Below are 112,458 nucleotides of genomic sequence, written 5' to 3'. Positions count from 1 at the left end.
TTCTTCGCCATATTTTTCCTCTCAAGCAGCGGTATTTTTCCGCTATTTCTTATATTATCTTCGAAATAAAGCACCGAATAACAGGAGAAAAGACGGATAAATACCACTCATCTTTTCAATTCTGAAAAAATAATAATGCGATCGATACATGAAGAAACGCATTATTCCCAGTTAAATGCTGTATTTCTTTTATTCTACCTGTTTGAGAGACAAGTTTTTCAACTAAGCACTAAGCAAACGTATCGACAGCTCCAATGCGGGAGATTATTTTGGTCGTTTTGACGTCGGATATAGCTTGGTTGCTGATAACGCTTTCGCTCCCACCATTTCTGGAAATTGAGGTGGAAGGATTTGTTTGTCTGAATTCGCGACCTTGCTGCCCCTGATTGGATGCTTCTGCGTTGACTGAGAAACCTGATAATTGGACTCCGGCATCATCCATCATCTGACGCAATTTAGGCAGAGAAGCCTCCAGTGCCTCCCTGACATCAGGATGTGCGGAGATAAAAGTTGCGTTTGCCTGATCGTTTGTGACATTCAATACGATTTGTAATGGCCCCAGATCAGGTGGGTTCAGAGTTAACTCGGCCGATTGCATGCTAGAGCCAACCATCCAGATTACTTTTTGCCCCACCGCTTTATCCCACGCCGAGGAATTCAGTGGAGGCGATATCTGATTAGCAGAAACGGCACCGGTGAGCGTCGCATTCTGCGTAGCGTTAAGCTGTTGTTGCGGCGGCGTTTGTTGGACGCCGGCCGGGTTCGTCGCTTCATCTTTTCGTAACCTTAACGCAAGCTGGTCAATAGATCGTTCTAGTTTATCGGCAGAGACATTTGTTTTGGGCGATATATCCTGTTGGGCACTTGTTTGCAACTTGAGTGGCTCACCTTTTTCTGATTTAAGTTCCAGGTGATCTGCAAATGATCCTGATGTGTCAGAACCTATCCCTTTGCCTTTAACAATCTGGGATGTATCTGTCACTGGAGTTTCGACTGTCAGATCTGGGGCAGTTGTATCCAGTCGTGTTGAAAGGGTATTGCTAACGATGGCGTCAAAGGCTGTTTCTTTTGATATTGCCTCAGAAGAGGGGAGATTTTTTTCGTTCAACGGCTTTAGTGACAGGCCGCTGTTTGACGCATCCGAAATGACGCCGGTGTCGGTTTTTATCGCGGCATCGTCACCAGATTTTGTTGGTACCAACTTAGAAATATCATTTAAGGTGTTAAATAATTGTATTAACTGATGATCGCCGTCATCCGTTTCTTTTTTTTCAGTTTGATTGTCTTCTTTTTCAGTATCTTCGCTTTTCTTCAGCGCAGCAGTACTAGTGTCATGCAATTCTTCAGACGGCGTTGCAACGTCTTGCTTCGGTGGCTCGACATTTTTTGTGGGCAATTTGCCGTTGGTTTCCCTAGGGGGTGGCGCTGACGTCGCCTTATTTCCACTTATTTCTTTCTTGAGCAGCTTATTAAAAGAGTTATCAGCATTCACCACTGGATTGCTCTTGCTCGTTTTCGCCGCACTGGTCTGATTGTTGAGTGAGCTGACAATATTGAGTGTTTGCATAGCTGTTGCCGTTATTAAGTTGCTACTCTGATTTATAAAAATACGCTCGTGCAGCAAAATCGTCGGTTTGTTTCTGATCCGATTTGGCTTCCTTTTTTTGCTGCACCATTTTCACCCGGTGATCGAGGGTGTTATATGACAGCCGTTTCTTTTCATTCCCTTGCCAATCAAGTTTCGCTGCCTGAACTTTTGATTCTGCATTTCGTATCACTTCTTTTTGACCTTCAACGGCACTGTCCAGTTTGGCTAAAAAACCCAGGAAATTTCCGTATTGGCTGGCACTGATACCAGCGGCGGCGGCGGTCTTGAATTTACTGTCGTAATCATCTCGATACTGGATTAATAAATTCAGCTTACTTTGCGTTTCTTCGTGATAACGAATAGCTTGTCCCAAGCGTTTTGCTGCGTCATCGGTTTCCCGATCCGCAATTTCAATTAAAGTGTTTATTGGTGATCTCTTCGCCATCTGTACCTAAGTATAGAGCTAACTAAAATTATCTATCCTTGGAATAGAGCCCGAAGTCCCTCCAAGCTCTCTGATATGCTGCATTTCTGGGTAATATCTTGCTGTAAAAAAGCGATGATTCTCGGATGCAGCCGAATCGCTTCGTCAAGCAACGGATCCGAGCCCGGCGCATAAGCACCAACGCTGATCAAATCTCTGCTGCGCTCGTATCTTGAGTATAGTTGTTTCAACTTCCTCGCAAGTTGCTGATGTTCCGGAGTCGTGATGCTGTGCATCGCCCGGCTGATGGATTGTTCGATATCAATGGCTGGGTAATGGCCGCTCTCAGCTAATGTACGATTCAGGACTATATGACCATCAAGAATTGCACGCGCAGAGTCTGCGATAGGGTCTTGTTGATCATCGCCCTCAGTCAGTACTGTGTAAAACGCAGTGATCGAACCGCCGCCTTCTTTGCCATTGCCGGCGCGTTCGACAAGCACAGGTAATTTTGCGAACACTGAAGGAGGGTAGCCCTTGGTCGCTGGCGGTTCACCGATCGCCAGAGCGATTTCACGTTGCGCCATCGCGTATCGTGTTAATGAGTCCATGATCAGTAGAACGCTGTGTCCTTGATCCCGGAAATATTCCGCGATTGTTGTTGCGTACGCAGCTCCTTGCAAACGCAATAGTGGCGGAGCATCTGCTGGCGCTGCTACGACTGCGGACCTTGCCAGACCCTCTGCGCCAAGAATCTGTTCAATAAATTCTTTTACCTCGCGCCCCCGTTCACCAATCAATCCGACGACGATAATGTCTGCGGTAGTAAACCGCGCCATCATTCCGAGCAGCACACTTTTACCAACACCCGAACCGGCAAACAAGCCAAGACGTTGTCCTCTTCCGACGCTGAGCATGCTGTTGATTGCGCGAACGCCAACATCAAGCGTGTCGACAATCGGTGCCCGTTCCAGAGGGTTGTAAATCCGCGCTGCAAGTGGCGCAGATTCCGTCGTTTTCAGGGGGCCAAGTGTATCCAGTGGACGTCCATTGCCATCCAGGACACGTCCTAATAGCTGGTAACCGACAGGTAGTTGGCGGCTTCTGTCGCTTGGTCTTCTGAGTGGGTGGCTGGATGTTTGTCGTGACTCTTCGGCAAAAACAGGAGCACCGGGAGTAACACCCTCAAGGTCGCTATGAGGCATCAGGAAAAGCCGGTCTCCATCGAAACCTACAACTTCTGCGTCGATTTTCGCACCGCCCGCTAAATGTATAGAGCAGGCACTCCCTACCGGCAAGCGCAAACCGACGGCTTCCATGACTAAGCCTGTGACCTTAGTCACTCTGCCAGCGGGTTGAACGGCATCATTTCCGACCAGCAGATCTTTACTGCCAGTCAGAATAGATTTCCATTGATCTGTGAATGCACTTTCCATGGGCTTTACTCAGAATCTGATGCTTTTTTTCGCATCATGGCGGTTAAGCGTTCCCAGCGAGCCTCAAGATTGGAGTCGATAAGATTTTGCGATGTCTCAATCTTGCAGTCTCCGCGAGATAGTTGTTGATCGGGGACAATACGCCAGCCGTTGGCGATCAGCGTGTCGCCAAGATTATTCTTAACGATGCTTGCATCGACAGGATTTAAACTGATGCTTGCATTTTTTTGTACTGATGGTAACTGCGCGATGGCATCCTCAACGATAGGGAGAATGATATTTTCATCCAGTTCTATCCGTGTCTTTAAAATTGTTGATGCCAGGCTGATCGCCAGATCAAGTAAGTCTTTGCCTGTCGTTTTTCCTACCTCGCCTAATTCCATTGAAAATTTTTCTGACAAGTCACGCATGCTTTGAAGGTCTGGCTGCATATTTTCCGTCGCCACGTGTTGTCCTGCCTCTTGGCCTTCGATCAGGCCGCGCTCATAAGCTTCCTGATAGCCAACGGCATAGCCTTCCTGTCTTGCTTTTTCACGTATTTCTTCCAGTTCATGTTCCGACAGAGTCGGAACGAATCTGGTTGGCTCGGGTTCGTGTTTGGGCTCTGGAATATGATGAGGGCGCGTTTCACCAAATGATGCCATTTCCCATCGTTGGTAAGCCGAAACGTCGTCTTTTCGTAAGACACTAGACATAAGAGTCTTCGCCTTTCGCGCCTAACATGATCTGGCCTTCATCCGCGAGTCGACGCACAACGAGCAGAATTTGTTTTTGCTGTGCTTCCACCTCAGATAGCCGGACTGGTCCTTTGGACTCCAGATCTTCGCGCATCATTTCAGCTGCACGCTGAGACATATTTTTAAATATTTTTTCCCGCATATCCTGATTAGCGCCTTTGAGCGCGATGATCAGTGAATCGGATTGCACTTCGCGTAGCAACAACTGAATACCCTTGTCATCAATTTCCATGATATTGTCAAAAACAAACATCTCGTCCATGATTTTTTCTGCCATGTCACCATCATATTTGCGCAGATTATCCATAACAGACGCTTCGTTTTCACCGCTCATGAAGTTCAATATTTCTGCCGCGGCTCTGACCCCGCCGATTGATTTTTTCTTCAGGCTTTCATTGCCTGTCAGTAGTTTAGTTAGAACGTCATTCAACTCTCTGAGTGCGGCTGGCTGAATACCGTCGAGCGTAGCGATGCGCAAAACAACATCATTTCGTAAACGTTCAGAGAAATTATTTAAAATTTCACACGCCTGATCGCTTTCCAGGTGAACTAAAATCGTTGCGACGATCTGCGGGTGTTCATTTTTAATCAGGTCGGCAACTGATGCTGAGTCCATCCATTTCAGACTTTCAATGCCGCTGGCGTCTTTTCCACCCAGGATACGATTCAATAAAGACGATGCCTTGTCGTCGCCCAGTGCTTTGGTGAGGACATTGCGGATATATTCGTCAGAGTCTAAACCGACAGATGAGCTGAGATCTGCGGCCGCCTTAAACTCATCGAGAACCTTCGCTATGCGCTCGTGGGGTATCGCACCTATTGTCGCCATAGCAGCGCCAATTTTCTGCACCTCACGTGGGCCCAGAAATTTCATTACTTCTGCGGCACCGTCTTCACCAAGTGCAAGCATGAAGGTTGCTGCTTTTTGTACTCCATCATCACTCATTGTTAATCCATGTCTTGATTACGTTAGCAACAATTCTCGGGTCATTTTTTGCTAATTCTTTAGCCATGTCCAAGGTTAACTCATAACTGTTTCCTTGCTTTGCGGCTAGTACTTCTTCTTCACTGGAGAGATTGACATACGTATCATCGTCTTCCTCCTGCTGTAATTCTTTTTCAGCTGCGGTGAGTTTTTCCGCTTCTTCAGCTTCTTTTTTAGCTTTTTCTTCGGCGACGTCTTTACCCATAATTTTGTACAACATGGGCTTCAGATAGCCAAAGAATAAATAGGCTAAAACTGCGGCGATTAATAAGTATTTTCCCAGTTCTTTCGCTAATTGGATTGTTTCTGGTTGTTTCCAGAATGGTACGTCCACTATAGTTTCTTTTTCCGGACCGGCAAATGGGCTATTAACAACATTCAGAGTATCACCACGGTCTTTATTAAATCCCATCGCTTCGCGTGCCAGATCGGTAATCTGTGTTTTCTCAATATCCGTCAGCGGTCTGGTCGTAATCTTTCCGGATTTATCTGTCTCGTTCTTGTAATTCACAACAACGGCGACGGACAATCGTTTTACGCCACCCATTCCCTGTTGTGTGTAGCGGATAGTTTTATCAACTTCATAGTTGATGGTCGAGTCTTTTTGTACAAGCCCGGCGTTTGATGCTGAAGCAGATGTCGCAGTGCCACTGGCCACAATCGGTGCTGTTACGGGCACTGGTGGTTGATTGGTCAGTGAGCCAGGAATGCCGGACGCATTATTGTTTTTATTGTAGCTTTCGCTGGATTGCTGGCTACGTATTGTGGATGCCTCGGGTGGAGAATTCGGGCGATAACTTTCCGCCGCTTGTTCAGTTTTTGAGAAATCGATATCCGCAGTTGCTTCGGCACGAACGTTATTAGCGCCAACTATCGGAGAAATAATAGATTCGATGCGTTTGACAATATTTTGTTGAAATTCCTGTACGTATTTAAGCTGGGATGGATCTAAATTGTTGCTTCCAGCTTGTTTATTCATATCGGAAAGCAAATTGCCGTTTTGATCCACAATCGATACGTTTTTAGTTGACAGCTCAGGAACGCTGCTGGCGACCAGATGCAGAATAGCACTGACTTGTTGTTGATCGAGAATCCGGCTTGGATATAAATTTAGCAATACTGATGCTGTCGGTTTTTGTTGATCACGTATAAAAACGGAGGACTTCGGAATGGCGAGATGCACCCTTGCTGACTGCACGGCTGATACCGCCTGAATTGATCGTGCTAATTCACCTTCAAGTGCGCGTTGGAAATTGACTTGTTCGAGAAACTGGGAAATTCCGAGCTTTTGATTTTCCATTAATTCAAAACCGACATTGCCACCTTTGGGCAATCCTTGCGACGCGAGTTTCAGGCGAGCATCATGTACCTGGCTCGCAGGTACGAGAATCGCACTGCCAGTTTCCGAATATTTATACGGAATGTTCATTTGCTGCAAGGATGCAACGATGGCGCCGCCATCTCTGTCGTTAAAGTTTGAAAACAGCACTTTGTACTCAGGTTGCTGCCCCCACAGCCAGATCCCAGCCATTATCGCCAGTATCAGTGCTGCACCCGCTGAAAGCATCGCTGTACGGATGCCTGGTGTTTGCGGAATCCCAAATATTTTTTTGGGTTCCACAAGCTCATCAGGAGCCATGATCATATTTTCAGCGGTTGCCATAAATCACCTGATCAGCATTGAAAATTAAAAAGTGTATTTGCATCATGTTACGAAGCCATTTTGGTTTTTTCCTTACTACTGATTTTGCACTGAATTCTGAATTTCAATCAGGAGAGTAAGCGTCAATTAGTGCATCTTTTTATCGAAATGGAGAATTTTTTAGGTGATAAGGTAGATGCTAGATCAATCTTTATTGGCTATGGAGAATGTATGAAAATGGCTGGCATTGACAGCAGTCGCATTGATGCAATGGTTGCTCAGTTAAAAGCGACGGCTGCGAAAATGGAGGCGGGTAGCGGAATCAATCGCACCGAAGAAAGCGATGCGCCCAAACGCATAGACTTTGCAGATGCGCTGAAAGCATCATTAGATCAGGTAAATAAAGTTCAACTGACATCGCAGCAGTTGGGTGAGAAATTTGCCCTGGGAGACGATAAAGTCAGTTTGTCTGATGTCATGATTTCAATGCAAAAAGCAAACATTTCATTTCAGACGACTGTGCAAGTCAGAAACAAATTGATCACTGCATATCATGACATCATGAATATGCAGATCTGATCTTAAGCACAGTTGAAGTGATCGGTATTTCAGCGGATTCCAGTCATTTTGGAATTCCGCTCTCTTTCTAATTTCATGATGTAGCGTTGAACGCTGGTCAGTACTGAATTCGATAAATTGAAAAACTGGCAGCCGATACGACGATTCGTTTTTCCATTTAATAAAACCAGATCTTGAGAATTTCTGATTTGCAGTGCAACATCGATCAGACCGATTGTCGGCAAATCCAGTTTGCAATGCTCATAGATTTTTCCTGGAGTGCAGTCGAGGATTTTTCTCTCGTCAAGCACGGCAATACCACCACAACTGATATCGACCAGAGATAATTTTAAAATCTCAACACTATCATTCAGTTCAACAGAAAAACTTACTTTAATCGGCGTTGAGACTGGAGTGTTGATTCGATAATACTCACGTCGTTGCAGCCGGATCAGGTTTGACGGGATGCTGAATTGTAAAGCCGGACGATTCTCAAATTCAGTACTATGGACGCCTGTTGTGGAAAACTGAATGCCGATTTTATCCAGCAAACCTTCAAATGAAACCCGGTGCGCTTCAATTATTCTCTGATTGGCTAATTGGCCGGGGGCGCAGTCAACTATGACCGTATTATTATTATCGTCAACGTCGAGAATGGATGTGATAAATACTTCCGCGCCATCGTGAATCAACATGCTGATGAGCTGGTTACTATCTTTCAGACCGCGTAATAAGGAAATAATTTCCCTGCGAGAGTCGACCTGAAAAGGACTTTGGTTTTCAGTCCCGAGAGAAGGAGGGGATTGCATGTTTTTTATTTGCTCTTATCTGTCAAAATTTTGAGAAGGTAGCGGTGCTACGGTTCAGGGTGTCTCCGGCTCGACCCCGGACTTTTCTTTATCTATATGGTAAAGCCAAGCGAGCAGTTCTGCAACAGCGATATATAGAACAGGGGGAATGTTTTCATCCAGATCGACTTTCATCAATAAAGATACCAGCTCTTTTGATTCATGTACGTGAACGCCGTGTTCTTTCGCCCTGCTGATTATCTCATCAGCAATTATTCCCTTGCCTTTGGCCACAACCCGTGGGGCACTATCCCCGCTATGGTAAGCGAGTGCGACCGCGTGTTTATCTGTGGGCTTATTTGCTGTCATTTTTTCTGACACTCAGGCTATCCAGAGTTGTGTCTAAAGAGGACAGGGCGGACGATAGTTGCCCGGCATGAGTTTTAAGGGCGTTCACCGTATCTTCATTTTCTGCATTGATGTTCAGGCTTAAATGATTTGCTCGAAAATTGAACGTTGCTGAAACTGTGCCCAGCGAGGGTAAATCAAACTTAACGGTACTTTGCCAGTAATTATTATCGTCGGTTGAAAGTCCGCTGGTTTGAGGAGAGGGTTTATCTCTCTTGATTTCCCATTTCATGTATTGCCCCGGGAAAAGCTCACCTTGCCAATGCAGGCTTTGATTTTCCAAGGTTCGCAACTGTTGCTGAATGAGTTGAATTAACTCTTTATTTCCAGAGATAAGATTGCTTTCCCCGCTGACGATATTCTGACTGAGTGTGGAAAGTACAGCTTGGGGCTCTGTTCGTAAATCACTTAACTTCTTTTTCCCATCTACCCATTCCGCAAGGTGGGATTCGTAGAAAAGGCCGCTCTGGCTAATTTTTTTCTCTAATAATGTAGCCGTTTTTTGAATATCATTTAAGTCGGATTGTGTGTTCAGTATTGCAGTTTTCCCCACAATACTATTGTTTTCTGTACTGGTATCTTCAAGCTGCAGAATGGTACCAATCAGTTTGCTGGCTGTACTTAAAAAAGTAACGCTGCTGTCTGATTGGATGCCAGCCTCCAAGGAGGAGAGGGTTGGTGTGGGTTGTGGAAGTGTTTTTATTTGCGCTAATTTGCTGGTGTCTTCCAGCCTTGCCTGGGGAGAGGATGAAAAATCACTCAGTGTTTTTTTGCCGGGCGTGTAGGTTTGCCCTGCAATGAAGCTTTCTGGGATTTGAGGTTTGCTTTCTAAGGCAAACGTTGGTTTCGGATCTGTTGAAATTAAACGCAACGAAACTGAGTCTCCCTCCTTTACGCCTTCCGGGAGTTGCATGCGAACGCTAAAATTAGCGACCCGGACAGTAAAGCTTCCATCTTTTTGTCGGTTGAGGACTTCCCCTTTGAGTTGCTGACCTACAACGAGTTGTGCAAGTTTTGAGGCAACTTCCTGCTTGAGCGAATGGAGTCCTGAACTCGCTGATGCCGCCTCGATATCGGCAGTCGTAATAGAATTATCGAGGCGGTATGGCATATCAGTTACGCCGAGCTTGCGGCCCCATAAGTGTGATTCAGTTTGCGTTCGGCACTTGACGCTTTCATCAGATTAGACAATTCAGCCATCCACGGTTCTGTAATGTCACGAATTTCTTTATCGTCAGCCAGTATTTTTTTTATGACACGAATTTTTCGCTCTTTGAGTTCCGGAGGTAAGAATGCTGGGCTCTCATTATCACGAATTTTTTGAACCTTTGAGCTGCAATCGTTTTCCAGCTCGGTCAATTGTTCCCAATCACGGTTGCGGGCGGCATTCAACATTTGATCAGTGAGTACGGCAATATTCTCGTACAGCTTAATAATTTCTATGCTTTCCATTATGAATCAGGCCTCAAAAACGTGAACTTGTCGTGGTTGTAAAGGATCGTGTTCGCTGATAGCCGGCTGCGTTGGTGCTTGCGCTGCGGGTTCTATGGTTTCCCATGTTTGCTTCAGATCACGTAATAAAGTTTGCACTTCCAGTAATTTTTCTTCATCTTTATTCAAATTTCCCAGCAATAGCTGTCTGCTCATATATTCATACAGCGCATCCAGATTGAGTGCAATTTCACCGCCGACTCGCTTATCCAGGCTGGCACGCAAGCCATTATCAATAATGGAAATGGCGTGGGAAATTGATTTTCCTTTTGCTGCAATTTCTCCCTTTTGCATTTGCTGTACAGCATTTCCAATCGCTGTGATCGCGCCATCGAATAACATGACGATCAGTTTGTGGGGGCTGGCAGCTATGACGCCGGTTTCCACACCAATTTTTGTATATGCACTTGCACCATAGGATTTTGATGAGCCAAACATAGCTAGTCCTTTGAGTTTTCTAAATTATCAGTTGCTTGTTACTTATTCGTTGAGCCGTTCAGAATGCCAATCTGAGCAGTTAAAAAGCTTTGAGTTGCATTTAATTTCGAGATGACAGTATCGAGTGCAGAATATTGCGCCTGAAGGCGGTTCTGGGTTTTAAGCAAGCGCGCATTCAGCTCGTCGGTTTGTTTCTGTAGTGACGCTAATGTCGTGTTAATACCTTTTGTTGCACTACTGATCGTGCCTGTCGTTCCAAGGAAACTGGTGACAAGATTATTCAGTTTGTATGCGTAACCCTGAGAAAAACTGACTTTGCCGCGGTCACCCGTTGCACCGCCATTCACTAAGATTTGCAAGCCTTCAGAAGGTGAGCCGGATGCGCCAGTCAATATTTGACCTAAACCTGTCGCTGAGACGCCGTTTAATGTACCGGCGACATTTTTGCCCGTTGTTCCTGTGCTGACTGTTCCAGTCAATGCACTGACACTCGTGCCAGCATTGCTGGTCAGGCTGACATTGGACGCACTACCAAAACTGCCTGAAGTAATATTCAAGAAGCCATTGCTGTCAATTGAGGTGGTAACCGTGACACCTGCGTTGGAGAAACTGGCAGTACCATTGATAGACGACTGTATCATCGAAGCGAGTTGTGACGCGGTGTAGTTTCCTGCCGCTAAACTTACTGTGCCGGAGAGACCGTCAATTTTGACATCAATTTTTGTGCCCGCCGCAATCGTCGTTGATGCCGAATTCAAGTTGACATCACCGGTTAACACACCTTGCGTGGCAATCTGCGTTACTTTGATTGCATAGTCGCCAGGCTGTGTTGCAGCCGTGGAGCCGGACAAGCTGGTCAGACTATCTGTTGTTTTGCCCATTGCCGAAAACAATCCGCCGACATCATTAAAATTATTTGTTAATGCGGTCTGCAGTTTGCTGGAGTCAACTGCCAGTGATCCATCTTTCTGAAAGCTGATGCCGATCTGCGCCAGACTGGTGAAGCCGCCACCCAGACCATTTACTGCAGTTGACAAAGTGTTTCGTACCTGATTTTGAATTGCCTGGACAGTTGGGTCGCCAAGTAACGCCCCCGCAGCTTTTGTCGTTGGATTATATGAAGTCAGTTGTGCAATCGTGCTGTTCAGACTGTTGTACGCAGAGACAAAAGAGTTAATGCTATTTTGCACTGCCGATGTATTGGTATTGACTGCAATCGATGTGGTGCCGATTTTCTGAGCGCTGATTGTCACACCCTGAATGGCCGTTCCGACCTTATTGCTCGCGCTGGATACGGCAATGCCGTTGACGGTCAGGTTGGCATTCTGACCAGTAGTCACTTCTTTGAAATTCTGTGTGCCTGCGGGATCATAAGAAAGCAGATTTTGCAGATTCGCATCTCCGGCAACACTGATTTTCAAACTTGATGTTGCACCTGTTGAGGTCGAATTCAGCACCAAATGATAAGGAGTCGCACTGCCGTCACCGACGATGGATGCATTCACGCCGATTTTTGCGTTATTGATGGCATCCCGGATGCCTTGCAGCGAATTATTTGTGCTATCAATCGTTACTGTGCCTGTTGCCTGGCTGGCATCTTGCGTAAACGTTGCTCCGCTATATATTCCGCCAGTCTGAGTGCCGCCTGAAATACTGCCGAACTGAAAGCTTAACGTTGTGCTGGCACCACCGCCGATAGAAGAGGTGGTATTGATTTGCCCTGCACTGGATATGGTCTGAGCTTGTGCGAGTTGCGTCACATTGACATTGTAATTGCCAACACTGGCGGTGCTGCTTGCTGTGACTGAGGCAACTGCGGTATCGCTTGCTGTAGCTGCGAGCGTCTTGAAGGTGGACGCACTGCTCAGTGCAATCAGGGAAGACTGGAAGGAACTGACGGAACCACTCAATGCACCCAAGGCAGTGACGTCCGCCTGATAACTTGTTTGTTTTTTCTGAATAGATGCTAGCGGCAGACTCTCAATGGCCATGAGCTTGCTGACAATGGTGTCAACGGGAAGTCCAGAACCTACACCGGTGGATTGTATGGCCACAATATTTCTCCTTTTGAGGTCCTTACTATATCAAATCTGATTCTTGTTCAATTGAGATGAAAGAAGGGGTTTTACCTGCTATTTTAAAAAGATCGTTACCGGTTAAGCTTCGTTCTTAATCAGTAATCCTTTTAATTTATCTAAGGATTTAGATATTTCAAGTGCCTCTTCCGTCGGAATCTGACGTAACACCTGATTTGTTTGCTGATCAATAATTTTAACAACCACGCGCTTACTGTCTGTATCGACGCTGAAACGCAAATCCTGTGAGCGAGCCTGCAGCGCATCGTTAATATGAGCGATAGCTTTATTAACTTCAGTGCTGTCAAATTTCTTATTCTCAGAATTGTCGGCTGCAGTTGCCGTGGGAGCGCTAATGCTATTAGCAGGAGGGGCTGACCGTACGTTGGTGACGGCAGTTTTGTCACTGATCAATTGCCCCGATTGAGGCGGGTTGCCAATCGATGGGATGTCCATGATCATTTCCTTCAAAGTTAGATTCCCCTGATCATAACTGACCAGGGGAATTATCTACATCAATAGAAAACTGAAGCTATTGATTAACGCAGCAGTGCGAGAACACCGTTAGGTAATGAGTTAGCTTGAGCCAAAATTGCAGTACCAGCTTGTTGCAACACTTGAGAACGAGTCATATTCGCTGTTTCCGAAGCAAAATCGGAGTCTTGGATACGGCTACGTGCTGATGCCAAGTTTTCTTGCGATGTTTGCAAGCTGTTGACAGCAGAAGTGAAGCGGTTTTGTATCGCACCCAAAGAAGCGCGAGAACTATTGACCGATGCAATCGCCGAATCGATGGTTGCCAGAGCTGATTGCGCTCCTGCCGCCGTACTCAGATTCAGAGAGGATACACCTGCACCGACTGTGACTGCTGCTGAAGTGAAGCCACCTGTCAAGTTTGCAGCTGTCAAACCTGTACCTGTACCATTTGCCAGTGTAATACCAGCAGAGCTTGTAGAAGACAGAGAAAGTGTTGATGTTGCAATGTCTGTCGCACCAGTTGCAGATACAGTGATACCTGTATTGGCTGCAGCTGCAGCTGCATTAGTACTTGCTGTCACTGTGATGTTACGTCCATCAGCAGCTGCCAGGGCAACAGCACCAGTAGATGTGTCAAATGTAGCAGATACACCAGTTTGTGAACTGATCGCATTAACAGCAGCAGCAACTTGTGCGCCACGTTGAGCGCCGGAAGTCGAGGCGCTCAATGCACCCAGATTGACACCGTTAATTGTGATGTCGCCGGAAGCGATTGCTGTTGCGCTTGTCGATGCTGTACCGGCCACTGTTGTAGAACCGACTGTTGCAGTTACACCAGTCTGACCGCTGATTGCGTTAATTGCTGCAGCTTTAGCAATACCACTACCAGTTGCATTAGAGAAGGATACGCCATCACTAGCAGATGCGCCGACTTGGTAGCCGTTGATAGACAAGTCACCGGATGCCAGAGCTGTCGTTGTTACAGCGCCTGCACCTGCTACAGTTGATTTGTAGCTGGATGTGGAACCAACACCGAGAGACGATGATTTTGCACTAGCGATTGCTGAAATACTGATTTGATCGTTTGAGCTACCGTTTGCACCAACCTGGAATGTTTGGTTTGCAAAGCTACCGTCCAGCAGATTCACGCCGTTAAAGTTAGAAGAACTTGCAACACGGTTGATTTCAGAGATCAACTGGCTGGCTTCGTTATTCAGGGATGCGCGGTCAGATGCACTGTTAGAGCCGTTGGCTGCCTGAACTGCCAGGTCACGGATACGTTGTAAGTTGGAACCGATTTGTTGCAGATCGCCCTCAGCTGTCTGAGCCAGGGAGATGCCGTCATTCGCATTACGTGCAGCTTGGTTTTGACCATTCAGCTGCGAAGTCATACGTTGAGAAATTGCGAGACCAGCGGAGTCATCTTTTGCGCTGTTAATACGCAGACCGGATGACAGACGTTGCATGGATGTTTGCAGAGAGCCTTGAGATGTAGTCAGGCTGCGTTGTGCATTCATGGATGCAATATTGGTATTGATATATGAAGCCATTTTGATACTCCTTACCTAAGTTATTAAATTCGGCGTTAAAACCTCAAACTTCGGTCTGTCTGTTGACTGTTGCACCGCCGTTGTAAAGGGTTACGGACGGGAATCAAAAACTTTTAGCTAGTTTCCGCAAATAAATACTATTTTTTTTGCTTAAGTTTTTCGCGATATTCCGCTCAACGACAGCTTTTAAAATTTCTTGAGGGCTTAATTTAAATATCTTTCACCCCTTTATTCGGGCTTAAGCATTTATTTTTTCCCTTTAAAATGAATTTCGATGATCATAATGTCCTCGGGAATTATTTTTTGGTCATGTTTTTGGTCTTCGCCACCTTAAAGAGAATAGATAATGAGTAAAGTCGGCTTGCATCCCGGAAATGCATTTAAAGAAGCAAAGGCTTTGTATAAGGCTAATCAGGCAGAAAAAGCGAAAGCACTCTGTCTCCGGATTGTTCAGCAATATCCTTTGCATCAGGACGCCAATTACTTTCTCGCCAAATTAGCTTTTGAAGCTGGTTTGAATGAGGAATCGCTACTTTTTTTACAAAAAGCGTTTACGGGGGCGCAGCAATTCAACGCAGATAAGCATGCTTATTATCAGATTCTCAATCGATATATACAGAGTCGTTCATTTGAACAGCTTGAAATTGCCAGTCTGTGGCTGACCGGATTTAATCCTAAAGATGGTATTGCCTGGGATTACCTTGGTATCAGCCGTCTGGAACAGGGAAAATATCCCGAAGCCTATGAAGCGCTTCAACATGCTGTCGCGCTATTGCCGAACAATCCTCATGTACTGGCGAATATTGGTAATGCGCTGATCTCTCTGGAGCGTTGTGCCGAGGCAGCTACTTATTTGCGGAAAGCGGTCTCAATTGACCCAGCGATGGTGGTGGCACAGAATAATCTTGGCAATGCTTTACGGATGATAGGGCAGACCGAGGCGGCGATTGAGGCATTGAAGGTTGCCGTACGCCTGAACCCCAGCCTGGCCTATGTTCATAACAATCTGGGTCTCGCGTATCGCGAAAATGCGCAATGCGGTGAGGGCATCAAGTGTTTTTATACCGCGCTGGAATTGCAGCCCGATCTGATTCAGGTATATCCGAATCTGATCGATGCTCTGAGGCAGAACGGCGAGGTGCAGCGCGCGATTGAATGTGGCAATGAAGCGATGGATCGTTGCGCGAATATCCCGGAATTCTGGGGTGGCTACGGTGATGCGCTGCGCGAGGCCAATCATCTTGATCCCGCAATCGAAGCCTACATGCGGGCGCTGTCATTCAAAAAAGATTCGCAGTCGTCGTTTAATCGCAAAATATTCAGTAATTTACTGTTCTGTTTAAATTACCACCCGGATTTACCCGCAGAGGCCATTTTCGGTGCGTATCAGGATTTCGATCAGCGTTTTGGTTTGCCCAATAAGGTCTTCTGGCGTCCTTTTGATAACGTACGCGATCCCAATAAGCGTTTGAAGGTTGGTTATGTAGCGCAGGCGTTTTATAACCAGGTCTGTAAATATTTTCTGCTGCCATTGCTGGAAAAGCACGATAAAAGTCAGGTCGAGGTTTATGCCTATGCGAATCCGCCGTTTGAAGATGAAACAACGGAATATTATAAAAAGTCGGTTGACCACTGGATTTACACCCGCGAAATGACGGATGCAGAATTGGCAGAACGTATCCGCGCAGATGGCATCGATGTGTTGATCGACGTTGCTGGACACACAAACAGCAACCGCCTCGGCGTCTTTGCACGCAAACCTGCGCCGGTTTCGCTGCATTGGCTGGAATACGGCTACACCACAGGTTTAACCGCGATTGATTATTACCTGACGGACAAAGCCACCGTCACCGATAACTGCGCCCATTTGTTTTCTGAAAAAGTCTGGTGTCTGGACGGGCCGGCTTACACCTATCGTCCGGATGTCCGTAAAGCAGAGCTGGTGCCACCACCTGTGCTGGAAACGGGCGTAATTACTTTTGGCAGTTTGTCGCGCTCAGTCCGTATCAATCATAAAGTGGTGAAGGTCTGGTCAGCGATATTAGATGCGATGCCAAATTCCCGTCTGATTATTAATAGTGGTGATTTTAAAGACGTCAAAGTGCAGGATGAAATGGCATCGCGTTTCATGCAATACGGCATAGATCGTTCAAGGCTGGAGATAGGTTTCACCAGCCCGTCGTGGGAAGTGTTAAAGCAAATCGATATTGGTCTCGACTGTTTCCCGCATAATTCCGGTACAACGCTGCTGGAGAGCATTTATATGGGTATTCCTTTCATTACACTGGCGGATCGTCCATCGGTCGGGCGTATTGGTGCCAGCGTGTTAAGGGGGATGGGCCGCGACGAATGGGTGGCGCAAACTGAAATGGAATATGCGCAGAAAGCCCTGATCCTCGCGCATGATGTCGATGGCCTTGTGCATTTGCGGCAGACGCTGCGCGCCGAGATGGAAGCTTCACCATTGATGGATGAGCCCGGTTTTGCGCGTGATGTCGAGAAAGCCTATCGCGGCATGTGGGAGATTTACTGCAAGGAGAATGCGCAATGAAAGCGGTGATTCTGGCGGGTGGTCTGGGAACGCGGATTTCAGAAGAAACCCATCTCAAGCCAAAGCCGATGATAGAAATCGGCGGCCACCCGATCTTGTGGCACATCATGAAGAGCTATTCAGCGCATGGGGTGAATGAATTTGTGATCTGCTGCGGCTACAAGGGCTATCTGATCAAAGAGTATTTTGCGAACTACTTTTTGCATATGTCCGATGTCACCTTTGATATGCAGCACAATCGTATGGAAGTGCACGAACGCCATGCTGAACCGTGGAAAGTCACGCTGGTGGATACCGGCGAAGACACAATGACAGGCGGGCGGCTCAAACGTGTGGCGCGTTATGTACAAGATGAAGAAGCCTTTTGCTTCACGTATGGCGATGGTGTTTCTGATCTTGATATTGCGGCCTCAATCGCGTTTCACAAAAATCACGGCAAGCTCGCAACGGTGACAGCGGTATTGCCACCAGGACGTTACGGTGCGCTGGAGCGTGACGGCGATCAGGTTGCTGGCTTTACTGAAAAGCCTCGCGGTGATGGTGGCTGGATCAATGGCGGATATTTTGTGTTGTCTCCCAAAGTGCTCGATTTTATTGGTGACGACAGCGTCAGCTGGGAAGCGGAGCCATTGGCCAGATTAGCGCAGCAACAGCAACTCATGGCTTACGAACATGCCGGTTTCTGGCAACCGATGGATACGCTGCGCGAGAAAAATCTGTTGGAAGATTTGTGGCAATCAGGGCAGGCACCATGGCGAACATGGTAAATCCCGACGTAGTCAGTCCTGGGGCTATCAACGCATTTCCTGCCCCCGAGCCTAGTTTTTGGCAGGGCAGGCGGGTATTGCTGACCGGACACACTGGTTTTAAAGGCGCATGGCTGGCATTCTGGTTGCTGCGCATGGGCGCGACGGTGACTGGACTGGCGCTGGCACCGCGTACCTCGCCGGATTTGTTCGATGCGCTGGGCTTGGCCGGGCGCATGCAAAGTCATATCGGTGACATCCGTGATGCTTCGCTAGTGCGTCAGATTGTGATGGAGAGTCAGCCGGAAATCGTTTTGCATCTGGCGGCGCAGGCGCTGGTGCGGCCAAGTTATAAAGATCCGCTGGACACCTTTTCAAGTAACGTGATGGGCACCGCCAACGTGCTGGATGCTTTGCGTGGTGTTGACAGCGTTCGTGTGGCACTGATGGTGACGACCGACAAAGTCTACCGTAACCGCGAATTACTGACGCCGTATCCGGAAACCGCTGAACTGGGGGGACATGACCCGTACAGCGCGAGTAAAGCGGCGTCTGAGCTGGTAATTGCCAGCTACCGCTCGGCATTTCTGGCTGAGCAAGGCGTGACGGTGGCGGTTGCCAGAGCGGGCAATGTCATCGGTGGCGGCGACTGGTCGGAAGATCGTTTGCTGCCGGACGCAGTGCGGGCATGGCAAAGACATGAGCGTCTGCAGATACGTCGGCCAGAATCAGTGCGGCCATGGCAGCATGTGCTGGAGCCGGTCTCGGCTTATCTGACCTTGGCACAGCAGGCACACCATTTACCGGGCCTGGGAGAGGCCTGGAATTTCGGGCCGGACGAAGTCGCTACCGTGCGTGAAGTTGTTGAACTGGCGCAGGGCGCTTATGGTGGCGGAGATGTCGATTTCGCTCACGACATCATTGGTCCACACGAAGCAGGTCTGCTGGCGCTGGATGTCAGCAAGGCGCGCCGGGAATTAGGCATACGCGCACGCTGGGATTTGCAGAATGCGGTGCGCCGCACGATGTGCTGGTATCGCGATTTTGAGCAGGGCGTGAGCGCCAGCGATTTGTGCGAGCGCGATCTGGACGCATTTTTACAGGGTACAGAATAAGGACGCTGGCAGAACATCCGGCGCAAAGTTAAGTAGAACGAGGAAAAAAACAGGAAAATGGCTGCCTATATACTCCCGGGAGTATATTTCAAGCCCCTTTATTTTCAAGGAGATGAGAGGGGAACTTCTCAAAAGTGGGGGGAGTATATGAAAACAGGCAGTAATAAGGCCAAATCAAGATGATGAATGCCGGGCTGATGAAGATGAAAATGTATGGCACAACGATTTGAACGGTTGACGACGCCGCTTGCCGGTTTGTCGCTCTTGCAGCGTCGGCCGCTGGCGGATGCGCGCGGCTACTTTCAGCGCCTGTTTTGCGCAGAAGAACTGGTGGAGTTCGGCTGGACACAGGGTGTCGCACAAGTGAATCACACTCAGACACTGGAAAAGGGCAGCGTGCGCGGCTTGCATTTGCAATTACCTCCGCACGCCGAAATGAAATTGATTACTTGTTTGCAAGGCGCGGTCTGGGATGTCGCCGTCGATCTGCGTAAAAATTCTCCGACGTTTTTACAATGGCATGCCGAAGTGCTGTCTGCCGACAATAAGCGCTCATTCCTGATACCACAGGGGTTTGCGCATGGCTTTCAGACGCTCACAGATCATGTGGAAATGTTGTATTGCCATAGTCACGCCTATCAGCCAACGGCGGAAATGGGAATGAATGTTTTTGATGAGCGACTGGCGATAGGCTGGCCTTTAGCTGTGACGGCGATGTCTGACAAAGACCGGCAGTGGCCGCTGCTGGATGCATATTTTGAAGGAGTAAACGTATGAAATGCCGGCATTGTGGTCAGGCTCTGACGCAGCCTTTTCTGGATCTGGGGAGCGCGCCGCCGTCGAACGCTTATCTGACTGCCGAGGCATTGCATCAGCCAGAAGTCTGGCTGCCATTGACACTGATGGTGTGCGATACATGCTGGCTGGTGCAGACGCTGGATTTTACCGGACGCGAAAATCTGTTTGATGCGGACTATGCGTATTTCAGTTCATGTTCGTCAAGCTGGTTGCGTCATGCTGAACAGTTTGTCACGGCAATGCGCGCGCAGCTGGCGCTTGATTCCAACAGTATGGTGGTGGAAGTCGCTGCGAATGACGGCTATCTGCTGCAATACGTTCAGGCGGCAGGCATTCCCTGTCTGGGTGTCGAACCTACGCACAGCACCGCCAATGCTGCGCGAGCCAAAGGTATTCCTGTCGTCGAGCGCTTTTTCGGGCGTGAACTTGCTGCAGAACTGCTTGCACAAGGAAAATCAGCGGACCTCACCGTGGCCAACAATGTGCTGGCACATGTGCCTGATATTAATGACTTTGTTGCAGGATTCGCGCTGCTGCTGAAACCCTCAGGTGTGGCGAGTTTTGAGTTTCCGCACCTTCTTAATATGGTGCAGCAAAATCAGTTTGATACCGCGTATCACGAACATTATTCGTATTTGTCTTTGCATGCGGTGCAAACGATTTTCGAACACAATGGTTTGCAGATCATCGATGTGCAGGAATGGCCTACACATGGCGGCAGTTTGCGCGTGCTGGCGCAACGTCTGGATGTTAAAGCCAGACCCGTACAGCCTGGCGTTGGCGATATTCTGGCGAAAGAACGTAATGCCGGTATGAATGCGCTTCCGTTTTACCGTGATGTGCAAAGCAGGGCGGAGCAGGCGAAATTCGATCTCTTGCAATTCCTGCTCGATTGCCAGAGCCAGGATCTGCGCGTTGCTGCCTACGGTGCAGCGGCTAAAGGAAATACTTTGCTGAATTTTTCCGGTATCCGGCCAGACTTATTACCTTATGTGGTGGATATTAATCCGCACAAACAGGGTAAGTTTCTTCCCGGTAGCCGGATTCCGATTGTCAGTCTGGCGCATTTGCTGGCCGATAAACCTGACAGAATTCTGATTTTGCCGTGGAACCTGCAGGAAGAAATCATGCATGATCTGGCTGCCGTCAAAGAATGGAATGCCCGCTTCGTCGTCGCCATTCCACAATTGCATCTTCTGTAAAGGAATTCATTGTGATCGACATTCATCCCGATGCGCGTATTTCCAGGCTGGCTGATATTGAAGATTCTGTGCGCGGCACCCGTATCGTGATCGGTGCGTTGTCCAGTATTGACAGCTTTGTTAAATTCAAACCAGCTGGTGGCAGCGGTGATGTCGTGATTGGAGAGCGCACTACGATTAATTCCGGTTGCGTGCTGTACACCGGTAACGGCATTCGCATCGGTAATGATGTGGCGATCGCGGCAAACTGTACTTTCGCGCCGGTCAATCATGCGTATCAGGATAAAAGCAGGCGTATTAATCAGCAGGGTTTCTTGCCAAGCAAGGGCGGCATTGTGATTGAAGATGATGTCTGGATCGGTGCCAATTGCGTGATTCTTGATGGCGCTGTGTTGCGCCAGGGGTGTGTGATTGGCGCGGGCTCAGTTGTACGCTCTGAGGTGCCTGCTTTTTCGATCAATGTCGGCGTTCCTTTACGCCGGGTCGGGTGGCGTGAATGAGTGTGCCGATTGCAGCGATGCATGCCACCCTGATTGGCGGTCATGGATTTGTCGGACGCCATTTGCAGGTGCAATTGCGCAGCCTTGGCTGGACCTGCGATGTACCGTTGCGGGATGATGTGAGCTTGTTTCAACGCGATCTCGGACACGTTTTTTACTGCGCTGGCCTGACGGCAGATTTTCGTCAGCGGCCGTATGACACCGTGGAAGCGCACGTTGCATTGCTGTCGAATGTATTGCAACAGGCTTCTTTTCTGAGCCTGACTTACTTATCCAGTACGCGGGTATATGCCGGGGCGGCGACGACAGATGAGGGCGCGGCATTGCAAGTACGCTCCCACGTTTCCGGGGATCTGTACAACATTTCCAAACTGATGGGCGAAAGCCTGTGCCTGAATAGTCAGCGCGATGTCCGGGTCATTCGCTTATCGAATGTCTATGGCTTACATATGCCAACACAGAATTTTTTGTCTGAAGTGCTGACATCCGCAGCCAAAGACAAATGCGTCGTTTTCCGCAGTTCGCCGCAATCGCAAAAAGATTACATCGCGGTACAGGATGTGGTGCGCTGTTTGCCCATCATTGCACAACACGGCGAAGCAGGAATTTATAATCTGGCCAGCGGTTGCAATGTGTCGAACGCTGAAATTGCCAGTATCTTGCAGAGGCAGGGCGTACGCTGTGAGTTTCAAAACAATGCGCCGGATATCTTGTTTCCCACCATGAACGTTGCAAAATTACATGCGCTTTGCGGCGCTTCTCATCACGAACTGGCAACGGATTTGCCTACACTTTACTCACACTATTGCGAGACACCATGAACCCTATTCAGCAATTTGAAGCCGAACGCGCAGCGCGCATAGAACAACTTGGGCAAGACCATGCGTTTCAGGCGCAGTCCCGCGACTGGCTGGAACAGAGCATGCGCAAACAGTATGTCTATAATTTTTCGTGGCTGGGGCGTCCTATCATCCAGAACCCGATAGATATCATGGCGGTGCAGGAACTGATGTGGACGGTACAGCCTGATCTGGTCATCGAAACCGGTATCGCGCATGGCGGCTCCATCATTTTTTCGGCGTCCATGCTGGAACTGATTGCTGCATGTGGCGGCAATCTGGATGCACATGTACTCGGCATTGATATCGATATACGCGAACACAATAAGCAGGCGATACTGGAACATCCGATGTCAAAACGCATCACGATGCTGCAAGGCTCAAGTGTGGCGCCGGAAATTGTCGCGCAAGTACATGCGGCTGCTAAAGACAAACAAAAAGTGATCGTTTTTCTCGATTCGAATCACACCCATGAGCATGTGTTGGCCGAACTGGAAGCCTATGCGCCTTTGGTCAGCAAAGACAGCTATTGCGTCGTGTTTGATACCTTTGTTGAAGATGTTCCGGCCGATGTATTTGATAGCCGCCCGTGGCAGCCAGGGAATAGCCCGAAAACAGCGGTGCATCAGTATTTGCAAACCCACCCTGAGTTTGAAATCGACAAGGCGATGCAACATAAATTGCAAATTACGGTTGCGCCGGATGGTTTCTTGAAGCGGATCAGTTAATGCTATGCGTGAAGCAGCGATCCTCACAAACAGGAGTCGCCTGTTTTGCTGAGTGAGATGGTGAATACAAAAAAAGGCCGCGATATAGCGGCCTTTTTGTTTCAGTCGTCTCGGTGTATTGGTATTGGTATCAGCGTCAGTTTGCTTTCACTACACGATTTTTCCCGGATTGTTTTGCTTCATACATCGCCTTGTCAGCACGTTTGATCAGCGTTTCCTGAGCTTCATGCGGCAAACGAAGGGCGACGCCGGCGCTGAACGTAATAAACAGGCGCTGTTCATCGGCAGTGAAGAAATGCTTGGTCAGTTCACGCTGTACTCTGACCATCGCCTGTGCCGCTTCTTCCAGGCCGGTCTCGGGCATGATAATGATGAATTCCTCACCGCCCCAGCGGGCGATGACATCGATGGAGCGCAAGGTCTGTTTTACTATTCGGACCAGATGCACCAGCGCTTCATCACCGGCGTTATGGCCGTGAGTATCATTGAGTTTTTTGAAGTTATCCAGATCCAGCATGGCGATGCAAAGCGGCGAGCTGCGCCGGTCCGCGCGGTCGGCTTCACGCTCAAAGATATCTTCCATACCACGCCGGTTCAGGCTGCCTGTCAACTGATCTTCTCGCACCAGTTCACTCATTTGTGCCAGTTTATCTTCGAGACCTTTAATTTTTTCTGCAGCTTCGGTCACTTCTTTCTGCGCGGCGACGATGATGTCGCGTGAGCGCAGGGTTTCCGATTGCACGACGCGGGTTTCATCCAGAATGTTGCCAATGATGTTGCTGACTTCGTTAGCATCGCTGGTATTTCTGATTTTGTTTGCGTAGAGATCCATCTTGTCCTGATAGACGCCGGCGCTGGTTGCCATCGCATTGAGTCTGTCGATAAACGCCGTCATCATATTTTTGACGGAGGTGTTCGACTCATCAATACTATTTTTAAGCACGCCCTGTTTGTAGATGACGTCTTTCAGGCTGCGGGTTGCTTCTTGCAATGCACGATGATCTATCGGGCCGGAAATCAGATTTTGCACGACTTCAATCTGACCGCGCAGCCAGTTGTCGTTGTCGAGCAGATCGTGAATATTCGTCAGCAATAAATCGAATAAACGCAGTAGTAATTCATGTTGCTCAGCGCTGTCGCCGCTTTGCAATTCAATCTGAAAACAAAGTTGCTTCAGACGGCTGGCAACCTGATTTAATTCAGGCTCATTATTCGCTTCTCTGACTGCCAGACCCAATGCTTCCGATTCGGTCGCAAGCGCCGGATTGGGTTTCAGCAAAGAACTGAGAGCTAATGTCAGCGTACGATACAGTAAGTCTTTCAGTACGCGCTGGCATGGGTCATCTTGCGCTGGGATATCGACCAAAGAAATCGGCGCTGAGTTGTTGATCACGGAAGGTGCGGGATCAACGAGGCTGATTTGATTGGTAGGCGCAGGTGGTTCGGTAATGCGTTGCGTCAGCAGTTCCAGACCTTTGCTGTAATCGTCCCAGTTCCCGGTTTTAACGGCGCGGCTGAAGCGATGACCAAAAGTAGATAAATCGCTTTGTGATGCCTGCAGGCTGCTGGCGAAGTTGGCCAGCAGATTTTCTGCCTCAGAAGGTTTAACTGCCTGTTGTATCGTTTCGGGCGTCGTCGCGGGCGTTTCCTCGCTGATGCCAGCCACCTCGTTATACAGTTTTCGGTAGGCATCGGGCGTCGGCGCAATCCTTTGTATCGCTAATTGACGAAACGTCTCACGTGCGATGTCAGAAGGACTTTTGAATTGTGACGAAGGTGGTTTGGTCGACATGTAGTCTGGTCAAAAACGATAAACGGTGAACAATAAACAATAAAACGATATGCAACAAAAAATACTCAATCGACAAGCTGATTCTTGATTGCGTAATGTGTCAGTTCTGCATTGTGCCGCAATTTCATCTTTAACAAAATCCTCGCACGGTATTCACTGATGGTTTTTACTGACAAAGATAGTTCTTTAGCAATGTCACTCACCGATTTACCCGATGCGATCATCGTCAGAGTCTGAAATTCACGATCGGACAGTGTTTTATGCGGTTCATCTTCATGCTCCTGATTCAGGTTGTTGGCTAACTCCTGAGCCAGTGCGGTACTGATGTATTTCAAACCATTTGAAACCTGCCGGATGGCAGCCAGAATCTCATCACTGCCGCAATGCTCATTGAGATAACCGGATGCGCCAGCCTTCAGGCAACGTATCGCATACTGATCTTCGCGAAAATTCGAAAACATCAACACGTTGACTTCCGGCTTTTCGGCTTTAATTTGCTTCAGAACTTCTATCCCATTTTTATCGGGCAGCGCGATGTCAAGCACCATCACATGGTAATCCAGCTTTCTGGATAAACGCACGGCATCCAGGCCGCTGCCGGATTCTCCCACGACCGCAATATCAGGTGTGGTGGCAATGATTCCTTTAATTCCTTCTCTGACCACAATGCGGTCATCCACAATCATTAACTTAATTGACGCATATTCAGCCATGCATATTCCATTTCTATCTCAGACCTTCGCTATTATGGGAGTTTTACTTTACAGTGAGAAGTCTTGGTACTCGCCAGCATCTGCGCTGCAATCACTGACTCAGAGTTGATCAGAACAGCGCGATCGCTTATTTTATAAGGGATGACAGAGCTGCGGTAAGAAGATGGTGATTAATTTGATCTGCTTCGGCAGAAGATAAAATAAATGAGCAAAGCTTTTATAAAAGAATCTGAGCAGGATGACGATGAAGAGATCGGCGCTCCTGCGATTCCTGCCGGTGCAAAGAATTACATGACGCCGGAAGGCCATCAGCGGATGAAAGACGAGTTCTTGCGTCTGATTGATGTTGATCGCCCGGAAGTGGTGAGCATTGTTTCCTGGGCCGCTTCGAATGGTGACCGCTCTGAAAACGGTGATTACATCTACGGGAAACGGCGTTTGCGTGAAATCGACCGGCGCATACGCTTTTTAAGTAAGCGTCTGGATATCGCAGAAGTGGTTGATCCGCGCGTGCATCATGGTTCCGATCAGATTTTTTTTGGTGCAACTGTGGTGTATGAAAATTTACAGGGTGAAGAAATTACGATCACCATTGTCGGCGTTGATGAATTTGACCCGCTGCAAGGAAAAATCAGCTGGATTTCTCCGGTTGCCCGCGCGCTGACTAAAGCGCGTACGGGGGACACTGTGATACTGAAAACACCGGCAGGAATCGATGAGTTGACGATACTGGATGTCATTTATCCGGCGTAAATTGACTCAGAACGATCCGCATACTGCGCACCTCATTTACTACTTACACGGCATACACGATGGCACTTAACTATACCGATATCAATCATCCTTTGCGGATTCCTCTGGCTGCCGAGGTGCATTCGCGTCCATCATTACGTCTGAATGCGCCTGAGGTGCTGACCCATATCGCGGTTTTTGCGCATAACCAGGGCCGCATCGGTGGTGACAATCTGCATGTGCAATTGCAGATACTCAGTGAATTTTGCGGATATTTCGGTGTCGCTAGTCCCGGTGGTGACGCTAAATATTTTTTCCATGATTTTGGCCGCTTCCGTTTGAAGTGGGAATGTCATACCGAGTTTGCGACCTATACGTTTCTGGATAATCCGGAAGACTCAACGCTGACAGTTGCAGCGATATCGGATATTGCCCAGGTATTTGCAAAGGTACCGTTGCGACATGTACCGCAACAATGGCTGGCTGGCTTGCAGGGAAAAGTCATGGTGGCGGCCCACGTCGCCCTGATTCCTGCCGCAACGCCTGTGGATACCACGCCACCGGCCGGTACGGTAACGATGCGCGGGATGTTTGAAGGCAGTGTGTTAGTCGGTAGTCAGGTGATTGATCGCGGTCAGGTCTGGACGGATTTTCTGATTCAGGCGGACGGCTTCAGCCGTTTCATCGTCAAGGATCAGGGCTTTCTCGATCAGCAGGCCGGACGTACCGTGCAGCGCATACTGGAAATCGAAACTTACCGCATGATCGCTTTACTTGGTCTGCCGCAAGCCCAGGCGGCCGCGCCAGTGTTGAATGCAATTGAAAACGAGTTGGTACAGATCACATCCACCATGACGCTGGCAAGCGGTAGTGATGGCGAGCTAGCCGATACCGATGCCGAACAGGGCGTCTTACGGCAAATTATTGATCTGGCGGCGCGCATAGAAAAGCTGGCGCTGGAAAACAGCTATCGTTTTTCGGCATCCAAAGCGTATTTCAGTCTGGTCAATGCGCGTATCGGCGAGCTGCGCGAGTCACGGATAGATGGTATTCCTACGATAGAAGAATTCATGGAACGTCGCCTTGCCCCGGCGATGCATACCTGCGAGGCAATTGTACGCAGACAGGAAGCGCTGGCTGCCAGAATTGCACATACCAATGATTTATTGCGTACCCGTGTCGGCATCGTACAGGAACAGCAAAATCGCAAGATATTGCAGAGTCTGAACGCACGCGCAGCACAACAACTGCGTTTGCAGCAGGCCGTCGAAGGGCTGTCTGTTGCCGCGATCAGTTACTACGTTGCTGGTTTATTTTTGTACACGGGCAAAGGCATGAAAGCCATGGGGCTGGAAATTAACCCGGATTTGCTGACCGGAATCCTGATACCGGTGATTGCCGTTTGTGTCTGGCTGGGTTTGCGGCGCATGCATAAAAAACTGCATTGAATTGTATTGAACGATTTTTTGCGGGCGTTGATCTGTCGGTAAATTCGCACTCTGCAAGCTGATTGCACTATGGATCAATCGCGCAACCGGGGCAATGCAGCGTGTGGCAACTGGATGGTTGAACGGTAAGCCCTGAAAAATGATTCAAATATACTCCCCGGGGTATATTTGAAGACCCAGTCAATTCGCTGACAACATGGTGGTTTTCTTTAAAAATGGGGGGAGTATATTAAAAACTGCTGTTTTCAGGCGGAATGTGGCGGGGCGGTAATTCAGAAAATATGGTTCAGACGCGCACAACGCGGATGACGCCACTCAGATGCTTGACGCTGCGCATAATCTTTGCGAGATGGCCGCGATCTTCTACCTGAATCGTGAAATGGATGTTTGTCATGTCATTGGCATCGCCATCTTCCATATTCACATGACTGATATTTGCTTCTGACTCGCCTATGCCTGCTGCGATACGTGCGAGTGCGCCGCGTTCATTGTTGACGGTGACGATGATACGAGTATCAAAACTGCGGTTCAGTTCTTCACCCCAGGTAACGTCGATCCAGCGGTCAGGCTCTTTGAAATGCATGCGTTTTGCATGTTCACAATCATCGGTATGCACCACCAGACCCTGATCGCGTTTTAACTGGCCGATGATGTTGTCGCCCGGAATCGGCATGCAACATGGTGCAAGTTGTACTGATAAACCTTCGCTGCCATAAATGATCACAGGCTCGCGTTTGTAATTTTGTTTGTCGCCGAATTGTTGGAAAGGGAAGGGCGAGTCATCTTCCACCAGATCCAGAATATGTCGCGCCACCAGTGTTGCCATGCGTTTGCCTATACCGATATCAGTATAGATTTCATCCATCTCTTTGGCGGTGGATTCATTGAGTAATTTATCGACCAACGCGCCCGGTAACTCCGGATTCAGATTGACTGCCACCAGCGCCTGAGCGAGCAATTGTTTACCCAGTTCAGTCGATTCATTCAGATTGATGGTGCGCAGATAATGGCGAATCGCAGAACGGGCTTTGCCCGTGCGCACATAAGTCAGCCAGTTCGGTGTCGGCCGAGAGCCGGGTGACGTAATGATTTCGATGATGTCGCCATTTTTTAATTCTGAGCGCAATGGCACCGGCTCGTGATTGATGCGCGTCGCAATCGCCTGATTGCCGATGTCGGTGTGAATGTTGTACGCAAAATCCAGCGCCGTCGCGCCACGTGGCAGGGCGATGATCTTGGATTTTGGTGTGAAGACATAGACCGAATCCGGGAACAGATCGATCTTCACGTGTTCTAAAAATTCTGCCGAATCGCCCGTCTGTTTCTGTATATCGAGTAAAGACTGTAGCCATGCGTGCGTGCGTTGCTGTAAATCCGTAAGACTGCCTTCGGCGTCTTTGTAGAGCCAGTGTGCTGCGACGCCTGATTCGGCAACGCGGTGCATTTCCTGAGTGCGGATCTGAAATTCGACCGGCGTGCCGTACGGACCGATCAGTGTGGTGTGCAGCGATTGATAACCGTTGGTTTTGGGAATCGCTATATAGTCTTTAAACTTGCCCGGCATGGGCTTGTACAGCGCATGCAAGGTACCGAGGGCATAATAACTCTCGCGGAAATTTTCGACGACGATGCGAAAACCGTAAACATCCAGTACCTGAGAAAAACTCAAATGTTTATCCTGCATTTTGCGGTAAATGCCATACAGCGTTTTTTCGCGGCCATAGACTTCTGCATGCAGACCCGCTTCTTTCAGCGAGTTTTTCACTGCTTCCAGGATTTTACTGACGACTTCACGACGATTGCCACGTGCGGCTTTCACGGCTTTGGATAAAGTCCGGTAGCGCATCGGATACAAATGCGAGAAAGCTAAATCCTGTAATTCGCGATAAATGTTATTGAGGCCAAGTCTGTGCGCAATCGGCACATAGACATCCATCGTTTCGCGTGAAATGCGGCGTTTTTTTTCCGAGCGCATCACGCCCAGCGTACGCATATTGTGCAGGCGGTCTGCCAGTTTAACGAGAATAACGCGCACATCGCGCGCCATCGCCAGCAACATTTTGCGGAAATTCTCTGCCTGCGCCTCGATCTGACTCTGAAACTCGATTTTTTCGAGTTTCGATAACCCATCCACCAAGGTGGCGACCGGAGCGCCGAAGCGTTCAATCAGTTCTTCTTTTTTGACATCCTGATCTTCCATGACGTCGTGCAACAGCGCCGCCATGATCGCTTGCACATCCAGCTTCCATTCGGCGCAGATTTCGGCGACAGCGATAGGATGAGAAATGTAGGGCTCGCCGGATTTGCGCACCTGACCCAGATGTTTTTCATCAGAAAAACGATAGGCTTCCTTAATCAGCTTGAGGTCGCCAGGCGACATGTATTCTGCGAGACGAGCAGACAGCGCCGTCGTTGAGGCGACACCGACAACAGGTGCAGGTACCTTTAGATTGGCTTCAGTCGAAGTTGTGGCGTTTTTTTTTGCGCTGCTCTGCGGCGTGGCCGCTGATGGAGGCGGGGCGGTATCAGGTTCGGCCGGTTTACTCAGAGATGAAGAGGTTTCTGTTGCGTTCATTCTGTTTTTCCGGCCGATAAAGGTAGGTACTTTGATTTTTCGCGTAATGCGAAATTACATAGGAACTTTTTTCAGCATCTCAATACCGATTTTGCCAGCAGCGATTTCGCGCAGAGCAACAACGGTAGGTTTGTCTTTTGCTTCAACCTTTGGTGTGTGACCTTGCAGTAACTGGCGTGCGCGATAGGTTGCGCACAGTGTCAGCTGGAAACGATTAGGGATTTGTTTCAACGCGTCTTCAATGGTAATACGTGCCATATTTTTTCCTAAATACAAATGATACAAATAATTTTTTGAATTAATTCGGATTGGCGTGGATGCCAAGTTGGGCAAACAATTCGCTATTCCGTGTCGCCTGTTGAGTAAATCTGCAGCGGGTCGCTTTAACGATCGCATTCAACTCAGACAATGCAGTAGTAAAGTCTTGATTGATAATAACATATTCGAACTCAGGGGAGTGCGCCATTTCGCCGCCCGCGGCCAAAATCCGGCGTGTAATGACGTGAGGTTCGTCTTGCCCTCGTTTTTTTAGGCGTTCTTCCAAGGCAGGAATCGATGGTGGCAAAATGAAAATGCCGACGGCACCGGGAAATTGTTTGCGTACCTGCTGCGCACCTTGCCAGTCAATCTCCAGCAACACATCCGTACCGGCGCGCATTTGTTCTTCAATGATCAGCCGCGACGTGCCGTAGTAATTACCGTGAACTTCGGCATGCTCCAGAAATTCTCCGGCTTTTTCACGGGCAACGAAGTCTTCTACCGTTGTGAAGTGATATTCGCGCCCATCCTGTTCGCCTGGGCGCGGAGGACGTGTCGTCGATGAAATGGATAACTTGATTTGTGGTTCCTGCGCCAGTAAAGCATTCACCAGTGTGGATTTACCGGCGCCTGATGGCGCTGCAACGATGAACAGGCTGCCTGCAGTGGATGTGATAGGGCGCATAAGGATCTCTGGTTGGTATCGTCAGTGAAACATGAGGCAACAAAAACACAACGGCGGCATTATGTGCCGCCGGAGTTGTCGCTTCTTAAAATATCGGCGGCAGTATAAGCAAATGTGTCGCGTTATTCAAGGTTTTGTACCTGCTCGCGCATTTGCTCTATCAACAGCTTCAATTCCATTGATGCATCGGCCAATTCTTTGAGCGCCGCTTTGGAGCCTAGTGTATTGGCTTCACGATTAAGTTCCTGCATCATGAAGTCGAGACGTTTGCCGACCTGTCCACCTTTTTTCAGAATGTGGCGTGTCTCTGTCAGATGTGCGGATAAGCGGGCAAGTTCTTCTGCGACGTCGACGCGGATGCCGTATACAGTGACTTCCTGACGAATTCTGTCGAACGCTTCTTCACGGGTGATGGTCTGGGCGGTGTTGTTGCCATTGGCTGGTAAAGCCAATCCCAGCGCCTCTTCGAGCCGCGCAACAGATTTCTGCTGAAATTGCTGCAACATTTGCGGCATCAGAGGTTTGATTCTTTCGACGATTTCTTCCATCGCTGCTACCCGGCTGAGCAGTACCTGCTCCAGCGCTGCGCCTTCACGCTCACGACTGGTAATGAATGCTTCCAATGTGTCATTAATGCTACGGAGAATCGTATTCTGAAGGCTTTCTGCATTGATTTCAGCTTCCTCTATGACTCCGGGCCAGCGTAGCAATTCATTCATGGTGAAGGGGGGAGCATCAGGAAAGTGACTTTTCAGATTATTTTGAAAGTTGGTCAGTTGTCCGAGTATGGTTGCATTCAGCGCTTTGTTACTGGTTTCGGTGGTTTTTTTCCCGAAACTGAAACGACATTCAACTTTGCCGCGTACTAACTTGCGCGAGATCGCATCGCGGAACAATGACTCTACAGAGCGAAAATCATCATTGATGCGGAACTGCAGATCGAGAAAGCGGGAATTGACACTTTTGATTTCGATGGTGATCGTGCCTGCATCGGTTTCCTGGGTGCTGGTCGCATAACCAGTCATGCTGTAAATGCTCAAGTTGTTTCCTTTTAGATAGTATGCTGATGGGCGCAAAAGGGAGTAAGAAGTTGTTACAAACCATTATAGTCTTTACAAACAGTGCGATTATCAACACAATCGCTTTTGTCTAAAGGATGGAAATATCAATGGCTGCACAAAATAACGCCCCCTTGCCAGATGGTCTGGAAATCGCCGGTTACCGCATTGTAAAGAAAATTGCCTCCGGTGGCTTCAGTATTGTCTATCTGGCGTCGGATGAAGACGGTAATGCAGTTGCTATTAAAGAGTACCTGCCGAGTTCGCTTGCTTTGCGTCAGCAAGGTGAGCTTGTGCCTGCAATTTCAAATGAAAATCTGCCTATCTACCGCATTGGCTTGAAATGCTTCTTTGAAGAAGGCCGGGCGCTTGCTCGTATTTCACATCCGAATGTGGTCAGCGTTGTTAATTTTTTCCGCGCGAACGAAACCGTGTATATGGTAATGGCGTATGAGTCTGGGCGATCATTGCAGGAACATATTTTACGTCGTCGCGATAAAGGTGAAAAACCACTGGTATCAGAGCGCTTCATCCGCCGCATGTTCAATCAGGTGATGAATGGTTTGCGCGAAGTGCATACTAATAAGTTGCTGCATCTTGACCTGAAGCCAGCCAATATTTATCTGCGTCTTGACGGTACACCGATACTGCTGGATTTCGGCGCTGCGCGTCAGACATTGAAAACAGATATCCCGAAACTGTATCCAATGTACACTCCCGGCTTTGCAGCCCCGGAGTTATATCAAAAAAATGGTAGCCTTGGTCCCTGGACTGATATTTACAGCATCGGCGCTTCTATTTTTGCGTGCATGATCGGTGCCCCACCTCAACCGGCAGATCAGCGATTGACCAATGACAAAATGGAGGCGCATTTCCGCAAGCTCGAAGGTATGTATTCTCCTGAGCTGATTGAAGTTGTCCGCTGGTGTCTGAAGCTGGATCCATTGGAGCGACCACAGAGCGTATTTGCATTGCAGAAAGCACTGGCGATTAAAGCGCAACCAGCGCCGGAGCTGAGTTCGTTTGGCAAAATGAAATTGAAAATTACGTCTTTTCTTAAAAAATATAAGAAAAAGAAACCAGAGAGTGACCATACAACGATACAAGAAAGCACATTGAATTAACGATGTTTGTGATTGTGCTGTCGGGTTACCTTTTTTATTAATTGTTATTTAAAGCATTACTACTGTTCATGCGCTTTTCCGTTTATCAAGAAAGTCACATTGGCGGCCGCAAGGTCAATCAGGATCGCATGGGGTATAGCTTCACCCGCGACGCGATTTTGTTGCTATTGGCAGATGGCATGGGCGGTCACATCCTTGGCGAGATGGCGGCTGCCATCGCTATGCAGACGATAGGTTCGCTATTTCAGCAGCAGGCACATCCTTTGGTTGGACGCCCGGAGCGATTTCTGGAGGACAGTTTTTTAGCGGCACATCAGGAAATACATCGTTATCGCACGATGAATAATCTGCCGGAAACGCCACGCACCACCATCGTTGCCTGTTTGATTCAGAACGGATACGCATATTGGGCGCACTGTGGTGATTCTCGTTTGTACTGGATGCGTCAAGGTCAGATACTTTTACGGACAAAAGATCATTCTCGTCTGGAAACGCTGATTGCACAGGGTAAGGTAGACCCGTCAGAGCGTCACACGCATCCTGATCGCAATAAGTTGTTCAACTGTCTGGGTGCACCGAATGCACCTATTGTTGAACTATCGCGGCGTGCAGCGTTACAGCCGGGCGATATTATTCTGCTTTGCTCAGACGGCTTCTGGTCTATGTTGCCAGATCATATGCTGGCTCAACGTCTGCACGAACACACTATTGTTCGTGCAATTCCGGAACTGATCCGCTCAGCGGTCAGTATTGCTGGCAAACACAGCGACAACACGACGGCGCTGGCGATGATGTGGGAAGGTGATAACAGACTGGAGGATTCCTCTATTATTTCCACCAATACTTTACCTATTGGTTCCATTACGACTACCATACAGGCACCTGTTGATCCAGATGTCGCTCCGGATAGCGCAGAACACGATATTTTCAATGATGCAGAGATCGAAAAAGCGATTGCCGAAATCCGCAATGCGATCCATAAGTCATCCCGTATTACTTCTAAAGATTAATTTATGCCTCATATTCAACGCCCTAGCGGCCGCGCAGCGGATGCTTTGCGGCCTGTCGTTATCAGCCGCCATTTTACGAAACATGCCGAGGGTTCTGTACTAATAGAGTTTGGCGATACCCGCGTGATTTGCACCGCCAGTATTGAAGATAAAGTTCCCGGCTTTCTGAAGGGAAAAGGGCAGGGCTGGCTCACGGCAGAATACGGTATGCTGCCAAGATCCACGCACACGCGTATGGACCGCGAAGCGGCCAAGGGTAAGCAATCCGGACGCACTCAGGAAATTCAACGGCTGATAGGGCGTTCTTTACGCGCCGCATTTGATTTGAATGCATTTGGCGAACGTACTTTGCATCTCGATTGCGACGTGATTCAGGCCGATGGCGGAACACGTACTGCTGCAATTTCTGGTGCAATGGTTGCTGCTTATGATGCATTCTCTAAACTGGTTGCCAATGGTGTGATTGCGCAGGTTCCGCTCAAAAATTTTGTCGCGGCAGTTTCTGTCGGTGTTTATCAGGGGCTCCCAGTACTGGATCTCGATTATCCTGAGGATTCCAATTGTGATACCGATATGAATGTGGTGATGACCGATGCCGGGCATTTTATCGAAGTTCAAGGGACTGCCGAAGGTGTTGCGTTTGATCGTGGCACGATGAATCAATTGCTTGATCTTGCTGAAAGTGGCATTAATGATCTCATCGATTTGCAAAAACAGGTACTCGGTTTATTGGAAAGCTGAGTAGATTGCGATGACAAAAAAAATCGTACTGGCCTCCAATAATCAAGGAAAGCTGAAAGAGTTTTACCAGATACTTTCGCCACTTGGCGTTGAGCTGCATTCGCAGTCAGAGTTTGACGTGCCGGAAGCAGATGAGCCCTTTTTCAGTTTTATCGAAAATGCGCTTGCCAAAGCCCGGCATGCATCGAAACTGACGGGTTTGCCAGCGCTGGCGGATGATTCAGGCATCTGCGTGAATGCCTTACAAGGCGCTCCCGGTGTATTTTCTGCCAGATATGCCGGTGAACCGAAATCGGATCTCAGAAATAATCAGAAGCTGATCGCTGATCTGCAAAATAAGGCTGATAAATCTGCCTACTATTATTGCGTGCTGGTTCTGGTTCGTTCAGAACACGATCCTCAACCTGTGATCGCTGATGGTGTCTGGAATGGCGAAATTGTTGCCAGTGCGCGTGGTGAGAATGGTTTCGGATATGATCCACATTTCTGGATTCCTTCGCTGAACAAAACTGTCGCAGAACTATCTGCCGAACAAAAAAATCAGTTATCGCACCGAGGCCAGGCGTTGCGTGCATTGTTTGAGAAATTGAAATAAATGATTCCGATTAAACCGGTTTCTCAGTTAACTGGCACAGTGCGACCAACGACGGATATCTCCCAAATTCCACAAGATGTTGCAACAAAATTTTTGTCTCCGGGCAGTTTGAATCTGTCAGTGTTGCCACCGCTGTCTTTATATATTCACTTTCCCTGGTGTGTCAGAAAATGCCCCTACTGTGATTTTAATTCGCATGAAGTAAAGGGGAATTTTGATGAAGATGCTTATCTGACGGCACTGCGCGCAGACCTTGAAGCTTCGCTACCCCTGATATGGGGTCGTAAAATTTATACGGTATTTATTGGCGGAGGCACACCAAGCCTGATGTCGGCTGCGGGTGTTGATCGCTTGTTATCGGATATCCGCACATTATTACCGATAGATGGTGCCGCAGAAATTACGCTGGAAGCGAATCCCGGAACTTTTGAAACCGAAAAATTCCGTTCGTTCAGACAGAGCGGAATTAATCGCTTATCGGTAGGCATACAAAGTTTCAACTCACAGCACCTTGCTTTGTTGGGGCGTATTCATAACGGTGATGACGCTAAACGTGCAATTGATATTGCCAGAACACATTTTGATAATTTCAATCTCGATCTGATGTTTGCATTGCCGGGACAAACGCTGATTGAAACGCAGCAAGACATTGATATGGCGCTGTCTTTTGCTCCGCCACATTTATCCCTGTATCACCTGACGTTAGAGCCGAATACCTATTTCGCCAAATATCCACCCGCGATTCCTGATGATGACACCAGTGCAGAAATGCAGGAGTTGATACACGCGAAGATGGCAGATGCTGGTTATGTTAACTACGAGGTGTCGGCGTATGCGCAACCTGGTAAAGCGTCCCGACACAATCAGAATTACTGGAACTTCGGTGATTATCTGGGGATCGGTGCAGGCGCTCATTCTAAACTGTCATTTCCACATCGCATCATGCGTCAGGCTCGCTTCAAACAGCCGAAAGCATTTATTGAGGCGAGTATGGCTGGTAATGCAGTCCAGGAATCGAATGAAATCGATGCACGCGATTTGCCATTTGAATTTATGCTGAATGCCTTACGTTTGAATCAGGGGTTTCCTGTCAATTTGTTTCAGGAACGTACTGGTCTGCTGCTGAATTCCATCGAAAAAGAATTACAACTTGCCGAGAAAAAAGGACTGATACAACGAGATCATCAGACAATTTCACCAACCCCGACGGGGAGGTTATTTTTGAATGATCTTCAGGAAATTTTCTTGCGTGATGTGTAATTCGATGTACCAATCATCTATCCCCTCTTTTTTACCTGTCATGAATTCGCAGCAGCAGTTGTCCGCGATTTATCCTGATTTTGGTGCTATGTCTCAGAGTGTTGTATTCAGCATGCTGGAGCACTGGCAGAGCACAAGTTTTTTCGACAGACTCGCTGATATCAGCTATTTCGTTTCCGTTCAAGATCTGCAAGAAATACCCGCAGATTTGCATACCAGTCTGTCTGGTTCCCGAATCGTCCTCTGCGTGCCTGATGAACTATGTGCTGAAGAGTCGAATCACGCCAAGTTGAATAACATCGTCAAGAGCGGATTCAGAATTGTCACTGATCAGTTAAGCGCGCAAACGGAATTGCGTTGGACGGATGCCAGGCACGTCGCGATCGACTGTGCTAATGGCGTGTCATTCAATTGCAAGCCCTTGATAACACGTCTTAGTGGCGGTCAGCATTGGGCGAAACAAATCTCGTCTTCGATAGAGATGGAGCAAGCAAAGCAAGCAGGCTTTACTTTGTTTTCAGGAGATTATGCGTTTAATCCGCCAGCAAAAAATAAATCGGCGGATAGCTCGGCACGCACACGTTTGCTGAAACTACTTGGGTTGCTTTCCCGTGATGCAGACACTGATGAACTTGAGAGTTTAATAAAACAAGATCCCACCTTGTCTTTCATGTTGTTCAAACTAGTCAGTTCTGCTGCTTTCAATCAACCGGTGCGCGTTTCATCCTTTGGTCAAGCCATTAGTTTATTGGGTCGCAGGCAATTGCAGCGCTGGTTGCAGTTGCTGTTGTATGCGCGTCAGCAGGAGCAGGGTGGTGCGCTTAACCCCTTGATGGCACGAGCCGCTTTTCGCGCCAGCATGATGGAAGCTGTATTTCAGAAGCTTGGCGCAAGTAAAGACGATCTGGATGGCGCATTTATGGTCGGTATGTTTTCCTTGCTGGATAAATTGTTCGGTAGCGCGTTGTCGGAGGTGCTACAGCCTTTGCAATTGCGTGACGATATTTTGCAGGCATTGTTATACAGATCTGGAAAACTGGGGCAGTGCCTTTGTTTAGTTGAACTCGCAGACCGCACTAACTCCATCGCGTTATACGAACAATCCAGATTATTGGAGTTAGATGCAGATAGCTATTACGATTGTATTTTTGACGCGTACGTTTGGGTCAATCAGGTTTGCCGGGATATGTGATGATGGAAACATCTGTTGATGTACTTAATCTGAGTCTTGGCGTCACTTTGGGTGAGGTGGTTCTTAGTCTGGATGGGCGTGATCTGGACAGTGAAATCAACCGGATTGCGCATACCTTATTTTCGGATGGGGCGCTCAGTTACGAACGCGGCACTGTTGCTCCCAGGTTGCCCGGGCAGGGATTTTGTGTTTCTGTTTCACCTGAAACTTACTATCTGCTCGCCGCTAAACAAGGTGTTTATTCCGAAGCAGATCTGGAAAAAGTGAATGTGTTGGCAACGTTGACTGCCCGTCTGTTTGCTAAACGTCAGCATCTTTTGCAGCAACAAAATATGAATTTGCAACAACATATGTTGCAGACGCAGATACTGGATCAGATTCATGAATCGGTGATCACGATGGACTTAGCCGGCTTCATCCTGAGCTGGAATCGCGGTGCCGAAAAATTATTTGGTTATCGCTCTGACGAAGTGCTCGGAAAAAATATTCTGTTCTTGTACGACAATGAAGAGTCAGATGATGGGGAGCCAGCATTTTTCGATCATTTTCTGGCGCATGGTGGTCGCGAGATGGAGGTGCGCCGCCGAAAAAAGTCAGGGGAGGTGTTCTGGGCCAGCTTGACCTTGTCTACGCTCATCAGTCAGGATAATCAGCCAGTCGGCATTGTAGGATATCTCAGTGATATCACCCAACGCAAAGAAGCAGAACTAAAAATTAATCGCCTTGCTTATTTCGATACACTGACGCAACTTCCCAACCGTAGTTTGTTTAAACAACTGGTTGATCAGTCTTTACAGCAATTGCGACGTAAACAAACGAGCGGTGCATTGCTCTTTATCGATTTAAACCGCTTCAAGCCTGTGAACGATACTTTCGGGCGCCAGATTGGCGATGCTTTGTTGATGCAGGTTGCCAGACGTTTCCAGCAAACTCTGCGAAACGAAGACATTATTGCGCGTTTGGGTAGCGATGAATTTGCCATCGCTTTAACCGATGTGAATCAGTATTATCACGCCAGCCTTGTCGCGCAAAAAATTCTCTCATCCCTTGATTCTGCATTTGATATCGGCATACATGAGCTGCGCGTCAGCGCCAGTATCGGTATCAGTCTGTTTCCGGAGGATGGAATGGACGCGGATAGCTTGTTGCAACGTGCAGATATTGCGATGTTTAAGGCAAAGCGTAATGGCGCTGGTATTTCGGGCAGTTATGCGTTTTACAGTCAGGGCATGGATGCACACATTGCCGGAAAGTTATTTCTTGAATCTGGCTTACGCAAAGCGCTTCATCAGCAAGAATTTTTCCTGGTGTATCAACCGAAGATCGATGTGCAGACGCGCGCCTTGGTTAGTGTAGAGGTGCTCCTGCGTTGGCAACATCCTGAGCGCGGTTTAATCTCTCCATCGGAGTTTATTTCTATTGCTGAAGAGACCGGACTGATTCTGCAGATTGATGCATGGGTCTTAAACTCAGCCTGCCAGCAAGCCAAATTATGGCAGGATGCAGGCCTGACTCCGTTCAGAATCGCAGTGAATTTGTCAGCTAATGAATTCACCAGTGGCTTACCATCGAAAATTGAAGCGGTACTGCGGCAATATCAGATTTCACCAGACTGGCTGGAGCTTGAAATCACTGAAAGCATGCTGATGCACAACACCGAGAGTGTGATCGAGATTATGGAGCAACTGGTTGCACTTGGCGTTAGTCTTGCGCTGGACGATTTTGGTACTGGCTACTCCAGTCTTTCGTATCTGAAGCGCTTTCCAATCTCATCCATCAAAATTGATCGTTCTTTTGTGCAGGGCATCCCTGCAGACGCGAGTGATTGTGCAATTGCGAGTGCAATTATTGTCATGGCACACCAACTGCAGTTGAAAGTGGTTGCGGAAGGGGTAGAGGCAACGGAGCAGTATCAATTTCTGAGTGCGGCATCTTGCGATGAAGTGCAAGGCTTCCTGTTTTCAAGGCCTACATCGCCGCAAGAGATTGTGAATCTGATCGGTAAAGTCTTTTAAGGCAAAAAATCGTCGCTGAGGCTTGTTTTGAGTGCCGCTATCAGGATATAATGCGAGGCTCGGAAGCTTGGCAGAGCGGTTGAATGCACCAGTCTTGAAAACTGGCGAGGTGTTAAAGCCTTCGTGAGTTCGAATCTCACAGCTTCCGCCAAGAACATGTAAAGAGGGGTGAAATCAAGTAAGATTTCACCCCTTTTTCTTTGTGTAATCAACCTCTTAGCGTTATTTTTCGCAAAACGACGTAAAGCTATGTAAAAGGTAAGAAGTAGGTAGAATGTAGGTAACTTAAAAAATTTACCTACTTTTGCCATGGCACTGACTGCAAAGCAGATTGACGCTGCAAAACCCAAGGATAAGCCCTATAAAATTCGCGACATCGAGGGGCTATATCTCTATATCTCTGCCGCCGGATCAAAATCATGGAAGTGCGATTGTGATGTTGATGGCCGGCGCACGACGATCACGTATGGGAAGTATCCCGATCTTTCTCTTGCTGACGCCCGCCTGAAAAATCTTGAGCGTAAAAAAGCCCCGGTTGAGCGCGTAAAGACAGCGCCCACATTTCGAGATGTTGCGCGGGAGTGGCTTGAAAAGAAAGTTCCTTCGCTCTCCAATTCAAAACATCAGCATCAGACCATCACATCGCTAGAGCAATTTATTTCTAAAGTGGGTGATCTGGCGATCGATAAAATGCCGCGTACTACCCTGGTGAAGGCGATTCAGGAATTTGCGGATACGCCGGAAAGTGCCCGTCGATTGGCGGGCCGCGTGACTATGGTCATGGATTACGCAATGGATCTGGGCTATTTAGAGCAGCATTCGGCAAGCAATCTTACGCGGGTGTTGCCATCTGTTCGCGAGCGCCGTCACATGGCATGTATTGATATCAGTGATGCCCCCAAGTTGTTTAATGATATCCGTTCTATGGAGCAGGGCGTATCTAAGCAAGCATTGCTGCTGCTGGCATACACGTTTGTCCGGACGAATGAGTTGATTAAAGCAAAGCTGGATGAATTCGATTTTGAAAATAAAGTGTGGGTGATTCCTGCAGAGCGGATGAAGCTGCGAAAGCCACATGTTGTGCCGCTGACGCCGCAGTCAATGAGCATCATCACCGATCTGGCTGATATGACGTGTTCTGAATATTTGCTGGAATCACCCGTTCGGCGCGGCCAGCCGATTACTGACAACTCAATGCTGTTTGCGCTGTATCGCTTAGGGTATCGGGGAAAAATGACCGGCCACGGTTTCCGCGCGCTGGCGAGTACCGTATTGAATCAACAAACACAGTTTAATCGAGACTGGATAGAGCGGCAGCTCGCGCATAAAGAGACGGATGATGTGCGGCTGGCTTACAACCGCGCTGATTATTACGATCAGCGGGTTGTCATGATGCGGTGGTATAGCAATTGGATCGATGCTCAGATATGAGCCGTGTGCTGGCTGGCGAATGACTCAACATCTTCACGCTTCCAGCGCAGAAACCGCCCGACCTGGAATGGTTTAGGAAATACACCTTGCCGCCGCCATAGGTAAATCGTCTGGCGTGTGACTTGCAGATAGTCGATCACGTCTTTCTGTGTGAGTAGTTTATTCATGCTGCACCGCCTTTCGATTTTTCCAAAGCCTTTCTGCCATTGGAATATCGTTGCGCCAGTTTCTCTTCGTCAAACTCTGCCATTGCTTTGCAACATTCTGAGCAGTATCGATAGTGAAAAGGGGATTTGCCGCCGTACATGCCTACATGATGTCGATGCCGTTCATTCTTTACAATGGCTCCAAAACAATTGAAGCATTGATGATTCTTTGCGGCTATTACCATTTTGTTTGCGATAATCCTGTCATTTGGCTCGCCAAAATCACCTTCAAATAGTGGGTAATTTAAAATTCGTCTATCAGCAACTTCGGCATTCATGCTGCACCGCCTTTCAATTTAGCTACCTCGTCTGGATTTTCTGCGCGCCATTGCGCCCAGCTTTCATCAGTGAGCTTCCATTCAACCCATTCAGATGAATCTGGTTTTGGTTGGAATGGTGGGTCCCCAGCAGCGCAGCGCTCACAGCCGCATGTTGTTAAATGTTTCCAGCAGAAATAAAGACCGCAACCATCGCCACCATGAGGCTCTTCACTCATGCAAACGTATGAAAGGCCGCGATCAATTTTTTCATTGCATTCAGGGTGGTCACAAATTGCAGGAACTCCATATCCAATGTCGCGGTTCCAGTGACGATCGTATCCAATCGACCAACTCATGCTGCACCGCCTTTCAATACATCTGCCACATGTAGCTTGATGTCTTCGCAGAATGCTCGCGTTCCGCCGTGTGTCATTTGACATAGTCCACCGACAGCAAGGTGACTACATTTCTCTAGTGCATCACGCAACCGATCATTCTCTTTGCGTAGTACCTCGGTGTTGATTTCTATTATTGTCACTTCCGGTAGTGGCATAGCGCGAGTATTCCAGCGCGTCGCGACCGTATTAAAGTCTGAATCAATTAATCCAGCGCCGCAGGCGCATTCGATGACACATGACCCCGGATGGTCTGGCATTTTGAAGCCATCAATCTGGAAAGAATGACTATGGGCTTCTATATGATTAATCTCGGGTTGTTCGCCACAGAATGGGCATGGATCCAATGTGTACTTGCTCATGCTGCACCGCCATTCCAGCTACGCTCCGGCATCGCATCCCATCGACAAAAATCAATAAACGAGTCAAAACCATCGCCGTATTCTAAGAAGCGGTCATATCGAGCTGCATAGCGGCTAGGTTTGCGCACCACGCCCATATCACCATATTTCACTTCACTTGTCGGATGGCAGTTGTGAATTACTCCCGGCTTGTCTGAGTCAAAATTAACACCGATATAGTGGCCGCGATCGGCAGCGATAATGCCGGGTTTGCCTGATACAGTCACACGGCGTCCAAGCACTGCTGGGACACTATATTGATTACGCACGTATTGAAAGTTACTCATGCTGCGCCTCCATTACAAAGTGGATGATGCTCGCCATTGCAGAAGTCCCCCAGTTCCTTGCATCTGCATTGCGTGCTACCTTTTAACTCTTTAATCAACGCCGAGCGGTACTGCCCAAATGTCTGAAAACTGATTGCATAGCCATCGTCAGACAGCAGTTTTTGTATTTTTTGAATATTGCTTTGCAGTTGCTCGTTCTCTTTTTGCAGGGCTTCAACACTTGGATGCGACTCGTAAGCTAATCGGACTCTCCAACCACCTTTTAAGTTACGTTCATACGCTTCTTTTGTGGCGACAATCCAAACACCGGAAGGGTATGAACATTTGTAAATCAGATAAATAGGCTCTTGCTTCACTTCAGGCAGCGGCAGGGCGCGGATGGTCGTAGCAATGCGATGCTGAACTGGTCCAAACGCATCTCTTGAAAAATCGGGCATCTTCTCAGCGATCTGTGCGCACTGCTCACGTAATTGTTCGTAGCTCATCATTTACTCCTATCTGATTCAACCGCTCTCACTAAACACCAGCAGAGCATAAAAATTTGAAATACAACCGCAACGCAGGGGATCAGTTTTTCTATCATTCGCGGCTCTCGTAAATCTTCGTTAAATCACTCTTCACCGCAAATCCTCGGCGTCTTGCGGCATTGGCGATTTGTGCCTGGTGATGATGGTTGGCGGTTGTCTGGCGTATCAGCCCTAGGTAACTGTTTGTCATGGCAAACACATCGCTTTGTTTCGCGGTAGAGATGCGGTGGGTTGCTTCGTTGACAGTGCGTTTGCGTGTGGTGGTGTGCCACGGCCTGATGACGTGGCCAACAAAATCCACTCCCCGGGCGACGGGTTGCAGGATAGTTTTGCGTGGGTTGAGTCTCGCGCCCAGCGTTGCTGGCAGCCAGTGGGTAATGTCCGTCAGCGCCGAGTTGAGCCAATCTACTGAGTCATGCAGCAGCACGATGTCGTCAACATAACGAATGTAATGCCGCGCGCGGATCTGGTGTTTGATATGCTGGTCAAGCGCATTCAAATACACGTTCGCAAAGAACTGGCTGGATAAATTGCCAATCGGCAGACCAAGGTGTGCTGGTTGCTCGGTCAGTCGCTTGTGTTGCGGCACCTTTGCCAGCAGTTCTTTTTCACCGCGAATCTCTACGTTCTGGCGTGGGTCGTGCCAGAGTATCGTGTGCGTCAGTTGCTGCCAAAATGGCTCGGTAATGCGTTGGTCAAGCTGTTTTTGCAATATGCGTTTATCGATGCTGACGAAAAAATTAGCCAGATCGCATTTCAAATAAAGCGTGGGCTTAGACCAGTTCTGCGATGCGCTGCGTATTTTTGCGGCCAGCCGGTTTGCGGCATACAACGTGCCGCGCCCGGGGATGCATGCGCAGCTATCGGCAATAAAGCTGGCGTAAAAGCGCGGCGACACTTTGTTGTAAAGCAAGTGGTGCACAATGCGATCACGAAAATCTGCCGCCCACACTTCACGTGCTTTCGGGCGCGTCACGACGAAGCAAATCGATTTTCCCGGTGTGTAGCTGCCGTCGATCAATTCTTCATAGAGCGCAATCAAATTACGCTCAAGATTGCTTTCAAATGCCAACGCGCTGGGCGAGTTGCGCTTGTTTTTGCGGCAATCGAAGTAGGCTTGCGCGAGTTCTGAAAACAAAGGCCCATCATGGCTCGCTGGCTCCATTTGATCTGCGGACGGCGCGAGCGCGATACTTGTTCGACTTGTGGTTGTTGTTCTGGTTGCCGTTGTTGAAGCTCTGCATCCAGGCGTAGTCGTCGTTGTGGGCGTTCTGCGATTATTCATGCTATCTATGTCGTTTCGTCGAAGGTGGTTGCCGATCAATAAAATAACTGCGCCAGACTTGCGGGCATGTGCCGGCAGTATCTGTGGTGCGCGTGGCGGTGGGGCGGTTTGCTGCCCCAGCGGCATGACCAGATTAAATTAAAGCGCGCTGACAAGGCTGCCGTGGCATCGATGTAACGGGCGCTGAAGCTACAGCGGACTTTCGCCATCCATTAGCCTGTTTTCCGATCGCATCTGTCGTTTGAATTGCGTTGGCATATTGACCGGTGGAGATAAATCGCATGTCTTTTGCCAAGCGAAATAAAATCTCAACGGCGTGAATTTGCTCAAGCAATGTCGCCAGATGCGGTGCCTTGTCCTGTGCGGCATTGGCGCGTGCGATCAGCAGCACGCTTTGCACACACAGTGCACGAATTTCACCACCAACAGAGGCCTTAAAATCTTTCGGCATGTTTTTGGTGATCGTCGTCGCCAGCTTCAGAAGCTCGTAAGCTTCTTTGTAGATCGGCAGAGCGGTATGAATAGCCATGATGAAAAAAAATCGTGAACGGGCTGACGCCCGTGGTTAATCGAATGACTGAATGACTAAATAATGAATTCTCTGCGGACGGCGCGAGCGCGACACTTGCCCGACTTGAGGCCGTAGTTCTGGCTGCCGAGGCCGAAGCTCTGCATCCAGGCGTAGTCGTCGTAGTGGGCGTACTGCTCACGTGTCCAATACCATCCTGCGTGGAACTGGTCTTTCAATGTTGCGAAAAGTAGGGCAGATTCAACGCGATCAGGCAGTTCGCCGCCAATCGATGCTGCCCACGTCATGGAATCGTCCCAGTTGTCGCCAGTTAGTTCGCCTGGCAGTAAAATAATGTGTTCGCGTTTTTTTCCGTCAGCGCTGATGATGCTGCCGACGTATTGTTCGCCAGCGTTCGGTCGTGGGAAATTGACTGTGATCGGGAATGCGGCGGATAATTTTGCATTCGCTTCGAATGCTGCGATCATTTCAGCCACTTTGTTGTGCTGCTCTTTGATCGCTTCCATCGTGATATTCATGGTCTGCTCCGGTAGGTAAAAATTAAAAAATCGTGAACGGGCTGACGCCCGTGGTTAATCGAATGACTGAATGACTAAATAATGAATTCTCTGCGGACGGCGCGAGCGCGATACTTGACCGACTTGCGGATGTCGTTCTGGTTGCCGCTGATGAAGCTCTGCATCCAGGCGTAGCCGTCGTCGTGGGCGTCCTGCTCACGTGTCCAATACCCTTCTGCGTGGAACTGGTCTTTCAATGTTGCAAAAAGCAGGGCGGATTCAACGCGATCAGGCAGTTCGCCGCCAATCGATGCTGCCCACGTCATGGAATCGTCCCAGTTGTCGCCAGTGAGTTCGCCTGGAAGTAAAATAATGTGTTCGCGTTTTTTTCCGTCAGCGCTGATGATGCTGCCGACGTATTGTTCGCCAGCGTTCGGTCGTGGGAAATTGACTGTGATCGGGAATGCGGCGGATAATTTTGCATTCGCTTCGAATGCTGCGATCATTTCTGCCACTTTGTTATGCTGCTCTTTGATCGCTTCTATCGTGATATTCATAGTCTGCTCCAGTAGATAAAATTAAAAAATCGTGAACGGGCTGCGCCCGTGGTTAATCGAATGACTGAATGATTAAATAATTAATTCTCTGCGGACGGCGCGAGCGCGATACTTGCCCGACTTGCGGCCGCTGCTCTGGAGGCCGCTGCCGAAGCTCTGCACCCAGGCGTAGTCGTCGTTGCGGGCGTTCTGCTCGCTGGACCAGTACCAGTCTTTCTCAAAATGTTCTTGGCGGTTGGCGAACAGCAGCGATTGCTCGCAGCGGTTGGGTAATTCGCCGCCAACACTTGCTGCCCACTTTTTGGAATCTGCCCAGTCCAGCAATGCTTTTGGTTTTGCTTCCAATAAGAAGAGGTGGTAATCCGGCTGGCCGTTTTTACCCAGAATCAGTCCGGCATAAATTTCGCCGGGGCGTTGTCTTTCTGCGAGAAATTGTGCTTTGCTCATGGTTATTCCTTATGCATTGATTTCAAGTTGTCGTGGTGCAGGTTGCAAAATAGTCGTTACGATTCCGCATTCATTCATTCGTATGCCGTAGGTAACATCAAATCTGACATGGGCTTTTTCGATATTTCCATCATCTGTTTTGACGAAAAGAAAAATGCCGCTATCACATTCCTGCATTTTGGTGATAGCGCCGATGATAGGTTTCATTGGATTGCCAAAATCAGGTGTCCCAGACTGCTGTATACGCGTTCCGATTTCTATCAGTTCACGTGTTGTTGTACGTAGGCGCATGTAGTGGTTCATGCTGCCTCCGGGTGCGCTATTTCAAACACATTCCCGCTAATCACGCGGTCAGTGATCGTGCGCAGGGCTTGTTGAATGTCGCCGTTGGTGGCGTGTTCGCATTGCAGGTCATGCAGATGCAGCATGTCTTTAATATCTTGAATGCCTTGCCCGTCCAGGCGCCAGATGTTTTTCTCTATGCCGCGGATGTACATGCGAGTGAGGGCTTCTTGGGCGCGGATGATGACGGGCTCATGCTCTTGCCCGTAACCTTGCTCTGCCAGCATTAATGCGAGGTTGGCAGCGGTCACCAGATCGGCCCAGTGGTCGGCGTTTGCAGCGGGGTCTTTCAAAATAACGAGCATCGACGCCCAGCCTGATTTTGAAATGTCGAAACGCTGATCGCTATCGAGCTTGCGCGGCGCGATGGTGTTGTCGAAGTAGTTTTTTTGCAGCACGCCAAGGCCGCCGAACGGGTTGATTTTTCTGTCAAAGCCACCGCGTTTGTGTTGACGGGCGATGCGTTTGGCTTGGGAGTTTTTGCTCATGCTGCTTCTCCCGCAGCAATTTCATTCAACACGATCAGATGGTGGTAGCGATCTAAGAACATGCGCTTTGCCATCGTTGGTGTTACCGGTTCAAGCTTGGCAGTCAGCGGCAGAATATCGGTGCCAGCGAACCAGTTATCGCTGTCTGGCATCAGGTCGCGCTTTTCTGTTGCCAGCATGATTTGGTCTGCCCGGTGCACGTGTGTGGACATCGGCAGCGTTAAGTTAAATCGCTCGGCGATGGCGCGCTCCACTTTTCGCTCAATTTCGGCGTAGTCAAACAATTGGCGTTTGAGCGGCGTTGCTACGTCACCGATGTACGCCTCAGCTGCATCATGCAGCAAGGCTTCAAGCGCGTATTCTTCTGGCACGATGAATGATGCGTGGTAGCAGTGCTGTGCGACAGAATAGAACTCGCGGGTGTGTCCAGTGAACCGGCAAATATGTGATAACGCATGGGCGATGGTTTCAATGTCGATATGGCTAAGTGATGGCGCCAGTAAATCGAAATAAGAGCCGTTTGCCGTCAGGATGATAGGTTTCATGCTGCCTCCAGATTCACCACCGGCTCTGTCACGATGGGTGTGGCGGCATGCGGGGGTAGTAATTCAAGCTCTGCATGCAGTTGCCCATTGCTCACGTCGGGTACGAAGCGCAGGATTTTGCCGCGCACTTTTCCTAAAATATGGCAGTGAAACGTCACGGGCTGGCCTATGCGGTGGTGTGTTTTCATTGTAAAAATCTCGCGAACGGGCTGCGCCCGTGGTTAATCGAATGACTGAATTACTGAATGATGAATACTCTGCGGACGGCGCGAGCGCGATACTTGAACGACTTGTGGTTGTAGCCCTGGCCGCCGTAGAGGAAGCTCTGCATCCAGGCGTAGCCGACGATGAGGGCGTTCTGCTCAGATGTCCAATACAAACTATCCAGATCAAAGCTGTCGCGGCAATTAATTGCCAGCAAACGGGCTTCGCGGCGGGTGGGTAGTGACCAGTCTGTCAGGCCGTTGATTGGCGCTTGTGCTGCTTCAACTGAGTTATGCCAGTCAATATCGAAAAGTTCATGGTCAGATGTGGCGTGGATCAGAAAATAATCTGGTGCGTCGTTTTCACCGGCAACGATGCCAGCAAAAATACCGCCGTGCTCTGCCAAGAATGTGTCGATGCGTGGAATGGCTATCGTTGTAAGCAGTGTTGAGATTGCCGATGCTGCCGTTGCTGCTGGTGTTGCTGTCATTTGTGCTATCGTCATGATGATTCCTTAGTCGTTGTCGTTGGCTTGGAGCTTCTTCAGGTCAAACTTCTCACGCTCGCGGATGTGAATGCGGGCGCGATTTTCAATCATTCGTTTCAGTGCTGGCACGCGCATCGCTTCTGAAAACGGCAGCTTGATCGGTAGCCGCTTATGAGCGATTTCCAGTGCGGCGGTATCAGGTGTGATGCGTTTCATGGCTATGCAGGGAAAAATCTGCGCAGGGCAGTGATCGCAGCGTGGGCGCGGCTATGGCCGAAAATGCGTTGCACGCGATACGTAGATCTGGCGATCAGGCAGCGGGTGGTGAATGTGCTGATCATGGCTGTTCAGATGCCTCTGCATCGCCCAGTGCCGCCACCGCAATCGCTTCGCGGCGACGTTCAGCCGCATCGAGTGCGGCAACATGTTTGGTATTGGAGATAACCGCTTCGCTTTTGAGTTGGTCAGATAACTGCTCTTCACCCATCCAGCCTAATGTGATCAAAATCACGATCAACACAGCGACGATCTGCACAACATAGGCCAGTTGATTAGCGCGTTTGTGTGATACCTCTTGTTCGTCTGCAAGTTGCTGCCCGAAGAGGCTGTCGCGGTAGTGGCGACGTGTTGGGTGATTTGGCATTTTTAGCTCCATCAAAGATATGATGAAGTTAAATATACGCGAATGAATAAATAACGTCAATACGCGAATGAATAATAAATGTGATTTATTTGTTTATTAAAATACAATCGATAAACTAGAGATCTGAAAAGTTTTGTTACAACTTTTTAAATTGAAAAAACAGATCAACTTCTGGAGAGGTTATGACGAGATTGTTTTTGCTGTCCGCGTTTCTATGCATATCGGTAGCTGCAAGCGGGGGCGCGCATGCTCAGAAAAAAGACTGCTCCAAACTATCTCCCGCGGAGATGCGTTTAATTGATGATGCCGAGGCGGTTTGTCAAAAAGCAAAACGCCCAAAGGAAAAAATGCAAAGCCCTGTCGAAAGATTTAGGGGTGCGAGTCAATTTGAGTCGTTGAAATGTGATCTGCAGTCGAAGATTAGTCTGCAGCAGTTTGGCTTTGATAATTACCCGGCTGTTTATCGCGAAGTTTTGCAATGCGTAACGGATGCAAAAGCAGCAGTCAAGCCGGTGTTTGCTGCTGCCAATGCGTCAATTCCGAAGAAAGATCCACGAAGCGCATTGAAGAGTTATTACGTGGCATGGCTCAGTTTGATGGATTCGTATCTACCAAGAACCGATGATTCGATTAGTGATTACAAAAATAGGATGGCGGGCGCCAGCGTGAAATTATCGGACGAATGGAATCGATACGAGGCAGAAAATGTCGCTAATTAAATGTGTAGAATGCAACGCAAGTATTAGCTCTGAAGCGAAGCGATGTCCTAAATGCGGAGCCCCAGTTCCAAAGCGAACATCAATATTGACATGGATTGCAGCCAGTGTATTTGCGCTATCGATCTATTCGTGCGTGACAAAAAAAGAAGAGATTACACCTCCATCAAAAGCATCTTCTCTTTCTGTGCCTGTTAATGTTAATAAGGTGATTTCTGCGTCATCGAGCGAGGCGCTCCCTGTTTCTACGCCGGATGCATTGGACAAGTGGAGATGCGTAAATCGGGCGGGCGTAACCTATTTTGTCAGGGATAAGCCATTGGATGATGCATGTGTACCTCTGCTGGAAAACTGTGACAAAACAGCGGCAAAGAAAATTAAAAATGCGATGGCGTCGCTAGGAACGACTGCAGACCTTGGCTCAAAATTAGAATTTCACTGGTCTCCGATAGCGTTGACTGCGTTTACTGATGCGAATGCAGAATTCGGTATGCGATCAATCGCTGACGCGGATGCATGTCTGCTTGGTCGGGCGCGGGAGATTCGATTTTATCGACGTGATAATTTGTGGGCTGTCGCGTCGCCAACAGCCGGTTTCATGATGATGAAGTGAGTAGGGAGGGGTGATGATGGCAAACAATGAATGGGCGGTGGCTGAATCGGTTCGGCAGAGAAATTTGGTGAAGGCATCGCAGATCCTACTGGGGATATGCGCTGGGGTGGTTGCAGACGGGCAGTTGCACGATACGGAAATTATGTATCTATCGACATGGCTGAAAGAGCATGCCGAAGTGCGTCAAGAGTGGCCGGGCAATATGCTGGCAAGCAAGGTAGAGGCGGTGATTGCTGATGGCGTGATCACAGAGGTAGAGCGCGCAGATTTAGTTGCAGTCTTGCAGGAATTGACGGGTAATTTTTTTCTGGATACTGGCGTTGCGCAGCAGAGCTCGCCCGTATTACCGGTGAATGATTCGCCCGAATTGCGCTGGCAGGGTGCATCGTATTGTTTCACTGGAAAATTTTTGTTCGGCACGCGTGATACTTGCCATAAGGCGGTCGAAAAGCTGGGTGCGGTTGCCGTTGATTCGATCACCAAGCAACTAGATTTTTTAGTGATTGGCGCATTGGTATCGCCTGATTGGGTTAATGAAACCTATGGCAGAAAGATTCAAAAGGCGGCGCTATATCGGCAAGAGTCCGGTTCGCCAGTAATCATCTCTGAGAATCAGTGGACATCCGCCCTTGTGGGAAATGTGGGGTAGTCTGTGCGAACACTTGTCATGCTGTTGTCTATCTTCTTGCTTATTGCCGCTGGTGATGCGTCGGCAAAAACACAGCGAAGCAAAGCCGTGCTGGCCGAATTTCAAAAGCTGCATCCATGCCCGGCGAATGGCAAAAGCGCTGGCCCATGCCCTGGCTATATCAAAGACCACATCAAGCCGCTGTGTGCTGGAGGTGCCGATGCGCTGGATAACTTGCAGTGGCAAGCAGTGGCAGAGGCAAAGGCGAAAGATAAATTAGAGCTGCAACAGTGCAGCGCGTCGAAAAGCAATAAAGATGCGGCGGGGGCAAAGTCGGCAAGATCGAAACCTTATTCAGACAATATATGCCACACAGGGCCGCGTGGTGGCCGGTACCGAATTGTGAATGGGCATAAGCGGTATGGGTGTTAGTAGTGAAAAATATTAATAATAAACTGGAGTTGATGTAGATGAGGTATACAGAGCATGAGGACGTTAGTTCGTGGTTAGAGGAGTTGGATTGTTTGGAGAAAAATCGGGCGTGTAGCTCTCCTAAATTTATAAAGCCGTTTCATTTTGCTACAGTCGCGCATATCCTAAGGAAGAATAAGGCTGCTGAAGTTAATGTTGCTGAAAAAATTGCATCGTATGCAAATACAATGAATCTGTGGGGGGCTATTGGATTGGAGTCTCCGCATGGTCCAATCCATAGGGCTCCTGCTGGAAGATATATTCCATTGTTTCTATTGGAGGATGAGAATTCAGTTGATACGGTTTCGAGTAGCGTTGTTGAAATGTTTCGCCCAGTTTGTTCCGATGATGTTACGCTCAACGCAGTGGATACGATGTTGAGGGAATTGATTGGAAATTGTTTTGCGCATGCAGCATCCGAGGACGGGTTGTATGGATTGATTTGTGGGCAAGTGTGGGCTTCTGGTAAGAAGGCTCAGATAGCGTTAGTTGATTCCGGCATTGGAATTAGAGGATCTCTTCGGCAGAACGAGGAATTGTTTGATACACTCATTAAATCAAATGCTTGCGAGTTAGCAACGCAATATGGTGTAACAAGTAAGCCTGGGAAAGGCCATTCAGGTTATGGGCTGGCCATCGCTAGAAAACTATTGGAGCAGAATAACGGTGTGTTATATGTCCGGTCTGGGGATGAAACGTTCATTTTAAGTGGTCGTAATGCAACATCACTTAAAAATCAGATTCCATGGAATGGGACGATGTTAATCATTGAGTGGAATATTGATGTTCCAATGGATATTGCAGAGGTTTATAGGGGATTTCCACAAATAAAGGGGTATTCAGATGACGATTTCGACTTTTAAGGTGCAGGTAGTAGATTTGGCTCCTAATTTGAGCACTCGTCCAGTTGGGGCGATGGCGCGTGATAGGTTAGTGCAACTGCTGAATGATTACTCGGTTATTGAGGTTGACTTCGAACACCATAGCCTGACGCCATCTTTCGCTGATGAATGTATTGGACGGCTTGCTGCTGTGATTGGATTTGAGCAGTTTAAGCAAAGAATTAAGCTGGTTAATATCAATGCTTCTAATCGGCCATTGGTGAAGCATGTTATTGTTACAAGATGTCAAGAAGGTGTACTAATGCACTAGATGCAAGGAAAACCCGCTTCGGCGGGTTTTATTTTGTCTATTCCTGATGCTGCTTTACCAGTAGTTCAATAAATTCCCTTGTGATATCTGAGATTGTGCCTACGTCGCGCACGCAGGCGCTGAAATCGGTGTGTGCCCATTCGTCGTTCAGGCGTTTGATAGTGATGTCGTGGTTACGGGCAAAGCGCTGGGCGATGCTTTCTATCATCAGGGCGATGCCGATGTTGGTAGTGGCAACCAGGTGCGCTTGCACTTCATAGCTGCTCACGCTTAATGCGTAGGTGATCTCGAATTTTTCTTGCCTGGCGGCGCGGGCGATGAACGTGGATACATGGCGTGTGCCATCGGCCCCGATCAGCGGGTATGGCAGCACATCGCGGAGGCTGACTGTTTGCAGTTGCGCAAGCGGGTGGCCAGCCGGTGTCATCACACTCAGATAATCTTTCTTGTACCGTAAGAATCGCAAGCCTTTTACTTTCGGTGCGTCAGCAATCAGCCCGATATCAACAGCGCCGGTCTGCACGTCGGCGATTACCTTTGCAAAATTCCCCTCGGTGATGTGAATGTTCAGTGCAGGGTATTTGCGTTTCATAGCGGCGATCACGTTGGGCAGGTCATTGATCACGACAGATGGGTTGGCGATGATGCGTAGCTGCCGCTGGTTGGTCGCCATATCGTGGATATCGTCCAGCGCGCGCTGGTGTTCTGCCAGTGTGTTTTCTGCAAATTTGCGTAACCGCTCGCCCGATGGCGTGAGGCGAAACGGCCCCGGGCGCCGCACGATTTTATGCCCGATGATGTCTTCAATCTTTGACAGGCGCTTTGACACGCTGGGGGCATTGATGCCCATGCGTGACGAGACCGCAGAGAGGCTTTTTTCTCTCGCAATGGTGGCAATTAATTGCAGATCAACGAAATCTAGTATTTTCACGCGGCATCAGATATGGATAGATGCAGGTAGTGTCGTGGAGAAACATCAATATTGAAATACAGAAACTTTAAGATTTAACATTCTTTAATTCTGGTTTCCTTTTGGGAAATCAGACATGCCTAAAAAGAACTAAATTACGTGTTTTTTTCATGTAACCTAGTTGTTTTTGCAATACATTGTTACAACAAACAGGAGCGATGTGAGATGAGCGAGGATTTGCAAATTGAAGAGTTGAGGGATATGCAAAGGCGAACGGAGCCGCGTGCATGGGAGCGGATCATGGCATTTGCGAGGGATTATTCGCAGAAATATCCACGGCGCGAACCGGTGAAGTTACGTTTGGTTGGGGGTAAGAAGCGGTGATTTTTCAGTGATGCTGAATGCGGTCTTGACTACTTCTTTGTCTTCATTGGAAAGGCGGCGGAACTTTGTCAACAGCGTCAGCTCTTCCTGTGTCACGTATGTTAGGTGGACGTCCAGGTGGTCTGGTTTTGTGTTGGTATCGAGGTTCACGATCCAGTCGAGAGAGACGTTGCAGGTGATTGCAATTTTAGCGGCAATCTCAATCGATGGCATGACGCCGCCTTTTAAGATGCGCGCCAGCGTAGATTCGTTGACATCTGCTGCGCGTGCTAATTCGGCTTGGTTTTTGAACCCGGCCGTTACTCTTGCGATGTCGATTCGTTCTGCGATAGTCATGGTGCGCACTATACGCACCGCAACAATGATGCTCAAACGCTCATACGCAAAATCAAGATAATTGATTTTGCGTAATTACTTTGATTTTTTCGATAGCAGTAAAACTTTCTTTTCGTCGCGCTCAGCAATCTTTGCTGCAGACCAAATGGCCTCTTGCCCGTCCACCGTGCACTCTCTGAACTGTGTCAGGAGTGTTATCTCATCAGGTGTTGCGTAAACCAATTGAATCTGTGGCACTTTGTACTCTGCTTGCGGCTCTGCAACTTTGATTTCAGTGCGTTCGATTTTCTCTGGATCTTCATCTCCGTTCATCCACGAAAATGTTACGCCGCACGCGGATGCGAGTCGCTTGAGTGTCGCCGTCTCTGGCCCGCGCTTGCCTCCACCTTTGAGAATCCTGTTTACGGTCGGTTGCGGCACTCCGGACGCTTTTGCAAGTTCCGCTTGTGTCGTATATCCCGCTAATTTCATTGCCTTATCAAGGCGAGCTCCAATGTCCATCCGTGGAATATACGCGGATGAATAAAAGGTATGCAAATTGACATTCATTTGCGTATTGACTAAATTATCCATTCGCGTATATTCTGTGGAGATGGATAACATTTCTATTCTCCTTTGCGAGATAAAAAGTAAAACGGGTTGGAGTGAATCGAAATTAGCCGCGCAAATCGGTATTTCTCAGCCTACCGTCAATCGGATATTGCGTGGGCAGACTCAATGCATGAGCGGAACCCTTGTCAGTATTCAGTCGCTTCATCGTGAGAAGTGTGTTCATGAGCAGATCAGCTAAATAAATTCGTGTTGTTGTGAGTTGTTTCCAGAATACTTGATAGAAAGATAAAGATCATGCGCAATCAATCGCATACAGACATAGGTGTCATCCGGTCCCACTTCAATGCATTCCGCAAAGAGCGTGGATTAAGCCGCGAGTCGGCGGTGCAGCTGGTCGTTGAGGCGCATGAGGCGGCGGGCTTCGACGTGGTATCCGGCATTCGTTTTGAGCCGAATACCCGTGACACCTTTGAACGTATGAAGGTGAATGCGGACCGCGTTTATCGTTGGCTGGATGATGAGTCAAAAGAAAACAATCTGCTGCCATTCAATTTTCATAAGTCGATTTTGCTGGCATTGCCGCTGGAATACCGTGCAGCGGCAATGAATGAAATGTATCGATGCATTGGGTTGTCAGTGCACAGCAGTGATGTGGTTGATGGTGATTTGAACGTCAACCATCATCTGTGCGAAATCGTGAAAGAAACATCTGAGGCGGTGCAATCAGTGGCGCGTCTGAACAATTCAGCAGATGAGGCGGCATTGCTGCACGCAGATAAAGAGGTCAATGAGGCCATCGAAACCCTGAGCCGCTTTCGCCGCGTCCTCAACGCAACGATCGCAAAGGGCAAATCTGTTGCGAAAGTATTGGCTGTGGTGAGGAAATCATGACCCGACTGAAACCAAGCTCCGGCGCATACATGCTGCTGGAAAAACTGGTGAACCTGGGCGGCAGGGCTTTGCGTAAAGAGTTTGCACAATCAGGCCATCAGGCATTGCGCAATAAGTTGCGTACTCTCGAAGCGCGTAATTTTGTACGTGAAGAGGGCGATAGTTTGATCGCTACCGTAGAGGGTAAGAAAGAGATGGGCGCGCGTGAAGCTCGTAAGCTGGCGGCGATGAGGCCAGCGGTGCCGGTGGCAGTGGCACCTGTGCGGATACGTATTCAGCGCCCACTGCGGGCGAATCGTGGTGTTGCGCCGTATCGCCCTGGATCAGATGAATACCGGTCCATTCCATCGTTGATGGGTGTGGTTCGTAAGTTGCCATCGGGCGAGGTGGTGTGATGGCGGCACTTCACTTATCGACATCCGACGTGCGTTATCGCGTACTGAATAAATTGCGCCAGTGCCGCGGCCAGCGCGCTTATCCCGAGTCCCTGCTGGATTGCCTTGAATCAGATCAGAAAACCCCGCAGCGGCTACATAACACGTGCACAACGCTGTTTCAGCATCACTGTGTGATCAAGGTGCGTGGTATGTATCAGCTGACGTCTGATGGGGTTTCTTTGTTGGAGCGTGTGTGATGGATTGGTTTCGTCTTTATTCTGAGTTTGCATCCGACCCTAAAGTTCAGAGCATGAGTGAAGCGATGCAGCGACGATTGGTGATGTTGTTATGTCTGCGTTGCAGTAACGGTCTTGTAACGTTACATGATGATGAGATTGCTTTTGCTTTGCGAATTTCTGAAGAGGAATTGGCGCAGTCGAAATCAGTTTTTATCCGTAAGGGGTTTATCAACGAGAGCTGGGAATTCATCAATTGGGATAAGCGTCAATATGTCTCAGACTCAAGCGCAGCAAGGGTTGCAAGGCATCGGAGCAAGAAAAAAGCAGAAGAAAATCCGGTCAATCCAGAAGTAAAAATAGATGAAACATTGAGTAACGTTACAGTAACGCCCCCAGAACAGAACAGAGCAGAGACAGAAGCAGAACAGATTCAGATCAGAACAGAAGCAGAACAGACACACAGCACAATGCCGCCATCGGCGGATGACGCAACGGGGGTGCAATCGCCTTCAAGTGCTGTGGCTTTGAGCATCCAGTTTCGGAAAAATGGTGTGAGAACACAAGCTGCTAACCCTGTTCTGCATAAGCTGGCAGAGCAGGGCGTGACATCGGAAGTCGTGCAGGCAGCATGCGATGAAGCAAAAGCGACGAAGGGGAATGAGCCTTTTTCTCTTGGATACGTGGTTGCAATTTTGGATCGATGGGCAAGGGAGCAGAGCCATCTGCAAGCTGCCGGTGCTTCTCCGTCTATACGCCAGACAGGTCAAAAATTTAATCCAACCGTGTACGTGAATCAGAATCGGGTGGCATCGTGAGTGATCTCAGCGTTACGTCTCGAGCATTTAGTACGCGCCCTCAATCGAAGTGGTTTGATGTGGTTCCGGCGCTTGGGATTTCCTCTATCGATCATTTGTTTAATCGTTTGGATGGTGCGTATCCATTTTATTGGCGGAGCAATTTCCCCGATGCGCAATCCGTCGAAAATTGGAAGGAAAGTTGGGTAGAGGTTTTTGACTCTGAAAAGCTATCGTTTGATGAGGTGAAGTTTGGTTTGAAGACAGTGCGCGTTGAGTATGAAAGGCCACCAACGTTGAAGCAGTTTTTGTCTGCATGCCGTCCTGCAGTTGATCCGTATGAAGCATACCAGGCTGCGTTCACGGGACAAATCGCGCGTGATCAGGGCAAGCATGGTGTGTGGCCTAGTCCGGCAGTGTTCTGGGCAGCGATGTCAATGTGGTCTGAGTTGCGTAGTCAGACGTATTCGGCGATTGAAAAGCGTTGGGCAGCAACGTTGAAGGCTGAGCTGGCTAAGGGCGAGTGGGATGAGATACCGAAGGTAAATGCGCATCCGGCACTTGGTTATACGCCCATGAGGTCAGTCGAGGATGAAGCGCGGATGCAGGATGAGTTGAAAAAGGTGTGGAAGCGGGCTGATTCAGCGTTTGACCATTTGACCTGGGCACGCAAGCTGATCGCGCGGGTTGAGGCTGGCGATAAGACAGTGCCATTGCAGGCAGAAAAGAATGCGCGTGAGGTATTGGGTTTGAAGGTGGTGGCATGAAGATTCTCGCATCCGCTGATTTCTCAGACGTTCGCGCAAAGATCAATGAGGCGGGGCGGCAAGGTCAGTTTGCTGCTGTTGTCGCTTTGAATAAAACAGCAAAGATCATTAAGGAAGACCTGCGATCAGAGATGAGGCGTGTGTTTGATCACCCAACGCCATACACGCTGAATAGCTTGCGCACAAAGTCTGCAACGATGGCAATGCCGGCAGCGTACGTATGGTTAAAGGATGAGGCAGGGAAGGGAACACCGGCAGATGCTTATCTGGCACCGCAGATATTTGGTGGGGATCGTGCACGCAAGCGAATGGAGAAAGCATTGCAGTCGGCTGGTCTGATGCCTGCCAGATGGTATGCAGTGCCAGCGGCAGGGGCACAGTTGAACACCTACGGCAATGTGAAATCTAGCCAAGTTGTACAGATATTGTCTCAGCTGATGGTTCAGCGCGGTGGTGGTTATCAATCGAAGCGCAGCGGAAGTGCAGCATCAAAGCGAACAGTTAGACGGCAAGGGGTAACGTATTTCTCTATTCCGGAACGTATGGGAAAGCTGAGACCCGGCATTTATCTCAAGCGTCAGTTTGTACATGGTTCGGCGATACGCCCTGTGTTTCTGTACGTTCCTGCCATTCGATACGGCCAACGATTTGATTTCTTCGGTGTTGCAGACCGCTCAGCAGAGAGAGACTTCCCACGCATCTTTGATCAGGAACTGGATAAAGCAATCAAGACTGCGTTCCTGCGCAATCAGGGGAGGTTGTTCTGATGCTGCCCCTGCATTTCATTCCGCTTTCATCAAACGTCGCGTGGATCTGCGAGAAAGTCCATAGTTTATTGCTTTTATGTAATGAACCACCCCCCATGCAAGGTACTTCCACAAACCCCGAAACCAAGGGTAATTCAAACCCCGATTTCCCGCTAGCGCCTGACAAAACAATTTCCTTACAACTAACCTGACATTCTTTAACTGAAAAATGGCAACGCTGAAAACTATAGCTGAATGGGCAGAAACCCTTGGTATATCAAGACAGCAAGGATATGCCGCAGTTAAACGGTGCGAGATTCCAGTAAATGGTGGAAAAGTCGATCTGGAATACGCAACGATTCTGTATCACAGACACACTAGACAACGGGCTAACGCTGCACGCCAAGCAGATAGAAAATCTGATGTGCAGTTCTCGTTGGGAGGTGAAGGTGATTATCAAGCTGCGCGTGCGCGGCGCGAGGCAGCCGAGGCTTCCATTGCTGAAATGAAAGAAGCAGAAATGCGTGGGAAGTATCTACTAAAAACGGAAGTTGATTCTGCAATCTTTGAAATTGCCAGAGCGCTGCGTGATGGATTAACGAACTGCTCAAAGCGTTTAGCTGGTGATGTCGCCTCGTTGTTAACTTCAGAAGAGTGCGAGGACGTGATTGAACGTGAGCACCGTGCGCTTCTAGAATCCATGTCACATAGTTTGAAGTCTAAATTGAATGTCATAGACGATGGAGATGATGAATGACTCCAGCGAACACTGTGATCGATGAGGCATTTGCACGTGGTTTGCAGCCAGATCCCAATATGACTGTCGATGAATGGTCGGATCGCTACATGATCATCCCGAAGGATTCTGGCGCCAATGAATACGGTAAGTATCGAACATCAAAGACCCCACATGCTCGGCGAATCATGCAGGCCCTGTCAGATAGCCACCCATGCAAGCGAGTCGTGCTAATGGGAGCGTCTCAAATGATGAAAACACAGGTCGGTCTAAACTGGTTTGCATGTAGTGTTCATCAGTCCCCCGCAAATTTCCTATGGATTCTCCCGACAGGAAAGCTGGCAAAGAGAACCAGTACCCGTATCGCTAAAACCATCGCAGCGGTCCCAGAGTTGACCGAACGTGTAGCAGCCCCCAGATCGCGCGACTCTGTCAACACATTGGATACTAAAGATTACACCGGTGGCTCATTGTTTATCGTAACTGCCGGTGCAGCAGCTAATTTGGCAGAGGTTCCAGCACGCCGTGTGTTGTTCGATGAAGTAGATCGCGCTGACGCAAACGTCAACGGTGAAGGAGACCCCGTAGCACTTGCAGAGGCACGTCAAACAACGTTTGAGCGAAACAAAAAATCTTATTATCCATGCTCGCCGACAATTACAGGAGAGTCAATTGTCGAGACGCTCTATGAAAAGGGGACAAAGCATGTTGCCTTAGCTGAATGTGTGCATTGTGGGCATCCGCAGCCTCTGGTTTTTGAACGGTTGAAGTTATCAGACGATGGTCAGGATGTAGTGTATCCCTGTGAAGCTTGCTTTGAGGTTATGTATGAGTCAGATAAAAACAAAATGTTTGTCAATGGTCTATGGTCTGACGGTGTTGCCGGTGATGGTGAGACTGAAAGCTTTACGATTCCAGCTCTCTTTATCTCATACGGGGGTATGCCATGGAAGGCACTTTGGAATGAATATAAAAAAGCCAAAGAAAAACTAGCTGAAGGTAGTGAAGAGAAGATGATTGCTTTCTACAACACTAGGTTAGCACGGTGTTGGGAGCGCGCAAAAGAACAGACGCAGGCAAAAGAGTTGCAGGACCGAGCAGAAGATTATCGCCTTGGAATTGTGCCGCGAGATGGGCTCATTCTGACCGCTTCAGTAGATACTCAGCCAGACCGATATGAAATGAAAGTAGTTGCCTGGGGAGAGGGAATGGAGTCATGGATTGTTGATTATCAAATCATCCTTGGTTCACCTTCAGACGAGGAAACAAATGCAAAGCTGGATAAGGCGCTTGAAGGCCGCTACCAACATGAGTGTGGAACGTTTTTGTCAATTTCCTCTGCATTCATCGATTCTGGTGGAGCCAATACACAAGATGTCTACAATTTCACACGAGTTAGAAGGCATCGACATATTTTTGCAATCAAGGGCGCATCTCAGTATAACAAGCCAATTTTAAGTGCAAAACCAACCCCGGTTGATGTTAGTTGGCAAGGGAAAACAGAGGTTAGAGGTGCGCAGCTCTGGTTAATTGGTACTGATACAGCAAAGGACTATTTATCCGCTCGGTATAAGTTGAAAACGGGACCGGGTGCAGTACATTTTTCCAAAGATTTACCTGAAGAATATTTTAAGCAATTGACAGCGGAATACCGTATTCATGTCTATAAGCGCGGCCGCAAAGTCAGTATTTGGGATAAAAAACAATCTGACAGGAATGAGGCCGGCGACTTGATGGTTTATAACCTTGCAGTTGCATACTACTTGGGGCTGCACAAAAAAACACCTCACCAGTGGCAGATGCTGCGTGACTACGTAGATCCGCAAACAAAGGACCTGTTTTCAGAACCAATTACCATCAAAGATAGTGCTGAAGAAGTAATCGAGTCAGCATTTCCAGCAATTCAGCAAAGCACACCTTGGACTCAAACAACAAAACCGCAGGCGTCGCAATCTCGCCCAGCTAACCGCACGATGGGAAGAGCATGGTAATGAAAAACACTGAAAGTAGTCCAGATCTAATCGATTTAATTTTTAAGTACATTGAAGAAGAATTCCCCGAGGTACAAGACAGGATTTCAGAGCTGAAGCCGACGATCCGAAAGGAGTTTTCAGGAATAGAAACTTACATTAGACAGCGTTCAATGACTGATAGAGAAAATCAAATTCGTGAAGTAATGAGCTTGTTTAATGGACGTAACGCAACCGAAGTCGCTCGTAGGTTAAACATCAGCCGGGCAACAGTTTATCGATGCATAAAGACATCAGCTCGTTGATAAGAAAACGTCTCACTTTTCCGAGAAATGAGACAGTTTTTTTCGTACTCTGTCGTCATGCCTCTCACTCTAGCCGATTTAAATAATATTGATGCTGCAATTGCTACCGCTGAACTAGAGGTGGAAATAGATGGTAAGCGCGTCAAATACCGATCTACATCTGAATTGCTTGCTGCGCGCCGTCACGTAGAGAGCGTTTTGTCAGCGCAATCAACCCCAAGAACCTCATACCGATTCAGATTCACTACCGGGCGAGGTGATTAATGCGCAACCTCATTGATACAGTCGTTGGTTGGGTTAATCCACAAGCTGGACTTCAGCGTCACTACGCTCGGAAAGTGTTAGAACGTGCCTACGAAGCGGCTAGTCCTCGTGATGGCTGGCGCGTCCGCAGAGCCGGTGCTAGTGCAAATGCTGATCATGTAGCCGATGCAGCTATCATTCGTGGAAAGGCCCGTGCACTTGTTCAGAACGTTCCATATGTTTCAGCTGGCATTGAGGCACTGGTAGCGGCCACCGTTGGCACGGGGATATCCCCTAGAGCCACTGGTCGAAACAGTGAAAAAATAAATAAATTACTAAAAAAATGGATGGCTGTTTGTGATGCGGATGGTCGTCTGGATTATCACGGGCTTATCGCATCAGCATACAAAGCAATGGAACAAGATGGCGAGGTTTTGATCCGACTGCGCCATCGAAAGATATCCGATGGATTGCCCGTGCCGCTTCAACTTCAATTGCTTGAAATTGATTGGCTTGATAGTAGAAAAACGGCTCCTTCCGGACAAAATCAAATTATTAACGGCATTGAATATGACCCATTGGGCGCCGTTGCAGCCTACTGGTTATGGTCGCAGCATCCAGGTGATATGAGCTTGCTTAAATCCTTTCGCATGGAGAGTAAGCGTGTTCCTGCAAATCAGATCATCCATCTTTATTCTCCTGCTCGTCCAGGCCAAGGACGTGGATTTAGTCGTTTGGCTCCGGTTATTTCACGCGTCCGAGATGTGCAGCTCTACGAAGACGCTGAGTTGGCGCGTAAAAATCTCGAGTCTCGATTAAGTGTTATCGCCAGCGGTGATGTTTCTCAGATGGCTAACCCAGCATCCTATGGGGATGCAGGTGACCCAGCAGTACGAGCACAGCAAACAGGTGACTTGGGTGAGCTTGGCAGTGGTTCTATCATCCAGGCGCCACCAGGCATGACAATGACCGTTGTAGAACCAAAGCCATCAGCGGGTTACGTTGAATATATCAAATTTAATCTTCATCTGATTGCATCTGGGATGGGATGTACCTATGAACAGATCACTGGCGATATGACGGAAGTCAATTTCAGCAGTGCCCGTGTCCGTCTCTTGGACTTTCGGCGAAATGTTTCGCAAATGCAGTGGCTGATTTTGATTCCTAAATGTTTAATTCCTATACATGAGGCGTTTATCGAAGCGGCATATCTTGCACAAAAAATTGATGTGCGTGATAGCAGTGTGGACTTCAGTGTTCCCAAGTTTGATTACGTGAATCCTGAGCAGGATGTGAAATCTGATCTTGCTGAAATTAGTGGCGGTTTGAGTAGCGTGAGTGAAAAGCTTCGCCAGCGTGGATACAACCCAAAAGAAGTATTTGAAGAGTTGAAGTCAGATTTTGATGAGTTGGAAAAATTGGGTATTTTGCAGACGCTTTTGTTTCTTCAAAAGGGTAATTTGCCGACTCCGAATGCATCTACAAAATAATTTGAAAATCGTCTCACTTTTCCGAGAAATGAGACAGTTTTTTTAAGAAAATATAACCATGCCAAAACAAGCTGCAAAGCCAACGAATCCACAACAGCAACATGACATGCCAGTGCAATGTCGCAGTGCTGAGTTAATCCCCTCAACATTCAATGAGCAGGACAACACAGTCGAAGTCGTTTGGACGACAGGCGCCCGTGTTCGCCGTTACGACTGGTATAACGAGACGCCATACGAAGAGGAGTTGGTTGTCACTCCTGATTCTGTGGATATGTCCCGTTTTGATGCCGGTGTCGTACAAGTTCTTGATGGACATTCAACCTATGGAGGTGTTGCAGCGATTCTAGGGATTGCGGTACGTGCTTCCATTCAGGAAGGTCAAGGAACCGCCACATTACGTTTAAGTGGTCGTGAGGATTTGGCAGGAATTATTAAGGATATCAAAGACGGAATCATTCGCTCAGTCAGCTTTGGCTATAGCGTCCAGAAGTATGAGATCACCAGATCAATTGATCGCACAGATGGCGTCAACGTTCCCTTGTACCGGGCTGTTTCCTGGCAGCCATACGAAATCAGTTTTGTAACCGTCCCAGCAGATCCGGACGCTAGCACTAGAGAAAAACCCTCAAACGGCATGCCGTGCGAGTTCACACGGGCATCTGCCCACTCACCTACAGAGGATAATCAAATGACTCCTGAAGAAATTGAAGCTCAGCGTCAGCGTGATGCAGAGGCGCAAACCCGTGCAGCAGAGCAGGCGGCAGCGGCCGCAGCTCAACGCTCCGCAGACATTACAGAGTTGTGCACACGGCATAATGTCGCGCATCTGGCCGCAGGCCTGATCCGTAGTGGTAATGATGTTACACAGGCGCGTTCCGCAGTGCTGGATGAACTTGCTCGCAATGATGCAGCATCTGGTGGTCACCAAAACGTGCGTGTGCAAACGATTGTTGATGAAACGGATACGCGTTTGCGCGGCATGGAAGAGGCAATCAGCCATCGCATTAACAGTCGTGCAGAATTGACTGATAACGGTCGCCAATATCGCGGTATGAGCTTGCTGGAAATCGGCCGTGACTATCTTCAGTCACGTGGTGTCGAAACGCGTGGTATGGATCGGATGCGCTTAGCCAGTACGATGTTGAACTTCCGTTCTGGCGGCATGTTAGCGACCAGCGATTTTGCAAGTTTGTTTGCAAACGTAGCCAATAAGCGCCTGCGGAACGCATACGATGACAATCCTGGTACTTATCAAATGTGGGCTCGCAGAGCGCCAAATGCGCCGGATTTTAAGAACATCTCAGTGGTGCAGTTATCTGGCGCTCCAGACCTATTACAGACCAATGAACATGGTGAATTTAAGTATGGAACCATGAAAGATGGTGCGGAAACTTATGCTGTGGTGACCTACGGCCGCATCGTGCCATTGTCGCGACAAGCGATTGTCAATGACGACCTGCGCGGCTTTGATCGTCTGGTTGCTGCATTCGGCAACAGTGCACGCCGCCTTGAAAACCGCACAGTCTATAGCCAACTCACTGCAAATGCGCCGATGAGCGATAACGTTGCACTGTTTCATGCTACGCACGCGAACTTATCGTCTGGTGCCGGTTCTGCATTGCAAATGAGTGCACTGACAAGTGCACGTGCAGCAATGCGCGTTCAAAAAGGCTTCCAGAGCGAGGAATTGAATATCACCCCTCGTTTCCTGATCTGTCCGGCATCGTTGGAACAATTGGCTTACCAGTTGACTAGCTCAAACTATGTGCCGGCCAAAGGTTTAGACGTAAATGAATTCCGCCAAGGCGGCCGCACAGCACTGGAACCGATCATTGAACCAATTCTGGATGCCAATAGTGCCACAGCCTGGTATCTCGCCAGTGATAACGGTCAGATTGATACGGTTGAGTACTGTTACCTCGACGGTGCCGAAGGTCCTGTCATTGAAACAGATATCGGCTTTGAAACAGATGGCATTGCATACAAATGTCGCCTGGACTTTGCTGCGAAGGCTGTCGATTTCCGTGGTCTGTATAAGGCAGCCGGGGCTTAAGCAGGGCAGTTTTGAGTAGGCAGACAGTATCTGCCTACGAATTAACATTTTTACTCAACGGGTGGAATATGAAAAATTTTTATCAAAAAGGTGACGTACTGACGCTGACTCCGGCAGCTGCCGTTGCTTCCGGTACTGGATGTTTGTTTGGTGCCAGTCTGTTTGCTATTGCGACTACGGATGTTGCTGCAGGTGTTCCAGGTGAGTTCCTGGCAGAAGGTGTTGTGAGTGTCGCCAAAACCAGTGCATTGGCGATTGCGACAGGTGATCGCTTATTTTGGGACCCGGTGAATAAATGTGTAAATAAAACCCTGACGGGTCAACAGTGTGTTGGTATTGCAGTAGCAGATGCGGCTAACCCTTCAGCAACTGTATTGATGAAGATGGAAGTGGTAACAGCTTCAGCGACTTAACACTCAATACAATCTAGAGAATAGCAGCAATGTCCTCAATTGAATCACGGTTAAACGAAAGCATAGTTAGACATATGGCAAATGCGGACTGTGACATACCTGGTGGTCCAACTCGTGGGATTTTTCGACGTGAATCCGTTGATGTGTTGGGTGGAATCGGGATGGTGGAGCAGACTGATACTCTAAAAGTTGTTGATTTCCCCGGTAGCTCTGCTCTGATAGGCGTTGATATTGGGATTGATGAGTTAGCGTGGCGCGTGGCGGATGTCAGGCCAGATAGTTCAGGGATGATTAAATTAATTCTGGAGAAAACATGACAGCTAAGACTGTTTTTTCTGGAATTGTTGATTCATTTGTCAGCATATTGAATTCCCCTACTCCATTGGCTTCTATTGTTGCCCGTGATAGCGGTTACCATGTTCCTGAGCAGGTTGGTAGTGCAATTAATGTTTTTTGGGAGGGTAGTAGGCCTCAAGAAGCTGGCATCGCCGGTGCGCCAATAGATTGGCAGACCAGAATAGTGGTCGATTGCTATGCGAGAACTACTGTAAAAACTGGTGGGGAAGCAGCGGATGAATTACTTTCATCTGTCTATGCTCGTTTAGCTAGTGACCCTACATTGAATGGAAGTGTGTTCAATATAGGGCTTCCAATGATTGAGCTTGATACTGAATCCGGCGCTCAAAAAAATGGATGGATTCGCCTTATGTATGTAGTAGAGCACCGAACAAATGAAGGAGTGCTTCATGCCTAATGAGTTTGAAACAAAATTATCCCAGCCAGATTGCCCGCCACCAGGCGGCGGATCATGGAAGTGGGAAGGCAAGTGGGTAGAAAATAACCCGACAGATGCATCGAAAGATCAGTCAGAAGAGACCGCTTAGCCATATCGTCAAGTCACCCCTTAACGCTGTGAAGCGCTGGGGAACATTTTAAACATTCTTAACGCCGTGAGGCGCTGGAGTTAAATATGCCACGTTACACCCGAAATACCCTCATTGCGGCAAAAATCGAGACCACAGCAGGCACAGATGCAGTGCCGACGGGTGCTGCAAATGCCTTGCTTGTCAGTGACATGAGCATCACCCCATTAGATGCTAAAAATATTGATCGTGCTCTGGTTCGTGGTTTTTTCGGTGCCAGCGAGCAGTTAGTGGGTACGGCCAGCGTCAAAGTCAGCTTCACCATTGAATTGGCTGGCTCAGGAACAGCAGCAACAGCGCCCGCTCTGGGGCAGCTGTTACAAGCCGCTGCCATTGCAGAGGCCTCGCTCACATCGCCAGCACGCGTCGAATACAGCCCAGTATCAACAGGGCTCAAGACCGCCACTATTTATTATTACGATGATGGTGTGCTTCATAAATTACTCGGTGCGATGGGCACATGTACGCTCGGTGCAAAAGTGGGTGAGCGTCCAACGCTGAAATTTGAATTTACTGGCCTCGATGGCGGCGTTAGTGCAGCTTCAGCAAGTGGCACTTTCACTGCGTGGCAAAAGCCGGTGGCAATTACAAAAGCCAATGTTGTTGATATCACGCTTGGTGCAACCTATTCGCTCGGTGCATTAAGCGGTGGCACTGTGTATCCAAGCACAGGATTGGAAATCAACTTAGGCAACACCGTTGCATATACACCTCTGTTGAGTTCTGAACAGGTTGATATCACCCAGCGTGAAACAACCGGCTCAGTTGAGCTTGATCTGACGGCCGCGCAAGAAGTCACCTTCATGGGCTCAGTAAAGTCAAATTCAACGCAAAGCCTCGCACTCACCATTGGCACGACCAGCGGCAACAAAATCATCATCTTTGCTCCCAATGTCCAGATGGTCAGCCCTAAAAAAGTCGATCAAAACGGCCGCCGTCTCATTGGTTTCGATCTTCGCCTGTTGCCGACCGCATCTGGTTCCGGCAACGACGAATTACGCCTCGCCTTTGTTTAACTCACTGCCCCAGCTTAGCTGGGGCGCTCTTTCCATACCCGGATGAAAAGGAAACACCATGTACACATTAGCTGTTGAAAATACCGTCAAAGTGCCAGTGAAGTTCAACCTGAACAACGCTGGAAAAGTATCAAATTTTTCTTACTCGCTGACATGTGATCGCCTTGAACAGGATGAGTTGCGTGATGTCTTTGCAGATAAAGATCTGACGATCAAGGACCTGCTCAAGCGCATCACTAAAGGTTGGAGCGGTCAGACATTAGTGCTCGATGACAGCAATAAACCTGCTGAATTCAGTGAAGACGCATTCAACGCCATGCTGCGCGTCGCTGGCATTGATTCGGTTATTTACAGCGCGTATTTGAAAGAAGTAGGCGCAAAAGAAAAAAACTAGCAGACGCCGCAGCGCTTCTTGCCAAAGGACAGCTTCGGATTCCATCTGGTAACGAATCTGAAGCAACACCAGAGCAAGAGGTGAATGCGGCCGCAGCGGCACTGGGTTTGGTGATTGAACAGACCATCGAGCTGGGAGAAGATTTTTATCTCTGGCCTGAATGCGTCCCTGCATTTAATTGCTGGCGGCGCATACAGACACAGTGGGTGCGTGATGCAGAAGGGCGCTTACTCGGATTGAATTACCCAGGCGTCAAAGTCGTCATCGGCTTTTACTTTAGCAAGCGTCTTCACAGCGAGATATTCAGTGCACTGCAAGCAATGGAAATAGCCCACATCAACGCATTAGCAACATAAAGAGCAAACATGGCAGACGCAAAGATCAGACTATCCGTTGACGGCACCGCTCAGGTGATCGTGGATCTGTCGTCTGTCGAAGGAAAAATGCTGCAACTGGAAAAGCAGGTTTCCAGTTCTGGCGCCAAGATCAAAGACGTGATGACAGCCGCAGCAGGGGCGCTTGCCAGTTGGGCGATTGTCGATAAAGTCAAAGACATGGCAATGCTTAACGCGCGCTATGAAACACTTGGCGTTTCCATGGCTGTTGTCGGTAAAAATGCAGGTTATACCGGGCAGCAGATGGAAGACACTGCGCTGGCACTGCAAAAAACTGGTATCAGCATGATCGAATCACGCCAGCAAACCATGCGCCTGGTGCAGGCCCATATCGATCTCAGTAACGCCACCAAGCTCGCCCGCATTGCGCAAGATGCTGCCGTCATCGGCAACATGAATTCATCCGAGGCATTTGCCCACATGATTCACGGCATCCAGACCGGGCAAACAGATGTACTGCGCACCATCGGTCTGAATATCTCGATGGAAGACTCGTATAAGCAGATGGCGGCCACGCTTGGTAAAAACAAAGACATGCTCACGCAGAATGAGAAAACACAAGCGGTTCTCAATTCTGTCATGGCGGCCGGTGGTGATATCGCCGGTGCTTACACGGCAGCAATGGATACGGCAGGTAAGCAAATCCTGTCAATGACCCGCTATACCGAAGACATCAAAGTATTGCAGGGCGAAGTTTTTAATGAGGTGTTGACCATTGCTGTGATGGGCTACACCGAGCATCTGAAGGAATCCAACGGCCAACTTAATGAGATGGCAAAAAATCAGGAGTTGAAGCAGTGGGGGCAAGATATTGCCTATACGTTCTCATTCATTGCTGATTCAATCGATGGTGCAAAAAACGTCGCTATGCTGTTTGGCAGCAGTCTTGGTGCAGTTGCTGCTAAATGGTCAAACTGGCGTGAATACGTTCACGATAAAGAAGAAGCAGAGAAAAACTTCACAGGAAAACGGCTTGAAGAAGAAAATGCCGCAATTCTGGCGGCCTATGATCAGCGCCGCAAATCAATTGATGATGCGTATAACGAAACACAAGATGGTGTGCTGAATAAGCAAGGCCGGTTTGTGCGCTCGTATGAAGAACGACTGAAGGCGCTGGCAGCAAAAGAAAGCGCAATCAACGCTGAAAAAGTCGCGAAGCAGCAAGATTACTTTGAAAAAGTGCTTCAGATGCAAAGGATTTATGCCAACTATAGTTTGGAAATCCAGCAAAACGTACAGCGGCAGCTCGCACAGTCCTATTTTGGCGACAACCATAAATATTCAGATACTGCACCTGCCGCGCCAAAGGCATCGACCGAACTGTCCAAATATCAGCAGCTGATCAAGAGTATCGAAGAGAAAATCGCAGTTCAGCGGCTAGATATGAATACGCAAGAAAAGCTCACTGAGGGTGAAAAGCTGGCGGCAAAGGTGCGCTCAGATCTGAATGAAGGCGTCATTAAGCTGACGAAGTCAGAGACCGCCAATATCCTGGAGCTGACCCGCAAACTCACTGTATATGAAAAACATAACCAGCTCGCCAAAGAGGTGGAAAAATCTTATGTTGCAAACACTAAAGCAATCATAGAGAGCTTCAACAGTCAGACGGTAACGTATGGCAAGGCCAAAGATGCCCTTGACGATTATGTCCGATCAGTTGAAGAAAACAATGCGCAGACAGATTTAGAAATCAGCCTGATGGGCAAATCATCCGTCGAACGTGCAACAGCGCTTGAGCAATACAGAATTGAACTGGATCTGCAAAAACGCATCCGGGATGTAAGAAAACTCAATCTGCTCGATGTTGATAAAGAGTCTCTGATTAGTGGTTACACCGAAGAAGCCACAAAGGCCAAGGCAGCAGCCATCAATAAAGCGCAGGTCAGCGAGTGGTCAAAGACCGTCGATACCATGGATAAAACATTCCATGATGGCTTTGCTGCCATGCTCGACCGTGGCGAGGGCGTCTGGGGTTCTTACGTTAAGTCCTTGAGAAACACATTCAAATCGACCCTCGTTGACGAACTCTACAAAATGTTCGCCAAGCCATTTGTACTGCAAGCCATTGCTGGTATTGGCAGCATGTTTGGCATGACCGGCGCGGCGCAAGCATCTGGCGCGATGGGTGGTGTGGGCAGTGTCGTCAGCGGGTTATCTGGGGTGACTTCTGGTTTGAGTAACCTGTATAGCTTGTTCACTGGAGGGGCGCAATCAGCATTCAACTCATTTGCTCTTAGCAATATGGGAATGAATCTCGGCTTGAGCTCGTCACTATCATCTGCGTCGACCATCGGGGTAGGGCAGTTGTCCGGGTTGGGCTCAACAGGTCAGTTAGGCTTAACTGGTATGGGGCAAGTTGGCTCAAGCATTGCAGCTGCAGCGCCGTGGGTTGCTGCAGCGCTGGCTGCGTACTCGATTGGTACGGCAGCATTCGGCCATGGTGAACGTCAGATCACCGGCCAAAACGTTACCGCCAATGTTAATTCCAGCGGCGTCAGTGGTAGTAAAAATGTCAGCCATACCAAGTCAGGTGGCTGGTTTTCCAGTGATATAAACGGGCAATGGAACTTTGATTTAAATACTGGTAAAACTGTTGCCGATGGTGTTACATATAACGACGTAACAGGTGGCGCACAAAAAGCCGGTAAGGCAATCAAGGCAGGGTTCGATTCGCTCTTATCCAGCACCATGGATTTTTCCAAGTCGTTGGGGCTTAGCGCTGACGCGATCAAAGATAAAACCTATTCATTGAAATTCGATTTCGGCTCTACTGATGCCGAATTCATGACTAACCTGGCCAATGCGTTAGCAGGTGTCGCCGATACGATGGCGCAAGATTTACTGCCGTCGATCGCAACACTCAAGCTTGACGGCGAATCTGCTGCTGATGCGTTTAAACGGCTTGGCATCGAAGCGACGCTCGTCAATACCCGTATAAAAGATCTCGGGCTGACATTTAAGACTGACGGTCTCGATACGACTGCACTGATCACGGCAAAAGACCGGTTGGTGCAGTTTACTGGTGGTGCGCAGGCGTTCAGCGACAAAACCGCTTATTTCGCCGCCAATTTCCTGACCGAAGCTGAGCGCATGCAGCCTACAATTGATTCGGTCACCAAAGGCATGGCGGATCTGGGATACGCCAATATCACGACGGTCGAGCAATTTAAAAATCTCGTTCGGGGCCTCGATACATCAACAGAAGCTAACGCCAAGCTATTTGCTTCTTTGATGGACCTGATGCCAGGCTTTAAAACAGTGGCCGATTACATGGATTCATTAGGTAATTCATCTAATGCTGCAGCGGCTGCACTGGCGCAAACGAATAAATCAATACAAGACCAGATCGATCAACTGCGCGTCTCAATGATGACGCAGGAAGAGCAGCAGCGAAAATTGATGGAAGGGCAGGACGAAAGCACGCAGGCCAAGTACCGCGAATTATTTGCTTTACAAGCCCAAAAACAAGCAACAGAAGATGCCGCCGCCGCCATGGAGGCTGCTGCCGCCCGCATAAAATCCGTTGCAGATGAACGCTACAACCTGGAAACAGAGTATTACAACCTGATCGGCGATACTGCAGAGTTGCGTAAGCGCGAGCTCGAAAAGCTGTCCCCAGAAAATCGTGCTTACAAAGAAAAAATCTACGCAGAAATGGATGCGCAGAAAGCGCAACAGGCTGCACAGCAAGCAGCGCAAGAAGCGGCCAGTGCTGCTGCACAGCTAAAGTCTGCATGGCAATCGCTAGCTGATTCTATCGTCAGCGAGGTTTCCCGCCTGCGCGGGCTGACATCAACGTCATCTGCTGCCGGTATCGCTGCTGCAGAGTCTCAATTTGCCATCTCCACTGCGCAAGCACGTGCCGGTGATCAGGATGCAATGAAACTCTTGCCTGCACTATCGCAAGCGCTCGATAAATTATACGAAAGCACAGCAACCAGCCAAGCCGAGTTAAGCCGCAATCGCGCTGCTTTGGCCTACAGCTTAGAGCAAACCGCAGGCACGACCAAGCGCTACGGCGTTACGTTGCCCAGCTATGACATTGGCACTGACTATGTTCCTGTTGACCAGATTGCACAAATTCATCAAGGCGAACGCATCACGCCAGCTGCCTACAACCGCAGCGACGCAACAAATGCGGATCTCGTTAAGCAAATGCAGATATTGAACGAAAAAATAGACAGGCTGGTGTCGGCCGCTAAAAGCAGTGCAGAAAGCAACAGATCAACAGCCGAAGTACTGGATAACCTGACTGGCGGTGGCGGCCCAGCCTTAGTAAAGGTGGTGTCCGTATGACAGTCGCCTTACTTAGCCTATTGGTGCCGACCAAAATCACCGATGCGATGCTGGTCTCCAGCACAGCAGTAGAGCCTGCCTCAGGTGAGGTCGCATGGGTTCCTGGTAATGATTATGCGCTCAAAGATCAGGTTTATCGCCCGACGACCCATGTTATTTATGAAAACCTGATACCTGGCATCGACAGTGGTTTGCCTGAAAATAATCCCACGCGATGGGAAGAGGTGCGGCCCACAAACAGATGGGCAGTTTTTGACGATAAAGTCAGTACGCAAACAGTATTGAGTAGCCCCTTTACGATGGTGTTGAAGCCGGGATTCTTCAATGCCATCGCTTTTTTTGGGCTTGATGGGGCACACATCACTGTCACTGTAAAAGACAACCCTGGTGGCAATCAGATATTTCAGTATGACGGCGCGTTAGAAAATTCCATGCCGCCAGATTATTACGAGCATTGGTTTTCACCTTATAAGCCGCAAACAGATCTGATTTTGTCTGGCATCGAACCCTACCTGAATGCCGAGCTGACCATCACGATCACCAGCGCCGGTTCTGTCGCGTGCGGGATTATCGCTATTGGTGATTTGAAACCCCTTGGCAAAACATTGCGTGGCGCAAAAGCAGCGCCAAAAACATTCAGTTACATCGACATTGATAAATTCGGCAATAACAAAATTGTGCGCCGTAAATCAGCCAAAGATTTAGCGCTGACTGCTCTTGTGGCGATTGAAGAAGCAAACTCAGTTCTCACTACATTAACAGACCTGATGGACGTTCCGTGTTGCTTGATCGGTGCCGAGGGTTCTGAATATTCCGGTGTGCGTGGCTATGGCTTGGTTAAGGGGGATCTTGTCTACGATGAAGCCCGCACATGTACGCTTTCTATTAACTTACAAGGGTTGATCTGATGTCAGTAACTCCACCGCCAACCATAGATACACCACCGCCATCGCCCATCAGAGGGGATCGTGCAACATTCTCGAATCGCGTCGATGCCTTCGTGAATTGGTTGATTTTATTTGTCACTCAAATCGCTGCGGTTGCCGCCAATGTGTATAACAACGCGACGTCAGCATGGGATGCAGTGACGGCGGCATTTAACTCCGCAGTCGCATCGGCCAGCTCAGCATCAGAAGCCGCCGCCAGCGCAGCTGCCGCGGCACTATCAACCAACGTCACAAAGTGGGCGGCTGGTGTTACGTACTTAACTGCGGATATCGGCAAAGTAGTCTGGTCACCAACCGACTTTCAGAACTACCGCTTAAAGATTGCCGGAACGTCAACCGTTGACCCAGCGCTTGAAGATGGGATCGGCTCGCCACGTATGTGGCGAAAAATCAATTACGAACTGCCGATGCGTATCATCGCAGCAAACGCGACAGCGCTCCCATACGATCATATTGCGGCGAATTCGACAGATGGTAGTTTCACGATCACAGCACCTGCCAATCCGGTTGCGGGTGAAACCTGGTTCGAGGTGTTCGATTACGCAGGCACATTCGCGATCAAAAATGTCACTGTTGATTTTAACGGGGCAAAGTTTGAAGGTATTGCTGGTGATACCTACGTTTTTGATATTAATAATTTCAGCAACGTATTCAGATATGTTGATACTGTGAAAGGTTGGGTAGCCCGATGATAGTAAGAGCAAGTCAAAAATTTAGCGGTGGGGCGTATCAAATAGGTGACGCCGCATATATTCCTGATTCAGGAACAGTTATTACTAAGCCGGATCAGACAAAATTTCTGCGATCAGGAACTGTGGCACTATCAACTTTATACCCACAGGCCGCAAAAATAGAGTCATTGATGGTGCATGGTACTGGTATCAGTACGCTACCTGCCACAACGAGTATTACTGCCTATGCTTATGATGGGAACAATACGGTGGTTCTTTGCTATGGCGATGCTACAAACGTTATGGTATCGACGAACAAGGGGGTGAGTTTTTCATTAATCCCGCATAATTTAGGCATCGCAGCGACATCAGTCATCCGTACGGGCACCCGATTCATTGTTGCAGGTTGCGATGGAACTAACGTTAAATGTTCCTATTCAACTACAGGGGCAACTTTTACTGCAGGTGGCACCAGACCGTTTACTGGGTCAGCAGGCACCCGAATGTCGTGGGATGGGGCTATTGCTGTTATTGCAGTGTCGCAGAGTGGGGTAGCTACTAGTACCATTTTTACTACTACTGACGGCGCAACACTTACTGCAAGGTCTATTCCAGCTCAGATTTATTCAACATCATCATCTACAGTAAGAATCATTTGTAACCCATCAGCAGGCGCTAATAGATGGCTGTTAGTTGGTGTTGGTAATACTGTAGCTGCAAGATCAACCGCCGCCGATGCAAGCGCGTGGGAATTAGTGGTTCTACCTGTCACCACTATTGTAAGTACATCAGCAGGTCTCGGCTTATTTGTCTGTGCTACGGCTACTAATTTTTATGCATCACCAACTGGTGCTACTGGTAGTTGGACAGCTACTGCAAATCAACAAGTGACCAATAGTTCGAGTGTATCCGGGGCATTTGGCGTAGTAGGTGATATGAGTATTCAGTTTGACGGAACTCGATTTTTGATAGGAACTGCTTCGAGTTCTTCGAGTACTTTTTCCCAACAATTTGCGTATACAACAGACTTTAAAAACTTTACAACAAGGCAAACGATTCCTCAGTCAATAGGTACTACATACAATCCCTCATATTTAACAGCGGTGCCTATTAGTACTAACTTACTACTGCTGCCTGCCTCAGCTAACTCACCATCAGATTCATACATCTATGCTGCAAACTGGTTTACTTCAAGCGAGTACGTTGGCTCGTCAGTACCTTTCTGGATGGCTCAGGTGGCGGGCGGAGCGGGTATACCGCAACGGACAATTTATGGTTATGTGAGGGTTGATTAATATGAAACAATTAGATGAATACTTAACGTTTCCACCATCGCCCGCTCAATCGGTCTCGCCATCAGTCAATCGCTATCAAGCGCGGCAGGCACTCGTTTTAGCTGGATTATTTGATCGGGTGCAGCCACTTATTGATGGAATTCAAGACCCGACAGAGCGCATGCTCACGCAGGTCGCATGGAACGATGCGCCCAATTTTAAGCGTGACGATCCATTTCTTGTAAAAATCGCCGTGGCGTTGAATTTAACGGATGCTGATCTTGATGCGTTATTTACGACTGCAGCAAGTTTGTAAATAAACCTACCAAAATCCATCCCGCTACGGCCAGCCGCCGAAGCGGGATTTTTTACGCCCAAAGAAGGGGGAGCGATGCCAGAAATAGATCCAGGCGACCAAAAAGAATTGATTAAAGAAGCAATTTCAGAGTGGCTTGATAAACAGTTTGCGATGCTTGGCAAGTGGACTCTCGCCGGATTGTGTTCGGCTGGCTTAGCTGCTATCGGATACCTCATTTTAACGACTAACGGCTGGCATAAATAAGCCTGTCTTTCTGCAAAAAAAGGAAACATCATGATTCAAAGGCTCTTTCTCCGGACTATCATTTTTTTCGCGCTCACAGTATTGGCATTCACTCTGATGCGCCCGATCACAGTACACACGGGCTACCCAGAAGTGATTAAGTGTATGACCGCTGCAGCTGTGCTGGCGTGGGCAGAAATCAGCATCATGTGGCTGCGTATCGCGATGGCGCCCAAGATCGATGAGCAGGAAGTCGCGAGTAATATCGGAATGGCGAGGCATCCCATCGCTGGTGCACTGGTCTATGCGACGCATGCATTTAAATGGGCTATTCGGCTAGGGACGTTTATTTTTCTCTATGCGGGGGCGCTATGAAGCTGATTAAATTCTTCGTGTTATGCATCCTGCTGTTCCGCTCAGTCGGTTTTGCAGCAGAATTGCCCGGTGATGCATACAAGCTGCTGCCGCAACTCTCTGCTGAAATCGATCAGACATGGCCTGATTTGCAGCCCCGCGCATTCATTCCCGCACTGATCGAGCAGGAAAGCGGCTGGCGTGTACGCGCCACGTTGCAAACATCGCGTGAAACCGGTTGCGGACTCGGCCAATTCACGATCGCCCGCAATGCTGATGGCTCAACCCGATTCGATGCGCTGGCAGAGGCTCGGCGATTAGATGCTACATTGGCTGGCTGGTCATGGCGCGATTGCTACGCTGTACAATACCAGTTCCGCGCTATCACTCTGACGCTTAAACTCAGCGATCACCGCTGCAGCCAACTGATCGATGCCGCGCCGGACATTAAAGCCTGCGATGCCGCAATCCATAACGGCGGGGCAGGCAGCATCAGTAAGCGCATCAAGCTCTGCAGCATCACCGAAGGCTGCGACCCGCGGCGCTGGTTCGGGCATTTAGAGCGACAGTGCCCGCAATCGAAAGTGAAAGTACAGGGCTACGCCGAAGATTTTTGCACGATCAACAGTAAATACCCCGCCCGCGTGTTTGCACGCATGCCGAAATATGAGGGTCGACTATGAATTTGCTCACACTGATCCCATTGCCAGCCCGCATCGCCATCGTTGTAGCCGCTGGAATCGCACTGTACATGCTCGGCATGCTGCATGGGGAGCGTAGTGCTGGGCAAGCCCATATCGATTACATATCGAAGCAAGCGGCGCAGTCGGTCAAAGTGGCACAGGCGCACGCGAAAATCGTGATCGAGACGCAAATCAAATACGTTGACCGCATTAAAACAATCTACAAACAAGGTGAAACAATTGAAAAACAAGTGCCGATTTACATCACTGCTGATGATAATGCTGGTTGCACTATCAACACTGGCTTCGTGCGCATCCACGACGCCGCCTGGACAGGTGAACCTCCCGGATCTGCCACCAGCGCTGACCGAGAACCCGCCGGAATTCCGCTTGCTGAAGTCGCAGAAACAAACGCCTTCAACGCCACCGCCTGCCTCGCCTGGCGAGAGCAAGCATTAGGATTGCGGGAGTTTTATCAAAAACTGAAAAAGGTGAGGGACGTAGAATGAAAAACGTACTGGAGCCCACAGATGGTGGTGGCATGCTATTTAACTGCCCCGGGGGCGAAATGCTCGGGAAGCAGAATAGCAATGTGATTGAGTTCAAATCTCAAAAATGAAATCGAACTTAGGAATAGCTTAAGTTTGTTAGTTATGTAGGTAAAAAGGTAGGTAAGCAAGTTAAGAGCCTTTAAATTCAATACTTCTGTATTCCACAGCTTCCGCCAAAATTAAAGAAAAAGCCCTTAATTTTCAAGGGCTTTTTCTTTTTCTGATCTAATCAGTATGCCATCTGGTATGCCATTTTTTTCGGAATGAGTTGAATTGGCGTGGATGGTCGTCTCCGGAAAAACGCTCTTGAGGTGATTCTCTGTTTTATCGACGATTTTCACTAGACGATGAATTCCTTTTAGGTTCTCGGCTTCTTTTGTTTTTTGACGCTCTTTTTTCGCATGCAACATTGCTCAAGAAGACGCGAGGCGATCATTGGATCGAAGCCGCTAGGACTGAGTATCTCGTTGGGTCAGTAGGCAACAACATACTGTTAGAAAGCGATCACAAGTCTAAATACTGGCTCGTGCAGTAAAGGCTTCAGTTCCTCTTGCAATATCACGATACCCAGCAACATGTAGCTAAATCCGTTTGTCAGTAGTTCCCAGATGCTCAACCTGATCTCACTTACGAACGACTGGAAACTGCTTAAAATTGCGTTTCATCAATAGTTGTCTTTATCTCTGCTTCTGAGCAGAAGCAGACTTTAGCCCTTAAATTTAATCGCTTCGACAAATGCTGAAAATGCGGGGGATGTTTGGCGCCTGTTGGGGTAATACAAGTGGTAACCCTGAAAATAGGGGCACCAGCTAGTCAAAATCTGTTTGAGCCTACCGTCCGCCAGATAGGGTGCTACCAGTTCTTCAGGCACGTATGCCAAACCAATGCCATCTACTGCTGCATTGAGGACATGCATGATGCTATTAAAAACCAGTTGCCCGTCGACCTTGACGGTAAATGCCTTGCTGTTCTTCTCGAACTCCCACGCATAAATAGCACCGGATGGCCTATGCCGGATATTGACGCAAGCATGCCTGGTCAAATCATAAGGTGTCTTTGGTGGCGGATGTCGTTCAAAATATTCCGGAGACCCCACGACGATCAAGCGCCAATCAGGCCCGATGCGAACCGCGATCATATCCTTACTGATCGCTTCGCCCAAACGAATACCTGCATCAAACCGTTCTTCAACAACGTTGGTGAACCCATAATCTACATACAGCTCCAGTGTGATGTCGGGATAGGCTTTCAGGAATCCCGTCAGCATTGGCCGTACGCACATTTCGATTTGATCGTCAGTGCAGGTAATTCGAATTGTGCCTCTGGGCTTTTCTCGTAATTCACCCAGTGCCTCAATCTCTGCAGTGATTTGTTCAAACAGCGGAGCGATTGAACGCATCAGTCTTTCTCCTGCTTCCGTAGGTGCCACGTTGCGGGTGGTGCGTGCGAGCAGTCGTACGCCCAGTCTTTCTTCAAGTGCTCTGATCGTATGACTCAAGGCGGATGGCGTTACGCCAATCTTGCTCGCGGCCTTGGTAAAACTCTGGTCTCGTGCAACCGCCAGGAATGCTTGCAAGTCGTCAATTTTGGTCTGGCTCATTGCTGAAATTTCCTCATAAGTACATAAAGATTATACCCACTAATCAAATTCTCATGAAGGCGTCAAGATAGAGGCCTGATTTCTAAGGATCGATGTACATGAGCACTCAAGCTGCAAACATTCACGCAGGCGACCAGCCCACTCACTATCAGGCCGGTGATGCGCCCGCCTGTTGGAGCGGTGTGTTTGCGATGACGCTCTGTGCATTTGCATTGGTCGCCTCTGAATTTATGCCTATCAGTCTGTTGACTCCAGTTGCTAAAGACCTACGGATCAGCGAAGGCTTGGCAGGGCAGGCGATCTCCGTTTCTGGTGTTTTTGCGGTAATGACGAGCCTTTTCATTGCGTCGCTTGCGGGCAATGCAAGTCGCAAGATCCTTTTGCTCGGGATGACGGGACTCATGTTTCTTTCAGCGCCAATTATTGCGCTGGCACCTAATTATGCGACGTACATGGCTGGCCGAGTGTCTTTAGGAGCCGCTATTGGTGGATTTTGGTCGATGTCCGCCGCTTCGGCCATACGACTGGTGCCGATTGCTAAGGTGCCACGTGCACTGGCCATCTTCAATGGTGGCAATGCGCTGGCAACGGTTGTCGCGGCGCCTTTGGGTAGCTATCTCGGCTCCGTCATTGGCTGGCGCGGTGCATTCCTTTGCCTGGCTCCGGTAGCTCTGTTGGCGTTTGCATGGCAGTGGATGAGCCTGCCCTCGATGAAGGTCGAAACACGTACAGCAAGTGTCGTTCATGTCTTCAAGCTGTTTAAAAATCCCGTCGTTGCCTTGGGTATGGCTGCTGTCAGTATTTTTTTCATGGGGCAGTTCGCGCTCTTCACTTATCTGCGCCCTTTTCTTGAAACCGTGTTACGGGTCGACGTGCGCGCATTGTCGTTCATCCTGTTTACCATGGGCTTAGGCGGCTTTATTGGCACTGTTTTGATTGAGGCATTTTTGAAAAGAAGTTTTTATGGAACCCTCGTCGCCATTCCGCTATTGATGGCTGTGATTGCCGTTTCCCTGGTTGCATTCGGCAGTTCGGTTTTCATCGTCGTTGCGCTCTTGAGTATTTGGGGCCTGGTTGCCACTGCTGCGCCTGTCGGTTGGTGGAGCTGGTTGGCAAGAACCTTACCGGAGAAAGCTGAAGCTGGTGGTGGCTTGATGGTTGCCGTCGTACAGTTGGCCATCGGATTGGGTTCCAGCGTTGGTGGCTTGTTATTCGATATGGGCGGCTATCGAAGTACGTTTATTTTTAGTGCTGGTTTACTGTTGATTGCAGCGTGTTTGGCCTTTCTGGCATCCCGTGCCGAGCGCGCTGACAAGTTCTGATTTTTTTATTTCAAAAGGAGAAATACGATGAATGTAAAAGCTTTTGGTTCTTATGCAGGTGACCAGCCTTTGCAAACCATGGACATCACCCGTCGCGAAACCGGGGCGCACGATATTCAGATCGATATCGCGTTTTGCGGCATTTGCCATTCCGATCTGCACCAGGTACGCGCCGAATGGGCGGGGACCCAGTTTCCTTGTGTACCCGGTCATGAAATCGTTGGGCGGGTGTCAGCGGTCGGCGCGCATGTATCAGACTTCAAACCTGGCGATCTGGTCGGCGTCGGCTGTATCGTTGATAGCTGTCAGCACTGCGATGATTGTGATGCAGGCCTGGAGAATTACTGTGACGGGATGGTCGGTACGTACAATTCACCAACCACGGATCAGCCCGGTTGGACGATGGGTGGCTACTCGCAAAAAATCGTGGTGCATGAGCGCTACGTGCTGCGAATTCGCCATCCTGAAGAGCAACTTGCCGCCGTCGCGCCGCTTTTATGCGCCGGTATCACCACTTACTCACCGTTGCGCCACTGGAATGCAGGTCCAGGCAAAAAGATTGGTGTCGTTGGCATCGGTGGCCTGGGGCACATGGGAATCAAGCTCGCCCGTGCGATGGGTGCCCACGTCGTGGCGTTTACCACTTCCGAATCCAAACGAGAGGCGGCCAAGCAATTAGGCGCACATGAGGTAGTTCTGTCGCGGAACGCTGCCGAAATGGAGGCGCATGGCAAGAGCTTTGACTTCATTTTGAATACGGTGGCGGCGCCACATGATCTGGACGCATTTCTCGTTCTGCTCAAGCGAGATGGCACGATGGCCTTAGTGGGCGCACCGGCGACTCCACACCCTTCGGCTAATGTATTCAACCTGATTATGAAACGCAGGTCGCTCGCCGGTTCGATGATTGGTGGTATCCATGAGACCCAGGAGATGCTTGATTTCTGTGCAGAGCACGGCATCGTCGCCGATATCGAAATGGTTCGTGCAAACCAGATCAACGAATCCTACGAGCGAATGCTCAAGGGCGACGTTAAATATCGCTTTGTTCTCGATAACGCCAGTCTTACGGTTTGACCAATGGTCAGAAAAGATTGCCAAAGGGTTTTAATAATTATGCGAAGGAAATTCCAATGAAAAAAGTTATTGCCGTGTTGGCGTTGTTTCTTAGTTCTTTCTCAGTCATAGGTGCAGATATGTCTCATGGTGCAGACAATTTTTTTAAGAGCGATAAAGTAACCATGCAAAAGGTTAGCTTCAGCAATCAATACAAAATGAAAGTGGTGGGTAATCTTTTTATTCCAAAGAACCTGAGCGGTGACGTGAAATATGGTGCGATAGTCGTTGGGCATCCTATGGGGGCGGTAAAAGAGCAAAGTTCGAATCTGTATGCGGCAAAGCTGGCTGAACAGGGATTCGTTACCTTGTCTCTGGATTTGTCATTCTGGGGCGCAAGCGAGGGGCAGCCACGCAATGCTGTGCTACCCGATGTCTACGCTGAGGACTTCAGCGCTGCAGTGGATTTTCTTGGTACCCGATCGTTCGTTGACAGAAATCGGATTGGTGTCCTTGGTATATGCGGCAGCGGCAGCTTTGTGATCAGTGCTGCGAAGATCGATCCGCGCATGAAAGCTGTTGCGACTGTCAGCATGTATGACATGGGTGCGGCAAACCGGAACGCATTGAATCACTCGCAGACTTTGAACCAGCGCAAGCAGATCATTGCGGACGCTGCAGAGCAGCGTTACGTGGAATTTACTGGCGGTGAAATGAGTTACACCGGTGGTACGGTGCATGAACTGAAAGCAGATACGCATCCGATTCAGCGTGAGTTTTTTGACTTCTACCGTACTCCCAGAGGCGAGTTCACTCCGGAGGGATCATCGCCTGATCTGACGACGCATCCGACTCTGACCAGTAATGTCAAGTTCATGAATTTTTACCCGTTCAACGACATCGAAACAATTTCGCCCCGTCCTATGCTTTTCATCGCTGGAGATGTCGCCCATTCCAGAGAGTTTAGTGAAGAAGCTTACAAGCTGGCAGCACAGCCTAAGGAGCTGATCATTGTTCCTGGCGCGGGTCACGTCGATCTTTATGATCGCGTCAATCTGATTCCCTTCGATAAGCTGACTTCGTTCTTTCGAAGCAGTTTGAAGTAGGTGAAATTGGTAAGGAGAAAAAATGAAATCGATAAATACCTCAGTGCTGTCATTTTTTTTGCTCGCGATCAATGTCGTTCATGCTCAGAGTTTTACCACTGCTAACGCTGCTTATGCAGATGGTGGAACCAAGCAATCGCAGGCAATCACGCGCGCTGATTCAGAAGCTTCCAGCAAAGGCCCGGAGCAATACTTTACCGGCAACGTTCGTGTGTCTCTGCTATTTTCGGCAAACCCGATTACGCCAGTGAGCGGAGCTTTTGTCAGTTTCGATGCGGGTGCTCGATCCGCATGGCATACCCATCCTGCAGGCCAGCATTTAATCGTGACTGCAGGCACAGGTTGGATTCAGGAATGGGGTGGGCCGGTTACCGAACTGCACGAAGGTGACGTCGTCTGGTGCCCGCCGGGCGTGAAGCACTGGCATGGCGCATCACCCTCGTCAGCCTTAACCCATCTCGCTTTGACGGGGGTGGTCGATGGCAAAAATGTGGCGTGGCTGGAAAAAGTCAGCGATGAGCAATACCGTAAATGAATAGAAAATATCGATGGATAAAATCGGGTTGGCTTGCCGTGGGGTTGATCTTTAGCTTTACCGTCTGCGCCGATACTAACCGTCCTTACGACACTTACTGTAATCTGGCGAGACCGATAACGTCGCTCGCCAATCAAACTATAAAAATGTTGAAAATTCGAATCACGGTCAACGGGGAAATGGTGATTGCAACCCTGGCAGATAATCCGACCGCCAAGGATTTTTATTCCTTGCTGCCATTAACTCTGAGCTTGAACGACTATGCGGCGACCGAGAAAATTGCTTACCTTACGCGGAAGCTATCCAAAGCAGGTGCCCCTGCGGGAAGCGAACCGGCAATTGGCGATATTGCTTATTACGCTCCCTGGGGAAATCTGGCGATTTTTTACAAAAACTTCGCTTACTCGGAAGGTCTTATCAAGCTTGGGAAAATCGATTCTGGCCTTGAATCCTTTAAAAAGGATGGGTTGCTAAAGGTCACCATCGAACCGATAAGTAACACGCAGTGAACGTGGTTTATCGTCAGAATCGACTTTGTAAGTGATACTTTGTTTTATCTCGACCAGGGTTAGCGCGTATTTGTTTGCCCTTGCTGGAATTATTGACGTGCGATAGTTTCGGGATAATCGCTTTGCCAACCACCGCCCAGCGCCCTGAATGTTGCGACCGCTGTGCGTGCCGATTCGGTTTGCGCTTGTATTTGCATGTCTGAGGCACGTAACAAATTGTCGTCCGCTTGCAAGACTTCAATCAGGCTGACGACCCCTTTTTGATAGGCTGCAAACGAGGCTCCTCTTGCCCGGCTCAGAGCATCCACACCCTGAGCAAGTATGCTGGCCTGATCTTCACGTTTTACCAGCGCCGAGAAAGTGTTTTCCACATCTTCGGTCGCTCGTAACACAGCGAGTTGGTATGCTGCGAGCGCTTCGGCTTCCTGACCTTTGGCAAGAGCAATTTCCGCGTTGATGCGGCCAAAATCGAACAAACGCCAGCGAAGACCCAGCGCTCCAGTTGTCTGACTAGCACCGCTGGTGAATAGCTTGCCAGCAGAAACCGAGGTCGTACTTCCGAGGAGTCCACTAAGAGAAAGTTTGGGGTAATACTCAGCGATAGCCATGCCAATACGGGCATTCGACGCAGCCAGGCGGCGTTCTGCAACGATCAGGTCGGGGCGACGACGGAGTAATTCACCCGGCGATCCGCTTGACGCAATCTGTGGAGGGGCGGGAATTGCAACAGCATTCGCCAGTTCTGCCCGGTAGGTACCAGGTGGCTTACCTAACATGACATCCAGCGCATTCATGGCTGTATCCAGACCTGCTTCGAGAATCGGCATCGATGCCCGCGCCTGGGCTAGTGCACCTTCGGCCTGTTGCACCTGAAGTTCAGCGGCCAGTCCCTTGCTGTACAGCAGATTGACCGTGGCAAGCAGGTCTTTTTGGGTCTGCACTTGCTTGCGGACGATATCAAGGCGGGCTTGCAGGCCGCGAATGCTGATATAGATGTCGGCGGTTTGCGCGGCCACTGTCAGCCGTGTCGCTGCAACGCCAGCCTCAGAAGCCTGATATTCAGCGAGTGCCGCTTCCCGACCGCGCCGTAATCCACCGAATATATCCAGTTCCCAGCTTGCGCCAAGATTGGCATCATAGGCGTTGCCGTGGCGATCGAAATTAGGCTTTGAATTCAAGACTTGTCCTAGCGGTGTTTCAACCGACTGATAGGCGCGTGCACCCTGAGCATTGATGACACCGGAAGGCAGCAGCGCCGCATTGGCTGCGCTGAGTCCGGCTTGCGTCTGGGCGACACGGGCGGATGCTTGCGCAAGATCCAGATTTTGCTCCATCGCCGTTTTTACGAAACGGGTCAGTTGTGGATCACCAAAACTCTCCCACCAGACGCTGAAGTCAGCAGTGGCTTTGGCATGCCGTTGCTCAATTGCAGTTTGACCCAAATAGCGGTCTGGCATAACAGGAGATGGTTGAATGTAATCCGGCCCGACAGCGCAACCCGCTGTAAGACTGGTGGCGACGAATATTAAAAGAGAGCGTTTAATCGGCATGGACATCTCCCGCACAGTGAATGGGCTAAGTAAATAAAAAAGAATAATTGAGGTAATCCATAGTGACTATATCATAAAATAGTCACTTATTGTGCAAGCTGAATTTAAAGGGTAAGCTATCAGCATGAGTAAAATAACCACCACAACTACTATGTCCAGTACCGCTGGCATCGCAACGGCAATGAATGCGACCACTATCACTAGCACCCATTCAGGCACAACCCGCGGCCCCGTTGATCACGAAGTGCGGAATCAGATTGTCATCGCCGCCACCCAGCACTTTCGGCTGTACGGTTACGAAAAAACGACGGTCTCTGATCTTGCGAAGGCTATCGGTTTTTCTAAGGCATATATATATAAGTTCTTCGAGTCCAAGCAGGCCATTGGCGAACTGATTTGTGCAAATTGCCTGCATGAGATTGAGACAGACGTCCGATCAGCCGTTGATGGGGGCGGTTATCCATCAGAGAAATTCCGACGCATGTTTAAGACCATCGTCGAATCCAGTCTTCGTCTTTTTTTTGAAGATCGTAAGTTGTATGACATTGCAGCCTCTGCCGCCACTGAAAACTGGGAGTCGGTACGTACCTACGAAGCACGCATCAAAATGCTGCTACAAGACATCTTAATTCAGGGGCGTGAGACGGGAGAGTTTGAGCGCAAGACCCCGTTGGATGAGACTGCTGCGTCAATTTATCTCGTCTTTCGCCCTTATCTCAACCCTTTGATTTTGCAACACAGCCTTGACTCTACCGCTGATGCACCGGCACAACTCTCCAGCTTAATCTTGCGAAGTCTTTCGCCATAAATGCGATATTTCAAATGTGACTGTTGACATAATTGGTCACTAGTCTCAAAATGGGAATCCTGTTCAGTTATATGTGGGATTCCTATGTTCCGTCACCTCGTTTTTTCTGCTGTCATATCGACATTGTCGTTTGCGCTGGTCGCTTGCGGCGCAAAACAGCAATCTGATCCGCGTACCGAAGCACCGCTGGTGAGGGTTGCGACCGCCCAGAGCGCGGTCACTGCATCGCGTGCATTTACTGGCACCGTAGCCGCCCGAGTCCAAAGCGATCTTGGCTTCCGGGTTTCTGGCAAGGTAATGGATCGACTGGTGGATGCAGGGCAAAAAGTCAAACGCGGGCAGGTACTGATGCGCATTGATCCGGTAGATTTGAAGCTGGCAGCCCATGCTCAGCAAGAAGCAGTGGCAGTTGCCCAGGCACGTGCACTGCAAACGGCGGGGGACGAATCCCGCTACCGCGACCTTCGGGGAACCGGTGCAATATCGTCGTCAGCCTACGACCAGATCAAGGCAGCGGCAGATGCCGCCAAAGCACAACTCAATGCAAGCGAAGCTCAGGCGGAAGTTGCACGTAACGCTACTCATTATGCAGAATTGGTGGCGGATGCCGATGGCGTCATCATGGAAACGCTGGTTGAGCCAGGTCAGGTCGTCAATGCTGGTCAGGTGGTTGTACGCATTGCCCGCGTCGGACGTCGCGAAGCCGTTGTTCAGTTACCGGAAACCTTGCGTCCTGCTGTCGGTTCGGTTGCTCAGGCCACATTATTTGGTAAAGAGGGTAGTGCGGTTTCCGCAAAACTCAGGCAACTTTCAGAAGTGGCAGATCGGCTGACACGTACTTATGAAGCGCGCTATGTGCTCGATGGTGATCTTTCGGACGCCCCGTTGGGCGCGACCGTTACCATTCAGATCCAAAGCGGGCTTGCTATCACACAGGATGGCGTGCGCGTACCGATTGCTTCCATCTTTGACGCTGGAAATGGGCCAGGGGTCTGGGTTGTCGAAGGGGCGCCAGCAAAAGTTTCCCGGCGCGCAGTGAAGCTGCAGCGTCTGGATGACGATGGTGGGTTTGTTACCGGTCAACTCAAGCGGGGTGACCGGATTGTCGCACTTGGCACACACTTATTGCGCGAAGGTGAGTTGGTGCGGGTAGCCAGCCAAGCTACTGCAACAACGTCAGGAGTGACGCCATGAGTGAAGGCCGTTTTAACCTGTCGGCGCTTGCAGTACGAGAGCGCGCCATTACGCTGTTCCTGATCTTCCTGATTTCAGTCGCAGGCATTCTTGCATTCTTTAAGCTCGGACGTGCGGAAGATCCACCGTTTACGATCAAGCAGATGACGGTCGTTACCGTATGGCCAGGGGCAACGGCCAGAGAGATGCAAGATCAGGTCGCCGAACCACTGGAAAAGCGCCTGCAGGAGTTGCGCTGGTATGATCGCACTGAAACCTATACCCGCCCCGGTATGGCGTTCACGATGATTTCCCTGCTCGACAAGACGCCACCGTCGGAGGTGCAGGAACAGTTCTATCAGGCTCGGAAAAAAATTGGTGACGAGGCCAAAAAACTTCCCGCCGGCGTTATCGGGCCGATAGTCAATGACGAATATGCTGACGTCACGTTCGCGCTCCTTGCTCTTAAAGCGAAGGGCGAGCAGCAACGTTTGCTTGTGCGCGATGCAGAAAGCTTACGCCAGCAACTGTTGCATGTCGCGGGTGTGAAGAAGGTTAACATCATCGGCGAGCAAGCTGAGCGCATTTTTATCTCTTTCTCCCACGATCGTCTGGCTACGCTGGGCGTGACGCCGCAAGATATTTTCACCGCACTCAACAGTCAGAACGTGCTGACCCCTGCTGGTTCCATCGAAACTAAGGGGCCACAAGTTTTCCTTCGTGTCGATGGCGCGTTCGATAACCTGGAAAAAATCCGGCAAACCCCGATTGCCGCGCAGGGGCGGACGCTGAAGCTGTCAGATGTGGCGACTGTCGAACGTGGCTATGAAGACCCGACGACCTTCCAGGTTCGTAATAACGGCGAACCGGCATTGTTGCTGGGAGTTGTGATGCGCGACGATTGGAACGGGCTTGATCTCGGCAAGGCGCTTGAGGCGGAAATCAGCAAAATCAACACCAGCCTTCCGCTGGGAATGTCGTTGACGAAGGTGACCGATCAGTCCGTCAACATCAGCTCGGCAGTGGACGAGTTCATGGTGAAGTTTTTCGTTGCCTTGCTCGTTGTGCTGGTCGTCTGCTTTGTCAGCATGGGGTGGCGCGTAGGTATCGTGGTTGCAGCGGCCGTACCGCTGACACTGGCTGCTGTGTTCGTCATTATGGCGGCCACCGGCAAGAATTTCGACCGCATCACGCTTGGCTCGCTGATTCTGGCACTTGGCTTGTTGGTAGACGATGCCATCATCGCCATCGAAATGATGGTGGTGAAAATGGAAGAAGGGTATAACCGCGTTGCCGCATCAGCTTATGCCTGGAGCCATACAGCAGCCCCGATGCTTTCCGGCACGCTGGTCACCGCTATCGGTTTCATGCCCAATGGATTCGCACGTTCCACAGCCGGTGAATACACCAGCAATATGTTTTGGATCGTCGGTATCGCTCTCATCGCATCCTGGATTGTGGCGGTCGTATTTACACCTTATCTGGGTGTGAAGATGTTGCCAGACATTCAAAAAGTCGAAGGAGGGCACACAGCAATCTACAATACCCGCCACTACAATCGTTTCCGACAGGTGTTAGGGCGGGTAATTGCCCGCAAGTGGCTGGTCGCAGGCACTGTCGTCGCGGCGTTCGTACTGGCAGTCGTCGGTATGGGGCTGGTCAAGAAGCAGTTCTTTCCGACTTCGGACCGGCCGGAGGTCTTGGTAGAAGTACAGATGCCATATGGTACGTCGATTGAGCAAACCAGTGCCGCGACTGCAAAGGTCGAAGCCTGGCTCGCGAAACAGAAGGAGGCCAAAATCGTGACGTCGTACATCGGTCAAGGTGCGCCACGTTTCTTCCTGGCGATGTCTCCTGAGTTACCCGATCCGTCTTTTGCGAAGATCGTCGTGCTCACGGGTGACGATAAGGAACGCGAAGCTCTCAAGTTCAGGCTGCGCCAGGCGGTAGCGGATGGTCTGGCTTCTGGGGCGCGTGTGCGTGTTACTCAGATTGTGTTTGGTCCCCCTTCGCCATTTCCTGTGGCCTACCGCGTCATGGGGCCGGATCCGGACAAGTTGCGTGAGATCTCCGCACAAATCGAGGCCATCATGCATGCAAGTCCTATGATGCGCACCGTCAACACGGATTGGGGCACGCGCGTACCTGCCTTGCACTTAACGCTTGACCAAGACCGGCTACAAAACGTTGGACTGACTTCGACTTCAGTCGCATTGCAGTTGCAGTTCCTGTTAAACGGAGCGACGCTGACAGAGGTCCGCGAGGATATCCGTTCTGTGCAGGTGGTTGGCCGTGCGGCCGGCAATATCCGTCTCGACCCCGCGAAGATCGCTGGCTTTACATTGGTTGGTTTGTCCGGGCAACGCATTCCGCTGTCGCAGATTGGCAATGTTGACGTCCGCATGGAAGATCCTATTCTGCGCCGTCGCGACCGTACCCCGACTATTACTGTGCGTGGCGACATCGCCGAAGAGCTGCAACCGCCGGATGTGTCCAGCGCTATCTTGAAGCAGTTACAACCTGTTATTGACAAGCTGCCACCTGGGTACATGACTGAGCAAGCGGGCTCGATCGAAGAGTCCGGCAAGGCGTCTACGGCGATGCTGCCATTATTCCCCATCATGATAGCGCTTACGCTGCTCGTTATCATTCTTCAGGTCCGCTCGATCTCGGGGATGGTCATGGTGTTTCTGACGAGCCCACTCGGACTGATAGGCGTAGTGCCAACGTTGCTTTTGTTCCAGCAGCCATTCGGCATTAACGCGCTGGTTGGGCTGATTGCGCTCTCGGGCATCCTGATGCGTAACACACTGATCTTAATCGGACAGATCCGTGAAAACGAAGAGGCCGGGTTGGATCCATTCAGTGCTGTTGTTGAAGCTACCGTGCAACGTGCCCGTCCCGTGATTCTGACGGCAATGGCAGCGATTCTGGCCTTCATTCCGCTGACCCATTCCGTATTCTGGGGAACGCTGGCCTACACACTGATTGGCGGCACATTAGCGGGAACAATTCTGACTCTGGTGTTCTTGCCTGCGATGTATTCCATCTGGTTCAAGATCAGGCCATCACCGTCGCAAAGCTGATCTGCCATTCATCCCGATTTACCTTTACAAAAGGAACTGTTATGTCGAATTCTAAAGTTGTCGTTATTACCGGCGTGTCGTCAGGCATTGGGCGCGCCACTGCAGAAAAATTTGCCAGGCTTGGTTGCCGGGTATTTGGTACTGTGCGCAACCCGGCAAAAGCGCAAGCCATACCCGGCGTGGCACTCATTGAGATGGATATCCGGGACGAAGCGTCGATTGAGCGCGGCATCCAGAGTATCGTCGTGCAGACCAGACGCATCGACGTGTTGGTCAACAGCGCTGGGGTGACTCTGCTTGGGGCAACGGAAGAAACCTCGGTTGCCGAAGCGCAGACCTTGTTTGACACCAACCTTTTCGGCCTCTTGCGCGTGATCAAGGCTGTGCTGCCACACATGCGTGAGCAGCGCTCCGGCCGCATCGTGAACGTCAGCTCGGTGCTGGGTTTTCTGCCTGCGCCGTATATGGCACTGTATTCGGCCTCCAAGCATGCGGTTGAAGGTTTGTCTGAAACCTTGGATAACGAGGTGCGTCAATTTGGTATCCGCGTGACGCTAGTTGAACCATCCTTTACCAAAACCAACCTGGATTTGAACGCTCCGCAGACCGTCGCCAGAATTTCTGATTACAGCAAAGAACTTAATGCCGTCTCACAGGCAATTCAAAACAACATCCAAAAGGCGCCAACGCCCGATGGCGTTGCCTCCACGATTGTCGAAGCTGCGTTGGGTGCTTGGAAGATGCGTCATACACCTAAAGGCGAGGCATCTCTTTTGTCCAGATTGCGCCGTTTCATGCCCGCCGGACCTGTCGAGAAAGGTCTGCGAAAGACGTTCGGGCTGGCCAGCTGATTTTGCAGCAAGAAGATTGCGACGTTGCTGCAAAAATGAAGTACCCGAGAACCCATAACAATCTGGTTAACAACCATATCAACAGATTTATCAACAATGAAGGAGACTACATCTTGAAACCTAAATTTCTTACTCTGACCATCGCTACCACTTTAGGTCTTGCATCCCTGTCCTCGCACGCATCCGGCTATCGTTTCGGTTCCCAGAGTGTGTCCGCGCAAAGTACGGCTGAAGCCAACGGTGCTGAAGCAATTGATGCGTCCACGATCTTTGCCAACCCAGCAGGCTTGAGCCGTCTGGAAGGTACTCAGATCATCGGTGGCGTAACTGCGGTCATACCGCAGTCGAGTTTTACTGATAGCGGATCGAGACGCTTCACCGGTACTAGCTCTGGTGGCCTGACTAATCAGGACAGTTACACGCCGGGCGTGGTGGCGGCACCATCTTTGTATGTCAGCAGAAAAATCAACGACCAGTGGGTTGCCGGCTTTGGCCTGTTCGTTCCTTATGGTAGCAAGCTTGACTACGATAACAACTGGTCTGGTCGTTACGCGATGACTAATATAAAACTGGAATCGATTAACCTTAATCCGTCTGTTAGCTTCAAGGTCAATGAACAGCATTCGTTTGGTTTTGGCGTGAGTGCTCAGCTCATTAAGGCTAATCTGGGGCAGGGGGTGGATGTGCCCGGATCTATCGCCGCTTTGGCTGGTACACCAGCTTCTGCTGCTTTGCTGCGTGCCATCGTGACGGCTGGAGGCAATCCGGCTACGCTTGCCAGCGTCAAGGATGGGCATGGGTCTATGGATGGTGAGGACTGGGGGTATGGGTGGAATTTTGGTTACCTGTTCCAGCTGGATGAAAATACTCGCTTTGGCCTGGCTTACCGTTCCCCGATCTCGCACTCACTGACGGGCAGCGCCGTTTGGGACTTTAACGTCACCACCGATGCCGTCGTCAACAAGATCATTGCTGCTAACTCTGGTAAGAATAATTCTGCAGTATTGCTGAGCATCCGCACACCTGAAACGTTCTCCATTAATGGTTTCCGCCAGATCGATCCGAAGTGGGCGGTAATGGCAGATGCCACCTGGACCCGCACTTCGCGCTTAAAAAACCTGAACATCCAGTTTCCCGGAACTGTGCAGGGCGATGAGGTGATACTTCAGAATTGGAAAAATACCTGGCGCTTCTCAGTGGGTACGAGTTACAAGCTCGACGAAAAGTTCACGCTGCGTGGTGGCGTCGCATACGACCAATCTCCAGTTGCAGGCAATACACTGCGTCATCCAGCGTTGCCAGATGCAAATCGCGTGCAACTGTCATTCGGTACAAACTGGAAGCTGAATAGCAACTCATCTGTTGATCTGGCGTATTCCTATTTGCACTTTCAGAACGCAAGTGGAAGCTACAAAAATTCCTGTTCACCTTTAATCAGCGGATGCACTGGCAACGGAGAGCTTACTCAAGGTACCTGGAAAACTAGCCTGCATATGATCGGTGCTGCCTACAATTATCGATTCTGAACCGGTTGCATATAGGAATTTGACGCATTATCAGAACCTGTTTACGTTTTTACCGTGCTTAATCGGGATTCACGCGCTGCTCAAAATGCAAGTGCACTAAAGCATCTTGCATTTCATCTGGTAGTGATTGTGTCGATGATTTTTCGCTGTCGAGCGTAAAACAGGTTCTTGATAATTTCTAAAAAAAGACACTAACAATTTTAGCTGTGATATCGGACGAAAAATATCCGCACTAAAAGCTTGCGTGGTGCTGCCGAATTCAGTCTATCGAGCTAGATAAATGACAAAAAAAAGCATTGGTTTTCAGATTTTCAATTTTTACTTTTGTAAGAGCTAATTTATGTAGGCGAGATACTGTATGACAAGGATGAAGATACGCTATGTCGATGTACAAGCCGCAATTGACAAATTAATTGCTGAAGACAAGCCAATTAATGTTGATAGTGTAAGTCCCTTAATTGGAAAATGGATTAGAAAAGCGACGATAGAAATATATATTCGACGATGGAGAATTGAGCATCTGACAGATTTTGTTCAGGGAGAATATAAAAAGAATCTATCGATTGATTTGATAAGTGATTCTTCAAATGAAGCAAAGCTCGACGTAACTGCAAAAGAGGAGTCGGTTGCGAAATTTCGAGAAAAGATTTAATCACAATAAGTCATGATTTTTGGGCTGGAACGCAGAGAGGTTGCTCGCCGTTGTTGCGTTACTTAGTAGCCACCGGCGTCTCAACTGCCGCCCTGATTGCGTCGATGAAGCAGCGCAGGCGGGCTGGGTAGAAGCGAGCATAAGGATAGACCAGATGAACGGGGAGTGGGTCTGCCTGCCACGCTGTTGCCAGATGTTGCAGATGTCCGGCAGCGAGATCGTTTTCCATGATCCACGCCGAGCTGACCGCAACGCCCAGTCCCTGTAATGCCGCGCTGCGCAACGCATACAGATTGTCTGTACTCATTCGCGGCGCAATCGCAATACGTTGTACTTCACCAGTGGTTTTATGGCGCAGGAGTACTTCGTTGCGATAGTAGGTGCGCAATGCCAGCCAGGGCAGGGCGGCGAGTTCTGCGGGTTCCTGCGGCAATGCTTGATTGTCGAGAAGAGCCGGAGACGCGACGACGATACGTGGTACTTCGGTGAGTTTGATCGCAACCAGAGATGAGTCACTGATTTCGCCCACTTGAATCGCGCAATCAATCCCGTCAGAGATGAAGTCACCAATCGCAATATCATCGTGTAATAACCATTCCACATTCACTTTGGGATAGCGTTTCAGATAGTCGGCAAGCGGTTTGATAAAACGCTCCTGACCAAACGCATGTGGCGCGACAACCCGCAACATACCTGTCGGGTCCTGACCTGAACCGCGCAGATCTGATTCGAACGCTGCCCAGTTCTCTAATAAATTTCTGGCATGCTGGTAACAGCGCTCACCATCTGTCGTTAGTCGTATGGTGTGGGTGGATCGATGTAGCAGTCGGACTCCGAGCGAACGTTCTAATGTTTGCAAGCGACGGCTGATTGTCGGCTGAGTTGTTCCTAACTGGCTCGCGGCTGCAGAAAGATTACCCGCTTCCACGATGCGTACAAAGGTCTGCATGAGCTCTATCCTATCCCCCGAACTGGACAGTAAAGATGATGCTGTTGTGTTATCAGGCAGTTGAATGACGGATTTTTTCATACGCTTAACGTATAACATGTGTTCAACCAATGCTACTACCGTATTTTTGTGATCGCAATCAAAATGTGCGTCATCAATAATTAACGGGAAATTCGTGATGCCTTCCATTCAGAGCACATTAGCTAAAACGCACTTACCCAAAACTGGAATGAATGCTGATTCTCAAAGCCAGCAGCCATCGTCGTCCCTGGTCCTGCTATTGGCGAGTGGCGCAGGTTTATCTGTAGCTTCACTTTATTACAGCCAACCCATGTTGGGGACTCTGGCAAAGGATATCGGTGTCAGCGACGTCAATATTGGATTTGTGCCGACCTTGACGCAGTTAGGTTATGCCTTGGGCATTTTGTTGTTAGCACCTTTGGGCGATCGCCATGACAGGCGTCAAATTATTCTGATCAAACTGTCCTTGTTGGTATTGGCGCTGCTTGCAACGGCTTTTTCCCATTCGTTGGATGTACTTTTAGTTGCCAGTCTGGCGATCGGGCTGACGGCAACGATGGCACAGGATATTGTTCCTGCAGCGGCGACTCTCGCGCATGAAAGCCGGCGCGGAAAAGTTGTCGGTACCGTGATGACGGGGTTGTTGCTGGGTATTTTGTTGTCGCGTGTCGTCAGTGGTTTCGTTGCTGAGCGCTTTGGCTGGCGCGTTATGTTTGTCATCGCCGCGGTGAGTGTCATTGGAATCGGGATAGCGATGTGGCGCGGCTTACCTCGTTTTACGCCGACAACCAATCTCTCTTATCGCGCATTGCTTGCCTCTCTGCTGGATCTCTTACGTCGCCATGCGAGATTGCGTCAGGCTGCGCTTGCGCAAGGCGTGTTATCGATGGGGTTTAGTGCATTCTGGTCTACGCTGGCAGTGATGCTTCATGGCGAACCATTCCATATGGGAAGCGCGGTTGCCGGTGCATTTGGCCTGGCTGGCGCTGTTGGTGCACTTGCAGCTCCGGTTGCGGGACATCTGGCTGATAAGCGGGGGCCAGAAATGGTAACGCGCCTTGGCACAGGATTGGCAGTACTGTCGTTTGCGTTAATGTGTATCGGCTCATGGTGTTCTCCTGTAACGCAGTTGTGGTTGCTTATTATTGGCACCATAGGATTTGATCTCGGTGTGCAGATGACACTCGTTGCCCATCAGACCATTGTCTATGGAATTGACCCCGGAGCACGTAGTCGCCTGAACGCGGTGTTATTCGTTGGTATGTTTATCGGTATGGCGATTGGCGCTTCTGCCGGTAGCATACTTTTGGCGCAATGGGGATGGATTGCAGTAACAGGCATGGCTACCTTGACTTCCTTAGCTGCGTTTGCCTTGCGCCTGAAAACGACACACGTAAACAAATCATAACGCAGTACTCTGATGCTGACGCCAGTGTGGTTTGTGGCTGAGCACGGTGTGCGATCAAGTCGGAACTACTACAAATAATGTTCCACTAAAGCGTGTTTGTCGGGATAAGTGCAAAGCGCGCTTATCAGCCCTTATCCCGTTGCTTATCAGGTTAATGCTGGCAGAATTTTGCGATGTGGAGCTGAAGCCATTGGCTGAGTCTGGTCTCTAGTGCGGAATTGAGCCACGAGCGCGGATAACTTATCTGATTGCTCCCGCATACTTTCTGCTGCCGCTGCTGCCTGCTCCACCAATGCAGAGTTTTGTTGCGTCATTTCATCCATGTTACTGATCGCATCATTTACCTGATTGATGCCTGCGCTTTGTTCAACGCTGGCGTGACTGATTTCATTGACCAGTGTCGTTACTTTATGGATATCTTCGACTACGCGCCCCATGGTTCTGCCAGCTTCATCTGCCATCACGCTGCCAGATTCCACTTTTTTAACTGAGTCGTTAATCAGGCTTTGAATGTCTTTGGCAGCTGCCGATGCACGTTGTGCCAAATTACGCACTTCACCAGCAACGACCGCAAAGCCTCTGCCTTGTTCCCCGGCTCGTGCAGCTTCTACTGCCGCGTTCAATGCGAGGATATTTGTCTGGAAGGCGATGCCATTGATCACATTGATGATGTCTTCCACTTTTTTGGAACTGTCGCGGATTTCCACCATCGTTTCTACCATGCGATTGACCACGGTTCCCGCTTGTGTCGCCACTTCACTTGCAGAGCTGACAAAACGATTTGCTTCTTTTGCATTCGCCGCATTCTGATGTACTGTGGAGGTGAGTTCTTCCATTGAACTGGCGGTTTCTTCGAGCGTGCCAGCCTGAACTTCTGTGCGTGAAGATAAATCGGCATTTCCGCTCGCGATCTCTTGTGCCGCGATTTGAATGTTAGCTGAACCGCTTCTTACTTCCGCTACCACTTTACTGAGTCCTTCGCCAATACCATTCATCGCTTGCAACATATGGCCAATTTCATTATTGCTCGCGGTCTCAACCCGACGACTTAAATCTCCGACAGCCAGTGACTCTGCTAATGTTGTTGCTTGTTGCAATGGCACGGTAACCACTTTGCGAACCAGTATTAAAAATAATATTCCGCCAATGATTAAGAGAACCGTTGCCAGGCCTCCAAGCCACAAGACCTGACTCATGCTTTCTTCTGCCAGTTCACTCGAATAGACGCCACCTGCCAGTATCCAATTCACAGAAGGGATAGAACGAAAAACGACTAATTTTTCTTTTGCTTTGGTTTCTCCTTTTTCTGAATTAATCCAGTCATAGCGGATTGTCCCTTCCTTTTTTTCTATCATCGACTTAACAAACAACTGACCGTCAGCAGTACGTGAATCAAGAATATTTTCACCTTCTTTTACCGGGTGAATCATTAAGTTGCCTTGTTGCTTTCCATCTTTTTTATCAAAGGCATAAAAATAGCCGGTCTTACCTATCTTCATTGCTTTAATTTTGTCTTTGAGCAGCCCCAATGTTGGTTCAATGTTAATGCCGATAAAAATAACACCCGCGACTTTGCCATCTTGCCCCATGAATGGGTTGTAGTAGGTCATGTAATTTTTACCGAATAGCTTTGCAGTTCCGGTAAATCTTTTACCATCAAGTAAGAGGTTGTAGGCGGGATGATTTTTATCTAATGCAGTGCCAATGGCACGTTCACCATTTTCTTTTTTTAAAGACGTAGAAACACGGATGAAATCACTATCATCCTTCACAAAAAACGTCGCGATCGCACCTGTGCGCGCAGTGAACCCATCGACAATATCGAAATTATTATTGATTACTTTGTCATCAAGTTTCAGCGACGGAGTATTTTTTCCTGCAACATCGACTTTTTTATCTTTTTCAACAGTGAACTGATCACCGAGTTCCGCCCGGAAGTTGTCGCCAGTTCGCTCTGCATCAGCTTTAACTGCATTGTCAAATACCTCAAAGCTATCATTAACTGAATTCAGCAGATTCGTAATGTCTTGCGTAGCGCTCTTTTCGAGGGATTGGTGAATAATCAACGCGACGGCGCTAGTGAAAATTATCAGTACTAAAAAAGCACCAGAGAATACGCTTAGGCCAAGAAGTTGGCCGAGTTTTTTTTGTTTGGTTGAAGTCATTTTCTTGGGTGCTTCGTCAGGACGGTGATGCATTAACTGAGGGGACTTAAACTCAAATGTAGTGAGCTTAAAACATTGATTCACATCAAGACGTTATATGTGAAATTATGATGAGTTGCTGCTATTTTCTAAGTTGCGTCAATCTTTTGCAACCAAAATATCGTGTTCTACGGGTAATTACGTATGCTGTTCTGCTGCCGACAAAATCAAAAGAAATATTGTTTTTAACCAATTTACAACATTGGTGCCGGGACAATTTCGAGGGCGTTCAGTTGGCTTTACACAAATTAAGATGCGTATTTCAACGAAACACTATAGTGATATGTTTTCGATTAATGCCTACAAGCCAGATCTGCTTTTTCTTTCGTTCTCTTAAGTTTTTGTCGTGCTTTCGCTTCTGATTTGGGTGAGGCATTGCGAGCATCTTCTTCGGCCCATTTCACTTGCAGGTGAGCTTTGTCACACTTATCTTTTTGTTTTTCTGTTTTGGCCGCTTGCCGGCTGATTTCTTTATCTCGTTTATCTTCAGTTTTGTGTCGTTTGCGCTCTAATCTGGCGGCTTCTTTTTTATCTTGCGCCAACTGGGTGACGTGACGCTGTTTTTCGCTGGCGCTATCAGTTGTATCCTGAGTGACTTTTTTTCCTAAGGCTTTCTGGTCCTGGGAGCAGGGTGTCTGGCTATATTGCATCCGCCCGTCTTTTTCGCATTGATAAATTTCTGCCGCAGACAGATGCTGGACGCAAGAAATGCTGAGTAAAAAAGCCATCAGAAAACGTGACATTATTTCTCCCTGATCAGATAATTTTCCCCGGATTCATCAGATGATGAGGATCTAAAGCCTGCTTTATCGTGCGCATCAGATTCATTTCGATGCGCGATTTATAGCGTTGAATTTCTTCTTTCTTTAATGCACCGAGTCCATGTTCAGCGGAGATCGATCCGTGGAAAAGATGAACCTGATCATGAACCAATCGGTTGACTGCTTCCTGATTCTGAATAAAGACCTCAGCCGATTGTTCGGCAGCAGGTGAAACGTTGTAATGCAGATTACCATCACCCATATGCCCGAAACATACTACTCTGCTTCCCGCGAAATGTTGTTCCAATAATTGATTTGTTTTCGCAATGAATTCGGGGATGCTGGAAATAGGTACAGAAATATCGTGTTTGATATTTTTCCCTTCCGTTGCCTGTGCCATGGAAATGTTTTCCCTGAGACTCCACAAGGCATTAGCCTGGCTGATATTTTCTGCCAGGATCGCGTCAAGGATATGCCCCTGATTTAACTGTGCTTCCAAAAAATCCCTGATGAACACTGTTGCGCGTTCCGCAGATTGATGCTCGGATGTCTCTAATAATACGTAATATGGATATTGTTGTGTGAACGGATCCGATTGGTGTGGAATATGTTTAATTACCAGTTGCAGGCAAATCCTGGAAATCAGTTCAAATCCTGTCAGAGTGGGGCCGAGTTTTTTACTGGCTTCATTCAGTAATAATAAGGCGGCTTCTGGGCTTTCCAGCGCCACCATGACCGTCAAATTGGCCACTGGTGCCGGATACAATTTGAGTGTCGCGGCAGTAATGACGCCCAGCGTGCCTTCGGCTCCGATAAAAAGATCGCGCAGATCGTAACCTGTATTGTCTTTACGTAAGCCCCGCAGGCCATCCCAGATATCACCGTTCGCAGTGACGACTTCAAGTCCGAGGCACAAATCACGGGCGTTACCATAGCGCAGCACAGCGGTGCCGCCAGCATTCGTAGAGAGATTGCCGCCAACGGTGCAGCTTCCTTCAGAAGCTAACGACAAGGGGTAAAGCCTGTCTGCATTTGCTGCTGCTTGCTGAATCGCGCTGAGCAGGCAGCCAGCTTCCGCGGTCAATGTATTGTTTGCAGTGTCAATTGCACGGATGTTGTTCAAGCGCCTGAGCGACAACACAACTGATTTACCGCTACTGTCAGGAATACTGCCTAAAACCAGGCCAGTATTGCCTCCCTGAGGAACAACAGAGACGCCAAAGACTTTGCAAATGCTGATCAGACTGGCGACTTCCCGTGTTGACGCTGGCCGTAACACCGCTAAGGCATTCCCACGCAGACGTTGACGCCATTCCTGTTCGTAGGCAAATGTCTCGTCTTTATCCGTCAGAACATAACTGGCACCGATGGCGTTACGGCATTGCTGGATGAACTCATTCATGCTGGCTCTTTCTGGCTTTTTTCGCTTCCTTTTTAATCGGCCGCAAGTAGCCCAGAATACCAGTGACGTAAGTGACAGAGAGGATGACTTCTACCCATGCCAGTTTGACTGACAACAGATTAATATCGCTATAGGCGCGGACGATACCTTCAGTGAAATACAGCCATATCAGCATCGAGGTCCACTGCATGGTGTAATTATCTTTGCGTAAAACGCCGCGCAAAGGAATAAACAAAGGAAGTACTTTCAGCATGAGCCAGAAGCTGCCTGGTCTGATTGGCGCCAGCCAGGTTTCCCATAAAATGCACAGCAAAATCAGTCCAATCAGACTGACGCAGGCGAGCAGGTGAAATTGTTTTTGGCGGGCTGTAATCATGATGCTGTATTGAGTTTGACAGCCGTTTCAGCGAGACGTCGTCCCAGTGCGATTGCGAGGCGGCGACTATCTTCGGAGATCATGTTTTTCCCATCCAGACCGGACCAGTGGGTAGCGCCGTAAGGGCTGCCGCCTGTGGAGGTCGTCATCAGTTCAGCTTCGCTGTAAGGCAGGCCGGTGATCAGCATGCCGTGATGCAGCAGCGGTAACATCATGCTTAATAAAGTCGACTCCTGACCGCCATGCAGACTGCCGGTACTGGTGAATACGCAGGCGGGTTTTCCGCTGAGTGTTCCTGAAAGCCAGTCGGCAGCGGTGCCATCCCAAAAATACTTCATTGCCGATGCCATATTGCCGAAGCGTGTTGGTGATCCCAGTGCGATGCCTGCGCATTCCTTAAGATCTGCAAGTTCGACATAAGGTGCACCGCTGGCGGGAATCTCGGATTCGCTTGCTTCTGTTGTCGGAGACACAGATGGCACAGTACGCAATCTGGCATCGCAACCGGGAACGCTTTCAATTCCCTGAGCGATAAATTCTGCCAGTTTTCGTGTGCTTCCGTGGCGTGAGTAATATAAAACGAGTAGGGTGAGGTTAGTTGTATTCATATTTATTATTATATTGGGCTTTATTGTGACTCTCTCAGTAAAATAGAGGACTTGTATTTTTTATTTAAGAAATGTATGCACGGACCGTTGTGGAAGCATTTGCAGAATTTGTTTCAGTTTGCCCGCAAGCGATTGCGGGAAGGGCAGTTGTCGCAGGTGGCAGGTAGCCTGACGTTTACCACTGTGCTGGCGTTGGTGCCGATTCTGACTGTTGCACTGGCCATATTCACGGCGTTCCCTCTGTTTAATACTTTCAGGACTTCGCTGGAAGCCTATTTCATCCAGAATTTAATGCCGAAAGGGATAGCCAATACTATCCTCGGCTATCTAACACAATTCGCAACAAAAGCGACCCGGCTTTCCGCCGTTGGCGGTATCGCACTGATGATCACCGCGATCGCAACGATGGCGATGATAGACAAGACATTTAACCAGATCTGGCAGGTAAAGCGTTCCCGCCCCATTTTTCAGCGCATTCTGGTGTATTGGGCCATTATTACACTAGGTCCTTTGCTGATTGGTGCTTCGATTTCAGTGACTTCCTATTTGTTTACAGCCACCAGTGGTGTCGTGAAATCGGTTCCGTTTATCGGGGGGATTTTTTACACAACGATTTCTATCGTCTTTACGATGGGCGCGTTTACCTTGCTTTATCTTGCTGTGCCTTACCGCAAAGTTAATTTGCGTGACGCCGCCTGGGGCGGTCTGTTTGCCGCATGCGTATTTGAAATTTCAAAGCGCGGCTTCGCTGCCTTCATTACGCATTTTTCTACTTACACTGTCGTCTATGGCGCGTTAGCGGCAGTACCTATTTTTCTGATCTGGATTTACCTCTCGTGGCTGGTGACGCTTATCGGTGCAGTGATCGCAGCAGCGCTGCCGATTGTGAAATATGAGCGTTGGTGGCATGTGCCTACGCCAGGCAGTGCATTTGAAGATGCGCTCAAAATATTGCAGGTACTGTTTTTTGCCCGTCACAGCACAAGTAACGCGATAGTCAATGCCGCACAGATCCGTGCGCAAACAAGGTTCGGGCTCGATGAGATAGAGGGCTTGTTGCAGCGTATGCTGGAAGCCGGATGGGTGGCGCAGGTGTCGTCACCGACAGTCGCATCTGCTTCAACTTTATGGGCGCGTAACAGCGATGGTGGTGATTTATGGACGATGGCGGCCAATCCTTCTTTATTGACGATGGCCGATGTTTATAAAGTATTTGTGTTTGAGCCCGTGCAAGGCAGCCGTTTATCTGCCCTCGTCGAAGACGTAATTGAAGTGAGCTTACAAAAAAATTTGCAAGAGTATTTTCTGACGCAAGAGCAAAAAAATGAAATTTAGTCAGATCTCTACGTCAGAATTAGATGCAGGTTTGCTCACGCAATGGCAGCATTTACAGTCTGTATCCCCCGTCTATCGCAGTCCTTATTATCATCCACAATATTCTCAGATGATCGCGGCTGCCCGGCCGGATGTGCGTGTTCTGGTCATAGAAGATGCAGGGCAGGTGATCGGATTTCTCCCTTATCACAAAATAAATCGTTTCCATGCCGATGTTATTGGCGGTGGACTTACTGATTATCAGGGGCCAATCTGTTCCTTTCAGTATCACTTGCCAGTCGGTGAAATGCTGAAAGCGATGGGCGTCGCTTATATGGGGTTTAATCACATGCCGCAGGAACGGCATGATTTCTCTACATATGCATGGAGCCATAGCCGTTCATTGACCCTGAATCTGGAAGGTGGTTTTGCCGCCTATGCTCAACGTCTGAATGATAAACGTGATGCGTCCTTGCTCAAAAAAGTTGAAACCAATGAGCGCAAACTCGCCAAAAAATTCGGAACATTGTCTTTCACTATGCACTCCAGAGATACTGCGGAATTTAATGCTTTGCTATCGGGGAAATCGGCGCAATTTATCAGGACGCTGGGTGCTGAACATGATATTTTTTCGACCCCATGGATACGTGAGGTTGTGCAAAATATTTTTTCGCAGAACAGCGCAGATTTTGGTGGAATACTTTCTTGTTTATATGCTGGCGACAAGATGATCGCTGCGCATTTTGGTATGCGTTCCGGTCCTGTTTTGCACTACTGGTTTCCTTGGTATGACACGGATTACGCAGAATTTTCGCCGGGCCTTATTCTGTTGGCATCGTGTGCCAGAGAGGCGCAGGCACATCAGATTGGGCTGATAGACCTGGGGCGTGGAGAGCAAGCGTATAAGCAGCGCTTTGCAACTGGCTTCATTCCTCTGTGCGAGGGGGCGGTATCTGCTCCTGAAGTGATAAGCAGAGCGCAGGGCGCTTACTTATCAGCGAGGACACATCTGAAAGAGTCGTCGGTGGGAAAAGCTCTCCGCGCTTGGAAAAATGCTAAAAAATAAGACGAATGAAAGACGGCTCAATAAGCATTTTTATCGCCAAAAACGACTTTCAGTGTGCGCCAGATAATGACGATATCCAGCCAGATAGACCAGTGCTGCATGTAGTACAGATCATAGTCAACACGCGCCTGCATTTTTTCCAGTGTTTCCGTTTCACCTCTGAGACCGTTAACCTGTGCCCAGCCTGTGATTCCCGGTTTGATCTTATGGCGGAACATGTAGCCAGTCACCAGTTTTCTGTACAGTTCATTGTGCTCAACAGCGTGTGGTCGTGGCCCAACCAGACTCATTTCACCTTTCAGTACATTAAACAACTGTGGTAATTCGTCGAGCGATGTTTTTCTGATGAAGCTGCCAAATTTAGTCACTCTGGAATCGCCGACTTTTGCCTGAATAACCGGAACATCTTTCGGTGCTATTTTCATGCTGCGGAATTTATACACATTAATTGGTCGTCCCGCGATACCGTATCGGACTTGCTTAAACAGTACAGGGCCGGCCGAACTCAGACGTACGCCGATTGCAATGGCGATTAGCACCGGCGACAGCAGTATCAGTCCTATCAGTGCTCCGGTAAAATCCAGTATTCTTTTAGGCAGCGCGGCCAGTCCGATGAAAGGTGTTTCCGTTGAAGCCAGCACGGGCTGACCTGCTAATTCGCGTAGCTGAATTCCCGGCATACCGAAAATTAAAGATTCCGGAACAAAATAAGTCGTCGCCGTGCTGTCATACAAAACTTCAATAATCTCTTCGAGTTCCGGCGACTCTTTACTACTCATACCTATAAAGACGATATCCACATTCATTTTTCCGGTTTCCGGATCAACGATCCAGTCAACCGCATCTTCGATATTTCCCAGCTTTTTAATATCGATCGGTGGGCGTAACTCATTCCTGTTGTCAAAAAAACCGATCAGATCTATCGCTGCCAACGGCGAATCCCTTAAAGCATTAACTAATCCTGCTGAAGCTGAATTTGACCAGATCAATACTGCTTTTCTGCGGCGGGCGGGATTCGAATAATAAGCTTTGGCAACAGACCGTATCAGCATGGCGACGCTCATCAGAACAAATGGCGTTATCACCAGCCATAAGAACATGACTTTACGCGACAGTTGTTCCGATGCCTTATCGATATAGGCGGTCAGCAACACGACCATGAAGACGATAAACCAGCGCCAGCTCAATTTGGGAAATAAAGGAAGTGCGTCTTTAGCTTGCAGTGAATTGAGTAACTGATGGCTAGAAAAAACGATGATGCTGGTGAAGCCCGCAATAATGATACGGATGCCAAACACATCCACATCTGTTTCTTCGACCTGATGCAAAATAGCAAATAAGGTTAAACAAATTGCGGTACCGAATGCTATTCCCGTCAACACAGAGAGCAAATGTGCCGGTTGTGATGAGTTAGCATGCGAGTGAGAATTGAACATAAGTGCTGTTTCTTTTTATTTGGTTTTGCTTTTGGAAAATAAACTTTTGATTTGTGCCAACTGCCATTGATGCAGATGTTTTCTGAATTCCGGATTGTCATATCTGGGCGCATTCTTTATTGCAGCTTGCAGGTAACCAGCGATAATCAGCAAACCACCGATAATGAAGGGCTTTTCGCGCATTCTGAAGATGCCGGATGCGATTGCATACAAGGGGTGGTATCCCATAAACCAGATGCCTCGGCCCCAGCGCAGGCGTCCCCGGTAGACATTTTTATCTGATGAACCCATCAGTCTGTGATGCATCAGGATGGCTTCCGGATGATAAAAACTCAGGGTATTCCAACCCTTCATCCGTGCTGTATGTACGTCAATTCCATCCCACAATACTTCTTCGACGAAGCCGCCTATCTGTTCGAAAGCGACACGTCGGTACAATTTAAACTGACCTGCGACATGTTCATCGATGATGATTTCTTCGATTTTTTTTCCATCTTCCTCGCGAAAGACTTTGCCGGAAACCGCGGCTAATTTTTCATCGTTCGCAAACTGATCAAACATCATTTCCAGGTAACGCGGACCAAATGACATGTCACCATCTAATTTCGCGATGTATTGATAATCCTGATGTTTGATCTGCGAAACGCCATACTTGAAAGCGGCAACAACGCCGCCGCCGACTTTGCGGAATCCCCGGTCTGGTCGTTGCACCAGACGGATGAAATCATATTTTTCTGCATATTCACGAACGATGTCTGGCGTTGCATCTTGTGAGCCATCATCGACGATGATCCACTCAACAGGACGTATGGTTTGGCGGACCATAGAATCGAGAGTCAGACGGATTAAATCTGCTTCGTCGCGAACAGGCGCGATAATGACCAGCGGTACGGTCTTTACGGTCTGATACGCACTGGAGTCAACGTTGATGTTGTTATTCAAAACGGGATGCTGCTGGACTTGCTCTGTTGTGGACGGAACCATAGTTTGCTTTCATTCATTTTGTGCAATATTAACGTAGCGAGTGTCGTGCGAACAATTGTTAATAGTTAATAATTGTTATGTTTGTGTTTTAAGTCATGGATATGAGGATGCATTTCAAACGCAAGATATTTTGTGTGTATGACAAAAATTTGCATCTTTATTTACTCTGGCAATATAAAATAAAACGGTTTTCCCTCTAAGCTTAGGTTTAAATGATTTTTACTTCTATTTTGAAATCCGATGCGAAATTTTTAAGGCAATTTTGTGCCGGAATTTTGCTGATTTCATTATTTGCTAATGTTTTTGCACAAGAGACTGAGCAAGCGATCAGTGCAAAGCTGAAGGTGGAAAGCAAACTCTCCACTTTGCCCGCAGAGAAAACATCCGTCATTCAGCAGGAACAATCTGCTTTATCTGTAACTGATTCCTCGTCAGACCTCGTAGGAGAAGGCGATCAGCTGTTGATTACTGTATTTGGTCAATCTGACCTGAGTGCAGATGTAATCGTTGGTCCTACCGGTATTATCACCTTGCCTCTGGTGGGAACGATCAGCATCAAAGGAAAAACCGCGAATGAAGTTGCCAGTATTTTTGCCAGTAAACTCGAGCAAGGGCAATATTTACTGAATCCTAAAGTTTCAGTCAAAATCAATCAGCAAGTCAGCCGTAGTTTTTCCGTGATCGGGGAAGTTCTGCGTCCCGGACGTTTCCCGTTGCAGGGACAGATGAGTATAGTGGAAGCGCTGAGTCTCGCTGGTGGTGTTACTCCCAGAGCGGATAAACATCTGAAGGTATTGCGCCGGATGAGTCAGAATGGTCAGACAGAGTTGCGCGAGTTTACCTCGATGAAGCTCGATTTTGATGACGAGAAGAACAATGACAGTCTGATGCAAAAAATTTTGCCGAATGATGTGCTGATCATCGGGCAACAAAAGAATTTCTATGTTTACGGAGAGATCCGCCGTCCCGGAATGTATCCGATGGAGGATGATTTGAACATCGTGCGCGTTTTGTCTATCGGCGGCGGCGTTACTGAGCGCGGCTCAGCTTCGAGAATTATTATTCATCGCAAATCAGATAGCGGAGAGTTGAAAGAAATTCCGGCGCAGATATCAGATCCGGTATTGCCGGGTGATGTGGTCATGATCAAAGAACGGATTTTTTAATGAATAAGATGAAAAATCCTTCCGTTGAATTAATACTTTCATTTACACAAATAGGTGCGATGCTGCGCGCCCGTCGCTATTTGATTTTTATTGTGACGATGATTGCGGTGCTTGGCGCAGGCATCACCAGTATGTTGCTGCCGAAAACTTATGTCGCGACGGCAGATATTTTTATTGATTACAGAGTCAATGATCCTATCGGTGGCCGGCAGTTTCACCCTTTGCAGGATGAAAGTTATCTGCAGACGCAGTTTGACGTCATTAAAAGTGTGCAGGTGGCGGAGCGTGTGATTGCCGAGTTACATCTGCAAAATTCCGCCGACAGCCGGCGTCTGATTGCCCGCTATGGCGAGCAGGGCGGCCTGCGTGCGCTGGCAGAGTCGATCGCTAAAAATATCGAAGTCGCACCGCATAAAAATAGTCGTGTCATTGGGATTCAGTATTCCGCAGGTACACCACAGCACGCAAAAGAAGTCGTGAACGCGGTGGTGAAATCATATATTGATTTATCACTGGAAATGATGAATGCACCGGCGCGTGCGCGTAAAGATCAGTACAACGCACAGTTGGAAACCTTAAGTCGTCAGATGGATGAAATACAAAAAAAACTGACCGCATATCAACAGGAATTCCAGATCGTTGATGTTGATGAACGTGCCGATCTGGAATCCCGTCAGATGGCAGCCTTGAGTACCAAGCTGATGGAAACGCAGTTGCAAAAGCTCGAAGCGCAGGCAAAACGTCAATCTCTGGAAAAATTACTCAAACAGGGCAATTTAAATTCAGATATTCCAGAAATCGCTGGCATAGGTCATATATCCGGCCTGAAGGCTGCTCTGATTTCTCTTGATACGCAATTGGCCAACGCTAAAACGACGTTGGGCGTACGCCATCCCCGTTACATCGCGATTCAGGATGAAAGAAAAGCCTTGATGGATAAGCTGGAAAAGGAATCGGCAACGGCGTTTCAGTCTCAGTTAACGGTGGAAAGTCGGCTGGCGCAGCAAGAAAAAGTGATGGAAGCGGAGTTGGCGGGCTACCAGAAAAAAACGTTTGAAAACAAAAAACATCGCGATGTCATCAGCTCTTATCAACGGCAATTAGACAGCGTGCAGAAAGTTTATAACGCAGCGATACAAAAATTTGATGAATTGCTGATGACGAGTAACGTTGTGATCTCGAACGCGACCGTCATGCAATGGGCTGAGCTGCCAGAGAAACATGCGAAGCCTTTACTGAAAAATAATCTGGTGTTTGGTCTGATCGCAGGTCTGATGCTGGGTCTGAGTCTGGCTTTTTTACTTGAGCTGATGCATAGAAAAGTTCGCTGTCTGGAGGATCTGGAGCGGGAATTTGATGTTCCTGTGATGGCGCAGGTCGGCTTTCATGAAAGGTTGCTGGATAAAGACGTAAATATCGGTCGTATTGCTGAGAGGAAGACGCATGCCTGAATTGAATGAGGCGCAATCGGGCGCAACAAAAATTGGGCGTCTTGGTGAATTGTTTTTACAAAAAGGCTTGCTGACCGAAGCGCAGGTTGAACAGATATCTGTCGAGCAGCGGGAAAAAAAATTGCGTTTTGGTGATGCTGCGCTGGCATTGGGCTTACTGAGTCAGGTGGAAATTGATTCCGCTCTGGGTGAGCAGTTTGGTGTTGGCAGCAAGGATCTGTATAACGGTAGTGCAGATAAGAAGCTACGTTTTTTTCACGCACCTTTTTCCAAAGAAGCAGAAGAAATCCGCGGCTTACGTAGTGAGTTACTGTTGAAGTATGGGGCGCTGGAAAAAATCAAATTTGCGTTGATTAGTCCCGGCACCGCCGAAGGCAAGACTTATATGGCAGCCAGTCTTGCCATTGCATTGTCGCAAGTTGGACGGAAAACGCTGCTGATTGACGCGGATTTACGCACCGGTAATTTGCATGAATTGTTTTCGTTGGGGGTACGCGACGGTTTATCATCCGTTTTGATCGGCCGCCTGACGCTGAGTGACGCCTTAATTCCGCTGATGCCCAATTTGCATATTCTGCCAGCAGGCCCTCGTGCACCGAACCCACTCGAAATTTTGCGGGCGCCAAGACTGCGGGAATTGCTGGAATCATGCCACGACCAGTTCGATGCGTTTGTATTTGATACCTGTGCGGCGTCTGAAAGTTCGGACGCGCAGATGGTCGCACATCAGATTGGCGTTGCTTTACTGGTTGCGCAGAAAGACCTGACGGTATTAAGCGATTTACGTCAGACCCGAAGCGACATGCAGGCAGCAGGGGTTAATGTGATAGGCACGATATACAACCAATACGCGCCGCAGGGCGACAGCACAGGTTTGCGCGCAAGGATAGCAGCACTTCTGCGTCGCTTACCCTTCTTCCGACGCGCTGTTTAAGATGACGAACGGATACACCAGATGATCGATGTCAGTGTCTGTATTTGTACTTTTCGTCGCCCTCAGTTATTGCGCCGCTTATTACTCGCTGTTTTTTCGCAGAACATACCGGATTGCCGGATTGAGGTCGTCGTAGTCGATAATGACCCGCAACAGTCGGCTGCGACTGTGTTGGCGGAATTCAAAGCGGAGCATCACGATCGTTTGATCGTTCTAAATTTAAGTCAGCCGAATATTTCCCTCGCTAGAAATGCAGCGATCCGTGTCGCAGGCGGCGAATGGATATGCATGATCGATGATGACGAGATTCCCCGGCGAGATTGGTTGCTGAATTTGTTCAGTACGCAAAAGAAATATGCAGCAGATGTCGTGTTTGCACCGGTGTTGCCCGAATATCAGGATGGTGTGCCTGAGTGGATAAAAAAAGGTGGCTACTTCGATCGGCGTCGTTTAGCGACAGGAACCGTTATCGATCATCGTGATGCCCGTAGCGGCAATGTGCTGGTTCGTCGCACCGCGCTTGCGCAGATTACTCAGACACAAGGCGGTACAGAGGGGCCCTTTGATCCGGCGTTTGGTCGCACTGGTGGCGAGGATTCCATGTTATTCCGGCGTCTCGACGAGTCCGGTAGCCGCATGGTCTGGTGTGACGATGCACCGGCGCTTGAATTCGTCCCTGTGGATCGTGCACGGGCAAGATGGTTGTTGCAAAGATCGTTTCGCACTGGGCAATTGTTTATGCGGACAGAGTTGGCAATGTGCCCGCCGTCGGCGCGTTCAGGGCGTGCGCTCTGGTTGTCTTTTCGTGCGTTTATGCAGATGGGTATCGCCTCTGTTTTAGTGATCGCACTGATGCTGTTCGTTCCTCTGAAGGCGTTTCATTGGGCACGGATCGCAGCTTCTCAATTAGGTAAGCTCAGCCATTTCAGTGGCAAGGCGTCAGAGGCTTACGGTGGTTAAACAAAATAAAGTAGCGGGTTTCTTATGAGTTCTTCGCATCAACAGCGACTATTGGCATTAGATGGCCTGCGGGCAGTGTCGATCTTGCTGGTGCTGGTGTCACACGCCTGGCTGGGGCACATCGTTCCCGGCGGCTTAGGCGTCACGATTTTTTTCTTTATCAGCGGCTTTATCATTACCCGCCTGATGATTGCCGAGTGGGATAAGTCGGGTACGATCAGCATTAAGAAGTTTTATATCCGACGCTTTTTCCGGCTGATGCCGGCATTGATAGTATTTGTCGCGCTATCGCTGATCACGATGCAGTTAGCTCATGTTGACTGGACATGGAGAGAGCTGAGTTCGGTGTTTTTTTATTTTGCGAATTATTTCGGTATTTTTATTGGCTTCAGTGGTGAAGTGTTGCCGCCGCCTTTATCGATTACCTGGTCACTGGCGGTCGAAGAACATTTCTACATGATCTTCCCGGTATTTTTTCTTGCGGTGATAGCTGTACCCAAGCGGTTTTATCGTGTCGCAATTTCTCTGCTGATCGGCGTGCTGCTTTGGCGCATCTATCTGGTCTATGGCGTCGGGCTCGACAATTTGCCGCATTACCGTATTTACAAAGCGACCGATACCCGCGCAGATTCGATCGTGTACGGCACCTGTTTTGCGTTTTTACTTGCAAGAACAGACTGGGCCTTAGCATTTTTCAGTCAAAAGAAAGTGATGCTGACTGGTGCGGCGTTAATGCTGTTGTCGCTGTTGTTCCGTGACGAAAATTTCCGCGAAAGTTTTCGTTATTCGATACAGGGTATCGCTTTAATGTGCCTGTTCCCGGCGCTGGTGTTGAATACCACCTTGGCTAGTCGCATCCTGAGTATGCCGGTATTTGTGTACATCGGGCGCGTCAGTTATTCGCTTTACCTGTATCACTGGCTGGTCTTCGGCATCATTACCATGTGGCTGCCTGATCTCAGTTTTGCAGTGAAATTTCCGTTGATGATCGTGCTCTCGTTTATTCTT

General features: G+C 48.9%; 126 protein-coding genes, 1 tRNA gene and 1 pseudogene (2 of these 128 running past the window's edge). 75 read left to right on the top strand and 53 right to left on the bottom strand.

The window, feature by feature from the left end; all coding sequences use genetic code 11:
* From fliL to fliF, 7 genes are all read right to left on the bottom strand, one after another.
* Positions 1-11, bottom strand: the 5' portion of a protein-coding gene (gene fliL, locus KDM87_RS07240; protein WP_212678440.1) for a flagellar basal body-associated protein FliL. 493 nt of this gene lie to the left of the window's left edge; the window shows 11 of its 504 coding nt (coding positions 1-11); it begins with the start codon at positions 9-11; the stop codon falls past the left edge of the window.
* Between the two features lie 218 nt (positions 12-229).
* Entirely contained in the window at positions 230-1,567 is a 1,338-nt protein-coding gene (locus tag KDM87_RS07235; RefSeq protein ID WP_212678439.1) for a flagellar hook-length control protein FliK, read from the bottom strand.
* A 22-nt stretch (positions 1,568-1,589) separates the two neighbouring features.
* Positions 1,590-2,033: a flagellar export protein FliJ gene (fliJ, locus tag KDM87_RS07230; protein WP_212678438.1), complete on the bottom strand. Its 444-nt coding sequence runs from the start codon at positions 2,031-2,033 to the stop codon at positions 1,590-1,592.
* Positions 2,034-2,065: 32 nt separating this feature from the next.
* The gene (fliI, locus tag KDM87_RS07225; protein ID WP_212678437.1) at positions 2,066-3,448 is read right to left on the bottom strand and encodes a flagellar protein export ATPase FliI; all 1,383 of its coding nucleotides are present in this window, start codon (positions 3,446-3,448) and stop codon (positions 2,066-2,068) included.
* A 5-nt stretch (positions 3,449-3,453) separates the two neighbouring features.
* Entirely contained in the window at positions 3,454-4,143 is a 690-nt protein-coding gene (locus KDM87_RS07220; RefSeq protein WP_212678436.1) for a flagellar assembly protein FliH, read from the bottom strand.
* Positions 4,136-5,131: a flagellar motor switch protein FliG gene (gene fliG / locus KDM87_RS07215; protein WP_186883514.1), complete on the bottom strand. Its 996-nt coding sequence runs from the start codon at positions 5,129-5,131 to the stop codon at positions 4,136-4,138. Before fliG ends, KDM87_RS07220 begins: the two co-directional genes overlap by 8 nt.
* Entirely contained in the window at positions 5,124-6,833 is a 1,710-nt protein-coding gene (gene fliF / locus KDM87_RS07210) for a flagellar basal-body MS-ring/collar protein FliF (protein ID WP_212678435.1), read from the bottom strand. Before fliF ends, fliG begins: the two co-directional genes overlap by 8 nt.
* A gap of 129 nt (positions 6,834-6,962) precedes the next feature.
* Here fliF and fliE point away from each other — a divergent pair, with 129 nt between their 5' ends.
* Positions 6,963-7,391, top strand: coding sequence for a flagellar hook-basal body complex protein FliE (fliE, locus tag KDM87_RS07205; RefSeq protein ID WP_329604905.1), 429 nt, complete (start codon positions 6,963-6,965; stop codon positions 7,389-7,391).
* Positions 7,392-7,420: 29 nt separating this feature from the next.
* On the opposite strand, the gene KDM87_RS07200 is transcribed toward fliE, so the two are convergent.
* The 8 genes from KDM87_RS07200 to KDM87_RS07165 all read right to left on the bottom strand — a co-directional run bounded on the left by KDM87_RS07200 (position 7,421) and on the right by KDM87_RS07165 (position 14,597).
* Positions 7,421-8,179, bottom strand: a complete 759-nt coding sequence (locus KDM87_RS07200; protein ID WP_212678434.1) for a flagellar brake protein — start codon at positions 8,177-8,179, stop codon at positions 7,421-7,423.
* 54 nt (positions 8,180-8,233) lie between these two features.
* Entirely contained in the window at positions 8,234-8,527 is a 294-nt protein-coding gene (locus KDM87_RS07195; RefSeq protein ID WP_212678698.1) for an EscU/YscU/HrcU family type III secretion system export apparatus switch protein, read from the bottom strand.
* Complete coding sequence (fliK, locus tag KDM87_RS07190) at positions 8,514-9,677, bottom strand: flagellar hook-length control protein FliK (RefSeq protein WP_212678433.1); 1,164 nt, start codon at positions 9,675-9,677, stop codon at positions 8,514-8,516. Before fliK ends, KDM87_RS07195 begins: the two co-directional genes overlap by 14 nt.
* A 5-nt stretch (positions 9,678-9,682) precedes the next feature.
* Positions 9,683-10,018 (bottom strand): flagellar protein FliT, encoded by a 336-nt coding sequence (locus KDM87_RS07185; protein WP_186883510.1) that lies wholly within the window; start codon positions 10,016-10,018, stop codon positions 9,683-9,685.
* 6 nt (positions 10,019-10,024) lie between these two features.
* The gene (gene fliS, locus KDM87_RS07180) at positions 10,025-10,495 is read right to left on the bottom strand and encodes a flagellar export chaperone FliS (protein ID WP_212678432.1); all 471 of its coding nucleotides are present in this window, start codon (positions 10,493-10,495) and stop codon (positions 10,025-10,027) included.
* Between the two features lie 38 nt (positions 10,496-10,533).
* Positions 10,534-12,549 (bottom strand): flagellar filament capping protein FliD, encoded by a 2,016-nt coding sequence (gene fliD / locus KDM87_RS17940; protein WP_212678431.1) that lies wholly within the window; start codon positions 12,547-12,549, stop codon positions 10,534-10,536.
* A 102-nt stretch (positions 12,550-12,651) separates the two neighbouring features.
* Positions 12,652-13,026: a flagellar protein FlaG gene (locus tag KDM87_RS07170; RefSeq protein WP_230407624.1), complete on the bottom strand. Its 375-nt coding sequence runs from the start codon at positions 13,024-13,026 to the stop codon at positions 12,652-12,654.
* Between the two features lie 83 nt (positions 13,027-13,109).
* A complete protein-coding gene (locus KDM87_RS07165; RefSeq protein ID WP_212678430.1) occupies positions 13,110-14,597 on the bottom strand; it encodes a flagellin N-terminal helical domain-containing protein in 1,488 nt (495 codons plus the stop codon).
* A gap of 346 nt (positions 14,598-14,943) precedes the next feature.
* Between KDM87_RS07165 and KDM87_RS07160 the strand changes: the two genes are divergently transcribed.
* The 8 genes from KDM87_RS07160 (at position 14,944) to KDM87_RS07125 (ending at position 23,076) form a co-directional block, all read left to right on the top strand.
* Positions 14,944-17,148: an O-linked N-acetylglucosamine transferase, SPINDLY family protein gene (locus KDM87_RS07160; RefSeq protein ID WP_212678429.1), complete on the top strand. Its 2,205-nt coding sequence runs from the start codon at positions 14,944-14,946 to the stop codon at positions 17,146-17,148.
* Positions 17,145-17,915 (top strand): glucose-1-phosphate cytidylyltransferase, encoded by a 771-nt coding sequence (rfbF, locus tag KDM87_RS07155; protein ID WP_190478325.1) that lies wholly within the window; start codon positions 17,145-17,147, stop codon positions 17,913-17,915. The genes KDM87_RS07160 and rfbF overlap by 4 nt, the downstream gene beginning before the upstream one ends.
* On the top strand, positions 17,900-19,009 hold the full coding sequence (gene rfbG / locus KDM87_RS07150; protein WP_230407623.1) for a CDP-glucose 4,6-dehydratase: 1,110 nt from the start codon (positions 17,900-17,902) through the stop codon (positions 19,007-19,009). The genes rfbF and rfbG overlap by 16 nt, the downstream gene beginning before the upstream one ends.
* 213 nt (positions 19,010-19,222) lie before the next feature.
* A complete protein-coding gene (locus tag KDM87_RS07145) occupies positions 19,223-19,786 on the top strand; it encodes a dTDP-4-dehydrorhamnose 3,5-epimerase family protein (RefSeq protein ID WP_212678428.1) in 564 nt (187 codons plus the stop codon).
* Positions 19,783-21,009 carry a class I SAM-dependent methyltransferase gene (locus KDM87_RS07140; protein ID WP_212678427.1) on the top strand — a complete coding sequence of 409 codons (1,227 nt, stop codon included), beginning with the start codon at positions 19,783-19,785 and terminating at the stop codon, positions 21,007-21,009. The genes KDM87_RS07145 and KDM87_RS07140 overlap by 4 nt, the downstream gene beginning before the upstream one ends.
* Before the next feature lie 11 nt (positions 21,010-21,020).
* Positions 21,021-21,509, top strand: coding sequence for an acyltransferase (locus tag KDM87_RS07135; RefSeq protein WP_212678426.1), 489 nt, complete (start codon positions 21,021-21,023; stop codon positions 21,507-21,509).
* Entirely contained in the window at positions 21,506-22,330 is an 825-nt protein-coding gene (locus KDM87_RS07130; RefSeq protein ID WP_212678425.1) for an NAD-dependent epimerase/dehydratase family protein, read from the top strand. The genes KDM87_RS07135 and KDM87_RS07130 overlap by 4 nt, the downstream gene beginning before the upstream one ends.
* Positions 22,327-23,076: a cephalosporin hydroxylase family protein gene (locus tag KDM87_RS07125; protein WP_212678424.1), complete on the top strand. Its 750-nt coding sequence runs from the start codon at positions 22,327-22,329 to the stop codon at positions 23,074-23,076. Before KDM87_RS07130 ends, KDM87_RS07125 begins: the two co-directional genes overlap by 4 nt.
* Positions 23,077-23,212: 136 nt before the next feature.
* Here KDM87_RS07125 and KDM87_RS07120 read toward each other — a convergent pair whose 3' ends face one another.
* On the bottom strand, positions 23,213-24,868 hold the full coding sequence (locus KDM87_RS07120; protein WP_212678423.1) for a GGDEF domain-containing protein: 1,656 nt from the start codon (positions 24,866-24,868) through the stop codon (positions 23,213-23,215).
* A 65-nt stretch (positions 24,869-24,933) separates the two neighbouring features.
* Positions 24,934-25,581, bottom strand: coding sequence for a response regulator (locus KDM87_RS07115; protein ID WP_212678422.1), 648 nt, complete (start codon positions 25,579-25,581; stop codon positions 24,934-24,936).
* Positions 25,582-25,785: 204 nt separating this feature from the next.
* Between KDM87_RS07115 and greB the strand changes: the two genes are divergently transcribed.
* Entirely contained in the window at positions 25,786-26,334 is a 549-nt protein-coding gene (gene greB, locus KDM87_RS07110; RefSeq protein ID WP_212678421.1) for a transcription elongation factor GreB, read from the top strand.
* 59 nt (positions 26,335-26,393) lie between these two features.
* Positions 26,394-27,761 carry a DUF3422 family protein gene (locus tag KDM87_RS07105; protein ID WP_212678420.1) on the top strand — a complete coding sequence of 456 codons (1,368 nt, stop codon included), beginning with the start codon at positions 26,394-26,396 and terminating at the stop codon, positions 27,759-27,761.
* A gap of 286 nt (positions 27,762-28,047) precedes the next feature.
* Here KDM87_RS07105 and KDM87_RS07100 read toward each other — a convergent pair whose 3' ends face one another.
* The 4 genes from KDM87_RS07100 to KDM87_RS07085 all read right to left on the bottom strand — a co-directional run bounded on the left by KDM87_RS07100 (position 28,048) and on the right by KDM87_RS07085 (position 32,304).
* Positions 28,048-30,336 carry a RelA/SpoT family protein gene (locus KDM87_RS07100; protein WP_212678419.1) on the bottom strand — a complete coding sequence of 763 codons (2,289 nt, stop codon included), beginning with the start codon at positions 30,334-30,336 and terminating at the stop codon, positions 28,048-28,050.
* A gap of 54 nt (positions 30,337-30,390) precedes the next feature.
* The gene (gene rpoZ / locus KDM87_RS07095; RefSeq protein WP_186883493.1) at positions 30,391-30,594 is read right to left on the bottom strand and encodes a DNA-directed RNA polymerase subunit omega; all 204 of its coding nucleotides are present in this window, start codon (positions 30,592-30,594) and stop codon (positions 30,391-30,393) included.
* Positions 30,595-30,634: 40 nt separating this feature from the next.
* The gene (gene gmk / locus KDM87_RS07090) at positions 30,635-31,279 is read right to left on the bottom strand and encodes a guanylate kinase (RefSeq protein ID WP_186898404.1); all 645 of its coding nucleotides are present in this window, start codon (positions 31,277-31,279) and stop codon (positions 30,635-30,637) included.
* A 122-nt stretch (positions 31,280-31,401) separates the two neighbouring features.
* Positions 31,402-32,304, bottom strand: coding sequence for a YicC/YloC family endoribonuclease (locus KDM87_RS07085; protein ID WP_212678695.1), 903 nt, complete (start codon positions 32,302-32,304; stop codon positions 31,402-31,404).
* Between the two features lie 143 nt (positions 32,305-32,447).
* On the opposite strand from KDM87_RS07085, the gene KDM87_RS07080 reads away from it, so the two are divergent.
* The 9 genes from KDM87_RS07080 to KDM87_RS07040 all read left to right on the top strand — a co-directional run bounded on the left by KDM87_RS07080 (position 32,448) and on the right by KDM87_RS07040 (position 41,705).
* Entirely contained in the window at positions 32,448-33,461 is a 1,014-nt protein-coding gene (locus KDM87_RS07080; RefSeq protein WP_186898405.1) for a serine/threonine protein kinase, read from the top strand.
* A 68-nt stretch (positions 33,462-33,529) separates the two neighbouring features.
* Positions 33,530-34,471 (top strand): PP2C family protein-serine/threonine phosphatase, encoded by a 942-nt coding sequence (locus KDM87_RS07075; protein ID WP_212678418.1) that lies wholly within the window; start codon positions 33,530-33,532, stop codon positions 34,469-34,471.
* Positions 34,472-34,474: 3 nt separating this feature from the next.
* Complete coding sequence (gene rph, locus KDM87_RS07070) at positions 34,475-35,212, top strand: ribonuclease PH (RefSeq protein ID WP_212678417.1); 738 nt, start codon at positions 34,475-34,477, stop codon at positions 35,210-35,212.
* A 10-nt stretch (positions 35,213-35,222) separates the two neighbouring features.
* Entirely contained in the window at positions 35,223-35,807 is a 585-nt protein-coding gene (gene rdgB, locus KDM87_RS07065) for an RdgB/HAM1 family non-canonical purine NTP pyrophosphatase (RefSeq protein WP_212678416.1), read from the top strand.
* Positions 35,808-37,067 carry a radical SAM family heme chaperone HemW gene (gene hemW, locus KDM87_RS07060; protein ID WP_212678415.1) on the top strand — a complete coding sequence of 420 codons (1,260 nt, stop codon included), beginning with the start codon at positions 35,808-35,810 and terminating at the stop codon, positions 37,065-37,067.
* A gap of 4 nt (positions 37,068-37,071) precedes the next feature.
* Positions 37,072-38,259, top strand: coding sequence for an HDOD domain-containing protein (locus KDM87_RS07055; protein WP_212678414.1), 1,188 nt, complete (start codon positions 37,072-37,074; stop codon positions 38,257-38,259).
* Complete coding sequence (locus KDM87_RS07050; protein WP_212678413.1) at positions 38,259-40,274, top strand: putative bifunctional diguanylate cyclase/phosphodiesterase; 2,016 nt, start codon at positions 38,259-38,261, stop codon at positions 40,272-40,274. Before KDM87_RS07055 ends, KDM87_RS07050 begins: the two co-directional genes overlap by 1 nt.
* A 61-nt stretch (positions 40,275-40,335) precedes the next feature.
* Positions 40,336-40,425: transfer RNA gene (locus KDM87_RS07045), tRNA-Ser, on the top strand.
* Between the two features lie 158 nt (positions 40,426-40,583).
* On the top strand, positions 40,584-41,705 hold the full coding sequence (locus KDM87_RS07040; protein ID WP_212678412.1) for a tyrosine-type recombinase/integrase: 1,122 nt from the start codon (positions 40,584-40,586) through the stop codon (positions 41,703-41,705).
* Here the strand turns inward: KDM87_RS07040 and KDM87_RS07035 are convergent.
* The 18 genes from KDM87_RS07035 to KDM87_RS06950 all read right to left on the bottom strand — a co-directional run bounded on the left by KDM87_RS07035 (position 41,696) and on the right by KDM87_RS06950 (position 49,805).
* Positions 41,696-41,872: a helix-turn-helix transcriptional regulator gene (locus tag KDM87_RS07035; RefSeq protein WP_212678411.1), complete on the bottom strand. Its 177-nt coding sequence runs from the start codon at positions 41,870-41,872 to the stop codon at positions 41,696-41,698. The genes KDM87_RS07040 and KDM87_RS07035 overlap by 10 nt on opposite strands.
* Entirely contained in the window at positions 41,869-42,189 is a 321-nt protein-coding gene (locus KDM87_RS07030) for a hypothetical protein (protein WP_212678410.1), read from the bottom strand. The genes KDM87_RS07035 and KDM87_RS07030 overlap by 4 nt, the downstream gene beginning before the upstream one ends.
* The gene (locus tag KDM87_RS07025) at positions 42,186-42,527 is read right to left on the bottom strand and encodes a hypothetical protein (RefSeq protein WP_212678409.1); all 342 of its coding nucleotides are present in this window, start codon (positions 42,525-42,527) and stop codon (positions 42,186-42,188) included. Before KDM87_RS07025 ends, KDM87_RS07030 begins: the two co-directional genes overlap by 4 nt.
* Entirely contained in the window at positions 42,524-42,928 is a 405-nt protein-coding gene (locus KDM87_RS07020; RefSeq protein ID WP_212678408.1) for a Lar family restriction alleviation protein, read from the bottom strand. Before KDM87_RS07020 ends, KDM87_RS07025 begins: the two co-directional genes overlap by 4 nt.
* Positions 42,925-43,254, bottom strand: a complete 330-nt coding sequence (locus KDM87_RS07015; protein ID WP_212678407.1) for a hypothetical protein — start codon at positions 43,252-43,254, stop codon at positions 42,925-42,927. The genes KDM87_RS07020 and KDM87_RS07015 overlap by 4 nt, the downstream gene beginning before the upstream one ends.
* Positions 43,251-43,739, bottom strand: coding sequence for a hypothetical protein (locus KDM87_RS07010; RefSeq protein WP_212678406.1), 489 nt, complete (start codon positions 43,737-43,739; stop codon positions 43,251-43,253). The genes KDM87_RS07015 and KDM87_RS07010 overlap by 4 nt, the downstream gene beginning before the upstream one ends.
* A 94-nt stretch (positions 43,740-43,833) precedes the next feature.
* On the bottom strand, positions 43,834-44,946 hold the full coding sequence (locus KDM87_RS07005; protein ID WP_212678405.1) for an RNA-directed DNA polymerase: 1,113 nt from the start codon (positions 44,944-44,946) through the stop codon (positions 43,834-43,836).
* A 253-nt stretch (positions 44,947-45,199) separates the two neighbouring features.
* Positions 45,200-45,595, bottom strand: coding sequence for a four helix bundle protein (locus KDM87_RS07000; protein ID WP_212678404.1), 396 nt, complete (start codon positions 45,593-45,595; stop codon positions 45,200-45,202).
* Between the two features lie 56 nt (positions 45,596-45,651).
* On the bottom strand, positions 45,652-46,113 hold the full coding sequence (locus KDM87_RS06995) for a DUF1566 domain-containing protein (protein WP_212678403.1): 462 nt from the start codon (positions 46,111-46,113) through the stop codon (positions 45,652-45,654).
* A gap of 74 nt (positions 46,114-46,187) precedes the next feature.
* Positions 46,188-46,649, bottom strand: coding sequence for a DUF1566 domain-containing protein (locus KDM87_RS06990; protein WP_230407621.1), 462 nt, complete (start codon positions 46,647-46,649; stop codon positions 46,188-46,190).
* Positions 46,650-46,721: 72 nt separating this feature from the next.
* The gene (locus tag KDM87_RS06985) at positions 46,722-47,096 is read right to left on the bottom strand and encodes a DUF1566 domain-containing protein (protein ID WP_212678402.1); all 375 of its coding nucleotides are present in this window, start codon (positions 47,094-47,096) and stop codon (positions 46,722-46,724) included.
* A gap of 9 nt (positions 47,097-47,105) precedes the next feature.
* Positions 47,106-47,399: a hypothetical protein gene (locus tag KDM87_RS06980; protein ID WP_212678401.1), complete on the bottom strand. Its 294-nt coding sequence runs from the start codon at positions 47,397-47,399 to the stop codon at positions 47,106-47,108.
* The gene (locus KDM87_RS06975; RefSeq protein ID WP_212678400.1) at positions 47,396-47,926 is read right to left on the bottom strand and encodes a hypothetical protein; all 531 of its coding nucleotides are present in this window, start codon (positions 47,924-47,926) and stop codon (positions 47,396-47,398) included. The genes KDM87_RS06980 and KDM87_RS06975 overlap by 4 nt, the downstream gene beginning before the upstream one ends.
* A complete protein-coding gene (locus KDM87_RS06970; RefSeq protein ID WP_212678399.1) occupies positions 47,923-48,471 on the bottom strand; it encodes a YfbR-like 5'-deoxynucleotidase in 549 nt (182 codons plus the stop codon). Before KDM87_RS06970 ends, KDM87_RS06975 begins: the two co-directional genes overlap by 4 nt.
* On the bottom strand, positions 48,468-48,659 hold the full coding sequence (locus tag KDM87_RS06965) for a hypothetical protein (RefSeq protein ID WP_212678398.1): 192 nt from the start codon (positions 48,657-48,659) through the stop codon (positions 48,468-48,470). Before KDM87_RS06965 ends, KDM87_RS06970 begins: the two co-directional genes overlap by 4 nt.
* 50 nt (positions 48,660-48,709) lie before the next feature.
* A complete protein-coding gene (locus KDM87_RS06960; protein WP_212678397.1) occupies positions 48,710-49,180 on the bottom strand; it encodes an Lcl C-terminal domain-containing protein in 471 nt (156 codons plus the stop codon).
* Positions 49,181-49,189: 9 nt separating this feature from the next.
* Positions 49,190-49,378, bottom strand: coding sequence for a hypothetical protein (locus KDM87_RS06955; protein ID WP_212678396.1), 189 nt, complete (start codon positions 49,376-49,378; stop codon positions 49,190-49,192).
* A gap of 121 nt (positions 49,379-49,499) precedes the next feature.
* Entirely contained in the window at positions 49,500-49,805 is a 306-nt protein-coding gene (locus KDM87_RS06950; RefSeq protein WP_212678395.1) for a flagellar biosynthetic protein FliQ, read from the bottom strand.
* A 182-nt stretch (positions 49,806-49,987) separates the two neighbouring features.
* Between KDM87_RS06950 and KDM87_RS06945 the strand changes: the two genes are divergently transcribed.
* The 7 genes and pseudogenes from KDM87_RS06945 to KDM87_RS06920 all read left to right on the top strand — a co-directional run bounded on the left by KDM87_RS06945 (position 49,988) and on the right by KDM87_RS06920 (position 53,385).
* Entirely contained in the window at positions 49,988-50,524 is a 537-nt protein-coding gene (locus tag KDM87_RS06945; protein WP_212678394.1) for a hypothetical protein, read from the top strand.
* Positions 50,511-50,585: pseudogene (locus tag KDM87_RS18030) on the top strand (zinc-ribbon domain-containing protein); the annotation flags it as partial. The gene KDM87_RS06945 and the pseudogene KDM87_RS18030, both read left to right, overlap by 14 nt.
* 24 nt (positions 50,586-50,609) lie before the next feature.
* Positions 50,610-51,134: a hypothetical protein gene (locus KDM87_RS06940; protein ID WP_212678393.1), complete on the top strand. Its 525-nt coding sequence runs from the start codon at positions 50,610-50,612 to the stop codon at positions 51,132-51,134.
* Positions 51,135-51,147: 13 nt separating this feature from the next.
* Positions 51,148-51,783 (top strand): BRCT domain-containing protein, encoded by a 636-nt coding sequence (locus KDM87_RS06935; RefSeq protein ID WP_212678392.1) that lies wholly within the window; start codon positions 51,148-51,150, stop codon positions 51,781-51,783.
* A 3-nt stretch (positions 51,784-51,786) separates the two neighbouring features.
* On the top strand, positions 51,787-52,194 hold the full coding sequence (locus tag KDM87_RS06930) for an HNH endonuclease signature motif containing protein (RefSeq protein WP_212678391.1): 408 nt from the start codon (positions 51,787-51,789) through the stop codon (positions 52,192-52,194).
* Between the two features lie 38 nt (positions 52,195-52,232).
* The gene (locus KDM87_RS06925) at positions 52,233-53,096 is read left to right on the top strand and encodes an ATP-binding protein (protein WP_212678390.1); all 864 of its coding nucleotides are present in this window, start codon (positions 52,233-52,235) and stop codon (positions 53,094-53,096) included.
* Positions 53,077-53,385, top strand: a complete 309-nt coding sequence (locus KDM87_RS06920; protein WP_212678389.1) for an STAS-like domain-containing protein — start codon at positions 53,077-53,079, stop codon at positions 53,383-53,385. The genes KDM87_RS06925 and KDM87_RS06920 overlap by 20 nt, the downstream gene beginning before the upstream one ends.
* 37 nt (positions 53,386-53,422) lie before the next feature.
* On the opposite strand, the gene KDM87_RS06915 is transcribed toward KDM87_RS06920, so the two are convergent.
* The 3 genes from KDM87_RS06915 to KDM87_RS06905 form a co-directional block, all read right to left on the bottom strand.
* Positions 53,423-54,316 (bottom strand): LysR substrate-binding domain-containing protein, encoded by an 894-nt coding sequence (locus KDM87_RS06915; RefSeq protein WP_212678388.1) that lies wholly within the window; start codon positions 54,314-54,316, stop codon positions 53,423-53,425.
* Positions 54,317-54,649: 333 nt separating this feature from the next.
* A complete protein-coding gene (locus tag KDM87_RS06910) occupies positions 54,650-55,015 on the bottom strand; it encodes a helix-turn-helix transcriptional regulator (RefSeq protein WP_212678387.1) in 366 nt (121 codons plus the stop codon).
* Positions 55,016-55,090: 75 nt separating this feature from the next.
* Positions 55,091-55,618 (bottom strand): helix-turn-helix domain-containing protein, encoded by a 528-nt coding sequence (locus KDM87_RS06905; protein WP_212678386.1) that lies wholly within the window; start codon positions 55,616-55,618, stop codon positions 55,091-55,093.
* On the opposite strand from KDM87_RS06905, the gene KDM87_RS18025 reads away from it, so the two are divergent.
* The 29 genes from KDM87_RS18025 to KDM87_RS06765 all read left to right on the top strand — a co-directional run bounded on the left by KDM87_RS18025 (position 55,608) and on the right by KDM87_RS06765 (position 78,594).
* Entirely contained in the window at positions 55,608-55,805 is a 198-nt protein-coding gene (locus KDM87_RS18025; RefSeq protein WP_212678385.1) for a helix-turn-helix domain-containing protein, read from the top strand. The genes KDM87_RS06905 and KDM87_RS18025 overlap by 11 nt on opposite strands.
* 56 nt (positions 55,806-55,861) lie before the next feature.
* Entirely contained in the window at positions 55,862-56,458 is a 597-nt protein-coding gene (locus KDM87_RS06895; protein WP_212678384.1) for a toxin YdaT domain-containing protein, read from the top strand.
* Positions 56,455-56,853: a hypothetical protein gene (locus KDM87_RS06890; RefSeq protein WP_212678383.1), complete on the top strand. Its 399-nt coding sequence runs from the start codon at positions 56,455-56,457 to the stop codon at positions 56,851-56,853. The genes KDM87_RS06895 and KDM87_RS06890 overlap by 4 nt, the downstream gene beginning before the upstream one ends.
* Positions 56,853-57,092 carry a hypothetical protein gene (locus tag KDM87_RS06885; RefSeq protein WP_212678382.1) on the top strand — a complete coding sequence of 80 codons (240 nt, stop codon included), beginning with the start codon at positions 56,853-56,855 and terminating at the stop codon, positions 57,090-57,092. Before KDM87_RS06890 ends, KDM87_RS06885 begins: the two co-directional genes overlap by 1 nt.
* Complete coding sequence (locus KDM87_RS06880) at positions 57,092-57,889, top strand: hypothetical protein (protein ID WP_212678381.1); 798 nt, start codon at positions 57,092-57,094, stop codon at positions 57,887-57,889. Before KDM87_RS06885 ends, KDM87_RS06880 begins: the two co-directional genes overlap by 1 nt.
* Positions 57,886-58,635, top strand: coding sequence for a replication protein P (locus KDM87_RS06875; protein ID WP_212678380.1), 750 nt, complete (start codon positions 57,886-57,888; stop codon positions 58,633-58,635). Before KDM87_RS06880 ends, KDM87_RS06875 begins: the two co-directional genes overlap by 4 nt.
* Positions 58,632-59,402 carry a hypothetical protein gene (locus KDM87_RS06870; protein WP_212678379.1) on the top strand — a complete coding sequence of 257 codons (771 nt, stop codon included), beginning with the start codon at positions 58,632-58,634 and terminating at the stop codon, positions 59,400-59,402. Before KDM87_RS06875 ends, KDM87_RS06870 begins: the two co-directional genes overlap by 4 nt.
* A gap of 208 nt (positions 59,403-59,610) precedes the next feature.
* On the top strand, positions 59,611-60,138 hold the full coding sequence (locus KDM87_RS06865) for a hypothetical protein (protein ID WP_212678378.1): 528 nt from the start codon (positions 59,611-59,613) through the stop codon (positions 60,136-60,138).
* Complete coding sequence (locus tag KDM87_RS06860) at positions 60,135-62,108, top strand: phage terminase large subunit family protein (protein ID WP_212678377.1); 1,974 nt, start codon at positions 60,135-60,137, stop codon at positions 62,106-62,108. Before KDM87_RS06865 ends, KDM87_RS06860 begins: the two co-directional genes overlap by 4 nt.
* A complete protein-coding gene (locus tag KDM87_RS06855; RefSeq protein WP_230407620.1) occupies positions 62,108-62,392 on the top strand; it encodes a helix-turn-helix domain-containing protein in 285 nt (94 codons plus the stop codon). Before KDM87_RS06860 ends, KDM87_RS06855 begins: the two co-directional genes overlap by 1 nt.
* A 27-nt stretch (positions 62,393-62,419) precedes the next feature.
* On the top strand, positions 62,420-62,656 hold the full coding sequence (locus tag KDM87_RS18020; protein ID WP_408058701.1) for a phage head-tail joining protein: 237 nt from the start codon (positions 62,420-62,422) through the stop codon (positions 62,654-62,656).
* Positions 62,656-64,125: a phage portal protein gene (locus KDM87_RS06850; protein ID WP_212678375.1), complete on the top strand. Its 1,470-nt coding sequence runs from the start codon at positions 62,656-62,658 to the stop codon at positions 64,123-64,125. Before KDM87_RS18020 ends, KDM87_RS06850 begins: the two co-directional genes overlap by 1 nt.
* A 58-nt stretch (positions 64,126-64,183) precedes the next feature.
* The gene (locus KDM87_RS06845; protein WP_212678374.1) at positions 64,184-66,178 is read left to right on the top strand and encodes a prohead protease/major capsid protein fusion protein; all 1,995 of its coding nucleotides are present in this window, start codon (positions 64,184-64,186) and stop codon (positions 66,176-66,178) included.
* A gap of 68 nt (positions 66,179-66,246) precedes the next feature.
* Entirely contained in the window at positions 66,247-66,591 is a 345-nt protein-coding gene (locus KDM87_RS06840) for a DUF2190 family protein (RefSeq protein WP_212678373.1), read from the top strand.
* Positions 66,592-66,620: 29 nt separating this feature from the next.
* Positions 66,621-66,908: a head-tail joining protein gene (locus KDM87_RS06835; RefSeq protein WP_212678372.1), complete on the top strand. Its 288-nt coding sequence runs from the start codon at positions 66,621-66,623 to the stop codon at positions 66,906-66,908.
* Positions 66,905-67,345: a hypothetical protein gene (locus KDM87_RS06830; protein WP_212678371.1), complete on the top strand. Its 441-nt coding sequence runs from the start codon at positions 66,905-66,907 to the stop codon at positions 67,343-67,345. The genes KDM87_RS06835 and KDM87_RS06830 overlap by 4 nt, the downstream gene beginning before the upstream one ends.
* Positions 67,338-67,475: a hypothetical protein gene (locus KDM87_RS06825; protein WP_212678370.1), complete on the top strand. Its 138-nt coding sequence runs from the start codon at positions 67,338-67,340 to the stop codon at positions 67,473-67,475. The genes KDM87_RS06830 and KDM87_RS06825 overlap by 8 nt, the downstream gene beginning before the upstream one ends.
* 86 nt (positions 67,476-67,561) lie before the next feature.
* Positions 67,562-68,530 carry a phage tail tube protein gene (locus tag KDM87_RS06820; protein WP_212678369.1) on the top strand — a complete coding sequence of 323 codons (969 nt, stop codon included), beginning with the start codon at positions 67,562-67,564 and terminating at the stop codon, positions 68,528-68,530.
* A gap of 58 nt (positions 68,531-68,588) precedes the next feature.
* Entirely contained in the window at positions 68,589-68,924 is a 336-nt protein-coding gene (locus KDM87_RS06815) for a hypothetical protein (protein ID WP_212678368.1), read from the top strand.
* Positions 68,925-69,004: 80 nt separating this feature from the next.
* Positions 69,005-69,280: a DUF1799 domain-containing protein gene (locus tag KDM87_RS06810; RefSeq protein WP_212678367.1), complete on the top strand. Its 276-nt coding sequence runs from the start codon at positions 69,005-69,007 to the stop codon at positions 69,278-69,280.
* Positions 69,281-69,289: 9 nt separating this feature from the next.
* Positions 69,290-73,615, top strand: coding sequence for a hypothetical protein (locus KDM87_RS06805; protein WP_212678366.1), 4,326 nt, complete (start codon positions 69,290-69,292; stop codon positions 73,613-73,615).
* Between the two features lie 47 nt (positions 73,616-73,662).
* The gene (locus tag KDM87_RS06800) at positions 73,663-74,523 is read left to right on the top strand and encodes a hypothetical protein (RefSeq protein WP_212678365.1); all 861 of its coding nucleotides are present in this window, start codon (positions 73,663-73,665) and stop codon (positions 74,521-74,523) included.
* Complete coding sequence (locus KDM87_RS06795) at positions 74,523-75,254, top strand: hypothetical protein (RefSeq protein ID WP_212678364.1); 732 nt, start codon at positions 74,523-74,525, stop codon at positions 75,252-75,254. Before KDM87_RS06800 ends, KDM87_RS06795 begins: the two co-directional genes overlap by 1 nt.
* Complete coding sequence (locus KDM87_RS06790; RefSeq protein ID WP_212678363.1) at positions 75,251-76,528, top strand: hypothetical protein; 1,278 nt, start codon at positions 75,251-75,253, stop codon at positions 76,526-76,528. The genes KDM87_RS06795 and KDM87_RS06790 overlap by 4 nt, the downstream gene beginning before the upstream one ends.
* A gap of 1 nt (position 76,529) precedes the next feature.
* Positions 76,530-76,823, top strand: coding sequence for a hypothetical protein (locus KDM87_RS06785; RefSeq protein WP_212678362.1), 294 nt, complete (start codon positions 76,530-76,532; stop codon positions 76,821-76,823).
* A gap of 75 nt (positions 76,824-76,898) precedes the next feature.
* Entirely contained in the window at positions 76,899-77,069 is a 171-nt protein-coding gene (locus KDM87_RS06780) for a hypothetical protein (RefSeq protein ID WP_212678361.1), read from the top strand.
* A 144-nt stretch (positions 77,070-77,213) separates the two neighbouring features.
* Positions 77,214-77,423 (top strand): hypothetical protein, encoded by a 210-nt coding sequence (locus KDM87_RS06775; protein ID WP_212678360.1) that lies wholly within the window; start codon positions 77,214-77,216, stop codon positions 77,421-77,423.
* Complete coding sequence (locus tag KDM87_RS06770) at positions 77,420-78,085, top strand: hypothetical protein (protein WP_212678359.1); 666 nt, start codon at positions 77,420-77,422, stop codon at positions 78,083-78,085. Before KDM87_RS06775 ends, KDM87_RS06770 begins: the two co-directional genes overlap by 4 nt.
* On the top strand, positions 78,082-78,594 hold the full coding sequence (locus KDM87_RS06765) for a hypothetical protein (RefSeq protein ID WP_212678358.1): 513 nt from the start codon (positions 78,082-78,084) through the stop codon (positions 78,592-78,594). Before KDM87_RS06770 ends, KDM87_RS06765 begins: the two co-directional genes overlap by 4 nt.
* A 236-nt stretch (positions 78,595-78,830) precedes the next feature.
* On the opposite strand, the gene KDM87_RS06760 is transcribed toward KDM87_RS06765, so the two are convergent.
* Together KDM87_RS06760 and KDM87_RS06755 are read right to left on the bottom strand one after the other, a co-directional pair.
* Positions 78,831-79,046: a hypothetical protein gene (locus KDM87_RS06760; protein ID WP_212678357.1), complete on the bottom strand. Its 216-nt coding sequence runs from the start codon at positions 79,044-79,046 to the stop codon at positions 78,831-78,833.
* A 296-nt stretch (positions 79,047-79,342) separates the two neighbouring features.
* A complete protein-coding gene (locus tag KDM87_RS06755) occupies positions 79,343-80,236 on the bottom strand; it encodes a LysR family transcriptional regulator (RefSeq protein ID WP_212678356.1) in 894 nt (297 codons plus the stop codon).
* A gap of 98 nt (positions 80,237-80,334) precedes the next feature.
* On the opposite strand from KDM87_RS06755, the gene KDM87_RS06750 reads away from it, so the two are divergent.
* From KDM87_RS06750 to KDM87_RS06730, 5 genes are read left to right on the top strand one after another with little or no spacing between them, the layout of a single operon-like run.
* The gene (locus tag KDM87_RS06750; RefSeq protein ID WP_408058700.1) at positions 80,335-81,558 is read left to right on the top strand and encodes an MFS transporter; all 1,224 of its coding nucleotides are present in this window, start codon (positions 80,335-80,337) and stop codon (positions 81,556-81,558) included.
* Positions 81,559-81,585: 27 nt separating this feature from the next.
* Positions 81,586-82,635, top strand: coding sequence for an NAD(P)-dependent alcohol dehydrogenase (locus KDM87_RS06745; protein WP_212678355.1), 1,050 nt, complete (start codon positions 81,586-81,588; stop codon positions 82,633-82,635).
* 56 nt (positions 82,636-82,691) lie between these two features.
* Positions 82,692-83,720, top strand: a complete 1,029-nt coding sequence (locus KDM87_RS06740; protein ID WP_212678354.1) for an alpha/beta hydrolase — start codon at positions 82,692-82,694, stop codon at positions 83,718-83,720.
* Between the two features lie 22 nt (positions 83,721-83,742).
* A complete protein-coding gene (locus tag KDM87_RS06735; protein WP_212678353.1) occupies positions 83,743-84,255 on the top strand; it encodes a (R)-mandelonitrile lyase in 513 nt (170 codons plus the stop codon).
* Positions 84,252-84,764, top strand: coding sequence for a cyclophilin-like fold protein (locus tag KDM87_RS06730; protein WP_230407619.1), 513 nt, complete (start codon positions 84,252-84,254; stop codon positions 84,762-84,764). The genes KDM87_RS06735 and KDM87_RS06730 overlap by 4 nt, the downstream gene beginning before the upstream one ends.
* An 89-nt stretch (positions 84,765-84,853) precedes the next feature.
* On the opposite strand, the gene KDM87_RS06725 is transcribed toward KDM87_RS06730, so the two are convergent.
* A complete protein-coding gene (locus tag KDM87_RS06725; protein WP_212678352.1) occupies positions 84,854-86,314 on the bottom strand; it encodes an efflux transporter outer membrane subunit in 1,461 nt (486 codons plus the stop codon).
* Positions 86,315-86,495: 181 nt separating this feature from the next.
* On the opposite strand from KDM87_RS06725, the gene KDM87_RS06720 reads away from it, so the two are divergent.
* The 6 genes from KDM87_RS06720 to KDM87_RS06695 all read left to right on the top strand — a co-directional run bounded on the left by KDM87_RS06720 (position 86,496) and on the right by KDM87_RS06695 (position 94,410).
* Complete coding sequence (locus KDM87_RS06720) at positions 86,496-87,122, top strand: TetR/AcrR family transcriptional regulator (protein ID WP_212678691.1); 627 nt, start codon at positions 86,496-86,498, stop codon at positions 87,120-87,122.
* An 84-nt stretch (positions 87,123-87,206) separates the two neighbouring features.
* Positions 87,207-88,316, top strand: coding sequence for an efflux RND transporter periplasmic adaptor subunit (locus KDM87_RS06715; RefSeq protein WP_212678351.1), 1,110 nt, complete (start codon positions 87,207-87,209; stop codon positions 88,314-88,316).
* Positions 88,313-91,381, top strand: a complete 3,069-nt coding sequence (locus KDM87_RS06710; RefSeq protein WP_212678350.1) for an efflux RND transporter permease subunit — start codon at positions 88,313-88,315, stop codon at positions 91,379-91,381. The genes KDM87_RS06715 and KDM87_RS06710 overlap by 4 nt, the downstream gene beginning before the upstream one ends.
* A 41-nt stretch (positions 91,382-91,422) precedes the next feature.
* A complete protein-coding gene (locus KDM87_RS06705) occupies positions 91,423-92,232 on the top strand; it encodes an oxidoreductase (RefSeq protein WP_212678349.1) in 810 nt (269 codons plus the stop codon).
* 113 nt (positions 92,233-92,345) lie between these two features.
* On the top strand, positions 92,346-93,758 hold the full coding sequence (locus KDM87_RS06700) for an OmpP1/FadL family transporter (protein WP_212678348.1): 1,413 nt from the start codon (positions 92,346-92,348) through the stop codon (positions 93,756-93,758).
* A gap of 367 nt (positions 93,759-94,125) precedes the next feature.
* Entirely contained in the window at positions 94,126-94,410 is a 285-nt protein-coding gene (locus tag KDM87_RS06695) for a hypothetical protein (protein WP_212678347.1), read from the top strand.
* Between the two features lie 58 nt (positions 94,411-94,468).
* Here the strand turns inward: KDM87_RS06695 and KDM87_RS06690 are convergent, their stop codons facing one another.
* A complete protein-coding gene (locus KDM87_RS06690; RefSeq protein WP_212678346.1) occupies positions 94,469-95,440 on the bottom strand; it encodes a LysR family transcriptional regulator in 972 nt (323 codons plus the stop codon).
* Between the two features lie 97 nt (positions 95,441-95,537).
* Here KDM87_RS06690 and KDM87_RS06685 point away from each other — a divergent pair, with 97 nt between their 5' ends.
* Positions 95,538-96,788: an MFS transporter gene (locus KDM87_RS06685; protein ID WP_212678345.1), complete on the top strand. Its 1,251-nt coding sequence runs from the start codon at positions 95,538-95,540 to the stop codon at positions 96,786-96,788.
* 146 nt (positions 96,789-96,934) lie between these two features.
* On the opposite strand, the gene KDM87_RS17935 is transcribed toward KDM87_RS06685, so the two are convergent.
* From KDM87_RS17935 to wrbA, 5 genes are all read right to left on the bottom strand, one after another.
* Positions 96,935-98,953, bottom strand: a complete 2,019-nt coding sequence (locus KDM87_RS17935) for a methyl-accepting chemotaxis protein (protein ID WP_212678344.1) — start codon at positions 98,951-98,953, stop codon at positions 96,935-96,937.
* A gap of 332 nt (positions 98,954-99,285) precedes the next feature.
* On the bottom strand, positions 99,286-99,735 hold the full coding sequence (locus KDM87_RS06675) for a DUF4124 domain-containing protein (RefSeq protein ID WP_212678343.1): 450 nt from the start codon (positions 99,733-99,735) through the stop codon (positions 99,286-99,288).
* Positions 99,736-99,748: 13 nt separating this feature from the next.
* Positions 99,749-101,155 (bottom strand): FAD-binding oxidoreductase, encoded by a 1,407-nt coding sequence (locus KDM87_RS06670; protein WP_212678342.1) that lies wholly within the window; start codon positions 101,153-101,155, stop codon positions 99,749-99,751.
* A complete protein-coding gene (locus tag KDM87_RS06665) occupies positions 101,148-101,531 on the bottom strand; it encodes a DUF2069 domain-containing protein (protein ID WP_212678341.1) in 384 nt (127 codons plus the stop codon). The genes KDM87_RS06670 and KDM87_RS06665 overlap by 8 nt, the downstream gene beginning before the upstream one ends.
* On the bottom strand, positions 101,528-102,139 hold the full coding sequence (wrbA, locus tag KDM87_RS06660; RefSeq protein ID WP_212678340.1) for an NAD(P)H:quinone oxidoreductase: 612 nt from the start codon (positions 102,137-102,139) through the stop codon (positions 101,528-101,530). The genes KDM87_RS06665 and wrbA overlap by 4 nt, the downstream gene beginning before the upstream one ends.
* A gap of 75 nt (positions 102,140-102,214) precedes the next feature.
* Between wrbA and KDM87_RS06655 the strand changes: the two genes are divergently transcribed.
* Both KDM87_RS06655 and KDM87_RS06650 read left to right on the top strand, forming a co-directional pair.
* On the top strand, positions 102,215-103,474 hold the full coding sequence (locus KDM87_RS06655; RefSeq protein WP_212678339.1) for a YihY family inner membrane protein: 1,260 nt from the start codon (positions 102,215-102,217) through the stop codon (positions 103,472-103,474).
* Complete coding sequence (locus KDM87_RS06650) at positions 103,464-104,519, top strand: GNAT family N-acetyltransferase (protein WP_212678338.1); 1,056 nt, start codon at positions 103,464-103,466, stop codon at positions 104,517-104,519. The genes KDM87_RS06655 and KDM87_RS06650 overlap by 11 nt, the downstream gene beginning before the upstream one ends.
* A 17-nt stretch (positions 104,520-104,536) precedes the next feature.
* On the opposite strand, the gene KDM87_RS06645 is transcribed toward KDM87_RS06650, so the two are convergent.
* Both KDM87_RS06645 and KDM87_RS06640 read right to left on the bottom strand, forming a co-directional pair.
* Positions 104,537-105,955: an undecaprenyl-phosphate glucose phosphotransferase gene (locus tag KDM87_RS06645; RefSeq protein WP_212678337.1), complete on the bottom strand. Its 1,419-nt coding sequence runs from the start codon at positions 105,953-105,955 to the stop codon at positions 104,537-104,539.
* A 15-nt stretch (positions 105,956-105,970) separates the two neighbouring features.
* Positions 105,971-106,939 carry a glycosyltransferase family 2 protein gene (locus KDM87_RS06640; RefSeq protein ID WP_212678336.1) on the bottom strand — a complete coding sequence of 323 codons (969 nt, stop codon included), beginning with the start codon at positions 106,937-106,939 and terminating at the stop codon, positions 105,971-105,973.
* A 275-nt stretch (positions 106,940-107,214) separates the two neighbouring features.
* Here KDM87_RS06640 and KDM87_RS06635 point away from each other — a divergent pair, with 275 nt between their 5' ends.
* The 5 genes in view from KDM87_RS06635 to KDM87_RS06615 are tightly spaced (at most 24 nt apart) and all read left to right on the top strand, a layout consistent with a single transcriptional unit that may run on beyond the window.
* The gene (locus KDM87_RS06635) at positions 107,215-108,105 is read left to right on the top strand and encodes an SLBB domain-containing protein (protein ID WP_212678335.1); all 891 of its coding nucleotides are present in this window, start codon (positions 107,215-107,217) and stop codon (positions 108,103-108,105) included.
* Positions 108,105-109,556, top strand: coding sequence for a Wzz/FepE/Etk N-terminal domain-containing protein (locus KDM87_RS06630; protein ID WP_212678334.1), 1,452 nt, complete (start codon positions 108,105-108,107; stop codon positions 109,554-109,556). Before KDM87_RS06635 ends, KDM87_RS06630 begins: the two co-directional genes overlap by 1 nt.
* Positions 109,549-110,490 carry a polysaccharide biosynthesis tyrosine autokinase gene (locus KDM87_RS06625; RefSeq protein WP_212678333.1) on the top strand — a complete coding sequence of 314 codons (942 nt, stop codon included), beginning with the start codon at positions 109,549-109,551 and terminating at the stop codon, positions 110,488-110,490. Before KDM87_RS06630 ends, KDM87_RS06625 begins: the two co-directional genes overlap by 8 nt.
* A gap of 21 nt (positions 110,491-110,511) precedes the next feature.
* Positions 110,512-111,450, top strand: a complete 939-nt coding sequence (locus KDM87_RS06620; protein WP_212678332.1) for a glycosyltransferase family 2 protein — start codon at positions 110,512-110,514, stop codon at positions 111,448-111,450.
* A 24-nt stretch (positions 111,451-111,474) separates the two neighbouring features.
* Positions 111,475-112,458 carry the 5' portion of an acyltransferase family protein gene (locus tag KDM87_RS06615; protein WP_212678331.1) on the top strand. 66 nt of this gene lie beyond the right edge of the window, so only the first 984 of its 1,050 coding nucleotides appear in the window; its start codon is at positions 111,475-111,477; the stop codon falls past the right edge of the window.

The sequence above is a fragment of the Cognatundibacterium rivi genome (assembly GCF_018139565.1).
Taxonomy (GTDB): domain Bacteria; phylum Pseudomonadota; class Gammaproteobacteria; order Burkholderiales; family Burkholderiaceae_D; genus Undibacterium; species Undibacterium rivi.
This window is presented reverse-complemented; position numbering and strand designations above follow the sequence as displayed.

Coding starts and splice junctions, on each gene's coding strand:
- KDM87_RS07120 (WP_212678423.1), bottom strand. CDS start 24,868: ATGTCGACCAAACCACCTTCGTCACAATTCAAAAGTCCTTCTGACATC.
- rdgB (WP_212678416.1), top strand. CDS start 35,223: ATGACAAAAAAAATCGTACTGGCCTCCAATAATCAAGGAAAGCTGAAA.
- KDM87_RS07015 (WP_212678407.1), bottom strand. CDS start 43,254: ATGAGTAACTTTCAATACGTGCGTAATCAATATAGTGTCCCAGCAGTG.
- KDM87_RS06950 (WP_212678395.1), bottom strand. CDS start 49,805: ATGCCAAATCACCCAACACGTCGCCACTACCGCGACAGCCTCTTCGGG.
- KDM87_RS06995 (WP_212678403.1), bottom strand. CDS start 46,113: ATGAATATCACGATGGAAGCGATCAAAGAGCAGCACAACAAAGTGGCT.
- fliI (WP_212678437.1), bottom strand. CDS start 3,448: ATGGAAAGTGCATTCACAGATCAATGGAAATCTATTCTGACTGGCAGT.
- KDM87_RS06815 (WP_212678368.1), top strand. CDS start 68,589: ATGTACACATTAGCTGTTGAAAATACCGTCAAAGTGCCAGTGAAGTTC.
- KDM87_RS07025 (WP_212678409.1), bottom strand. CDS start 42,527: ATGAGTTGGTCGATTGGATACGATCGTCACTGGAACCGCGACATTGGA.
- KDM87_RS06855 (WP_230407620.1), top strand. CDS start 62,108: ATGAAAAACACTGAAAGTAGTCCAGATCTAATCGATTTAATTTTTAAG.
- KDM87_RS06825 (WP_212678370.1), top strand. CDS start 67,338: ATGCCTAATGAGTTTGAAACAAAATTATCCCAGCCAGATTGCCCGCCA.
- wrbA (WP_212678340.1), bottom strand. CDS start 102,139: ATGAATACAACTAACCTCACCCTACTCGTTTTATATTACTCACGCCAC.
- KDM87_RS06820 (WP_212678369.1), top strand. CDS start 67,562: ATGCCACGTTACACCCGAAATACCCTCATTGCGGCAAAAATCGAGACC.
- KDM87_RS07000 (WP_212678404.1), bottom strand. CDS start 45,595: ATGGCTATTCATACCGCTCTGCCGATCTACAAAGAAGCTTACGAGCTT.
- KDM87_RS06905 (WP_212678386.1), bottom strand. CDS start 55,618: ATGTTATCCATCTCCACAGAATATACGCGAATGGATAATTTAGTCAAT.
- rfbF (WP_190478325.1), top strand. CDS start 17,145: ATGAAAGCGGTGATTCTGGCGGGTGGTCTGGGAACGCGGATTTCAGAA.
- KDM87_RS07130 (WP_212678425.1), top strand. CDS start 21,506: ATGAGTGTGCCGATTGCAGCGATGCATGCCACCCTGATTGGCGGTCAT.
- KDM87_RS06620 (WP_212678332.1), top strand. CDS start 110,512: ATGATCGATGTCAGTGTCTGTATTTGTACTTTTCGTCGCCCTCAGTTA.
- KDM87_RS07145 (WP_212678428.1), top strand. CDS start 19,223: ATGGCACAACGATTTGAACGGTTGACGACGCCGCTTGCCGGTTTGTCG.
- KDM87_RS06645 (WP_212678337.1), bottom strand. CDS start 105,955: ATGTTCAATTCTCACTCGCATGCTAACTCATCACAACCGGCACATTTG.
- KDM87_RS06925 (WP_212678390.1), top strand. CDS start 52,233: ATGAGGTATACAGAGCATGAGGACGTTAGTTCGTGGTTAGAGGAGTTG.
- KDM87_RS06805 (WP_212678366.1), top strand. CDS start 69,290: ATGGCAGACGCAAAGATCAGACTATCCGTTGACGGCACCGCTCAGGTG.
- KDM87_RS07020 (WP_212678408.1), bottom strand. CDS start 42,928: ATGAGCAAGTACACATTGGATCCATGCCCATTCTGTGGCGAACAACCC.
- KDM87_RS06755 (WP_212678356.1), bottom strand. CDS start 80,236: ATGAGCCAGACCAAAATTGACGACTTGCAAGCATTCCTGGCGGTTGCA.
- KDM87_RS18020 (WP_408058701.1), top strand. CDS start 62,420: ATGAGACAGTTTTTTTCGTACTCTGTCGTCATGCCTCTCACTCTAGCC.
- KDM87_RS06990 (WP_230407621.1), bottom strand. CDS start 46,649: ATGAATATCACGATAGAAGCGATCAAAGAGCAGCATAACAAAGTGGCA.
- KDM87_RS06630 (WP_212678334.1), top strand. CDS start 108,105: ATGAATAAGATGAAAAATCCTTCCGTTGAATTAATACTTTCATTTACA.
- KDM87_RS06890 (WP_212678383.1), top strand. CDS start 56,455: ATGACCCGACTGAAACCAAGCTCCGGCGCATACATGCTGCTGGAAAAA.
- KDM87_RS07160 (WP_212678429.1), top strand. CDS start 14,944: ATGAGTAAAGTCGGCTTGCATCCCGGAAATGCATTTAAAGAAGCAAAG.
- KDM87_RS07125 (WP_212678424.1), top strand. CDS start 22,327: ATGAACCCTATTCAGCAATTTGAAGCCGAACGCGCAGCGCGCATAGAA.
- KDM87_RS07140 (WP_212678427.1), top strand. CDS start 19,783: ATGAAATGCCGGCATTGTGGTCAGGCTCTGACGCAGCCTTTTCTGGAT.
- KDM87_RS06865 (WP_212678378.1), top strand. CDS start 59,611: ATGGCAACGCTGAAAACTATAGCTGAATGGGCAGAAACCCTTGGTATA.
- KDM87_RS06840 (WP_212678373.1), top strand. CDS start 66,247: ATGAAAAATTTTTATCAAAAAGGTGACGTACTGACGCTGACTCCGGCA.
- KDM87_RS07005 (WP_212678405.1), bottom strand. CDS start 44,946: ATGGAGCCAGCGAGCCATGATGGGCCTTTGTTTTCAGAACTCGCGCAA.
- KDM87_RS07220 (WP_212678436.1), bottom strand. CDS start 4,143: ATGTCTAGTGTCTTACGAAAAGACGACGTTTCGGCTTACCAACGATGG.
- KDM87_RS06740 (WP_212678354.1), top strand. CDS start 82,692: ATGAAAAAAGTTATTGCCGTGTTGGCGTTGTTTCTTAGTTCTTTCTCA.
- KDM87_RS06655 (WP_212678339.1), top strand. CDS start 102,215: ATGCACGGACCGTTGTGGAAGCATTTGCAGAATTTGTTTCAGTTTGCC.
- fliK (WP_212678433.1), bottom strand. CDS start 9,677: ATGCCATACCGCCTCGATAATTCTATTACGACTGCCGATATCGAGGCG.
- rph (WP_212678417.1), top strand. CDS start 34,475: ATGCCTCATATTCAACGCCCTAGCGGCCGCGCAGCGGATGCTTTGCGG.
- KDM87_RS06850 (WP_212678375.1), top strand. CDS start 62,656: ATGCGCAACCTCATTGATACAGTCGTTGGTTGGGTTAATCCACAAGCT.
- KDM87_RS07185 (WP_186883510.1), bottom strand. CDS start 10,018: ATGGAAAGCATAGAAATTATTAAGCTGTACGAGAATATTGCCGTACTC.
- KDM87_RS06685 (WP_212678345.1), top strand. CDS start 95,538: ATGCCTTCCATTCAGAGCACATTAGCTAAAACGCACTTACCCAAAACT.
- KDM87_RS07040 (WP_212678412.1), top strand. CDS start 40,584: ATGGCACTGACTGCAAAGCAGATTGACGCTGCAAAACCCAAGGATAAG.
- KDM87_RS06765 (WP_212678358.1), top strand. CDS start 78,082: ATGAATTTGCTCACACTGATCCCATTGCCAGCCCGCATCGCCATCGTT.
- KDM87_RS06785 (WP_212678362.1), top strand. CDS start 76,530: ATGAAACAATTAGATGAATACTTAACGTTTCCACCATCGCCCGCTCAA.
- KDM87_RS07200 (WP_212678434.1), bottom strand. CDS start 8,179: ATGCAATCCCCTCCTTCTCTCGGGACTGAAAACCAAAGTCCTTTTCAG.
- KDM87_RS06690 (WP_212678346.1), bottom strand. CDS start 95,440: ATGAAAAAATCCGTCATTCAACTGCCTGATAACACAACAGCATCATCT.
- KDM87_RS06880 (WP_212678381.1), top strand. CDS start 57,092: ATGGATTGGTTTCGTCTTTATTCTGAGTTTGCATCCGACCCTAAAGTT.
- KDM87_RS07115 (WP_212678422.1), bottom strand. CDS start 25,581: ATGGCTGAATATGCGTCAATTAAGTTAATGATTGTGGATGACCGCATT.
- KDM87_RS06745 (WP_212678355.1), top strand. CDS start 81,586: ATGAATGTAAAAGCTTTTGGTTCTTATGCAGGTGACCAGCCTTTGCAA.
- KDM87_RS07195 (WP_212678698.1), bottom strand. CDS start 8,527: ATGACAGCAAATAAGCCCACAGATAAACACGCGGTCGCACTCGCTTAC.
- KDM87_RS06760 (WP_212678357.1), bottom strand. CDS start 79,046: ATGTTGCATGCGAAAAAAGAGCGTCAAAAAACAAAAGAAGCCGAGAAC.
- rpoZ (WP_186883493.1), bottom strand. CDS start 30,594: ATGGCACGTATTACCATTGAAGACGCGTTGAAACAAATCCCTAATCGT.
- KDM87_RS06640 (WP_212678336.1), bottom strand. CDS start 106,939: ATGGTTCCGTCCACAACAGAGCAAGTCCAGCAGCATCCCGTTTTGAAT.
- KDM87_RS06955 (WP_212678396.1), bottom strand. CDS start 49,378: ATGAAACGCATCACACCTGATACCGCCGCACTGGAAATCGCTCATAAG.
- KDM87_RS07030 (WP_212678410.1), bottom strand. CDS start 42,189: ATGAATGCCGAAGTTGCTGATAGACGAATTTTAAATTACCCACTATTT.
- gmk (WP_186898404.1), bottom strand. CDS start 31,279: ATGCGCCCTATCACATCCACTGCAGGCAGCCTGTTCATCGTTGCAGCG.
- KDM87_RS06830 (WP_212678371.1), top strand. CDS start 66,905: ATGACAGCTAAGACTGTTTTTTCTGGAATTGTTGATTCATTTGTCAGC.
- KDM87_RS06960 (WP_212678397.1), bottom strand. CDS start 49,180: ATGACGATAGCACAAATGACAGCAACACCAGCAGCAACGGCAGCATCG.
- KDM87_RS18025 (WP_212678385.1), top strand. CDS start 55,608: ATGGATAACATTTCTATTCTCCTTTGCGAGATAAAAAGTAAAACGGGT.
- KDM87_RS06860 (WP_212678377.1), top strand. CDS start 60,135: ATGACTCCAGCGAACACTGTGATCGATGAGGCATTTGCACGTGGTTTG.
- KDM87_RS07165 (WP_212678430.1), bottom strand. CDS start 14,597: ATGGCTTCATATATCAATACCAATATTGCATCCATGAATGCACAACGC.
- KDM87_RS06625 (WP_212678333.1), top strand. CDS start 109,549: ATGCCTGAATTGAATGAGGCGCAATCGGGCGCAACAAAAATTGGGCGT.
- KDM87_RS06985 (WP_212678402.1), bottom strand. CDS start 47,096: ATGAGCAAAGCACAATTTCTCGCAGAAAGACAACGCCCCGGCGAAATT.
- KDM87_RS06895 (WP_212678384.1), top strand. CDS start 55,862: ATGCGCAATCAATCGCATACAGACATAGGTGTCATCCGGTCCCACTTC.
- fliS (WP_212678432.1), bottom strand. CDS start 10,495: ATGTTTGGCTCATCAAAATCCTATGGTGCAAGTGCATATACAAAAATT.
- KDM87_RS17935 (WP_212678344.1), bottom strand. CDS start 98,953: ATGACTTCAACCAAACAAAAAAAACTCGGCCAACTTCTTGGCCTAAGC.
- fliG (WP_186883514.1), bottom strand. CDS start 5,131: ATGAGTGATGATGGAGTACAAAAAGCAGCAACCTTCATGCTTGCACTT.
- KDM87_RS06965 (WP_212678398.1), bottom strand. CDS start 48,659: ATGAAAACACACCACCGCATAGGCCAGCCCGTGACGTTTCACTGCCAT.
- KDM87_RS06775 (WP_212678360.1), top strand. CDS start 77,214: ATGACCGCTGCAGCTGTGCTGGCGTGGGCAGAAATCAGCATCATGTGG.
- KDM87_RS06675 (WP_212678343.1), bottom strand. CDS start 99,735: ATGTCACGTTTTCTGATGGCTTTTTTACTCAGCATTTCTTGCGTCCAG.
- KDM87_RS06650 (WP_212678338.1), top strand. CDS start 103,464: ATGAAATTTAGTCAGATCTCTACGTCAGAATTAGATGCAGGTTTGCTC.
- KDM87_RS06735 (WP_212678353.1), top strand. CDS start 83,743: ATGAAATCGATAAATACCTCAGTGCTGTCATTTTTTTTGCTCGCGATC.
- KDM87_RS06750 (WP_408058700.1), top strand. CDS start 80,335: ATGAGCACTCAAGCTGCAAACATTCACGCAGGCGACCAGCCCACTCAC.
- KDM87_RS07235 (WP_212678439.1), bottom strand. CDS start 1,567: ATGCAAACACTCAATATTGTCAGCTCACTCAACAATCAGACCAGTGCG.
- KDM87_RS06975 (WP_212678400.1), bottom strand. CDS start 47,926: ATGAGCAAAAACTCCCAAGCCAAACGCATCGCCCGTCAACACAAACGC.
- KDM87_RS06670 (WP_212678342.1), bottom strand. CDS start 101,155: ATGAATGAGTTCATCCAGCAATGCCGTAACGCCATCGGTGCCAGTTAT.
- KDM87_RS07035 (WP_212678411.1), bottom strand. CDS start 41,872: ATGAATAAACTACTCACACAGAAAGACGTGATCGACTATCTGCAAGTC.
- KDM87_RS06770 (WP_212678359.1), top strand. CDS start 77,420: ATGAAGCTGATTAAATTCTTCGTGTTATGCATCCTGCTGTTCCGCTCA.
- KDM87_RS06730 (WP_230407619.1), top strand. CDS start 84,252: ATGAATAGAAAATATCGATGGATAAAATCGGGTTGGCTTGCCGTGGGG.
- KDM87_RS07080 (WP_186898405.1), top strand. CDS start 32,448: ATGGCTGCACAAAATAACGCCCCCTTGCCAGATGGTCTGGAAATCGCC.
- KDM87_RS06720 (WP_212678691.1), top strand. CDS start 86,496: ATGAATGCGACCACTATCACTAGCACCCATTCAGGCACAACCCGCGGC.
- KDM87_RS07105 (WP_212678420.1), top strand. CDS start 26,394: ATGGCACTTAACTATACCGATATCAATCATCCTTTGCGGATTCCTCTG.
- KDM87_RS06790 (WP_212678363.1), top strand. CDS start 75,251: ATGATAGTAAGAGCAAGTCAAAAATTTAGCGGTGGGGCGTATCAAATA.
- KDM87_RS06970 (WP_212678399.1), bottom strand. CDS start 48,471: ATGAAACCTATCATCCTGACGGCAAACGGCTCTTATTTCGATTTACTG.
- KDM87_RS06695 (WP_212678347.1), top strand. CDS start 94,126: ATGAAGATACGCTATGTCGATGTACAAGCCGCAATTGACAAATTAATT.
- KDM87_RS06920 (WP_212678389.1), top strand. CDS start 53,077: ATGACGATTTCGACTTTTAAGGTGCAGGTAGTAGATTTGGCTCCTAAT.
- KDM87_RS06800 (WP_212678365.1), top strand. CDS start 73,663: ATGCTGGTCTCCAGCACAGCAGTAGAGCCTGCCTCAGGTGAGGTCGCA.
- KDM87_RS06780 (WP_212678361.1), top strand. CDS start 76,899: ATGCCAGAAATAGATCCAGGCGACCAAAAAGAATTGATTAAAGAAGCA.
- KDM87_RS07055 (WP_212678414.1), top strand. CDS start 37,072: ATGTACCAATCATCTATCCCCTCTTTTTTACCTGTCATGAATTCGCAG.
- KDM87_RS07100 (WP_212678419.1), bottom strand. CDS start 30,336: ATGAACGCAACAGAAACCTCTTCATCTCTGAGTAAACCGGCCGAACCT.
- KDM87_RS06725 (WP_212678352.1), bottom strand. CDS start 86,314: ATGCCGATTAAACGCTCTCTTTTAATATTCGTCGCCACCAGTCTTACA.
- rfbG (WP_230407623.1), top strand. CDS start 17,900: ATGGCGAACATGGTAAATCCCGACGTAGTCAGTCCTGGGGCTATCAAC.
- KDM87_RS06980 (WP_212678401.1), bottom strand. CDS start 47,399: ATGAACCACTACATGCGCCTACGTACAACAACACGTGAACTGATAGAA.
- fliJ (WP_212678438.1), bottom strand. CDS start 2,033: ATGGCGAAGAGATCACCAATAAACACTTTAATTGAAATTGCGGATCGG.
- KDM87_RS06835 (WP_212678372.1), top strand. CDS start 66,621: ATGTCCTCAATTGAATCACGGTTAAACGAAAGCATAGTTAGACATATG.
- KDM87_RS06665 (WP_212678341.1), bottom strand. CDS start 101,531: ATGATTACAGCCCGCCAAAAACAATTTCACCTGCTCGCCTGCGTCAGT.
- fliF (WP_212678435.1), bottom strand. CDS start 6,833: ATGGCAACCGCTGAAAATATGATCATGGCTCCTGATGAGCTTGTGGAA.
- KDM87_RS07170 (WP_230407624.1), bottom strand. CDS start 13,026: ATGGACATCCCATCGATTGGCAACCCGCCTCAATCGGGGCAATTGATC.
- KDM87_RS06715 (WP_212678351.1), top strand. CDS start 87,207: ATGTTCCGTCACCTCGTTTTTTCTGCTGTCATATCGACATTGTCGTTT.
- KDM87_RS06935 (WP_212678392.1), top strand. CDS start 51,148: ATGATGGCAAACAATGAATGGGCGGTGGCTGAATCGGTTCGGCAGAGA.
- KDM87_RS07050 (WP_212678413.1), top strand. CDS start 38,259: ATGATGGAAACATCTGTTGATGTACTTAATCTGAGTCTTGGCGTCACT.
- greB (WP_212678421.1), top strand. CDS start 25,786: ATGAGCAAAGCTTTTATAAAAGAATCTGAGCAGGATGACGATGAAGAG.
- KDM87_RS06845 (WP_212678374.1), top strand. CDS start 64,184: ATGCCAAAACAAGCTGCAAAGCCAACGAATCCACAACAGCAACATGAC.
- KDM87_RS07075 (WP_212678418.1), top strand. CDS start 33,530: ATGCGCTTTTCCGTTTATCAAGAAAGTCACATTGGCGGCCGCAAGGTC.
- KDM87_RS06795 (WP_212678364.1), top strand. CDS start 74,523: ATGTCAGTAACTCCACCGCCAACCATAGATACACCACCGCCATCGCCC.
- KDM87_RS06705 (WP_212678349.1), top strand. CDS start 91,423: ATGTCGAATTCTAAAGTTGTCGTTATTACCGGCGTGTCGTCAGGCATT.
- KDM87_RS06945 (WP_212678394.1), top strand. CDS start 49,988: ATGACGAGATTGTTTTTGCTGTCCGCGTTTCTATGCATATCGGTAGCT.
- KDM87_RS07085 (WP_212678695.1), bottom strand. CDS start 32,304: ATGACTGGTTATGCGACCAGCACCCAGGAAACCGATGCAGGCACGATC.
- hemW (WP_212678415.1), top strand. CDS start 35,808: ATGATTCCGATTAAACCGGTTTCTCAGTTAACTGGCACAGTGCGACCA.
- KDM87_RS06885 (WP_212678382.1), top strand. CDS start 56,853: ATGGCGGCACTTCACTTATCGACATCCGACGTGCGTTATCGCGTACTG.
- KDM87_RS06710 (WP_212678350.1), top strand. CDS start 88,313: ATGAGTGAAGGCCGTTTTAACCTGTCGGCGCTTGCAGTACGAGAGCGC.
- KDM87_RS06910 (WP_212678387.1), bottom strand. CDS start 55,015: ATGACTATCGCAGAACGAATCGACATCGCAAGAGTAACGGCCGGGTTC.
- KDM87_RS06870 (WP_212678379.1), top strand. CDS start 58,632: ATGAAGATTCTCGCATCCGCTGATTTCTCAGACGTTCGCGCAAAGATC.
- KDM87_RS07010 (WP_212678406.1), bottom strand. CDS start 43,739: ATGAGCTACGAACAATTACGTGAGCAGTGCGCACAGATCGCTGAGAAG.